Source organism: Sulfitobacter faviae (genome assembly GCF_029870955.1).
In the GTDB taxonomy this organism is placed as follows: domain Bacteria; phylum Pseudomonadota; class Alphaproteobacteria; order Rhodobacterales; family Rhodobacteraceae; genus Sulfitobacter; species Sulfitobacter faviae.
Genome location: NZ_PGFQ01000001.1, coordinates 2,779,362 through 2,894,704 on the forward strand (window position 1 = coordinate 2,779,362; position 115,343 = coordinate 2,894,704).

Sequence of the window (115,343 nt, forward strand, 5' to 3'; positions counted from 1 at the left end):
AAGTCGATGGGCCACGGTCTGTTACCCTCGCTGACGGGAGCGTTATGTCCCGCGCCGATTTGCCAAGCGCCGATACCCGCAGATGGGTCGCCTCGCGCAAGGCGGCGGTGGTGCGGGGGTGGTCTATGGGCTGATCACCCAATCCGAAGCGCTGGAGCGTTACGGTATCAGTGATGAGGAATTTATGGAGTGGTTACATGCGGTTACCGAACATGGGGAAGCGGCGCTGAAAGCCACGGCCTTGAAAAAGTATAGACAACTTTAAGTTGTTAATCTATCCTATCGAGTATCGGTAACGGGTAGTTAACCTTTTTTGCTCAGGGTGAGCCCATCGTCCAAGATGAGCCGGAGTAACCGAAATGCGTGTATTGTTAGTTGAAGACGACCCAACGACCTCTCGCAGTATCGAACTGATGCTGACCCATGCGAATCTCAACGTCTACGCCACCGACCTGGGCGAAGAGGGAATCGATCTGGCCAAGCTTTACGATTATGATTTGATCCTGCTCGACCTCGATCTGCCGGATATGAACGGCCATGACGTGCTGCGCCAGTTACGGCTCGCCCGGATCGAGACGCCGATCCTGATCCTCTCAGGCTCCGACGATACGGAAAATAAGCTGAGGGGCTTCGGCTTCGGCGCCGACGATTATTTGACCAAACCCTTTCATCGGGAGGAATTGGTGGCCCGGATTCATGCCATCATTCGGCGGTCCAAGGGGCATTCGCAATCCATCATCAAGACGGGCCAAGTGGCGGTGAACCTTGATGCCAAGACCGTCAGCGTGAACGATACCCCCGTGCATCTGACCGGCAAGGAATACCAGATGCTCGAACTGCTGAGTCTGCGGAAGGGCACCACCCTGACCAAGGAAATGTTTCTTAACCACCTCTATGGCGGCATGGATGAGCCTGAGTTGAAGATCATCGATGTCTTCATCTGCAAACTTCGCAAGAAGCTGAGCCAAGCCACCGGCGGGGAGAGCTATATCGAGACGGTCTGGGGTCGCGGCTATGTGCTGCGCGATCCTGACCCGGTCGAGATGGATTTGGCCGCCAGCGCCTGATCCCGCTCGGCTCGGGCTTGAAATCATTCGCCCTGAAATCGCTAGACCTGCCCCTGATCGCCACCTATCTAAGCGACAGATGAAAATATCGGGGGCAGATCGTGACATCCCAGATCGAGGTTGAAGCGCTGACCAAAGCGCAGGCAGAGACGGAATTGGCCCGGCTGGCCGAGGTGTTGCGCGCAGCCAACACAGCCTATCATACGGAAGATGCACCGGAAATCTCCGATGCGGAATATGACGCGCTCAAGCGCCGCAATGCCGAGATCGAAGCGCGTTTCCCGAACCTTAAGCGCGCCGATAGCCCCTCGGAACAGGTCGGCGCGCCGGTCGCCGAAGGTTTTGGGAAGATACGCCATGCGGTGCCGATGCTCTCGCTCGCCAATGCTTTCGACGCCGAGGAAGTCACCGAATTCGACGCGCGGATCCGCAAATACCTCGGCCTCGGCGCCGATGCGCCGCTGGCCTATACGGCCGAGCCCAAGATCGACGGGCTGTCACTTTCTCTGCGCTACGAAAACGGCGTGCTGGTCCAGGCCGCCACCCGCGGCGATGGCGCTGTGGGTGAGAATGTCAGCGCGAACGCCCGCACGATCCAAGACATCCCGCAAGAGCTCAAGAACGCGCCCGATCTGCTGGAGGTGCGCGGCGAGGTCTATATGAGCCACGCCGATTTCGCGGCCCTGAACGCGCGGCAGGCGGAAAGGGGCGGCAAGACTTTCGCCAACCCGCGCAATGCCGCCGCCGGGTCGTTGCGCCAATTGGACCCCGAAATCACCCGCGCGCGGCCCCTGCGGTTCTTCGCCTATGCTTGGGGCGCGCTTTCGGCGCCCTTGGGTGACACCCAAAAGGGCGCCATCGACCGTTTGGCGGAACTGGGGTTCTCGACCAACCCTTTGACCGCGCTTTGCGCGGGGCCGGGCGATATGGTCGCCCATTATGAGACGATCGAGGCGCAGCGCGCGACCCTTGGCTATGACATCGACGGCGTGGTCTACAAGGTCGATGACCTCGCCCTGCAGGACCGGCTCGGCTTTCGCTCGACCACCCCGCGTTGGGCCGTGGCCCATAAATTCGCCGCCGAACTGGCATGGACCCGGCTTGAGAGCATCGACATTCAGGTCGGCCGCACCGGCGCATTATCCCCCGTGGCGCGGTTGCAGCCGGTGACGGTGGGCGGTGTCGTCGTCTCCAACGCCACGCTGCACAATGAGGACTACATCAAAGGGCTCGACAGCAAGGGTGCCGAAATCCGCGGTGGCAAGGATGTGCGCGTCGGTGACTGGGTGCAGATTTACCGCGCGGGCGATGTGATCCCCAAAGTGGCCGATGTGGATCTGTCGAAACGCCCCGAGGATGCGGCGCCTTTCGTCTTTCCGACCACCTGCCCGGAATGCGGGTCGGATGCGATTCGCGAGCCGGGCGATGCGGTGCGCCGCTGCACCGGCGGGCTGATCTGCCCGGCCCAAGCCGTTGAAAAGCTGATCCATTTTGTCAGCCGCAAAGCCTTTGACATCGACGGTCTGGGGGCAAAACAGGTCGAACAGTTCTACCACGACGGCTGGATTGCAGAGCCTGCGGATATTTTCACCCTGAAAGAGCGTTATGGCAGCGGCGTGCAGCAGTTGAAGAACCGCGAAGGCTGGGGGCCGAAATCGGCCGAAAACCTATTCCAAGCCATTGAAGATCGGCGCGAAATTCCCATGGCGCGGCTGATCTTTGCCCTCGGCATTCGCCATGTGGGCGAGGCGGCGTCGAACCTGATTGCGTTGCACTACGGCGATTGGCAGAGTTTCGAGGCCGCCATGGCCGAGGCCCGCGGGCTGGACGGCCCGGCGTGGGACGATCTGATCGGCGTCGATGGGGTGGGCAGCGTCATGGCAGGCTCGCTCGTCTCGGCCTTCGCGCAAGAGGCGGAGCGCGCCTCCATCGACCGGTTGGTGGCGCATCTGACCGTGATTCCTGCCGAGCGGCCCGACACCGAAGGCAGCCCGGTGGCGGGCAAGACGGTCGTCTTCACTGGCACCTTGGAGAAGATGAGCCGTGCCGAGGCCAAGGCCCGCGCGGAGCGTTTGGGGGCCAAGGTCTCAGGCTCGGTCAGCGGCAAGACCGACATTCTGGTCGCCGGGCCGGGGGCGGGGTCCAAGGCCAAGAAGGCCGCGGAACTGGGGATCGAGACCTTGGATGAAGACGGCTGGCTGGCCCTGATCGACGGCCAATGAGCGGCAGACCGGAACAGCTCTTCCCGCTTTTCGCCGGGCTGGAAACACTCGAAGGGGTGGGGCCTAAGACCGCGCAATTGCTGGGGCAATTGGGCATACAAGCGCCGCGCGACCTGATCTTTACCCTGCCGCATTCCGGCATCGACCGCCGTCTGCGCGACAGTGTGAAGGACGCGCATCTGCCCGCGACATTGACCGTCGCGGTCACCATTGGCGCGCATCGCCCCGCCCGCAACAAGGGCGGCGCCTATCGCATCATGGTCGAGGACGCGCAGACCAGTTTTCAACTGGTCTATTTCCACGCGCGGGGCGATTATTGGCAGCGCCAATTGCCCGAAGGCAGCCGCCGCATCGTCTCGGGCCGGGTGGAGTTTTTCGACGGGATGGCGCAGATGGTCCACCCCGATTTCGCGGTGCCGGAGGATCAGGCCAGCAGCATTCCCGATTTTGAGCCGGTTTATCCGCTGACCTCCGGACTGACACAAAAGCTGATGTACAAGGCCACCCGCGGCGCGTTGAAACGGCTGCCCGTGGTGGCCGAATGGGCCGATCCGGGGCAGGTGGCGCAGGCCGGCTGGCCCGATTTTGCCGCCGCCGCAGAGGCCGCCCATGATCCGCAGAAGGCCGAAGACCTCACCGCCACCGCGCCTGCGCGCGAGCGGTTGGCCTATGACGAGCTTTTCGCCCATCAGGTGACCTTGGCGTTGGCGCGACAGAATGAGCGGCGCAAGATGGGGCGGGCAAACCGGGGCGACGGGCGCCTGCAACAAAGGGTGCTGTCGTCCTTGCCCTATCGCCCCACCGGCGCGCAGCAGCGCGCGATCGAAGAGATCACCGCCGACATGGGCCGCGAGACCCGGATGAACCGGCTGTTGCAGGGCGATGTAGGGGCGGGCAAGACGCTGGTGGCTTTCATGGCGCTCTTGCGCGCGGTCGAAGCGGGCGGCCAAGCGGTGCTGATGGCGCCGACGGAAATCCTTGCCCGTCAGCACCTTATGGGGCTTCAACCGCTGGCGGAACAGGCGGGCGTGGTGCTGGAACTGCTCACCGGGCGCGACAAGGGGGCGAGCGTCGGGCCAAGCTCGCGGCGCTGGAACGCGGCGATATCCAGATCCTCGTCGGCACCCACGCGGTCTTTCAGGCCGATGTTAGCTTTGCCGATCTGCGCCTCGCTGTGGTTGACGAACAGCACCGTTTCGGGGTGCGGCAGCGGCTGGAACTGGGCCGCAAGGGGAAGCTCGCCGATGTGCTCGTGATGACCGCCACGCCGATCCCGCGCAGTCTGGCGCTGGCGCAATACGGCGATATGGATGTCTCGATTCTGGATGAAAAGCCCCCCGGGCGGCAGCCCATTCGCACGGCGCTCGTCTCGACCGCACGGATCGATGAGGTCATCGACCGGATGCGCCATGCGATCAGCGAGGGGCGGCAGTGCTACTGGGTGTGTCCGCTGGTTGAGGAAAGCGAGGTCAGCGATCTCACGGCGGCGGAGGACCGGTTCAAACGTCTGCGCGCCGCTCTGGGCGAGGGCGTTGTCGGGCTGGTCCACGGCCAAATGCCGCCCGCCGAGAAGGACGCCGCCATGCGCGCCTTCCAAGCGGGGAAGACCAAGGTGCTGGTGGCTACCACGGTGATCGAAGTGGGCGTCGACGTGCCCAATGCGACGATCATGGTGGTCGAACGGGCCGAAATTTTCGGCCTCGCGCAGCTGCACCAGTTGCGGGGTCGCGTCGGGCGGGGCTCAGGCGCCTCGACCTGCCTTTTGATGTATCAAGCGCCGCTGAGTGAGACGGGCCGCCAGCGGCTTGAGGTGCTGCGCGAATCCGAGGACGGGTTTGTCATCGCCGAAACCGACCTGAAGATGCGCGGCACGGGGGATCTGATTGGCACGGCGCAGTCCGGCGTGCCGCGTTTCCGCGTGGCGGATTTGGAGCGTCAGGCGGGCCTGATGGCGGTGGCGCAATCGGATGCCCGCAAGCTTCTGCTCGATGACCCCAGCCTCGAAGGGCCGCGCGGCAAGGCTGTGAGACTGCTTTTGTGGCTCATGCGCCAGGATGAGGCGATCCGTTTGATAACAGTGGGTTAGTAGTCAAAACCTCATTATGTTCGCGAATGTTCTCAAAAAGTTCTTTACTTGCGGGCGAAGAAATGAGAACAAAGAAGCAACACAGATAAGGAGGTATTGATGATGACTTACACTGCCCTGAAATCTATCGCCGTCAGATCACAGGCCACATTGTTGCAAGATGCAGCAGGGGCCGCCGCTTTGATCGTGATGCTGGTGGTGGGTCTGCATCTGCCCGCCTTTATCTGAGTTCTGCCAAGGCTCTCATGCCGTTTTGCCGCTGCATCCGTCCCAATTTGATGCTCCGACTTGCCTGTCCGCGTCGGTTTTCGGCAAAGTGGGTCCCACATGAGGCACGCCGACTGACGCCGCCATCCTTCGCCGGATGTGCGGCGTTTTTTTTTAGCTGTTCAGGGAGGGGCTGACTGAGGCCTGTCGCGATCAGCGCTCGCCCGCTTCGGCAGGTGCCTCGGCCTCTTGCATCGCTTCCGTCAATGCTTCGATGCTGAGCATGATGGAGGCATGGCGGTTTTTATAGGCCGTGGCGGGGGTTAGCACTTCGAAACCGTCGAAAGGGGCATCCGGCACCGGGCCTTCGCCTTTAAGCATGGCGTGCAGTTGATCGCGTGCGGTTGCGATCTGCGCAAGCGACCTGCCGGGGGCGGCATCGCCCACCACGGCGGCGGCGGCTTGCCCCAGAGCGCAGGCTTTCACGTCCTGCTTCATCTCGGCCAGATGCCCATCCTCAACCCGCACATCGACCGTCACGGTGGAGCCGCAGAGCGGCGAGCGGCGTTTCACACTGGCCTGCGGGGTCTCCATGCGGCCCAAGTGGGGGATCTCGGCCGCGAGCGCGAGAATGCGCGCGGAGTAGAGCTTGATGAGGTCCGTCTCATCCGACATGGGCTGTTCCTTTTCGTGTTGAAACCCTACATAAGCGCCGCAGAGACAGATGCAAATATTTCCACGAGGTGCCCGATGACATTTGATCCTGCTAGCCTTCAGTTCAACGAAGCGGGCTTGATCCCGGCCATCGCGCAGGACGCTGAGACCCATGAGGTGCTCATGCTGGCGTGGATGAATGCGGAGAGCATCGCGCGTAGCCTAGAGACCGGCAAGGTCACCTATTGGAGCCGTTCGCGGCAGGCGTTCTGGGTGAAGGGCGAAACCAGCGGCAATGTGCAAAAGCTGGTCGAGATGCGCGTCGATTGTGACCGGGATTGCCTGTTGGTGATGGTGGATCAGACCGGGCCGGCCTGTCACACCGGGCGGCGGAGCTGCTTTTACACCGGCATTCAGGACGGCGAAGAGGTCGAACTGATGAAGCCGATGGGTTAAGACCGCGCGCTAAAGCCCGATGATTTCACGAATTTCATCGGGCGTGGCGCCGTTCTCGCGATAGAGTGCGATGGCGCGGGCGTCATCACGTTTGGCCAATCGCTTGCCGCTGTCATCGCGGATCAGACGGTGGTGGTGATAGAGCGGCGTCGGCAGGCCCAACAGCGCCTGTAGCACCACATGAATGTAGGTCGCATCAAACAGATCGGCCCCGCGCGGGACCAGCGTCACCCCCTGCGCGTCGTCGTCGAGCACGACGGAAAGGTGATAGGACGTGCCCATGTCGCGGCGGGCCAAGACCACATCCCCGACCGTGTCCATCAACTGATCGGAAGAGAGGGTGATCTTCCCAGTTTCGGCATTCGGCCCCTGGCCGTTTTCGGTGAAGCTTAGCTTGGTATTGCCAAGGTTTTCCAGTGCCTTACGCATATCGAGGCGCAGCGCGCCGGAGCCTTTGGAGTGGCCTGCCGTGCGGCAGGTGCCGGGGTAAATGAGGCCATCGGGGCCGTAGACGGGTTCTGCCCCCTCCTGCGGCGCGCTGGTGGCAGCGGCAATGTCGCGGCGGTTGCAGGTGCAGGCATAGAGCAGGCCGCGCGACCAGAGGGCATCTAGGGCGGCTTCATAGGCCGCCATTCGATCCGATTGCCGCATGACGGGATGCGGCCAGTCGATGCCCAGCCATGCGAGGTCTTCGTAGATCTGCGCCTCCCAATGAGCGCGCGCGCGGGATTGGTCGATGTCTTCGATCCGCAGCAGAAAATTGCCCCCTGCGGCCTTTGCAAGATCATGGGCCAAGAGTGCGGAATAGGCGTGGCCGAGGTGCAGTGGTCCGGTCGGAGATGGTGCGAATCTGGTGATAAGAGTCAATTCTTTTCAATCAGATATACGGTAGACTTCATGTCGATCCCGGGCAGGTGCGGCCCTTCCTCGGCAAAGAGGAGGATTGCCGCGCCGCAATCGGTCCATTCGTGGATCATGCCCAAGGCACCGCGATCTTCCAGCGCTTTTTCATTTAGTGAAAATAGGAGCTTACCGCCCTTTTCTAACCCATGCATCAGCGTATCGAAGAGGGTGATCGGGGCTGCACCGGGGCCGATCACACCGATGGCGCTGATCGCCGCATAAGCCCCGGGCGCAAAGGGAAGTGGCGCGTCAACTTCGAGTTCTAATAGGTTGCGGTATATGCCTTTTTTGCGCGCTTGCTCTAGCATGGCGGCGGATACATCACCGCCGTCGATGGTGGTGAAACCCGCCTGTTTCAGCGCCGCGCCGGACAGCCCGGTGCCGCAGCCGATGTCGAAGATCGGCTGCTCTTTGTCGTCGAGAAATTCTGCGAGCGTGGCAGCGGCGCGGTCGGGCGTGGCATAGCCTTGGGCCTTGATGTCCTCGTCATAGCTGCTTGCCCATTCGTCATAGAGGCTGCGGATCACATTCGTGTCCCGCGCCGCATAGGCCTTGTCGAAAAAATGCTGTGTCATGCCCCTAGGATATGGGGGATGGGCGGGAGGATCCAGTGTTAACCCCCGCCGCGTTAACCTTGATTAAGCCATGTTTGCCAATCTGCCTTGGCGCGGTCGGTATAGGCTTTGTAGCGGTCCTTGCGGCCACGGCGCCCCGATTTCAGCCCTTCGACCGGGGGGAAAAGGCCGAAGTTCACGTTCATCGGTTGGAAGGTTTTTGCCTCGGCCCCGCCGGTGATATGGGTGATCAGCGCGCCCATGGCGGTGCTGTCGGGCGGGGTGGGCAGGCTGCCGCCCTTGATTTCGGCGGCGGCCATACGGCCCGCCAGCAGGCCCATGGCGGCGCTTTCGACATAGCCTTCGACACCGGTGATCTGACCCGCAAAGCGGATATTGTCGCGGCTGCGCAGGCGCATCTGGTCGTCGAGCAGTGTCGGCGAGTTGATGAAGGAGTTCCGGTGAATGCCGCCCAAACGGGCGAAGCGCGCGTCTTCTAGCCCCGGAATCCGTTTGAAAACATCTGTTTGCGCGCCGTACTTCATCTTGGTCTGGAAGCCGACGATATTGTAAAGCGTGCCCAGTTTATTGTCGCGGCGCAATTGCACCACGGCATGGGCCTTGACCTCGGGTTGGTGCGGATTGGTCAGCCCCACGGGTTTCATCGGGCCGTGGCGCAGGGTTTCGCGGCCCCGTTCGGCCATCACTTCGATGGGCAGGCAGCCGTCAAAATAGCCTGCGGTTTCGCCCTCGCGGAACTCGGTCTTTTCGGCGGCCAGCAGCGCGTCGATGAAATCCTCGTATTGCTCCTTGTCCATCGGGCAGTTGAGGTAGGCGGTGCGCTCTTCCTCGGTCTCGCCCTTGTCATAGCGCGACTGCATCCATGCTTTGGACATGTCGATGCTGTCGAAATAGACGATCGGCGCGATGGCGTCGAAAAAGGCCAGCGCCTCAGCGCCGGTTTCAGCCGCGATGGCTTCGGCGAGCTTGCCCGAGGTGAGCGGACCGGTGGCGATGATCCATTTGCCGTCGCGCGGCAGTTCGGTGATCTCGCCATATTCCACGGTGATGTTGGGGTGGGCGAGCAGCGTGTCGGTGACGCTCTGCGCGAAGGGGTCGCGGTCCACTGCCAATGCGCCGCCTGCGGGCAGGCGGTTCTTGTCGGCGCAGGCCATGATCAGCCCGTTGGCGGCACGCATTTCCCAATGCAGCAGGCCGACGGCGTTTTGCTCGTCATCATCCGAGCGGAAGGAGTTGGAGCAGACCATCTCGCCCAGAAGCCCGGTTTGGTGGGCGAAGGTTTCAACCTTGGGGCGCATTTCGTGGATCACGACCTTCACGCCCGCGTTCGCCGTTTGCCAAGCTGCCTCTGATCCGGCCATGCCGCCGCCGATGATGTGCAATGTATCTGTCATGGGGGCGATGTAGGGCAGGCCAGCGCCGCACGCAACAGGCAAGAACGGGCGGTCTGGCTTCTGAGGGGGAATGGTTTTGGGGTCGCCGCGGCGGGAATGGTCGGTCAGTGAGAGGCTGACCCGGAGGGACCTTCCGCCTGCGGCGACCCAAAATCATCAGGGTTTCTATGCCCTAACATAACTATGCCGTGATTTCGCCAGATTTGCCAGCCCCAGCGTGGCAACAAAGGCTGGCGGATTTGGAAACAATCATTGGGGCCAATCGGGGCGGCGTTTTTCCAAGAAGGCGTCGATGCCATCGCGTGTTTCCGCCTCAAGCATGTTGCGGACCATGACCTCGCCAGTAAAGGCGTAGGCTTGTTCGCTGGGCATCTGCATCTGTTGGTAGAAGGCGCCTTTGCCATGGGCGACGGCGGTGCCGAGTTTGGCGGCGATCTTCTCGGCCAGCGCCTCGGTCTCTTGGGCCAGTTGGTCGCCCGGCACGGCGCGGTTGATCAGGCCCAGTTCAGCAGCCCGGGGGGCGGAGATGAACTCGCCGGTGGTGAGCATCTCAAAGGCTTGTTTGCGCGGGATGTTTCGGGTCAGGGCGACCATGGGGGTTGAGCAGAAGAGGCCGATGCTCACGCCGTTGACGCCGAAGCGGCAGTCATCCGCGGCGATGGCCAGATCGCAGGTGGCGACAAGCTGACAGCCCGCGGCGGTGGCGATGCCATGCACTTGGGCGATGACGGGCTGCGGCAGGCTTTGGATGCGGGCCATCAGGGCGGCGCAGCGGTCGAAAAGCTCTTTGAAACCTGCCGCTCCCCCGTCTTCGGCTTGGCGCATGGCGGTCATTTGGCGCAGGTCGTGCCCCGCGCAGAAGGCTTTGCCAGCGCCGGACAGGACGATGACCCGCGTGGCGCGGTCCGGGGCCAATTGGTCGAAGCGCGCGTGCAGGGCGGCCAGCATTTCGTCCGACAGGGCGTTCAGCCGCTCGGGGGCGTTCATGCGCAGGTGGGTCACCGACCCGCGTGCCGTAACGTCAAGAATTGCCACCTTGCCCTCCCCGGTTGATCGCGCCAACGTTACGCCGAGGACAGCAGGGAGGACAAGTATGGCCGTGGTGATGGATGCGAAGGCGTTGGAAGCCTTCATGCGGGAGGTGTTCGATCAGGTAGCGGATGATTTCGCCGTGGATCATGTGGCCGAGAACGAGATCACCATGCGCCTGTTGACCAGCCGCCGCCATCTGCGGCCCGGAGGGACTGTTTCAGGCCCGTCGATGTTCGCGCTGGCGGATGTCTCGGCCTATCTGGTGACGCTGGCGATGATCGGGCCCAAGGCGCTGGCGGTGACGACGAATTGCTCGATTGATTTTATGCGTAAACCGCTGGCGGATGTGCCGCTGGTGGCCCATGCCAAGCTGCTGAAGCTGGGGCGGCAGCTGTCGGTGACGGATGTGTTGATCTATTCCGAAGGGTCGGACAAGCCGGTCGCGCGGGCCGGGCTGACCTATGCGATTCCGCCAGCGTCGATGGGGTGAGGGGCAGAGTTTAGGGTCAGCGCCTGACCGTGGGGTGGCGATTGCGACGCCGGTCCATGCCACTTTATGGCGCAGCCGTGATGCGCCTTATCGCAGAAGCGCCCCGCCTCACCAAATCGCCAGCCCGCCGGGACGGGCAGGCGATGGCCCGGCGCCTGCGGCTTGATTCCGGGCCGGGGAATTCTCAGAGGCCACAAAAAAGGGCCGGGAAAACCCGGCCCGAGGAAGAGGTCTGGCAGTCGCCACAGGGAAGCTACGCCTGCCAGAACACGCGGGAAGCCTCGGCCGAGGCTTGTTCCGGTGTCAGTCCCGCATCTTCAAGCTCCCAGGGTTCAAGCGCGGCAAGCGCGATCCGGGTGCGTCGGCGGGCCGCCCATGTGGTCACGACAGCCGCAAAGCGCAGCGCAATCACCGCAGGGACCGGCAGGGCGCGGTATGTCATCAATGTCATTGCATCAGCGGTAAGGGGGCGTGCCTGTGTCATGGGGGGAACTCCTTGAAATTGTATTGGCAAAATTGTATTGACACAAAGTGTAGAATGCCTACAGGTGCAAAGGTACAAAGCGCGATACAATTTGACCACAGGAATATTGTGATGGGTACAATTTGGCAGCCGACATTGGCCGAGGGGCAGGGGCCGAAGTACAAACTCGTCGCGCTGACCATCCGGCAGGGGATTAACTCTGGCGCTTTGGCGGTGGGGGATAAGCTGCCGCCGGTGCGGGAACTGGCGTGGCAATTGGGGATTACCCCCGGCACCGTGGCGCGGGCCTATACCATCCTCACCGATGAGGGTCTGTTGGAGGCCGAGGTGGGCCGTGGCACCTTTGTCGCCCCGCCGCAGGCGGCCATCCGCGAGGATGTCTGGAATCGCGAACAAGATAGTTGGATCAAGGAGTTGGAGGTTGCCGATACGGATGCGGTCAGCCTCTTCAGCCCGCGCCTGCCGGACATGGGACAGGTGGCGCTGATCCGCAGCGCCCTACGGCAGGTGGCGGATGTGCCAGGCGAAGACCTGATGAACTATCCCACCCGCGACGCCTATGCCCCGGTGCGGCAAGCGGTGGTCAACTGGCTGTCGCATCTCGCGCTCGGGCCGCTGAGCGAGCGTGACGTTGTGCTCTCGCATGGCGGGCAGAGCGGGATTGTATTGGTACTGCAAGCGATCCTTTCAGGGCCGAAGCCGGTGATGCTGGTCGAAGATCTCTCCTACGCCGGGTTTCGCCGCGCGGCAGAGGTGCTGCGCGCCGAGGTGGTCGGGGTGGCGATGGACGCAGAGGGCGTGCTGCCAGAGGCGCTGGACAAGGCCGCGCGCGACAGCGCGGCGCAGGTCTTTTGCACGACGCCGGAGGTGCATAACCCTACGGGCAGCCACACCAGCCTTGAACGGCGGCGTGCGCTGTTGGAAGTCGCCAAACGGCACGGGTTGGAGATTTTGGAGGATGACTGCTACCGCATGGGCCTCGCCCGCGCGCCGAGCTACCGCTCGCTCTGGCCTGAGCATGTCTGGCATGTCTCTTCGATCTCAAAGGAATTGACGCCTGCCTTGCGGGTGGGGTTTGCGCTGGCGCCCGCAGGCCGTGCGGCGGACCTGCGGCGGGTGGCGGAATATGGCTATTTCGGCCTCGCCCGTCCCTTGGCCGAAGCCACGCGGATTCTCCTGACGGACCCACGGCTCAAGGCGATCTGCGCCGATATTCGCGAAAGACTGGCGGAATATGTCGAAGTGGCGGTCAACCATCTGGGCGGCCACGCTTTGGAATGGTCGCGCGATGTGCCCTTTCTCTGGCTGCAACTCCCGCCGGGGTGGCGGGCTGCCGGGTTCTGCCGCGCGGCAGAGGCGCAGGGCGTGCAGATCCGCTCGGCCGATGAATTCGCCCTGCGCGATGGCCGCGCGCCCCATGCGGTGCGCATCGCGGTGAACGCCCATGTCTCCCTGCGCTCTTTCGAGGCGGCGATGCAGCGGCTGCGCTGCCTTCTGGACAATCCACCGGAGCAGATCAGCGTGTAGAAATATGGGGTATTATTATACCTAAATCGCAACGTATTGTTTTAGCTGATAAAATCAGGGATTGCTGCGCTTGACCCGGCGATGCAGGTGTTTATAACGCCTCCATCAGACACCGGGCGGGGATTCCTCGTTCCGACCAACCTCAAACGGGAATTCATCCATGAAAACCTTTTCTGCGACACCGGCAGATATCGACAAGAAATGGATCATCATCGACGCCGAAGGCGTCGTGCTGGGCCGTCTCGCCTCGATCGTTGCCATGCGCCTGCGCGGCAAGCACAAGCCGTCCTTCACGCCGCATATGGATTGCGGCGACAACGTGATCGTCATCAACGCCGACAAGGTGCAGATGACCGGCAAGAAGCGCGAAGAGCACTTCTACTGGCACACCGGCCACCCCGGTGGCATCAAATCGCGCACCAAGGCACAGATCCTCGAAGGCGCGCATCCTGAGCGTGTTGTGACCCAAGCGGTCAAGCGCATGCTGCCCGGCAACCGCCTGAGCCGCCAGATCATGACCAACCTGCGCGTATATGCAGGTAGCGAACACCCCCATGAGGCGCAGAGCCCCGAAGTTCTGGATGTCAAATCCTTGAACAAGAAAAACACGCGGAGTGCATGAGCATGGCTGACGAAATCAAATCCCTCGACGGTCTGGAAGCAGCCGTGACCGACAACATCGGCGGCGTGCAGGGCACCGAGACCGAAGTGACCCCCGTGAGCCGGTTCGTGACGAACTGGGCCGCGCCTATGCCACCGGCAAGCGTAAAGACGCGGTCGCCCGCGTTTGGATCAAGCCCGGTTCCGGCAAGGTCATCGTGAACGGCAAGCCGCAGAACGAATACTTCGCGCGCCCTGTGCAGCAGCTGATCCTCGCGCAGCCTTTCGGCATCACCAACACCGAAGGCCAGTTCGACGTGATCGCGACTGTCAAAGGCGGCGGTCTGTCCGGTCAAGCGGGTGCGGTCAAGCACGGCATCTCCAAAGCCCTGCAACTCTACGATCCCTCCCTGCGCGGTGCGCTGAAAGCGGCAGGCTTCCTGACCCGCGACAGCCGCGTCGTCGAGCGGAAGAAATACGGTAAGGCCAAAGCGCGCCGGAGCTTCCAGTTCTCCAAGCGTTAAGCTTACCGGTCATATTTTGCGAAAGGGCTGCCCTCCGGGGTGGCCCTTTTTCGTTGCGGTGGGCAGGGTTGGCCGCGGGACATGAAAAAGGCCGCCGCGGTTTCCCGCAGCGGCCTTAGGGTCGGATCGCCTTTGATCCTAAATCGGCTTAGCCGCCGATTTCGTAGCTCACGGTGAAGCCCAGCACGCCGTCGCCATCGTTGGTGTCTTCGTAAAGCGCTTCGAAAGTGACGCCGTCACCGAAGTCATAAACGGCACCGGCTTCGGCATAGATGTTGTCGTCGCGGTCGCTGTTGCCGATGAGGCCAACGGCGGTCCAACGCTCGGACAGGGGCGCTTCGAACGCGACTTCCTGATCGCTTTCGCCATTGTCGGGATCGATGATCACGGCGAATGCGCCCGAAGCGTCACGCCCGATGGGGAAGCCCAGCGTCGCGGTGATCTCTTCGCTGTGATCTTTGGAATCGTTCAGCCAGATGTAGCCATAGGTCAGATCCCAGCTCAGGCCTTGACCGAAGTCCGCGCCGTAGCCGAGGTTCGCTTCGAATTCGACGTCATCGGTGGGGTCTTGGTAAAGCGATGTCGCGCTCAGCCCGGTGTGGAAGCCGCCGTAGGTCAGCTCGACAAAACCTTCGACTTCGTTCTCAACGTGATCGAAATCATCCGACGTGTTGAACCGTGTCGCGGCAGAGACGCCGGCGGTCCAGCCAACCATGGAAGTCATGCTGCGGTCTTCGATGACCGGGTCGAAACCGGTAGTGACGTTTTCCTGCGCATAGGCAGCAGAGGAGAGCAGCCCGGCGGTGAGGCCGAACCCGATAAGATGTTTGATATTCATGGCATTTGCCTAGTTTTGGACCATAGCTTGTCTGCGACTGGCGAGGTCAGGTTGTGAAGGCCCCTCGGATAGGGCGCTCTCCGGGGGGCGGCAAGGCCCGATTGCGCATATCTGGCATGCGTTAGAACATAACATTGTGATCGACGGAAATTTCGCCCAAGTCGTTGGTTTTTATCAGGCGACGTGGTTCCGGGCGGGGCTGTGCCTGCCTATATCAGCCCCAACACAGGAGACAGTCATGCAGTATTCAGTTCTTGATCTTGCGCCCGTGCCCGAAGGGTCGGATACCACCACCGCCATCGCCAATTCGGTCGCTCTGGCGCAACTGGCCGAGGCCAAGGGCTATCACCGGTTTTGGATGGCGGAGCATCATAATATGCCCGGCATCGCTTCGGCGGCGACCTCGGTTCTGCTGGGTCATGTGGCGGATCACACGAAAGAGATTCGCGTCGGCGCGGGCGGGGTGATGCTGCCCAACCATGCGCCCTTGGCCATTGCCGAACAGTTCGGCACGCTTGCGGCGATTCATGGTGACCGGATCGATTTGGGGCTGGGCCGCGCGCCGGGCGGGGATCAGGCGGTGATGCGCGCCATGCGCCGCGGCATGATCGCGGGCGATCAATTCCCCGATGACGTGGCCGAGTTGATGGCCTATCTCGGCGCGCCCGATCCCCGCGCGCCGGTGCGCGCCCATCCGGGTGAGGGGACGCATGTGCCGATCTGGATCCTCGGCTCCTCGCTCTATGGCGCACAATTGGCGGCGCATTTTGGGCTGCCCTATGCCTTTGCCTCGCATTTCGCGCCGGATGCGTTGGAAGAGGCCGCGGCGATCTATCGTCGGGATTTCAAACCGTCCAAAGCCTGCCCCGAACCGCGTTTCATGCTGGCGGTGAACGTCTTTGCCGCCGACACGGATGAGGAGGGCGCCTATCTGCGGACCACCATGCAGCAGGCTTTCGCCCGTCTGCGTACTGGCCGCCCCGGCAAGCTGCCAGCCCCGGTGCGCGACATCGATGCCGAGATCGGCGCGGGCCTGCGCCAAGGGGTCGACCACGCATTGCGCATCTCTGCGGTCGGCAGTCCTGAGACGGTGAAACGTCAGTTGGAAACGCTGATCGCGCAGCACCGACCCGATGAGTTGATCTTGACCGGGCAGATTCACGACCATAACGCGCGGCTGCGCTCGTTCGAGATTGCGGCGGATGTCTTGCAGGAGATGAAAGTGGCGGCCTAAGGGCCGCCGCCGTCACTCGTCGGGGCTGACCAGCCCCAAGCCGCGCAGATAAATCCCGATCCCGGTTTCCAGCAGGTCATCGGGCGGGAAGGGCGAGGCGCGACCGGGCGAGTTGCGGGCGAAAAGCTCGACCACCCCGTGGCTCATCGCCCAGATATGGGCCGAGAACATCGAGGCGGGCGGGCGTTTGTCCGCCGGGATATGTTGGCTGAGGTCGGTCGCCGCGCGTTCCAGCACCGCATTGGCGCGGTTGGCGGCATGGGCCAGTTCCGGCGTGCGGTTGACCGAGATGCCGGATTCGAACATCGCGATGTAATGGCCGGGATGTTTGCGGGCAAAGGCAAGATAGGCGCGGCCCGTCGCCTCAAAGGCTTTAAGTGCCGAGGGCTGGCCGGATTGATAGGCAAATTCCATCAAGTCGGCAAAGATATCATAGCCTTGATGCGCGGCCTCGGCGATGAGGTCTTCGCGGCCCTCAAAATGGCGATAGACCGCCGCCGGGGTGACGCCCGCGCGTTTGGCGGCCTCGGAAAGGGTGAAACCCGTGGGGCCGCGCTGCTCGATCAACTCAAGCGCCGCGTCGATCAGCGCTTGGCGCAGGTTGCCGTGATGGTAGCCGCGCTTAGGCATCCCAGATGTCCGGCCCGCCGCAGATTTCATCGTCGATCTTGCCGATCGCCTTGGCGTCTTTCTGAGGATAGTCGAAACGGTGCAGCAGATGGCGCATGGCCGCGAGACGGGCGCGGCGTTTGTCGTCAGAGCGGATCACCGTCCACGGGGTTTCATCCGTATGGCTGCGCAGCAATGTCTCGGCGATGGCGGCGGAATACTCCTCCCATTTCGCGAGACCTTTGACGTCGATGGGGCTCAGTTTCCACTGTTTCAACGGATCGGATTCGCGCGACAACATGCGGCGCAACTGCTCGGCCCGGCCCACGTTGAGCCAGAACTTGATCAGGTGAATGCCGTCTTCGACGAGCATCTGCTCGAACGGGGTGACCTGTTCAAAGAAATGCGCGCGTTGTTCGGGGGTGCAAAAGTCAAAGACCTTTTCCACCACCCGCGATTGTACCAAGAACGGTCATAAAAAACCATCTCGCCCGCTGTGGGCAGATGTTTGATATAGCGCTGAAAATACCACTCGCCTTGCTCGGTTTCGGTAGGTTTCGACAGGGCCACCACCCGCGCGGACCGTGGGCTGAGGTTTTCGCGCATACGGCGGATCGTGCCGCCTTTGCCAGCGGCGTCGCGGCCCTCGAAAACCATGACCACGCGCTGCCCGGTTTCGCGCACCCAAGATTGCAGTTTGACCATCTCGATCTGCAAACGGTCATAGTCGCGCTCATAGGTCTTGCGCGACAGACGTTCATCATGCGGGTAGCTGGGCGAAAGGATATCGTCCTTGTCGGCCCGCTGGATCGCTTGGCGGATGTCCTCGGGGGCGTCGTTTTCGTAAAAGGCGCTGATTGCGCCGTCAAAGGGCAGGTCCATGGGCGCTCCTTGCGGGTTGTTCTTGTTTCAATATGGGATGTTAAGGCGATTAACGCAAACCGGCACGGGCGGCGGCGCGGTCGATGGCATCCACCACCGCCTGCGGGTCGGCGTGATGGGGCATATGGCCCATGCCGGGCAGGCGGGTCAGGGCGCCGTTGGGGATGTCTTTGATCAGTTCCTCGGCGTGGATATGCATCGGCACAATGGTATCGGCATCACCGTGAATGATTTCGACCGGCATGGTCAGGCGGTCATATTGCGCGGCCATTTCAACCACATGCGGGCGGAGTTGATAAACCTGTTGCGCATTGGCGCGGCTGGCGCTGCGGCGCAGAGTGAGGCCCGTGCCGATGTGATCGGCATAGCCTTCGGGCGCTTGCTGTGGGGCAAAGATCGCCGCGATGCTGCTTTGCACCACGCTGTCGGGGACAAAGGCGGTGACGGCGGGGATAAAGAGCGCCCCGCCAAGCCGTGAGGCGCTGACGTTATAGAGCCAGCCGAGACCGCCGGGCCAAGGCTCCGACACGGCAGAGACCAGCACCAGCGCTGCGGTCTCATCAGGGCGTTGCAGCCCCAAGCCAGCGCCACGGCCCCGCCAAAGGAATGGCCCAGCACGATGGGGTTTTCGACACCCAGTTGATCCGCCGCTTTCTGCAAGAGTGCGGCCTGTTCCTGCGGCGACTCGCCGCGCGGGTTCCAAGGCCCGCGCGCGCCGGGCAGGCGGGCGGTATAGCCCATGCCGGGACGGTCGAACATGATGACGCGGTAGCGGTCGCTCAGCCGCTCAGCGAAGCCCAGAGTAAAATCGCGCAGGTTGCCGCTGGCCCCGTGGATCAGTACCAGATCGGGCCCGCTGCCGATGATCTTGGCATGGACCGGCAGGCCATCCACCGTGATGATCTCACCCTCGGGCGGATGGCTTGCCTCGGCCCGCGCCTCATGCCGCGCGGCACGCCATTGGACAAGCGCGGTGAGCAGCGCCAGCCCGAGGAGGAGGGCAAGCAGCAGTTTAATGGCCGATCTCATTCATATCAAAGGGGGTGGTTTGGTATATCTCGTTGATCCAATTGCCATAAAGCAGATGCGCATGGCTGCGCCAGCGGTTCACCGGCGTGCGCGCGGGGTCATCCTCGGGGTAGTAGTTGCAGGGCACGTTGATCGGCACGCCATTCTCGACATCGCGGTCATACTCTTGCTTGAGCGTGTCGCGGTCGTATTCAAAATGGTTAAAGACATAGAGCGCGCGGTGTTCGGGGTCTTCGATCAGACAGGGGCCAACCTCATCACTGCCCAAAAGGGTGGTCAGGCCGGGACGCGCGTCAACCTCGTCTTGTCGCATCTCGGTCCAGCGCGAGACGGGCACGGTGCAATCATCCGAAAAGCCGCGCAGATAGGGCGAGGCGGGCGCGAGGTTGCGGTGCCGGAAACAGCCGAAAGCCTTTTCGCTCAGCATGTGTTTCTTGACGCCGTGGAAGTGGTTGATCATCGCCATGCCGCCCCAGCAGACGCCAAAGGTGGAGTGGATGTTCGTCTGGGTCCATTCCATCACCTCGCGCAGCTCGTCCCAATAGGTCACCTCGTCAAAGTCGAGATGTTCGATCGGTGCGCCGGTGATGATCAGCCCGTCGAATTTCTCGGCCTTCATCTCCTCAAAGGGGCGGTAGAAGCTTTCCATATGTTCGGCGGCGGTGTTGCGGGTCCGGTGGTCTGACATGCGGATGAGGCTCAGTTCGATCTGCAAGGGCGTGGCACCGATCAGCCGGGCGAACTGGTTCTCCGTCTGGATTTTCTTGGGCATCAGGTTCAGCAGGGCGATGCGCAGGGGGCGGATGTCTTGCCGCGATGCCAGTTCCTCGTCCAGCACCATGACCCCTTCGTTGCGCAGAACGTCGAAGGCAGGCAGGCGGGAGGGGATCTTGATGGGCATGAGACAGGTCTTTCAGGGGTGGCCAGTGCAGTCAGATAATCTTGGGCGGGGCGGGTTCAACCGCCTGCGGGCAGGTGGCGGGCAATGAGGTCGGTAAAGTCTTCGGGAGCTGTCAGCGCGTCGATATCGGTGGGGGTGATGGTCACACCCCATTTCGACATGGCGGCGTAGCGGGGTTGGCGGTGCGACAGGGCGGCGGCATAGGTCCAGCGGATGAAATCGTCGGGGTTCACCGCGTCCTCGGTGATGTTCTTTTCGGCCAGATAATCGGCCCATGCCCGGGCGAGGAATTCGGGCTGATAGGCCATCGGCTTGGGCGCTTTGTCAAAGCGGCGGATAAGTTCCTCGGTATGGGCTTCGTCGCCCTTGATCCAGACCAGCAGACATTCCTCGGCCAATTGCCGCAGGAGCGGGTCGTTCGGGTCTTCGGGGTCGACCCATTCGCAGATCGAGCCACCGGTGTCGCAGATGAAATGCGGATAGCCATAGAGCGCTTCGGCGCGGGTGGCGAAATAGGCGGTGTCTTGCAGCGCGCTGATCTCGGCCCGGCGGAAAGCCTCTTGCCGTTTGGCGTATTCTGCCATCGGCAGCCCGCCGCGCGAAGGGTCGCCCGGTTTGCCCAGCCATGTGGCCACGGGCGACAGGTTGTCGAAGGTGATGTTTGAGCCGATGTAGATGCTGTCGCTCAGCAGCAGATCGCGCAGGAAGGGCACTTTCATCGCCTCGGCTTTGGCGTTGTCGGCGATGAGTTCGCCCAGGTAACGGGTGCCGATGCGGTAGTCGATGGAGTAGTGAAACCAATCCCCGCTGGCGCGCAGCAGGCTAGAGAGATGGGTCTTGCCCAAGCCCGACATGCCGAAGATCAGAACTTTGCGCCGCGGCGCCGCGCGCCAATCGTCAGCCGTGGGGTAGAGCATGTATCACCAAGGTTAAGTGCTTCGTTTCCCCTGACTACCCCAGTGTTTCACCAGACGCCAGATGCGGCCATCGAGCACCAGAAGCCCAAGTGCGAGAAGGGCGAAACCGCCATAGGCAGCGGGGCGCAGGGTCTCATCACGCAGCCATGCGCCCAGCAGGATCGCCACGGGGGCGACCAGCAGTGTCACCAACATCAGGTTGCTGCTGCCCGCCATGCCGAGCACGCGGTAATAGAGCAGATAAGCCAGCGCCGTCGCGGCCAGCGCGTAATAGGCGATGGCGACGAGCGTGGCCGGGGCGAGGTTTAGGGTCAGTGGCCCCTCCGCCACCCATGCCAGCGGCAGCATGACCAGCGTGGCGCCGGTGAGCATCCCGGCGGCGGCCAGTTGCGGCGGCTGGCCCGGCAGCAGTTTGCGCGCGCAGACACCGGCCATGGCATAGGACATCGCCCCGCCCAGCACGGCCAGTTGTGCAAGGCTGCCGAGGTCGAAATTCGTGAGATTTTCCAGACCGATGGCGGTGCTGACGCCCGCGAAGCCGAGGCAGACGCCAATCGCCTTGCGCGGGGTGATCCGCTCATCCGCCAGAAAGATCGCCGCGGCCAGCACGCCAAAGATCGCGGTGGCGGCATTGAGGATCGAGGTCAGCCCCGAGGGGATGTGCAACTGCCCCCATGCCATCAGCGAGAAGGGGATCACATTGTTCAAAAGCCCCATCAGCAGGAAGGCCGCCCAGATGCGCGGGTCGCGCGGCAGTGGCAGGCGCATGGTGGCGACGGCGGCCCAAAGCACCAACATCGCCCAGAACACCCGATGCGCGACCGAGGTCAGCGGCCCGATCTCATCCAAGGCCACCCGCACGGCGACAAAGGACGCGCCCCAGAGCAGGGCGAGACAGCCCATTTCGATCCAAGCGCGCGGGGGATGGTTTTCTGTGTGATCATGGCTTGGGTTTAGGCTGTTCCACGGATCGGCACGACCCGAAAGATGCGCATGCATAAAAAACGCCGCCCGAGGGTCTCGGGCGGCGTAATCTCGACGGGTCTGGTGTGGATCAGAAGGTGAAACCCACTTTTACACCAAAGGCCAGAGCATCGTTGTCTTCGAACTCGCCCGAGGCATTCGTACCGTTCAAAGTTGTCTCTGCATCACCGATGTTGACGTAGCGCACGCCGGTGGTGATCTTCATGTTGTCGCGGGTATAGACGGCGGCCAGTGCAAGGCTCTTGTTGCCATCGGTCGGCCCGAGGTTGGAGGCGAACCCGCCGTTGGACTTCTCATAGCCGACGGAGGCCGAGACCGACCAGTTGTCGTTCAGACGGCGGCCCACGCCGAGCGAGTAGGTGAAAACGTCGTCATCGTAGCTGACGAGCGAGCCGCCCGTCGCGCCTTGGTATTGGGCGGGGGTGATGTCGAAGGAGGACCAATCGACCCAGCGGATGCCACCAAAAAGCAACGTGTCGGCGGCGATGCCGGTCTGGAAATCAAGGTTCACCGACTGCGGGGTTTCGATTTCGGTCGTGCTCATGATGGCGCCGAACTCGGTCGTGTCGACCTCGTGGTCGATGCTGGAGCTATAGGTCAGCGCGACACGCATGGCGATGTCGGGGCGCTCATAGGCGACACCCGCAACATAGCCGACGCCGGTGTCACGCTCGCCGTTCACCGTATAGCCGGCGACGAAGGGCACAGCTGCGACCGCTTCGATGGTTTGGACGCGCAGACCGCCGTGAACGCTGAAGTTCTCGTTCATGCGGTAGCGCAACAGGCCGGTTATCGCGTGGCTTTCCAGATCCGCTTGGGCACCTTGTGCATAGTAGCCGGTGGGCGTGGGGTAATCGACATCCGCGCCGAACGGCTGATCATAGATGATCGCATAGGACAGCTTGTCGTTGATGTCGGCCTTATAGGCTGCGCCAAACTGGAGATAGCTGGAGGTCATATCGCCGGAGCTGACATTCGACAGCGATGGCGGCGGCACCGCCATTGTCGACGTCCCGCTGGTGGATGGATCGATATGCCCAAAGCTGAACTCCGCATAGCGGCCGCTTTCAAACAGGGCGTTGATGGATTGGCCCGACCGATCGATGCCGCCAGCGTGAACGATTGCCGTAGATGCCAACAGTGCCGGAATTGCCAAGAAATAGGTTTTCATTTGCTCTCCTCCCAAGACTTCTGTGCGGATCCTCCCCGGCACAGGTTGGAAACGATCTAAGCGGATTGCTGCCGTTTGCGTCAATCGCTGACCTTGGGTCAGGCTGGAATCTGGGCCAACATTACTTGGGGTGTGCTTTGCGGGTCTCAAACCAGATATTGAGATAGTTGCCCGCAAAGATGATCCCGGCCCCGACAAAGACCCAGATATCCAGCGCTTCGGCATAGAGAAGCATGCCCACAATCGCGATGGCCGGTAGGCGGACGAAATCAATGGGCACCACCACGGTCGCGGGGGCAAGGCTTAGTGCGTTGGTCAGGCAGTAGTGCGCAAGCAGCCCGCAGGCGCCGACCAGCAGCAGGAAGGGCGTCGTCTCAGCCGTGGGGCTGGCGATATCGCCATCGTAGCCTGCCGCGATCAGGCCGAACAGCAGTTGCAACGTGGTGAGATAGAAGAGGATCGTGGTGATCCCTTGGGTTCGCGTCAGCCATTTAGTCAGCACATTGGTCAGGGCAAAGAAGACGGCGCATCCCGCCGCCGCCAGAATGCCGGTGTTGAGGTTGCCGATATCGGGGCGCGCCACGATCAGGATGCCGATGAACCCCATGATGGCGGCCAGCGCCCGTGTCGCGGTCAGCCGTTCGCCCAGCAGGAAGATCGACAGGACGATGACCCATAGCGGCGACGTGAATTCCAACGCGAAGACCTGTGCCAGCGGGATCAGCGACACGGCGAAGAACCACAGGTTCTGCCCGGTGAAATGCGCAAGGTTGCGCAGCAGTTGCAGGCCGAAGTTGCGGGTGTTGATCTGCCGCCACGCGCCCGTGGCTCCGGCGAGCGACAGGACGATGATCACGCCAATCACGCTGCGGTAGAGCATGACCTCGAAAGTGTCGAACCGCGCCGAGAGTTCGCGCCCCGCCACGGCCATGGTGGAGAATGACCCGATGGAGCCGATCATCCAGAGTGCAGCGCGAAAGGTGGGGCTCATGTGGTTTCTGTGATCTGATAGTCGCGGGCGATCCCGGCGGTGAGCCGCGCCCAGTTCGATGCTGCGGCACGGGCCTGATGCGCCTCAAAGGCCGCCCGGTCGGTAAAGAGCTCCGCGACCTGCCAGACAAGGGGATCGTCGGTCGGGGTCACGTCGAAGCTGAGGCATCCCGGCTCGGCCCGGGTAAGACGCAGATGCGCGTCAAGCCCTGCGCGCACCCGGTCCGCCTCGGCCCGGGTGGCGCAGCGTAGGTGGCCGGTCAGGGCCACCCGCAATTTATTCCCACTCGATGGTGCCCGGAGGTTTCGAGGTGATGTCATAGGTCACGCGGTTGATGCCCGGCACCTCATTGATGATCCGTGTGGCGGTTTCGCCAAGGAAATCATGCGAGAAGGGGTAGTAATCCGCCGTCATCCCATCGACTGAGGTCACCGCGCGCAGGGCGCAGGCGAAGTCATAGGTGCGGCCATCGCCCATCACGCCCACGGTGCGCACCGGCAGGATCGCCACGAAGGCCTGCCAGATATCGTCATAAAGCCCATGGCGGCGGATTTGGTCGATATAGACCGCATCGGCTTCGCGCAGGATGTCGAGCTTCTCGCGGGTGATCTCACCAGGACAGCGGATCGCAAGACCCGGCCCGGGGAAGGGGTGGCGACCGATGAAGGAGGGCGGCAGGCCCAGCTCGCGGCCCAACTCGCGCACCTCGTCCTTAAACAGCTCGCGCAGCGGCTCGACCAGTTTCAGGCCCATCTTTTCGGGCAGCCCGCCAACGTTGTGGTGGCTCTTGATGGTGACAGAGGGCCCGCCGGAGAAGGAGACGCTCTCGATCACGTCCGGGTAGAGCGTGCCTTGGGCAAGGAAGGTCGCATCGCCCACTTCCTTGGCGTGTTTCTGGAAGACGTCGATGAAGAGCTTGCCGATGATCTTGCGCTTGGTCTCGGGGTCCGAGACGCCGTCCAGCTCGCCCAGGAAGAGTTCCTGCTCATCCGCGTGGATCAGCGGCATGTTGTAATGGTCGCGGAACATGGTGACGACCTCTTCGGCCTCACCTTTGCGCAGCAGACCGTGGTCAACGAAAACGCAAGTCAGCTGGTCGCCGATGGCCTCATGGATCAACACCGCGGCGACGGAACTGTCGACCCCACCCGAAAGGCCGCAGATTACCTTTTGGTCGCCGACCTGCTCGCGGATCGCGGCGATGGCCTCCTCACGATAGGCGCTCATGGTCCAGTCGCCCTTGAAGCCCGCCAGACGCACGAAGTTCTCATAAAGGCGCGGACCGTTGGGGGTGTGATGCACCTCGGGGTGGAACTGCACTGCGTAGAAGTGACGCTCCACATCCGCGGTGATGGCGAAAGGCGCGTTGGGGGAGGTGCCATAGACCTCGAACCCCGGGGCGATTTTGCTGACGTGGTCACCATGACTCATCCAGACCTGTTCGCGGTCGGTGGCGAACCAGCCTTCGAGCAGATCAAGCTGTTGGCCCGTGGGGGTGACAAAGGCCCGGCCGAATTCAGCGGTGCCATGGCCGCGCTCCACATGGCCGCCAAGGCAATGCATCATGACTTGCTGGCCATAGCAGATGCCAAGGATCGGCACGCCCAGTTCAAAAACAGCCTGCGGCGGACGCGGCGCGCCTTCGGCAAACACCGAGGACGGGCCACCCGACAGGATCACCGCCTTAGGCGCGAATTCCTTGAGGAAGGCTTCGTCCACCGTGTTGAACGGGTGGATTTCGCAAAAGACATTCAGCTCCCGCAGGCGACGCGCGATAAGCTGCGTGACCTGGCTGCCGAAGTCGATGATGAGAAGGCGGTCATGGGTGATATCTGTCATGGGGCTGTGATTAGGCCCGTGCGCGCGCTCTGGCAAGTCTCTAGCAGGCCGAAGACCAGTGCCGCCTGCGTTTAATTCGCGCAAGTGGCGCGGGGACGGCACGCGATGTCGCTTTTTGCCGCTAGGGGGCGTTATCCGCGCGAAGCGCCTGCCGGGAATGGGGTAGTGACGGGCCAAGACTTGTGGGAAGGAAAGAGCAATGGCGGAATCAGCACGACGGGCACGCGGCGGTGGTGGTGCGGCAAGACGCGCGGCGCGCACAGCCGTCTCTTTCGAGACAGCGCGCTATATCGAGCGGAATATCCCGAACTTCGAAGTGCTGACCGAAGAGGCGCTGGAGATCATCGAACAGAACGCCGATGCGGTGCTGGAAGAGATTGGCGTGAACTTCCCCGACAACCCCGAGGCATTGGCGCTCTGGCGTGAGGCCGGGGCCGATGTTCAGGGGGAGCGGGTGCGTATCCCACGGGGGCTGGCACGCAAGCTCTGCTCCACCGCGCCTTCGACGATCACCCAAGTGGCCCGCAACCGAGATCGGGATGTGGTGATCGGGGGGAGGAACCTTGTCCTCGCCCCCGTCTATGGCCCGCCCTTCGTGCGCGATGCCGCAGGGGGGCGGCGCTATGCCACGATGGCGGATTTCGAGAAGTTCGTTAAACTGGGCTATATGTCCAAATGGCTGCATCACTCGGGGGGACGGTATGCGAGCCGACAGATATCCCGGTGAACAAACGTCACCTCGATATGCTGCATGCCCATATGACGCTGAGCGACAAACCCTTCATGGGATCGGTGACCGAACCCAGCCGTGCGCAGGATTCCGTCGATATGTGCGGTATCCTCTTCGGTAAGGATTTCGTGCAGGAAAACACGGTGATGACCTCGCTCATCAACATCAACTCGCCGATGACCTTCGACGATGTGATGATGGGCGCGCTCAAGGTCTATGCCGAGAACAATCAGGCCTGCATCATCTCGCCCTTCATCGTAGGCGGTGCCATGGCCCCGGTGAGCGTGGCGGGCACGCTGACACAGGTCTTGGCCGAGACGCTGGCGGGCATCGCCTATAGCCAGCTTGTCCGCCCCGGGGCGCCGGTGATCATGGGGGCTTTCGTCACCTCCATCGATATGAACAGCGGCGCGCCCACATTCGGCACGCCCGAGGCTGCGCATATCACCTATGGCGCTGGGCAACTGGCCCGCCGGCTCAACCTGCCGTACCGCAGCGCCGGGTCTTTCACCGGCTCGAAACTGCCCGATGCGCAGGCGGCTTATGAGACCTCGAACAGCCTAAACATGGGGCTGCTTTCGGGGGTGAACTTCATGCTGCACGCCTGTGGCTGGCTGGAAGGGGGCTTGTTTCCTCTTTCGAGAAATTCGTCATGGATGCGGATCAACTGGGCACGTTGCATCACCTTGCCCGTGGGGTGGAGATCGACGTGAACGCACAGGCCATGGACGCGATCCGCGAAGTGGGGCCGGGGGGGCATTACCTCGGCTGCGCCCATACGCAGAGCAATTTCCGCGATGCCTTTTGGAAGTCGGATCTGTTGGACTACAAACCTTTCGAGACTTGGTCGGACGAGGGCGCGCGCGACACGCAGAGCCTTGCCACCGCGCGGGTCGAAAAGATGCTGGCCGACTATCAGCAGCCCGCGCTGGATCCAGCCATTCGCGAAGCGCTCGATGCCTTTGTCGCAACCCGTAAGGCGGCGGAACCCGATAGCTTTAGCTAAAGCTTTGCGGCGGGGGCGATCCCCCGCATCGCAGATCAGGCGCCGGGCATCATCGCGGCCTTCAAGAACCGCGCCTCGCCGACCATGGCAATAAGAACATCTACATGGCGGATCAGGCTATAGCTTGCATCCGCCGTCTTGCGCTGGGTGTCCAACGCGGCCTCGATCTCGATCAGTTTGATCAGCGCGGTGCCGTGGCGTGGCAATATACCAAAGCCCAGTATCCGTGGCAAATGGGTGCCGCGGCGGTAGTCTTCGGCCCCGATGCGGGCGGCCCGCATCAAGAGGCGCGGGCGGTGAAGTCTTTGCAACATGGTCAGTAGATCTTGCATCAAAGTCTCCGATTTCTGAGGGGTGAATCACCCCGGGTCGGCGAAGTGTTGCACAACCTTTCCGGGTGTTGCGTGTTGCGGGTTCCCGGCGAACGGCGCCTTTCGATGGCGTTTACCTTTTGGAAACAATCATTGCCAAATGCGACGATTTTAACGAACGGGTAACCAAAACATCCATAGGTTGTGAATAACTCTGGGGATAACTCACCCAGCTTGGGGACCCGCCAAAATGGAAGTGGCAGTCAATTGAAGGCGCATCACCAAATTCAACAGTCCGTCCTGCCGGGATGGGTGCCGCACGGAGCCCTGCATTACCTCGCACATACGGAGACCGGCGCCCCGATCCGGGCCTTGGCACGCCAAGCTGGCTGTCATGCCTCGACCATCATGCGCCAAATCCGCCGTATCGAGACACGGCGCGACGATCCGCTGGTGGATGCCGCCCTGCGCAGGCTCGGGGCCGTGCGGCGCGCCTTGGATTGTACTGCTGGCCCCCAGCAGGAAAGACAGCGACAATGACCAAACCCGCCGCCCCCCTTCTTGACGAAGACACCTTCGCCGCCGAGGCGCTGCGCGTCCTGCGGCGCCTGCATGAGGCGGGCGCGATCCTTGCCGTGGCTGAAGGGATGGAAAAGGCCGTCGTCCTGCGCGAGACGGACACCGGCCCCGGCGCACGCACTGCCGTGGTGGACAGCGCCGTGGCGCAGGCGATGGCGCTAAAAGATTGGATCGCGCCGGGCAGCACAGGCCGGGTGACACGCTATCATATCACCAGCGCGGGGCGCGCGGCGCTGCGGCGCATGCTTGAAGAGCAGGGCGCAGCCGCAGACGGCTTTGCCGAAGATCAGACCGCCTTTCTGGGCGGGCCCGACGCGCCCGCCGCAGACCTAGGCGCAGATGCGGATACGGCCCCGCGCCGTGGCCGCTATTGCCTGTCCGAAAGCCCGCTTTCGACCCTCGCACGGCGGCGCGACAAATCCGGCGCACCCTTCTTGAACGAGGGGCTGGTCCATGCGGGCGAAAGGCTGCGCGAAGATTTCGAACTGGCGCAGATGGGCGGTGAGGTTACGCAGAATTGGGACCATTTCCTGACCCCCGGCGCCAAACCCAGCGGCGGGCGAGATGGGGCAGGCGCCATGGCCGCGGCGGAGGCGCGCAAGAGGGTGGCCGATGCCATGGCCGACCTCGGCCCCGGCCTGTCGGACGTGGTGCTGCGCTGTTGCTGTTATTTGGAAGGGTTGGAGACCACCGAAAAACGGCTCGGTTGGTCCGCGCGTTCGGGCAAGATCGTGCTTCGGATCGCGCTCATGCGGCTGAAGCGGCACTACGATGAAACCGTGGGGCCAGGCGGCCCAATGATCGGGTAAATGCCGGTCGGGTAAAGAAGGGGCGGCAGGATGATAATCCTGCCGCCCCGTTGTTTTAGTCTGCGACCTTCACCGGCGTCTCATCTGTGACCGAGATCGCCACTTCGTCTTTCTCGCAAGCGGCACGCACACCGGCGGCATAGTCGGGGTGCACTTTCTCAAGCACCGCATACCAGCGTTCTTTCACCGACTGCGAACAGGGCGCCATGGCACCGGCCATGTTCTCGTGCAGACGGTCACGCTGCGCCTGATCGAACACCTCGGTATAGAGCTTGCGCGGCTGGATGTAATCGGCATCCGCCTCTTCCTGCACATACCGGTCCGCATCGCCCGAGATGCGCAGCGGTGGTTCTTGCACCGATGGATCGGGACGGGCCGAGCCTTCGTATTGGTTCGGCTCGTAATAGGCGTCCGGGTGGCCGGTCTGCTGCGGGAAGAACCGCATCGCGCCGTCCTTGTGGTAGTGATGCATCGGCGCGGCCTTGGGCGCGTTCACGGGCAGGGCCTCGTAATGCGTGCCGAGACGGTAGCGGTGCGCATCCGCATAGGAGAATACCCGCGCCTGCAACATCTTATCGGGCGAGAAGCCGATGCCGGGGATTTTGTTCGACGGCGAATAGGCAGCGTTCTCGATGCTCTGGAAGTAGTTGTCAGGGTTGCGGTTGAACTCCAACATGCCGACGGGGATCAGCGGGTAATCCGCATGCGGCCAAACCTTGGTCAGGTCGAAGGGGTTGAAGCCGCAGGTCTCGGCCTCTTCCTCGGGCATGACTTGGATGTTCAGCTCCCATTTCGGGTAGTCACCGCCTTCGATCGCGTTGAAGAGATCCTCTTGGAAGTTCTCACGGGTGGAGCCGATCAGCTTTTCCGCGTCTTCATTGGTGCGGTTGCGGATTTCCTGCTGGCAGCGGAAGTGGAACTTCACCCAGTGACGCTCGCCCTTGGCGTTCCACATCGAATAGGTGTGGCTGCCGTAGCCGTGCATATGCATTGGGTTCACCGGGATGCCACGGTCGGACATCAGGATGGTGACCTGGTGCACACATTCGGGCTGCGCCGCCCAGAAGTCGAACATCGCCTCGGGCGACCGCAGGTTGGTGCGCGGATGGCGTTTCTGGGTGCGGATGAAGTCCGGGAATTTATAGGCATCGCGGACAAAGAAGATCGGGGTGTTGTTGCCCACAACGTCCCAGTTGCCCTCTTCGGTGTAAAATTTCACCGAGAAGCCGCGCACGTCACGCTCACTGTCGGCGGCGCCAAGCTCGCCCGCCACGGTGGACCAGCGCGAGATGATTTCGCAGGTCTTGCCCACTTCGGAGAAGATCGCAGCACAGCTATATTGGCTGATGTCATGGGTGACGGTGAAGGTGCCCTCGGCGCCCCAGCCCTTGGCGTGAACGGCACGCTCAGGAATGCGCTCGCGGTTCTGATGGGCGAGCTTCTCGATCAATTGGTAGTCGTCCAGCAGGACCGGGCCACGGGCGCCCGCGGTCTTGCTGGTGTCGTTTGTCGGCATCGGTGCGCCGGCGGTGGTGGTGAGACGCTTGCTCATCTTGGGTTCCCCTCGGTTACTGTCTGACAGCAAGATGATCGATTCCCCCCATAATTTCCAATTGCAGTTTTATAAAATTGCGATAGGTAAAAGTTATGAATTTTACCCTGAAACAACTCGAATACTTTCGCGCGCTGGCGACCTTGGGCAACTTCGGGCGGGCGGCGGAGGCGAGCAATATCTCCCAGCCAGCGCTTTCGGTGCAGATCCGCAGTTTGGAGGAAACGCTCGGCGGGCGGCTGATCGAGCGGCAAAGTCGCGCTTCGGTGCTCACGCCCTTGGGCCGCGAGGTGCTGACCCGCGCCGAAGATATCCTGCGCCGCGCCAAGCTGCTCGAGGCCACGGCGCGGGAGCAGGTGGGGCTGGCGGGCACGTTGAATCTCGGGCTGATCCCGACCGTGGCACCCTATCTTTTGCCCGGCGTGCTGGCCGCGTTGCGGGCGCAGGATATCTCGCTTCGGGTTGAGGTACGCGAGGCGCAGACGGATCAATTGCTGGCCGATCTGCGCGCCGGGGCGCTGGACGCGGCGGTGATGGCGGTGCCCTCGGGTGAAACGGGCCTCGCAGAGGTGCCGCTTTTCGAGGATCGCTTCCTGCTGGCCGGGTCCGCCGACCGGATAGCGGGGGCGGATGTCGCCCGCCCGACCGATTTGGCCCGCACACCGCTGATGTTGCTGGAGGATGGCCACTGCCTCACCGATCAGGCGCTGGAGGTTTGCCAGCGCGACCGCACGCAGGCGGGCATTCACACCGGGGCCTCCTCCCTCGCCACGCTGTCGCGGCTGGTGGAGGCGGGCTTTGGCATGACCCTGATGCCCGAAATCGCCGCCAAGACCGAGCTTGATGCCGCACCGGGGCTGCGCCTGCACCGTTTCGGCGCGCCGGAACCTGCGCGGCAAATCGGGCTCGTCCGCCGGGCGGGCACGCCGGGCAGCGGTTGGGCGGCGCAACTGGCCGAGACGCTGAAGGAAGTGGGGGAGGGGCTGACCGGAGAACTGCGCGCGAAATACTAGGCGCTGTGGGGCCTGCCGGGTCAAAGGGAGCGTGTCAAAAGGACCGGGCCAAAGGGCCCGATCCGGTCACATGAAAGAGCGCTTAGGCCGCTTCGGTTTGTTTCTGGTTCTCGAGGTATTCCAGCAGGGTCTCAGGGCTGGAAACGCCGTAGGGGTCTTCGTCGTGGTTGTCACGGATGCCGGGCTCTTCGAACCATGCTTCGATCTGACCATCGTTGATGATCGCCGCATAGCGCCAGCTGCGCGGGCCGAAGCCAAGGTTGTCTTTGGCGACCAGCATGCCCATGCGGCGGGTGAATTCGCCCGAACCGTCAGGGATCACGTCGATGTTCTGGACGCCCTGCATCTCTTTCCACTTGTTCATCACAAAGCTGTCGTTGACCGACAGGCAATAGATCGCGTCGATGCCATGCTCTTGGAAGGCGGCGAAATTGTTTTCGAACCCGGGCAGCTGGTAGGTGCTGCAGGTCGGGGTGAAGGCACCGGGGAGGGAGAAGAGCACAACGCGCTTGCCTTTGAAGAAATCATCGCTGGTCTTGTCTTCCCAGCGGAAGGGGTTGGACCCTTCGATGCTTTCGTCGCGCACGCGCGTCTTGAAGGTGACGTTGGGGACATTGATACCGGGTTTCATCGCGTCTCTCTTTCTCGGATTGGAATCTTTGCGGCTTGGTAGCCCATATAAGAAGCCTCGGCAACTCTCGCAATGCTGCAACTGCATTGTAATTTTTCAGTTACATATCAACGTTCTAAATCAACGGTCTAGGGCGATGCCGCCTTTGCATGGCCGCCTTGTCGCGGGGGCGTATGCAGTAGGTGGCCATCGGGTTAAGGACTGTGATAAACAAGGCGCGACACAATGATCAGAGGCCCCCGATGCGCGATCTGAAGATACCCGAACAGCGCCACCCCGAAAAGGCGCGCAAGCCCGACAACGCCCAGCCGAAAAAGCCGAGCTGGATCAGGGTCAAAGCGCCCGGCGGCAAAGGCTATGCCGAAACCGCGCGGATCATGCGCGACAACAAGCTGACCACGGTCTGCGAAGAGGCGGGCTGCCCCAATGTCGGGGAATGCTGGTCTCAGGGCCACGCAACGATGATGATCATGGGCGAGGTCTGTACCCGGGCCTGTACCTTCTGCAACATCGCCACCGGTAAGCCGCCCGAGGCGCTGGACGTGTTCGAGCCGGGCCGCGTGGCCGAAGCGGTCGCCAAACTGGGGCTGAACCATGTGGTCATCACGAGCGTTGACCGCGACGATATCGAAGACGGCGGGGCGGAACATTTCGCCCAGACGATCCGCGCCGTGCGCCACCGCAGCCCCGACACGACAATCGAAATCCTGACACCGGATTTCATCCGCTGCGGTCCCGAAGCCCTTGAAAAGGTTGTCGAAGCGCGACCTGATGTGTTCAACCACAACCTTGAAACCGTGCCGGGCCTCTATCCCGAGGTGCGCCCCGGCGCGCGCTACTTCCACTCCCTCCGCCTGCTTCAGCGGGTCAAGGAGTTGGACCCGTCGATGTTCACCAAATCGGGCATCATGGTGGGTTTGGGCGAAGATCGCCAAGCGGTCATTCAGGTCATGGAAGACATGCGCGCCGCTGACATCGATTTCCTGACCATCGGCCAGTACCTACAGCCGACGCCCAAACACCATGCGCTGGACCGTTTCGTCACCCCCGAAGAGTTCACCTCTTACGAAAAGGCGGCCTACGGTAAGGGCTTCCTCATGGTCTCGGCCACGCCGCTGACCCGGTCGAGCTACCACGCGGGTGACGATTTCGCGCGGCTGCGCGAGGCGCGTAACCGCAAACTGGGTATTGCCTGATCGAAAAGACGCGCCCGGCGCTAACCGCCGGGCAGGGCCTTGAGGTAGGCCGCAATCGCTTCGCGGTCGCTTTCGGGGAGCTGCGCGAGGTTGCTGACCACCTCGGCCATCTCACCGCCCGCGCTGTCGTATTCCGGCGTGAAGCCGGAGGTGAAATAGGCTACGAGATCGGGCTTTGACCAATCAAGCTGATCCGGTGTGATGCCGGGAATACGCCCCTTGCCCGAAGGGTTCGGCGCGCCGGTCAGCCAAGCGCCCCGGTCAAGCGCGCCCAAGGCATTGCGCGGGGTGTGGCATTCGCCGCAATGGGCAAGAGCTTCGACCAGATAACGCCCGCGTTCGACCTCAGCATCGGGCGCGTCGCTCATCACGAAATCATCATGTGAAAACAGCGCCTTCCATGCGCCAAGCCCGCGACGGATGTTAAAGGGGAATGCCACCTCATGCGGCAGGCTCGGCGTATCCGAGGCGGGCAGGGTCTGCATATAGGCAAAGAGGTCCACCACATCCTGCGGGGCGAGGTGTTGGTAGGCCGTGTATGGAAAGGCGGGGTAATAATGCTGCCCCTCGGGCGAGACACCCCGCGTCACGGCACGGGCGAACTCCGGCAGGGTCCAGTCACCGATGCCATGCTCTGGATCGGGGGAGATATTGGGCGCGTGGAAGGTGCCGAAATCACTGGCGAAGGGCAGCCCCCCGGCCAGCACCAGCCTCTCATCCTCTTCACTTTCGGGCGCAGCGTGGCAGGAAACGCAGCCGCCAGCGGCAAAGACCAGCGCGCCCGCCTCCGGGTCCGGTGTCAGCCCGGCACCATAGGAAGGCTCAAGCGGATTGGGCCGGGTGAGCGCCCAGCCAAGGGCCGCGCCGAGAGCGGCACAGCCCAGCAGTACTGGAATGACCCGTCGCAAGGATCAGTTCTTGGGGCCGCGGTAATCGTCATGGCAAGCGCCGCAAGCCTTGCCGATTGCGCCCATGCCCGCCCTCAGCGCGTCCAGATCGGTGCCCGCGGCCTCGATCATATCCGCGCTGGCGGTTTCCAGCGCCATCAGCGCTTCGTTGAACCCTTCGGCATCGCTCCAGATTTCGGCCTTGGCGCGGGAACCTTCGACGGCGCCTTGCTCGGTCCCTTCAAGCCAGAGGGTGCCCGGCGCGAAACCGGCGGCGGCGTTCAGATTGGTCGCGGCGGCGGTGGCCATCTCGGCGTTATACTCCGTCTCGCCCTTGGCCATGCCGCCCAGAATGCCGGTATGATAGGCAATCAGTTGCATCTGCGCATGGCGCGCGTTCACCGCCGCACTGGCGGCTTTCTCACTATGGCTGGCGGCGAAGCCTGCGGTGGCAATCAAGGCGGCGCTGATACCAATGGCGGTAATGCTTTTGGTCAAATGCATGGTCATCTCCCTTTTCTTGCCGCAGCGTAACATGGCAGGGGCAGGTCGCAAAAAACAAAAATGTGATCAGCGGGATAAGACTGCGGGCAGGGTCAGAACCGGCGGGGGATACGTTCGGCCGTGGCCCAGTCAGGCCAATAGCCCAGCCATTCGACAAGCCCCACGGCCAAAGCCGCCGCGATGATCGCAAAGACCAAGATCACCCGTTTGCCCGAAGGTGGATTGCGCGCCCATTGGGACATGCGCAGCAGCCACCGCGGGTCCATCACGTAAAGCGGACTTTCCCGATGAAGGGCAGGTTGCGGTCGCGTTGGGCAAAGTCGATGCCATAGCCCACAACGAATTCATCGGGAATTTCAAAGCCGGTCCAATCCGCCTTGAGGTCGACCTCACGCCGGGTGGGTTTGTCAAGCAGGGCGATGGACTTCAACCGCGCAGGCTCACGGGAGCGCAGCAGGTTGGTGACATGGTGCAGCGTGTGGCCAGTGTCGACGATATCTTCGACAACCAGCACGTCGCGCCCTTCGATGGCCCCGCGCAAGTCTTTGAGAATGCGCACCTCTCGGCTGCTCTCCATGCCGTCGCCATAGCTGGAGGCTTCGAGGAAATCGACTTCGATCGGCAGGTCCAACTCACGCACCAGATCGGCGATAAAGACGAAAGAGCCGCGCAGCAGGCCGACCACGACCAATTTATCGGTGCCGTTGAATTCACCGTGAATCTCACGGCAAAGATCTTCGATCCGCGCCGCGATGGCCTTGGCCGAGATCATTTCGTCGATGACATAAGGCCCGTGTGCCATGGTTTTGCCCTTGAATCTGCGGGGTTGAGACGTGAAATAGGGGGTTAACCCGCAACGCTACGGAACGCAATGCCTACGCACTCAGAGACCCGCCAACTGCCCTATAGCGCGCAACAGATGTATGATCTTGTCGCCGATGTGGGCCGCTATCCTGAATTCCTGCCCTGGACCGCCGCCGCGCGCATTCGCAGCGACGAGGACCGCGGCGATCATCGGGTGATGGATGCCGATCTGGTGATCTCGTTCAAAGTCTTTCGGGAGCGGTTTACCAGCCGCGTCGTGCTGTGGCCCGGGGCCAAGAAGATCGACACGGAATACCTCGACGGACCATTCAAGTATATGAAATCAAACTGGCATTTCGAGGATAATCTCGAAGGCTGTCAGGTGCATTTCTTCGTCGATTTCGAATTCCGCAACGCCATCTTGCAAAAGGTCATCGGCGTGGTTTTCAACGAGGCGATGCAGCGTATCGTGCGCGCCTTTGAGAACCGCGCGAAAGAGCTTTACGGCCCCAAGGGTTAAAGCGCCGCGTATCCTTGCAGCAAAAGGCCGAGCGCGTGGTCGCGGGCGGCCAAACGCACGGCATCACGGCCCTGCGCGCCGAACTCCACCGTTTCTGTCTGAACCCCGGCTGCCGTGGCAAGGCCGAAACAGACGCGGCCCTCGGGCTTGTGCTCTGATCCGCCGGGGCCTGCGATGCCGGTGATGGAGACGGCGATCCGCGCTTCGGACCGCGCCAGAGCGCCCGCCGCCATTCCTTCGGCGACCTGTTCCGAGACCGCACCCCAATCCGCCAACGTCTCCTCCGACACGCCCAGCATCGCCATCTTCGCCGCATTGGTATAGGTGACGAATCCCCGGTCCAGCAGCGCCGAGGAGCCCGGCAGATCGGTCAGCGCGGCGGTGAGCATGCCGCCGGTGCAGCTTTCCGCACAGGCGACCATCGCGCCGGTTTCGCGGGCCTTTTCCAACAGTTGCGCGGCAAGGCTCATTTACAGCACCCCGTGATAAAGTGCGGCCAGCGCCATGACGCCGAGCGCCGCGAAAACCCCGGCAAAGATATCGTCGAGCATCACCCCCCAAGGCCCGCCCAGACGGTCGGCCCAGCCGATGATCAGCGGTTTGGTGATGTCGAACAGCCGGAACAGCGCGAAGGCGGCGATCCAACCGGGCCACATGGCAAGGATCGGGATTTGCATCGACCATGCGGCATAGGAGAGCGGCAAAAGCGCGATCCACTGGCCGACCAATTCATCGACCACCACCTCTCCGGGGTCATGATCCGGCCCGCCCGCGGTGTAGCGTCCGGTGGCCCACCAGCCCAAGGGAATGGCCACCAAAAGCCCGATCACCAGCAGCGGAAAGCCCCCAACACATGCAAAAGCCAAGCATAGGGCAGGGCGATGAGCGACCCCCAAGTGCCCGGCGCGGGGCGGATGTGGCCAACGCCCAGTAGCGTCGCGATCAGATGTGCTGCGGTCATGATTTCACCAATGTTGCCGTTGCCATACAGGCGATGCCTTCGCCCCGCCCGGTAAAGCCGAGGCGCTCGCTCGTGGTGGCCTTGACTGATACGCGGTCGATCTCAATCCCCAGCATCTCGGCCATCGCGGCGCGCATCGGCTGCACATGAGGGCCGATCTTGGGGGTCTCGCAAATCAGCGTGCAATCGACATGGGTGAGGGTGAAGCCCATGTCGCGCGCCAGTTCCGCGGCATGACGCAGGAAGATATCGCTGCGCGCGCCTTTCCATTGTGGGTCGCTCGGCGGGAAATGCTGGCCGATGTCGCCGCGTGCAAGCGCGCCGTAGATGGCATCGGTCACCGTGTGCAGCGCCACATCGGCGTCGGAATGGCCGACCAGCCCGTTGGTATGTGGGATGTCGATGCCGCAGAGGGTCACGTGATCTCCGGGGCCGAAAGCGTGCACGTCAAATCCGTTGCCGGTGCGAATGTCCATGCGGGTCTCCAATATGCGGGCGGCGCGGGCGAAATCCTCGGGCCGGGTGATTTTCAGGTTATCGGCGCTGCCTTGGGTGATGGCAACGGTCAGGCCCGCCGCGCGGGCGACTTCGACGTCATCCGCCGCTTGGCCGTCATAAGCCGCATGCGCCGCACGGATCGCGGTGAGGTCAAAGCCCTGCGGTGTTTGCGCGGCGAAAAGGGCGCTGCGGTCTTGGGTGCCGGTGACGCGGCCTTCGTGCCCCTGCCAAAGCGCGTCACTCACCGGCAGCCCCGGCGCGGCGGCTTGATGGTGGTCGAGCGCGTCGATCACGCCTGAGATGATTTGGGCCGAAACGCAGGGCCGTGCCGCATCATGGATCAGCACCTTCCTCGCCCCCCGGATCGCCGCAAGCCCGCGTTGGACCGAGGCCGCGCGGTCCGCCCCGCCGGTGGTGACGGTGATGCCACCCGCCGTGAATGCCCCTGCATGATCCATGTCGTCCGCGTTCAGCACCAGCACGATCTCGGTGATCTGGGGCAGGGCGCGAAAGGCGGCGATCGTGTGGTCGATCACCCGCGCCCCCGCCAGCGCCTGCCATTGCTTCGGCTGCGGACCGCCGGCGCGGCTGCCGCGTCCTGCGGCAACGATCAGAGCTGCGATACTCATTTGGGCAATCCGGAAAAGCTGGCGAACATGGCCCTGTCTAGGCAATGCGGCGGCGGGGTGCAATCTGGGGTGGCTGCCTAAAAAATGGGCAGTGCCTTGGCGCATAGCTGCTTTTCCGGGTAGTTTTATTGAGGTCACCCCGTGGCAGAGCTACACAGCAAGGGACCGCACAAGGATTAAGCATGTGACCGCCGACCCCTGACATTCGACCCGCCGGTATTCCTCGCCCCGATGGCCGGGATCACCGATCTGCCCTATCGCAGCCTCGTGGCGCGATTCGGGGCCGGATTGGTCGTGTCCGAGATGGTCGCCAGTCAGGAGTTGCTCAGCCGCCGCCCCGGCACGCGGGAGAAAGCGGAACTGGGGCTCGATGTCATCGGCACCTCCGTTCAGCTTGCCGGGCGCGAGGCCGAACCGATGGCCGAAGCCGCCCGCATGGTCGAGGCGATGGGCGCGCGGATCATCGACATTAACATGGGCTGCCCGGCCAAGAAGGTTACGCAGGGCGCCTCCGGCTCGGCACTGATGAAGACCCCCGATCACGCACTGCGGCTGATCGAGGCGGTGGTCGGCGCGGTCAAGGTACCGGTGACGCTGAAAACCCGGCTGGGCTGGGACGACAATATGCTCAACGCCGCCCCGATCGCCAAACGGGCCGAAGAGGTGGGCGTGCAGATGATCACCATCCACGGGCGCACGCGCTGTCAGTTCTACAAGGGCCGCGCCGATTGGGCCGCGATCCGGGCGGTGAAAGAGGCCGTGAATGTTCCGGTCATCGCCAATGGCGACATTATTGGCAGTGACACGGCGCGCACGGCGCTGCGGCTGTCGGGGCGGACGGTGTGATGGTGGGCCGCGGTGCGCAAGGAAGGCCGTGGCTGCTGGCGCAGATCGCCCATGATCTGCATGGACGGCCCAAGCCGATGATCCCGCAAGGGCAGGCGATGGCCGAAATGGTGGCCGAACATTACGACGAGATGCTGCGTTTCTACGGCACCGATTTGGGGGCCAAGGTCGCGCGGAAACATCTGGGCTGGTATATGGATCACTGCGCCACCCCTGCCGATCTGCGCCGCGCGCTGCTCACGGCGCGCGAGGTGAAAACCACTTTCGATCTCATCGCGGAGGCCATGCAATATGACGCCGCCACCGCCCAACCCCGGGCCGCAGCATGAGAAGCGAGACCCCGGAGCGGCAGGTTTGGACCTCTCTGCCGGTGCCTGCTTTCATCGTCGGTGCCGATGACCGGGTCGTCGATCTGAACCCCTCTGCCGAAGGCTTCCTCAATGCCTCCGCCCGCGCCACCATCGGCCAGTCGATCTGGCAGCTGATCGCGGTGGATCACCCGCTTGAGGCCGCATTCGCCCGTGCGCGGCTGCAAGGCACGCCGCTTTTCGTCAATGACGTGGATGTGGGCGCGATGCAGCGCGCGCCCTTGCAGTGCGGCTTGCAGATCGCCCCGCTGGTGGGCGGCGCAGGCGAGATGGTCTTGATGATCACCCCGCGTGAATTGGCCGGGCGCATCACCCAAGATCACAGCGTGAAATCCGCCGCCAAATCCGCCATCGGCATGGCCGAGATGCTGGCCCATGAGATCAAGAACCCGCTCGCCGGGATCACCGGCGCGGCGCAGCTCTTGTCGATGAACCTGTCCAAGAATGATCTGGAACTGACCGATCTGATCGTCGCCGAAAGCCGCCGCATCGTGAAACTGCTGGAGCAGGTCGAACAATTCGGCAATCTGACCGCGCCCGAGCGCAAGCCCGTGAACCTGCATGACGTGTTGGACCGCGCCCGCCGATCGGCTCTGCTGGGCTTTGGCTCGCACATGAAAATCACCGAGGATTACGACCCCTCGCTGCCGCCCGCGCTTGGCGACAAGGACCAGCTTTTGCAGGTCTTGCTCAACCTCATTCGCAACGCGGCTGAGGCGGCGGGCGAGGCGGGGGGCACCATCCGGCTCCGCAGTTTCTATGAACATGGCTTCCAGCTGCGCCGTGCTGATGGGGATGGCCAGCCGTTGCCCCTCCAGATCGAAGTGATCGACGATGGCCCCGGCCTGCCGGATCATATCCGCGCCGATGTTTTCGATCCCTTCGTCTCGGGCCGGGAGAATGGCACCGGGCTGGGCCTCGCCTTGGTGAGCAAGATCATCTCAGACCATGGAGGCTGGATTTCCGTCAGTTCCGCCCCCGGTCGAACCGCATTCCGCATTTCGCTGCCGCGCGCAGGCGCCGCTGCCCTCAAGGAGAATTGACATGGATGGCACCATCCTCGTCGCCGATGACGACCGCACAATCCGCACCGTTCTGACCCAAGCGCTGACCCGCGCGGGCTGCAAGGTGCATGCCACGTCAAGCCTGACCACCCTGATGCGATGGGTCAGCGAGGGCAAGGGCGACGCGGTGATCTCTGACGTGGTCATGCCCGATGGCAACGGATTGGAAATGTTGCCGAAAATCGCGCAGGACCGGCCCGGCCTGCCGGTGATCGTGATCTCGGCGCAGAACACGATCATGACGGCGATCAAGGCGGCAGAGGCCGAAGCCTTTGACTATCTGCCCAAACCCTTCGACCTGCCGGACCTGATGAAACGCACGGCGCGCGCCTTGGAGCAGCGCACGACGCTCAGCCGCAAAGCTGCCGCCGATGACAGTGCCGAGATCGACGCGGAGCGTGATGATCTGCCGATGATTGGCCGCACCCCGGTGATGCAAGCGCTCTACCGCACCGTGGCGCGTGTGATGAACACGGACCTGCCGGTGCTGATTTGGGGCGAGAGCGGTTCGGGCAAGTCACTGATCGCGCGAGCTATTCACGACTTCTCTGATCGGCGCAGCCTGCCGTTCGTGACCGTGACGGACGCCGATCTTGCCGATATCGAAGGCCCCTCGCGGGTGCTGGCGCGGGTCGGCGGGGGCACTCTGATGATCGATGAGATCGCGGATTTCCCGCAGGATATTCAAGCCCGTCTGGTGCGGATGATGGACGCGCCGGGCGATGACGCGCCGCGCTTCATGGCCACCAGCCAAAGCGATCTGGATGCCGCGATGCAAGAGGGCAAGCTGCGCCGCGATCTCTATTACCGTCTGTCTGGGGCGACCCTCGAAGTGCCCGCCCTGCGAGATCGGGTCGAAGACATCCCGCTTTTGGCGGACCATTTTCTGGCCCGCGCCAATCCCGGCCCTGCTTCGCCGCGCAAGCTGTCGGACAAAGCTGCGCAGATTTTGCTGAAATTCCCATGGCCCGGTAATGTGCGCCAGTTGGAGCATGCGATGCGGCAACTCGCGCTCGCCAGCCAAGCGGCTGAGATTACGGCCAGCGAGGCTGAGCAACTGCTGGGGGCGCAAAGCGGTCCGGCACCGATGCAGACCGAGGCCGATACCGAACGGCTGGGCGCCTCGGTCGAGCGGCATTTGCAACGCTACTTTGATCTGCACGGCTCCATGCTGCCGCCGCCGGGTCTCTACGCGCGGATTCTGCGTGAGGTTGAGCTGCCGATGATCGAAATCGCCCTTGCCGCCACGGCGGGGAATCAGGCGAAATGTGCCGCTTTGCTGGGAATTAACCGAAATACTTTGCGCAAGAAGATCACCGACCTCGATATTGAGGTGACACGGGGCCGCAAGATGATGTAAAAGAGCCACATAACAGTGGCCATCGGGGAACTCCCCCGTTCAGGACCACATAATATGGCGGTTGATGCAGCGATGCATCACAACATCGGTGAGGTATGCGGGTGGCAACCCGGTCACGCAGGTTCAAGCTCGAGCGGTTGGGGCGTCTCAGGCGGGTCAAGCGGCTGCGCAATTGGTCCACCTTCGGGCTGGTGGTGCTGGGGCCGGTCTTGGCGCTGGCGACCTATCTGGCGCTCGGGCCGCTAGGGCAGGGGGCGGATACGCTCAACCTGCGGCTCATTCTCTTGTCCGACCTCGTCTATGTGCTGCTGGTGGCGGCGCTGGTGCTGATCCAAGTCGGGCGGCTGATCTCGGCACGGCGCGCCAAATCGGCGGGGTCGCGGTTGCACCTGCGGCTGACGGGGGTCTTTGCGCTGATGGCGCTGATCCCGACGGTCACGGTGGCGATTTTCGCGGGGCTCACGGTGAATGTCGGGCTCGAAGGCTGGTTTTCCGACCGGGTCAGCGGCGTGGTCGGCTCGTCTCTGGCAGCGGCGGAGGCTTACGAGGCCGAGCAGCGCGAGGCGCTGATCTTGGACGCGCAGACCCTTGCCCGCAGCATCGACAGCGCCCGCGCACAGGGCATCAACCTGAGCGACAGTGAGCTTTTGGGCGAGGGCCAGCGGCAAATCCAACGGGGCCTGCGCGAAGCCTTTCTGATCGACAGCACCGCGCAGATCCGGGCGCGGGGGATCGGTCCTATCTCTTTGATTTTGAGGCCCCACCGAGGCGCAGCTGGAAACCGCCAGCGAAGAGGGGCTTTTGGTCATCGAGGACTGGCCCAACAATGAATTCCGCGCGCTGGTGCCGATGGACGCCTATGTCGATCGTTTCCTCTATGTCTCCCGCGCGGTAGATGGTGAGATTCTGGCGCTGCTGGATGAAACCAAGGAAACGGTGCGCCTCTACCAACAGCTTGAATCCGAACGCGGGCGGCTGCTGTTTGAATTCGCCCTTGTTTATCTGGGCTTTGCGGTAATCCTCATTTTGGCCGCCGTTTGGCTGGGCCTGTGGTTTGCCGAGCGGCTTTCCGGCCCGGTTGGGCGGCTCACGGGGGCCGCGCAGCAGGTGGGCGCGGGCGATTTGAACGTGCAGGTCCGCGAAGAAGAAGGCGATGACGAGATCGCCATGCTGGGCCGTTACTTCAACCAGATGACCCGGCAGTTGAAGGGCCAGCGCGAGACGCTGTTGGAGAATACCGACCAGATCGAACGCCGCCGCCGCCTCTTCGATTCCGTGCTAAGCTCGGTGACCTCGGGCGTGGTGGGGCTCGATCCCGAGGGGCGCGTGACCTTCGTGAACCGCTCGGCCATGCGGCTGCTGGATTGGTCCGAAGATCAGCAAAGCCTGCCCCTGACCCTTGCGGTGCCGGAGTTCGGGCCGCTGTTCGAAACGGTCAAGGCCGCCTCGGATGAGGTGGCGCAGGCCGAGGTCAAGGTCTCGCGCCAAGGGGCGATGGAGAACCTCTTGGTCCGCATGGCGACCCGCCGGTCCAAGGATGGCGATCTTGAGGGCTATGTGGTGGCCTTTGACGATGTGACCGATCTGGTGTCGGCGCAGCGTATGGCCGCATGGGGTGATGTGGCCCGCCGCATCGCGCATGAGATCAAGAACCCGCTGACGCCCATCCAGCTGAGTGCCGAGCGCATTCGCCGCAAGTTCGGCCCCAAGATGGCCGAAGGCGATGACGACGCGCTGGAGCAGATGACCGGCGTGATCATTCGCCAGACAGGTGACCTGCGGCGAATCGTCGACGAGTTCTCGAAATTCGCGCGGATGCCCGAGCCGGAAACCAGCCGTCAGGACATCCGGCAGTTGCTGCGCGACGCGGTGCTGCTTCAGCAAAGCCGGCAGGAAGAGGTGGCGATCAAACTCGACCTGCCCGCAGAGCCGGTGATGGCCAATATCGACGGCACGATGATTTCGCAGGCGCTGACCAATCTGATCAAGAACGCAGGCGAAGCCATTGAAAGCCTGAAGAAAGAAGGCGCGCCTGAAGGGCATGCACCGCAGATCCGCGTGACGCTCACGCCCGAGAACCGGCTCTTGCGGCTGACCATCGCCGACAATGGCATTGGCCTGCCCGAAGACCGCGCCCGGCTGTTCGAGCCCTATGTGACCACGCGCAGCGAAGGCACGGGGCTGGGCCTGCCGATCGTCAAAAAGATTATCGAGGAACACGGCGGCAGCCTGACGCTCGAAACCGCGCCCGCATTTGACGGGCAAGACCATCACGGTGCCATGGCAGTCATTTCGCTGCCCTTGGCCATCGACGCAACGACAGACCAAGGGGATAAGGCAGATGAGTGACATTCTGATTGTAGACGACGAACGCGACATCCGTGAGTTGATCTCGGATATCCTTGAGGATGAAGGTTTCGCCACGCGCTTGGCCAGCAATTCGGATGAGACGATGGCCGAAATCAACACCGAGGCACCGGCCCTGATCATCCTCGACATCTGGTTGAAAGACAGCCGCATGGACGGGATCGACATCCTCAAGACGGTCAAACGCGACAACCCGGATGTGCCGGTGGTGATCATTTCGGGCCATGGCAATATCGAGATTGCCGTGGCAGCGATCAAACAGGGCGCTTACGATTTTATCGAAAAGCCGTTCAACATCGATCAGTTGCTGGTGGTGATCCGCCGCGCGATGGAAACCTCGCGCCTGCGCCGGGAGAACCAGAACCTCAAGCGCCGCGATGTGGCAACCTCCGAGATGATCGGCACCTCCGCCCCCTATCGGGCTTTGCTGGGCCAGCTTGACAAGGTGACCAAATCCAATGGCCGCGTGATGCTGACTGGCCCCGCCGGATCGGGCAAGGAAGTGGCTGCCCGCTATATCCACGCCCATTCCGCCCGCGCCGCCGCACCCTTTGTCACCGTCAACTGCGCCGGGGTGGCGCCCGACCGGATGGAAGAGGTGCTCTTTGGTCGCGAGACGCCTGATCGCGGGGTCGAGCCGGGGTTGCTAGAGCAAGCCCACGGCGGGGTGATCTATTTCGATGAGGTCGCCGACATGCCGCTTGGCACCCAGTCCAAAATCCTGCGGGTGCTGGTCGATCAACAGTTCACCCGCGTTGGCGGGACCGACAAGGTCCGCGTCGATCTGCGGGTGATTTCCTCAACGAACCGCGATCTGGATCAGGCGATCAAGGCAGATACCTTCCGGCAGGAACTCTATCACCGTCTCAACGTCGTGCCGATCGCCGTGCCCTCGCTTGAAGAGCGCCGCGAGGATATCCCGCTGCTGGCCGAACATTTCATCGCCGAATTCAACGCCTCTCAAGGGCTGCCGCAGCGTGCGTTGACCGAAGACGCCGTGGCGCTCATGCAGACGATGGTTTGGCCCGGCAACGTGCGCCAGCTCAAAAACCTTGTCGAACGGGTGCTGATCCTTGGCGACGGCACCGGCCCGATCGAAGCGCGGGAACTGCCGGGCGAAGAAGAGAATGGCGGCGATGAGGGGCGCGTGGTGCTCTCAGGCGCCTTGGCGACGTTGCCGCTGCGCGAAGCGCGCGAGGCGTTCGAGCGGGAATATCTGCTGACCCAGATCAACCGTTTCGGCGGCAACATCAGCCGCACCGCGAATTTCGTGGGGATGGAGCGCAGCGCCCTGCACCGCAAGCTGAAATCGCTTGGCGTGGTAACCTCGGCCAAAGCGGGCGTGCGTGTGGCCCATGTGGACGAGGAAGTCGAAGCGGCGGGGTAAGCGCCGCCGGTCGCGCGCGCGGGCTGCCCCGCGCGCGCGTGCGTCACCCTTGCGTGACGATCTGGAACGACCCATCGCTGTTGCGGATCACGCAGGATTTGGGGTTGAGCGCGGGCAGCGTGGTCGTCGCGCGTGTCGGTGCGGCGCGGGCCACATTGCGGGGGCAGGCGGGGATCGACACGGGCGCGAAACCTTTGTCGGCCATACATTGCGCCTCGACCCGGTTGCGCAGGTCTTCGTTCGGGTCAAAGGTCACCAATTCCCCGGGCACGTAAAAACCGCCCCGCGTGGTGCAATTGTTGTCGGCATCGCAGTGGCGCCGCGCGGGTATATAGCGTGGCGGTTCGCGGCGGATCTGCGTCGAGATTGGCACATCGCGCAGGGCCTGAACCTCGCAAGCGGTGGTGGCGCGGTTGACCTGCGCGACACTCGCGCCCGGTTTGTAATAGGTGTTGAGCGGCGCACAGGCCGCCGCCGCCAAGCCGACAAAGGTCAAGGCGAAAGCGGCGCGGGAGGGGCGAGGGGATATCGGTTTCATGGCCCCATCATGCCGCCGTTGCGGGGCAAAGACAATTGATTTGACCCTTGCCAACCCATCTGTCATGCCCTCTAACCGACCCAAGACAACCCTCACACGATCTTTGCTCAGGGTAAGGAAGCCTTCATGAAAATCATCATTTGCGGCGCAGGGCAGGTGGGTTGGCAGATTGCCCGTCACCTCAGCGGAGAGCGCAACGATGTGACCGTGGTCGACAGCAATGCCGAATTGATCCGCCGCGCCACCGATACGCTGGATGTGCAGGGCATCGCCGGTTTCGCGAGCTACCCTGACGTGCTGGACCGTGCAGGCGCGCGCGACGCCGAGATGATCATCGCCGCGACCCATTCCGATGAGGTCAATATGGTGACCTGTCAGGTGGCGCATTCGGTCTTTGGCATCAACCGCAAGATCGCGCGGCTGCGCAGCCAATCCTATCTCGATGCGATCTACTCCGACCTCTACCGCCGCGATCACATGCCGATCGACGTGGTGATCTCGCCCGAGAAGGAGGTCGCCACCGCAGCGCTCCAGCGGCTCAGTGCACCCGCCGCTTTCGACACCGAGATTTTCATGGAGGGGCAGGCGCAGCTTCTGGGGATTTCGATCGACAGTGATTGTCCTGTGGTGAACACACCGTTGCGGCAGCTGACCGATCTCTTCTCGACCCTGCGCGCCGTGGTCGTGGGCGTGCGCCGCGACGGCACGCTTTTCGCGCCCGAGGCGAAGGACCAGCTTTTCGTCGGAGATGATTGCTATGTCTTTTCGCATCACGACGACATCGCCCGCACGATGGAGATTTTCGGCAAGCAAACCACCAAGCAAGAGCGTGTCGTGCTCGTGGGCGGCGGCAATGTCGGCCTGACCGTGGCGCAGCATCTGGAAAGCGGGCCTCTGCGCGTGCGCACCAAGATGATCGAGAAGAACCGCAAATGCGCCGAGCGTGCCGCCGAAGGGTTGGAACGGACAATCGTGCTCAATGGCGACGGGCTGGATGCGGCGCTGCTGGCCGAGGCGGGCATCAGCCGCGCCGATGCGATGCTGGCGGTGACCGACGACGATAAGACCAACATGCTGTCATGCGTCCGCGCCAAAGCCGAGGGCTGCCCCTATGTGATCGCGCTGATCAACGATCCCACGCTGGTGCCGCTGATGACCCACCTTGGAATCGACGCCTATATCAACCCGCGCGCCACGACCGTAAGTTCGATCCTGCGTCACATCCGCCATGGCAGGGTGCGGGCGGTCTATTCCATCGGCGATGCCGAGGCCGAGGTGATTGAGGCCGAAGTGCTGTCGACCTCGCCCCTTGCAGGTAAGAAAGTCTCGGAAATCGACTTCCCCGAAGGCGTTTTGATCGGCATGCTGCGCAAAGAAGGCAAGGTCATTCGCCCCTTAGGCAGCACGCGGATCGACGAAGGCGATGTGGTCGCCCTCTTTGCTCTGGCCGAGGATGTGCCGCGGGTCGAACAGCTTTTGCAGGTCTCGATCGACTTTTTCTAAGCGCAGGAGCGCCTTTGTGACGCAACCGACCCGCATAGGCCCGACCGGCATCCGCCGGGAGATCGTGCAGCTGCCGCTGTTCTTGCAATTGTTCGGCGTCTCCGCCCTGTCGATGATCCTGCCGTCGATCCACGGGCTGGTGATGAACGATCATTTGGCCAGCCGGGCCTTTCTCTATGCGGGGCTTCTGGGGCTTGTGGCCTTCACGCTGATCGCCATCGCCCATGCCGGGCGCAAACCTTTGGACGGGGCGCTTGGGCCACTTTTGTCGCTGCTTTCGGCCTTTGTGTTGCTGCCGGTCTTCTTTGCGGTGCCTTTTCTTGAGGCGCTGCCGACGACGCGTTTCGTGAATGTCTATTTCGAGATGGTCAGCGCCCTGACCACCACCGGGGCCACCATGTTCAACCCCGAACGGCTGAGTGACACGCTGCATCTGTGGCGCGCGCAGGTCGGCTGGATGGGCGGGCTGCTGATGTGGGTCACGGCCTCAGCCATTCTGGCCCCGCTGCATTTGGGGGCTTTGAGGTCACGGCGCAGGCTGAGCCGGGGCGGCCTGATGACCGGATCAACACGCGGATGGGCCGCATCACCCCGCGCCAACGGCTGCTGCGCACCACCCAAGCGTTGCTGCCGATCTACTTCGGGCTGACACTGCTGCTGTGGCTTTTGCTCGTCATCGGTGGGGAGACGGCCTTGGTGGCGCTTTGCCATGCCATGTCGGTCATGGCGACCTCGGGCATTTCGCCCATCGGCGGCGTGGCCGAGGCGCAGGTCGGCGTGACGGGCGAGGCGGTGATGATGCTCTTCATGCTCTTCGCCCTGTCGCGGCTGACCTTTTCCAAGGATACCGTCACCGCCACCCAAGGCGGGCTGATGACCGACCCTGAGTTTCGCATCGGGCTTTTGGTGGTGATCGGCGTGCCGCTGCTGCTGTTCGCGCGCCATTGGATCGGCGCTTTTGAGGTCGAGGTTGAGGTCGACGGCACCCGCGCCTTGCACGCGCTTTGGGGCGGGCTCTTCACGGTGCTCTCCTTCCTGTCGACCACCGGTTTCGTCTCTGAGCATTGGGCCGATGCGCAGAATTGGTCGGGGCTGCGCACGCCGGGGCTGGTGCTCATGGGGCTTGCGCTGATCGGCGGCGGGGTGGCCACCACGGCGGGCGGGGTGAAGCTGCTGCGGGTCTTCGCCCTTTACCAAAACGGGGTGCGCGAGATGGACCGGCTGGTCTATCCCAATTCCGTCAGCGGGGCGGGGGCGGCCGGGCGGCGTTTGCAAAGCAACGGGGCTTTCATCGCTTGGATCTTCTTCATGCTCTTCGCCATGTCACTGGCTGGGGTGACCCTGCTGCTGACCCTGACCGGCGCCTCCTTCGATGCGGCGGTGGTCATGTCAGTGGCCACGCTGTCCACCACCGGGCCGCTGATCGAACATGCCGCCGACAAGCCCATTCACCTGATCGAACTGGGATTGGCGGCCAAAGTCATCCTTAGCGGTGCCATGGTGCTGGGGCGGCTGGAAACCTTGGCGATTATTGCGCTGATGACCCCGAATTTGTGGCGCGCTTGACACGTTTAGCGCTAGAACCGCCCTAGTCCTCTGATATTGGGGCTGGAAACTCACGCTTTCGCACTCCATACTTGAGGCAATGGGGGGGTCCGGTACGCGGACGCCAGCAAGAACAAAAGGCGATACTACCATGGCGTCAGACAGACAGAACCTTCAGGATGCGTTCCTTAACCACGTTCGCAAGACCAAAGTACCGGTGACAATTTTCCTGATCAATGGCGTCAAATTGCAGGGCGTCATTACATGGTTTGACAACTTCTGCGTTCTGCTGCGCCGCGACGGTCAATCGCAACTTGTGTACAAACACGCGATTTCGACCATCATGCCAAGCCAGCCGATCAGCCTATATGAGGGCGAAGACGCTTCTTGAGCCGTCCAGCATTTCAGATCGACAACAGCGACGGGCCCCGCGTAACGCGCGCTTGGGTGCTGCATCCTGATATCAAGTCCGACAACGACCGGCGCGCGCCCGAGCCCGCGCTGGCCGAAGCCGTGGCACTGGCCGAGGCGCTGCCCGAGTTGCAGGTCGTCGGCTCCGAAGTCGTGCCCCTGCGCACGGTGCATGCGGGTATGCTGTTCGGCAAGGGCAAGATCGAAGAGCTTGAGCAGCGCATGAAGGGGGCAGAGGTCGACCTCGTGCTGGTCGATGGCCCCGTGACCCCGGTGCAGCAGCGCAATCTTGAGAAGGCTTGGGGCGTCAAACTGCTCGACCGGACCGGGCTGATTCTCGAAATTTTCAGCGATCGTGCGGCGACCCGCGAAGGGGTGCTTCAGGTTGAGATGGCCGCGCTGAACTATCAGCGCACGCGGCTTGTCCGGGCATGGACCCACCTTGAGCGGCAGCGCGGCGGTTTGGGTTTTGTCGGCGGTCCGGGTGAGACCCAGATCGAGGCTGACCGCCGTGCCATTGACGACCAATTGGTGCGCCTGCGCCGCCAATTGGAAAAAGTCGTGAAAACCCGCGCCCTGCACCGTGCCGCACGGGCCAAGGTGCCGTTCCCCATCGTCGCGCTGGTGGGCTATACCAACGCCGGGAAATCCACGCTTTTCAACCGTTTGACCGGGGCCGAGGTTATGGCCAAAGACATGCTCTTTGCCACGCTCGACCCGACCATGCGCAGCCTCGTGCTGCCCGATGGGCCTGAGATCATCCTCAGCGACACGGTGGGTTTCATCAGCGATCTGCCCACGGAACTCGTCGCCGCCTTCCGCGCCACGCTGGAAGAGGTTTTGGCCGCCGATATCATCTGCCATGTGCGCGATGTCTCTCATGCCGAGACCGAAGAGCAGGCGCAGAACGTGCGCGATATTCTCGCCTCTCTCGGTGTGCCGAAAGAGACCCGCAGTTTCGAGGTTTGGAACAAGCTGGACCTGCTGCCCGAAGACCGGGCCGAGGCGATGCGCGCCCGTGCCGCGCGCAACGATGATGTGCTGGCGATCTCGGCCATCACGGGCGAAGGGCTGGAGACGCTGCAAGAAACCATCGCCGAGGCGCTGCAAGGTGCCGTGCGCGAGGCTGTGCTGACCCTTGGTTTCGCCGACGGCAAGAAACGCGCCTGGCTGTTCGCGCAGGACGTGGTCGAGGGCGAGCGCCAGACCGACGACGGGTTCGAGATCACCGTGCGCTGGTCCGCGCGGCAAGAGGCTGAATTCCAGCAAATTTGACGGGTTTGCCATGGGCGGTGAAATTTTGCCGCCCCCGGCATCGAATTCCGCGCGTCGCGCCGCATATGGTCCTATGACCAAAAACGGAGCGCGCCACATGACCCTCGTTATCCTTTACCTCTCTACCGTCGTCATCTTCCTCGGGCTGGATTATCTCGGGCTGACCTACCTCATCAAACCTGCGTTCGAGCGTGATATCGGCAACTGGCTGTTGGATGAATTCCGCATGGCCCCGGCGCTGATCTTCTATGCCTTCTTCGTGGCCGTGGTGCTGTGGTTCGTGTCTTGGCCCGCGATGGTGCAGGATCATTCGCTGCTCTGGGTCTTTGGCAATGCGTTGCTGATCGGGGCGATGGGCTATGGCACCTATGAGTTCACCAATTTGGCGACGCTCAAGGATTGGACATGGGCCATGGTCGCGCGCGACTTCACTTGGGGCTCGGTCCTGACCGGGACGGCGACGACGGCGGGTGTGGCGATCACCCGCGCCTTTACCTAACGGCCCGTTTCGGTCGACCAGCGCCATGCGCCGGGTTGCAGCCCGGCCAGCGTCCAGTCGCCCACGCTTTCGCGGATCAGCCGCAGCGTGGGCAGGCCGACATGGGCTGTCATGCGCCGCACTTGCCGGTTGCGCCCCTCGCGGATGGTGATGCGCAGCCAAGCATCGGGGACCGTCTTGCGAAAACGCACCGGCGGGTCGCGCGGCCAAAGCGGATCAGGCGCGTCGATCTGATCCACCTGGGCGGGTTTCGTCAGACCGTCCTTCAGTTCGACACCTTTGCGCAGCGCGTCGAGCGCCGCGGCATCCGGCGTGCCTTCGACCTGCACCAGATAGCTCTTGGGCCGTTTGTATTTGGGATGCGCGATGCGGGCCTGAAGCGGGCCGTGGTCTGTCAGCACCAAAAGCCCTTCGCTGTCGCGGTCGAGCCGCCCTGCGGGATAAAATCCCTTTTCATCGACATAGGCCGAGAGGGTGGGCCGTGTGCTGCCTTCGGTGCCTTTGTCGGTGAATTGCGACAGCACGCCATAGGGTTTGTACAGCAAGATCACGCGGGCGGTCATTGGGCAGGCTCCAATCGGGTCACGCCCACGGCAGCGGCGCGGGCCAGTTCGGCGTCCAGCGACATCGGGATATATTCGCCCCGCCGCCAGAGTTGCGCCATATCATCGTAATGGCGCGACAGGAAATGCCCCGATTGCCCGGTGGAGGTGACAAAGACCGAACTGTCGGGATCGGCAAAATCGTAAACGCCGCGATAGCCCGCGCCGTGCACGTTATAAAACGGGTCTTTGCCGGTGCCGCGTGTCAGCCCGCGTTGCAGGGTGTTGTCCCCGCCCGAGGTCGACTGGCGGATGTTCACGAAGTAGCGCAAAAGCGGCACCTCGCCCAGCACGGGGTGATCATGGGTCGCCTGATGCGCGTCGCCCCAGCGGAGCGATTCAAGCTGCGTGCCCCATGTCTCGTTGATCCACAAAAGCGCATCGTCGAGCGCCAGCCGCGCCATGTCGTGGCAGGTCTCCACCGGCGCGGATTGGCGCACATCGCACCATTTCGCAGCGCCCTGCACATCGCGAAAGGCGCGTTCGATGAAGAGCGGCTGGATATGGGTGAACTCCTCGGCCAGCGGTCCCAATTCATCGCGGATCAGCCGGTCCTGTAGCGCGCGGATCCACGCGGCATAGATCAGCGGCTCGGGCAGGTGTTCGTTCATCTCACCCGACCAACCGGCGAGCAGATCAAGCGCGCGCTGGCGCTGGCGCTCCGGCGTGCCATCGGGGGCGGCCTCTCCGGTGAACCACAGCTCGGCGCCGATGAGCGGCAGCAGCGACCGGGCGGTGGGGCTGACGGTATCAAGCTGCGCTTCGATGAAACTATCGCGGGTGTGCACCTCGCGGTTCTGCATCAGCCGTTGCCAGCGCTGGACCCGCTGCGTGTCGCCCCAGACAAAGGAGACATGGTTGGGGAAGGGGCGGTCGACCGTTTTGTTGTTGGTATTGCCAAGGATGCCGCCTGCGGGGGCGATGAATTCGGGGTTCGCGGTATAGGGCAGCATCCCGTCCCAGCGGTTGGCGGCGATCCAACCGGGGCTGGGCATGCGCCCTTCGCTTTGGTGATTGGCATCGCGGCGCGGCATGGCGCCGATGGTCTTCATCGCGATGGTGTCGCGGTCGACAAGCGTGAGGTTCTGCGCGGGTGCCACATAGTCCGTTGCGGCATTGATCGCCTGCTGCACCGATTTCGCGCGCATCACCTTCATCGCGGCGGCAAGTGAGGTGTCCTCTTCGGTAAAGAGGGTCGAGGCGACAGAGGCCACATGCCCCGGCGGGGTGATGCTGCCAAGGTTGTAGTGGCTGCCGGGCAGCACGGGGCCATTGTCGGTCCAACGCAGGGTGACAGTGATCGGATCGGCATCGGCGATATTGATGATCGACGCGCGTTTGCGGAACTTCTTGAACCCGTCCGGGGTGCGATATTCCTCGGCGTTGTCGGGGTTCAGCTCTTCGATATAGACGTCTTGATCATCGACATAGGCGGTGGTTAGCCCCCAGCCCAGATCGGCGCTGCGGCCCGTAAGCACCACCGGCATCCCCGGAATGGTGCCACCGATCACGCCGCCGGTTTCAAGCTCCAGCCGGGCCAGATACCAGATCGCGGGGGCGGTGAAGCCCAAATGCGGGTCATTGGCCAAAAGCGTGCCCCCTGCGGCAGAGCGCGAGGGCGCGGCGGCCCAAGCGTTGGAAGCCCCGGCGAAGGCCTGCCGTTTGAAGGGTGACAGCGGGTGGCTTTCAATCGGCGCTGCGGCGGCGTGGCGGCGGGTGACCTCGGGGAAAAGGGCGGCATATTCAGGCAGGGCGGCGACCCCGCTGCCCGGCGCTTCGGGCAGGATGTCGCGCAGACGGTCCGGATCGCTCAACTCCAAAGACACGCGCGCGCGCAGCACCTCGGCCTCCAGATGGCCCGACATTTGCAGGCCCATGAGCTTGGTGATCGCGAGTGAATCCGCAGGCCGCCACGGGGCCATGGGCGCATTGAAAAGCCACATCTCGGGCGCACCGCGGCCCAAGGCTTCGGTGTTGATCTGGTCGAGACGCGCGTTGATCCCCGCGGAATAAGCCTCAAGCGCCGCTTCGGTTTCGGGGTCGAGCTTATCCGCCGCCGCCACGGCAAGGCGGTAGATGTCATAGCGCCGCATCAGCTTGTCGGTGGTGATGGTGGCGGTGCCGAAGACCTCGGACAGACGCCCCTGCGCGGTGCGGCGCAGGGTGATCAATTGCCACAGCCGGTCTTGGGCATGCGCGAAGCCGAGGCCGAAAAAGACATCCTCATCGCTCTGCCCGAAGATATGCGGCACGTTGGCATTGTCGCGCACGATCTCGACCGGGGCGCTGACGCCCGCGACCTCGACCGTATCATCATAGTCGGGCAGGGACCGCGCGGCGAACCAATAGACCAGCACCAAAACCACGACGCTCAGCGCGACGAGAAACACCGCCAATCGGATAAGCCAGCGAAACATCAATGCCATCGGGGGATCCTCGACTGGCGCGCAGATTGACCGGAGCGCGCAGGGTGGTAGGTGTAATGACAGGGAATAACGCAACTGAATGACAAGGAAAAGCACATGGCAAAGCTCGCGTTTTTGGGACTGGGGGTCATGGGGGCTCCGATGGCGGGGCATCTGCAAAAGGCGGGCCACGATGTGACCGTCTACAACCGCACCGAAGCCAAGGCCGACGACTGGGTGAAAACCTATGGCGGCGCTATGGCCAAGACACCGCGTGCGGCGGCAAAGGATGCGGACTTCGTGATCGCCTGCGTCGGCAATGACGATGATCTGCGCTCGGTCTGTTTGGGGGACGACGGGGCCTTTGGCGGCATGACGGCGGGGGCGATCTTTGTTGATCACACCACCGTTTCGGCGGCTGTGACTCGTGAGCTTTATGCCGCCGCCGATGACGCGCAGGTGAGCTTTGTCGACGCGCCGATCTCAGGTGGTCAGGCAGGCGCGGAAAACGGCCAATTGTCGATCATGTGCGGCGGCGACGAAGGCGCTTTTGACCGGGCGCTGCCGATCATGGAGGTCTACGCGAAAATTTGCCGCCGCATTGGGGAAAGCGGCGCAGGTCAGATGACCAAGATGTGCAACCAGATCGCCATCGCGGGGCTGGTGCAGGGCCTGTCCGAGGCGCTGCATTTCGCCGAGAAGGCGGGGCTTGATGGCCGCGCCGTGGTCGAGGTGATCAGCCAAGGCGCGGCAGGTTCATGGCAGATGGAAAACCGCTATGAGACCATGCTCGACGACAAGTTTGATCACGGCTTTGCTGTGGATTGGATGCGCAAGGATTTGGGCATCTGTCTCGATGCGGCGGATGAGACGGGGGCGAGCCTGCCGGTGACCGCGCTGGTCGATCAGTTCTACAAAGACGTGCAGAAGATGGGCGGCGGGCGTTGGGATACGTCGAGCCTGTTCAAACGGTTGCAGAACCTCGGCTAACCCGCAATGGGCAGCTTTGCCCATTGCCCCAAACAAAAACGCCCGGCCTAAAGCCGGGCGTGTGCTTTCAGCAGACGCGGATGCCCATTAGGGAATGATCCGCGTGTATTTCGTGCCTTCCAGCGTCGCGCCGATGCGCAGGCCCGCGCGGCCAAAGACGGCGGCCAGCACCGGGGCCATGACGGTGGTGGTATCCGCACTGACGCTGTCGCCCTTGTCCGAGATCACATATTCCAGACCGGCCCCCGCCGCCCAACCGGGCGAGCTGCGGAATTCGCGCAGGGCGGGTTCGGTCATGAAGAACAGCACATGCGCATATTGCTGCGCGCCGATCTGCAAGCCGCCCGAGGCTTTGGTCACCGAATAATAGTCCACCGTCACGTCGTTGACGCGCAGCGCGCCGCGCCCGTAGGCACCGCCAAAGCCGAGGCCCGCTTCGGTCACCAGCGGCATGACCAACATGCCATTGGCCTTTTCGGCCAATTGCCGGGTGTTGGGATAGCCGCGGTACATCTCGGCCAATGTCGCGTCCACGCGCGCGTCGATCATCGCGCTGCCGCGTCCGCCCACGCCATTGCCGCAGGCCGCGGTCGCGCCGAGCGCCGAGAGGGCGCCCAATGTCACGAAGCGCCGGTTATATGTCTGTTTGGTCATCTTATCTGCCTGTATATTCAAGATCGGTTGCCTGCTGCCGGTTTTCCCGACTTATGCGCAAGATTACGCATAATCCTGCGGCTTGTCATGTTGATTGGCCCCTTTGCGCAGATTTACGCCCTTAGGTCACGCGCTTTTGAGCAAAAGCCGGGCGACATCGGGGGCGAAATAGGTCAGCACGCCGTCGCAACCCGCGCGTTTAAAGGCCAGAAGGCTCTCCATCATCGCGCGTTCGCCGTCGATCCAACCTTGGTCCGCCGCGCCCTTGATCATGCTGTATTCGCCTGAGACCTGATAGGCGAAGGTCGGCGCGCCGAAGGCGTCTTTTACCCGGCGACAGATATCAAGGTAGGGCATTCCCGGTTTCACCATGACCATATCCGCGCCTTCCGAGAGGTCACGCGCCACAAGCCGCAGCGCCTCGTCACTATTGGCCGGATCCATCTGATAGGTCTTTTTGTCGCCGGTCAGGGCCGCAGAGGCGCCAACCGCGTCGCGGAAGGGGCCGTAGAAAGCGCTGGCGTATTTGGCGGCGTAGCTCAGGATCATCACATCTTGATGCCCGGCCTCTTCGAGGGCTGCGCGGATCGCGCCGATGCGCCCGTCCATCATATCCGAAGGCCCGATGATATCCGCCCCTGCTTCGGCTTGGGCCAGCGCCATCTTGACCAGCGCCTCGACCGTGCGGTCGTTCACGATGATGCCGTCTTCGACGAAACCGTCATGGCCGTTGATGTTATAGGTATCGAGCGCCACATCGGTCATCACCACCATCTCCGGCACCGCCTTTTTGATCGCGGCAATGGCGCGGTTGGTGGCGTTCTGCGGATCCCATGCGCGGGCGCAGTCTTCGGTTCGGTCCTCGGGCCCGGTATAGGGAAAGACGCAGACCGTGCCGATGCCCAGGTCCGCCGCCGCGCGCACCGCCGGGACCAGCGTGTCGACCGACCGGCGCATGACACCGGGCATGGAGGGGATCGGCTCTTCCACGCCTTGGCCATCGCGCACGAAAACCGGCCAGATCAGATCGCCCAGTTGCAGGTCATTCTCGCGCACCAACGCGCGGATACCGGCATTGGCACGGGTGCGGCGCAGGCGTGTGGCGGGGAAGGGGGCGTGGACGGGTTGCATCAATTATACCTCAGAATGGCTTGGCACGGGCTTGCCATGTATTTTTGAACGCCTCAACCCTATGAATTGTTGCGCCGGACCGCTAAGAGATCCGAACTCAATATTCGGACGAGCACGCCTTGGACTGGTATCAAACCCTTTTCGAAATGATCGACATGCGCTCTTTCTCGAACCTTTGGTTCTGGATCGCGCTGGCTGTGATGTGGTCGACGGCAAGTCACTGGGTGCTGGGCGTGCCCTTCGACATGGTCCTGCGCGCCCGCCGCTATGGCGGAGAGGCCGAGGCCGATTTGGAAGACATCGTGCGGATCAACGTGAACCGGATGCTCTATATCTCGCAGGTCTCGGGGCTGTGGCTCTTGGGGCTGGGGTTCTTCGCGCTGACCTCTCTGGTGCTCTTGGGGTTCGTCTATGGCATCGAATTCGCTCAAGCCCTGCTGCTCTTGGGCTTTCCCATGTCGCTGGTGGGGCTTTTAAGCCTGTCGACCGCCCGGCTCATTCGCATCGAAGGGTCAACCGGCGAGGTGCTGCGGCGGCGATTGATGCGGCACCGGCTTTACACCCAGATCATCGGCATGGTCTCGATCTTCGTGACCGCGCTTTGGGGAATGTATCAAAATCTAAGCATCGGCCCGCTGGCGGGTTGACAGCCCCCCTCCGAGGGCCAATTGAGACCCGATGAACGATCCGCGCAATATCACCCTCTCCGGCGTTCCCGAAGGCTATGATGCCCGCGCCATCCTCGATGAAATCGCCAAGGGCGGCCAGCCGGTGGTCCATGTGGCGCGCGATGACAAGCGCATGGCGGCGATGCAGGCTGCCTTGCGGTTCTACGCCCCCGACATGCCGGTCGTCACCTTCCCGGGGTGGGATTGCCTGCCCTATGACCGGGTGTCACCCAACGCCGATATCTCGGCCCGGCGGATGGCGACGCTGGCGGCGCTGGTGCATGGGATGCCCGATCAGTTCGTCTTGCTGACGACCTTGAACGCGGCCAGCCAACGCATCCCCGCCCGCGACACCCTGCGCGACGCGGCCTTTGCCGCCCGCGTGGGCAGCCGGATCGACGAAAAGGCGCTGCGCGCGTTTCTGGTGCGCATGGGCTTTGTGCAAAGCCCCACGGTGATGGAGCCGGGCGATTACGCGGTGCGCGGCGGGATCATCGACATTTACCCGCCCGGCGATCTTGGCCCGGTGCGGCTCGATCTCTTCGGCGATGTGCTGGATGGCGCGCGGCGGTTTGATCCAGCGACGCAGCGGACGACCGAAAAGCTCGATCTGGTGGAACTCGCCCCGGTGAGCGAGGTCATCCTCGACGAGGCCGCGATCACCCGGTTCCGGCAGAACTACCGTATCGAATTCGGCGCCGCGGGCACCGACGATCCGCTTTACGAGGCGATCAGCGCGGGCCGCAAACATCAGGGCGCGGAGCATTGGCTCGCGTTTTTCCACGATGATCTGGAAACGCTTTTCGACTATCTGCCCAAGGCGACGGTCACTCTGGACGATCAACTGACCCCGATGCGGATTGCGCGGTGGGAAACCATCGAAGACCAGTATGAGACCCGCAAACTGGCGATGAAGACGCGCTCGAAGATGGACAGCGTGTACAAACCCGCCCCGCCGGAGGGGCTATACCTGACCGATGAGGCTTGGACCCAAGCGTTGCTGGATCATCGGGTGATCCAGTTCAACCCGCTGCCGCAGCCCACGGGGCCGGGGGTGCTGGATGCAGGCGCGCGGCTCGGGCGCAATTTCGCCCCTGAGCGACAGCAGGAATCCGTTAGTCTTTTCGGTGCTTTGGCCGCGCATATTAAAGCAAAGCTTGAGGTTGGGCCGGTGCTGATCGCCAGCTACTCCGAAGGCGCGCGGGAGCGCCTGACCGGGCTGATCGAAGACGAAGGTCTGGCCGAGGCGATCCCGGTGATGGATGCCACCCGCATCGGAAAGCGCGGGCTGCATCTGGCGGTTTGGGCGCTGGAGCACGGCTTCGAGGCGCCGGGGATGACGGTGATCTCAGAACAGGACGTGCTGGGCGACCGTCTGATCCGTGCGCCGAAACGCAAGCGCCGGGCCGAGAACTTTCTGACCGAGGCGCAAAGCCTCAGCCCCGGCGATCTGGTGGTTCATGTCGACCACGGCATCGGGCGCTATCACGGGATGGAGGTGGTCACCGCCGCAGGCGCCGCGCATGAGTGCCTCGTGCTGGAATATGCCGAACAGTCAAAGCTTTACCTGCCGGTGGAGAATATTGAACTGCTGTCGCGCTACGGGCATGAGGAAGGGCTTTTGGATAAGCTCGGCGGTGGTGCATGGCAGTCTAAAAAGGCCAAGCTCAAAGAGCGCATTCGCGAGATGGCGGACAAGCTCATCCGCATCGCCGCCGAACGCAGCCTGCGCAAAGCGCCCGTGCTCGACCCGCCGCCGGGCATGTGGGATGCCTTCTCGGCCCGTTTCCCTTACACGGAAACCGACGACCAGCTCCGCGCCATCGGTGATGTGATCGAAGATCTGACCTCCGGCAACCCGATGGACCGTCTGGTCTGCGGCGATGTGGGTTTCGGCAAGACCGAGGTGGCGATGCGCGCGGCTTTCGTCGCGGCCATGTCGGGCGTGCAGGTCGCGGTGATCGCGCCGACGACCCTGCTCGCGCGGCAGCACTACAAGAGCTTCGCGGAACGCTTCCGCGGCTTCCCGATCAACGTGCGGCAACTCAGCCGTTTCGTCTCGGCCAAGGAGGCGGCGGCGACGCGTGAGGGGATGGCCAAGGGCACGGTCGATATCGTCATCGGCACCCATGCGCTGCTGGCAAAGGGTATTCGTTTCAACGACCTAGGCTTGTTGATTATCGATGAAGAACAACACTTTGGCGTCACCCATAAGGAGCGGTTGAAGGCGCTGCGCACGGATATCCACGTGCTGACCCTGACCGCCACGCCGATCCCGCGCACCTTGCAACTGTCGCTCACCGGCGTGCGCGATCTGTCGATCATCGGCACGCCGCCCGTGGACCGCTTGTCGATCCGCACCTATGTCAGCGAGTTCGACGCGGTGACCATCCGCGAGGCGCTCTTGCGCGAGCATTACCGCGGCGGGCAGAGCTTCTACGTTGTGCCGCGCGTCAGCGACCTGCGCGAGATCGAGGAGTTCCTGAAGGCACAACTGCCCGAGCTTTCTTACGTCGTCGCCCACGGCCAGATGGCGCCGGGGGAGCTCGACGACCGAATGAACGCTTTCTACGACGGCAAGTTCGACATTCTGTTGGCCACGACCATCGTGGAATCCGGCCTCGACATTCCCACCGCCAACACGATGATCGTCCACCGCGCGGATATGTTCGGGCTGGCGCAGCTCTACCAGATCCGGGGTCGGGTGGGGCGTTCGAAAACGCGCGCCTATGCCTATCTCACGACCAAGCCCCGCGCCAAGCTGACCGACACGGCGCAGAAACGCCTGCGGGTGCTGGGCAGCCTCGACACGCTCGGCGCGGGCTTCACGCTGGCGTCCCAAGACCTCGACATTCGCGGCGCGGGCAACCTGCTGGGCGAAGAACAGTCCGGCCAGATGCGCGACGTGGGTTTCGAGCTTTACCAGTCCATGCTGGAAGAGGCGATTGCCAAGATCAAAGCGGGCGAGCTGGAGGGGCTGTCGGAGGCCGACGAGCAATGGGCGCCGCAGATCAACCTTGGCGTGCCGGTGCTGATCCCCGAAGACTATGTGCCCGACCTCGACGTGCGGCTCGGCCTCTATCGCCGCCTCAGCGAGCTATCGACCAAGGTTGAGCTGGAAGGCTTCGCCGCCGAGCTGATCGACCGTTTCGGCAAGCTGCCGAAAGAGGTCAACACGCTGATGCTGGTGGTGCGGATCAAGGCGATGTGCAAACGCGCCGGGATCGCCAAGCTCGACGGCGGGCCGAAGGGGGCGACGATCCAGTTCCACAACGACAAATTCGCCTCGCCCGAGGGGTTGGTGAAGTTCATCCAAGACCAGCGCGGGCTGGCGAAGGTGAAGGACAACAAGATCGTCGTGCGCCGGGATTGGAAGACGGATGCCGATAAGATCAAAGGCGCCTTTGCCATCGCACGCGACTTGGCCGAACATGTGATCGCCAAGGAAAAGACTGCGAAAAAGGCCAAGGCGAAGGGCTAAGCCCTTCGAAAGGCGGCGGTTATTCCGCCGCCGCTGGCTGCCGGTTCTCCACCCGCCCCATGTAGAGCATCAGCGCATAGGCCGCGATTGCCATCAGTAGCATGGCCAGCGCCAGCGGCTTGGTGGTGCCGTCGAACATCAACCCCACCGGGGAGGCGATCAGCGCCGCCAGCACGGTGGAAATTGCCCCCACGACCGAAGCCGCCATGCCTGCGATATGGCCCATCGGCTCCATCGCGATGGCGTTGAGGTTGCCCAATGTCAGCCCCGCCTGGAAGAACAGGCAGGTCTGGAAGAACACGAAGGCGGCGAAACCATAAGGGTCGGGCAGGGCACCGAGGTTGAGGAAATACATGGCCCCCGACAGCAGGATTTGGACGCCCAAGGCGATGGTCACCAGCCGCCGCATGCCGTAGCGGACGACCAAAAGCGCGTTGATCAGGCTGGCGCTGGCCGCCACCACGGCGATGCCGCCGAACCACAGCGGGAAGCTTTCGCCGCGGCCATAGACGGTGTCATAGATCGGCTGCACCAGCATCAGCATCGAAAAGAGCATCGCCATGGCAAGCGACTGCACGAGGATCGACAGGCGCACCGTGGGGTGGCCCACCAACTCGCGCACCGCGCCAATGATCAGCCGTGCGCGCAGCGGACGGCGGTCTTCGGGGGCGAGGGTTTCGGGCAGGCGCAGGGCCATCCAGATGACCGAAATGAGCGAGAAGGCCATGAAGGCCATGAAGATCGCGCGCCAGCCCGCCGTGAGGATGATCCCCGCGCCCAGCATCGGGGCCAAGGCGGGCACCAGCGCGAAGACCATCATCACCACCGACATGATCCGCGCCATCTCGCGCCCCGCATAGAGGTCACGAATGATCGCCACGGCCACCACACGCGGGCCAGAGGCGCCAAGCCCTTGGAAGATGCGTGCCACCAGCATGATTTCGAGAGAGTTGCTCATCCAAGCGACGAAGGCCGAAAGACAATAGAGCGCCGCCCCGCCGAAGACCACATTGCGGCGGCCGAATGCATCCGACAGCGCGCCGCTAAAGAATGTGCCCAGCCCCATGCCCAGCACGAAGGCTGTCAGGATCAGCGGGGCGCGGTGGGCCATCTCGGGCGAGAGTTCCGCCGCGATCTCGGGCAGGGCTGGCAGCATCGCGTCGATGGAAAAGGCGATGGTGGCGATCATCATCGCGATAAGGCCGACGAATTCGATCCGCCCCATGGAGAATTTTGGATTTTCGGTGGTCACGAAGGCGCACTCCGGCGATTGTCCCGAACGGCGGATCCGTTTGGGCAGGATTCAGGGAATAACTTGTGGTTGCGCTCTCGATAGTCGAGAACGCTTAACTTGGCAATGATTGCCGCCCTGTTTAGTCTTGCTGATTGGTCAGATCGGCAATGACCTGCGCCCATAGCTCGGGCGGCTGCGCGCCGGGCACGGCATGGGTGTTGGCAACGATGAAGGTCGGCACCGAGTTCACGCCCATCTTGCGGCTATGGGCATCACGGTCGCGGATGTCCTGCGCATCGACATCGGATTTCAGCAGGCGGGTGACCACGGCGGCGTCCATCTCGATACTGTCAGCGATATCGGCCAACACTTCGGCGTCACCGATATCGCGGGCATCGACGAAATAGGCTTTGAAAAGGGCAGAGACGGCTGCGGTCTGGCGGCCTTCGATCCCGGCCCAGTGGATCAGACGGTGCGCATCGAGCGTGTTGGGCGTGCGCTGCATGGCCTCGAAGTTGATCTTCAGCCCGGCCTTCTCGGCATGTTCCACGACCGGTGCATAGGCGCGCACGGCGCCTTCCTTGCCGCCGAACTTGCGTTCAAGATAGCTGCGCCGGTCCATGCCTTCGCGCGGCATCTCGGGGTTGAGCTGGAACGGGTGCCATTCGATGGCAAAAGGGTGGTCGGGATGGTCCTGCAAAGCGCGGTCGAGATGCGCCTTGCCGATATAGCACCACGGGCAGATCGGGTCTGACATGATATCGAGTTTGATCGCTTCGGCCATGATGCGCCCCATCTATTGCTGCGCAATGGGCATAGCGGGCCGGGGCCGGTATCGCAAGCGGGCAGCGTTGCAAGCGCCCCGAGGCGCGGCTATAGCAAGCCCATGACAGATACGCCGCCCCGTTCCCTGATCCAGATCGCCCGCGAAAGCGGCGCGAGCGAGACCGCCCCGCCGGTCGACCTTGGTGCAAGGGTGCGCGAGCTGCGCAAGGCGCGCAATTGGACGCTGGAACAGGCCGCGCGGCAGGCGGGGCTGGCGCGCTCGACCTTGAGCAAGATCGAGAACGGGTTGATGTCGCCCACCTATGACGCGCTGAAAAAGCTCGCCGTGGGGCTAGAGATCACCGTGCCGCAGCTTTTCACCCCGCCCGCGGGGAGAAGATCACCGGCCGCATGGCCGTGACCCGCGCCGAGGAAGGTGCGCCCAAGGCCACCGGCACCTATGAGCATGTCCTGCTGGCCGACGCGCTGCGCAAGAAGCAGATGCTGCCCTACCGCGCCCGCATCCGCGCCCGCCGGATGGAGGAGTTCGACGGCTGGGTGCGCCATGACGGGGAGGAGTTCCTCTATGTGCTGACCGGCATGGTGCGGCTCTTCACCGAGTTTTACGAACCCGTCGACATGCGCCGGGGCGATAGCGCCTATTACGACGCTACCATGGGGCATAACGTTGTCTCGCTCAGCGATGAGGATGCGACGATCCTCTGGGTGACCTCACTGGTCTGACCCCTCCGCCGGTTGCCACCACCAGACCTCGGGCATGAAGTTCGGCCCATCGCCGTAAAGCGGGATGGTCTCGGGGTAGGCCATGCGCGCGTCATGGGCGATCAGCCCTTCGTCGAACTGCCAAAAGGGGATGACATAGCGCCCCGCCGTCAGGATACGGTCAAGCGCGCGGGTCGCGGCGACGAAATCCGCCGTTTCGCGGGCCTGCAACATCCTGTCGATCATGGCATCCACCGCCGGAGAGCGCACGCCCATGAGGTTGCGCGTGCCGGGCAGATCGGCGGCCTCCGACCCCAGTAGAAACGCTGCTCCGTACCGGGGCTGAGCGACAGCGCACGGCGGAAGGTCGTCATGTCGAAATCATAGCTGTTCTGCCGTGCAACGAATTGCGCATCATCTACGGTTTCGATCTCGGCAGTGATGCCAAGTCGCTTGAGGGCCTGCGTGTAAAGCTCTGCAATCGCTATGTTTTCACGGCTTCCCTTGGACAGCAGAATGGTGAAGGTCAGCGGCGTGCCGTCGCCCCGGCGCATGACGCCGCCTTCGGCCTCGTAACCTGCGGCATTCAGCTGCTGCATCGCGGCGCGGATGCCCGCGCGGTTGCGGGCAGAGCCGTCACCCACCGGCAGCTGATAGCCATCCACCGTGCCGGGCGGCAGCGTGTCGGCGTAATCGGCCAGCAGATCGAAAACCCGCCCCGACGCCGGACCGTCGCGCATGGCAAGGTCTGAGTTCGAGAAATAAGAGGTGATCCGGGGCAGGGTGCCGCCGGTCAACGTCTCGTTAATATACTCGAAGTTGAAGGCCGAAATCAGCGCGTCGCGCACCCGCCAATCGTCGAAAGGCGCGCGGCGGGCGTTCATGACAAAACCGGTCATGCCCGACGGTTTGCTATGCGGGAAGGTCGATTTCACCACCTCGCCGCGGGTGATCGCGGGGAAGTCGTATTGCGTGGCCCAAGTCTCGGCGTTGAATTCGCGCACGGCTGAGATTTGACCGGCCTTGAAGGCTTCGAAGAGCACATTGGCATCGCCGTAAAAGTCGATCTTCACCTCATCGTAGTTATGCGTGCCTTGGCGAAAGGGCACCTCTGCGCCCCAGTAATCTGGGTTGCGAGTCAGCGTGACATGGCGGCCCGCCTGATAGTCGGTGATGGTATAGGGGCCACTGCCCAAGGGGATTTCAGACAGGGGGCATTGGCAAAGTCCTGCCCCGCCCATTGCGCCTTGCTCAGGATGGGGCGCATCCCGGCGAGCAGGGCAAGCTCGCGGTTGTCGCTGCTGAAAGTCATCCGCAGGCTGCGCGGGCCGGTCTGTTCGATGCTGTCGATCTGCTGGCGCAGCCCGTGGTAGCGGGGGTGGCCTTCGGTGCCGAGCAGATCGAAAGAAAAGATCACATCCTCGACGGTGACGGGCGTGCCATCGGAAAACTGCGCCTCCTCGCGCAGGGTGAATTCCACCCAAGAGCGGTCCTCAGGCACCTCGATCGTCTCGGCCAGCAGGCCGTAAAGCGCGAAGGGTTCATCCCAGGACCGCCCCATCAAGGTCTCATGGGTGAAATGCGGCAATTGCCAAGGCGCGGTGCCCTTGCGGACGAAGGGGTTGAGGCTGTCGAATCCCCCGGTATTGCCCAGAACGATCTCACCCCCTTGGGGGCTTCGGGGTTCACGTAAGGGAGGGCGTCAAAATCGGCCGGCAGAGCAGGGTCGCCATACATAGCGATTCCATGTTGCGGGGCAGCCGATGCCGCTCCCGAGAGCAGAATCAGTGAAGAAAGGGCCGCAACGCCCCGTGCTTTCGAGAAAAATTCCCGGCTCATTTTTGAAACAATCACGATCTGCCCTTATTTTGTTGGAGTTATTCCATACCCGCGGATTCTCGCCTTATCAAACTTTTAGCTTGGATTGTGAGCGTGAAAGGCGTATACAGAGGTCACTGCTCGATAGGTTTCTTGCCTGTATGAAACCTGCCTCAATAACTTACGCCCGCCTCGCGCGGGCGTTTTTTTTGGCCAATTTTCACCGACCCTTAAGCTCCTTCGCGCAAACCCTTTCCCTTTGGCGCGCGCGCAGTACATGATGCAGGCGCAGCATGAACAAGGAGACGCGCCATGGCTTTCACCATCGACCTGTCCGGCAAGACAGCCGTCATCACGGGATCGAACTCTGGAATCGGACTGGGCATCGCCTGGGAATTGGCGCGGGCCGGGGCCGATATCGTGTTGAACTCTTTTACCGATGACGAGGCGGATCATGCGCTGGCGCAGGAGATTGCGCAGACATGCAACGTAACGGCCCGCTACATCAAGGCCGACATGTCCAAGGGGACGGACTGTCGGCGTTTGATTGCCGAAGCCGGGGTCTGTGACATTCTGGTGAACAACGCGGGCATCCAGCATGTCGCGCCAATTCCTGAGTTTCCGGCCGAGAAATGGGACGCGATCATCGCGATCAACCTGTCGTCGGCCTTTCACACCACCGCCGAGGCTTTGCCGATGATGCGCAAGGCGGGGTGGGGTCGGGTGATTAACATCGCCTCGGCCCATGGTCTGACGGCATCGCCCTATAAATCCGCCTATATCGCCGCGAAACATGGGATCGTCGGCCTCAGCAAGACCACCGCGCTTGAGACGGCGAAAGACCCGATCACCTGCAACGCGATTTGCCCCGGCTATGTGCTGACCCCGATCGTTGAGAAGCAGATCCCCGACACGATGAAGGAGTACGACATGAGCCGCGAAGAGGTGATCGAACAGGTCATGCTCACCCGGCAGCCGTCGCGCGAATTCGCCACTGTTGAGCAGATGGGCGGCACGGCAACCTTCCTATGCTCGGATGCAGCGGCCCAGATCACCGGCACGACGATCAGTGTCGATGGCGGCTGGACGGCTTTGTAAGCGCCGTGGCGGTCAAGAAACGCATCAACCTCGCCCTCCAAGGCGGCGGCGCCCATGGCGCTTTCACTTGGGGGGTGCTTGACCGGCTGTTGCAGCAGGACGATCTGGATATCTGCGGGATCTCGGGCACCTCGGCGGGGGCGCTGAACGGGGCGGCATTGAAATCGGGGATGATCTCGGGCGGTCGCGAGGGCGCCCGGGAGAACCTTGATTGGCTTTGGGCGCAGGTCTCTGGCATTTCGGACCTGCGGCTGTCCCATTGGCTGGCGCCTTTCGGTTTGGACAAGCTCAGTCAGGCGATGGAATATTCGCTGCCCATGGCAATCTCGGATTCGCTGACGCGGGTCGTGTCACCCTATGCTTACGGCCCGTTCTATCGCAACCCGCTCGAAGATGTCGTGGCGCGGTTCGACTATGGCAAAGTGGGCGCGCATAAGCCGCCGTTCTTTTTCGTCTGCGCCACACGGGTGCGCAACGGCAAGATCAGGGTGTTTGAGGGGGACGAGATCGGGCCTGATGCCTTGCTCGCCTCAGCCTGTCTGCCGACGATCTTTAAGGCGGTTGAGATTGACGATGCCCAGACCGGCCAGCGCGAAGCGTTTTGGGACGGCGGCTATACCGGCAATCCGGCGCTGTTTCCGCTGTTCCGCGATGACCTGCCCGAAGATATCGTGGTGGTGAACATCAACCCGCTCGACCGCGAAGACCTGCCGGTCACACCGCAGCAAATCCAGAACCGCATCAATGAGATCAGCTTTAATTCCAGCCTCTTGCGCGAGATGCGGGCGATTGACTTCGTTCAGCGGCTGATTGCGGATGGCACCCTGCCGGAGGGGCGGATGAAGCGGGTGCACATGCATATGATCGCCGACGACGCGCTGATGGCGCAGCTGTCGGTGGCGACGAAACTGATGCCCAACCCGGCGGTGATCCGGGCGCTGCATGAGGCAGGCGTGGCGGCGGCGGATCGGTTTCTAGAGGAGCACTTCGACGATCTGAACCAGCGCAGCAGCGTCGATCTACCCGCGATGTTCGGCTGAGTTTTCAGGGTCCGACAGCGCCAGCGCCTCGGGCAGATCGGCACCGGGGCGCGGCGGATAGACCAGCCCGGCAGAGATCACCAGCTTCGCCGCGTCTTCGACGCTCATGTCGAGTTCGATCACATCCTCCCGCGGCAGGAACAGTAAGAAGCCAGAGGTTGGGTTCGGCGTGGTGGGCAGAAAGACCGAGAGCATCTCGCCGCCCGCGTTGGTACGGGCCAAGACCTCTCCCTTCGCCTCGGTCGAGATGAAACCAAGCGCCCAGATGCCGCGCCGGGGGTATTCGATCAGGCAGGCGGTCTCAAAGCTCCGCTCGGACTGGGCGAAGATCGTCTCGGAAATCTGTTTGATGCCGGAATAGATCGTCCGCACGACGGGGGTGCGTTCCACCAGACTTTCGGCGAAGCGGATCATCGAACGGCCAATCAGCCCTTTCGCGGCCCAGCCCACCATGACGGTGAAGATCAGAAAGATCACCACCCCAAGGCCACGCACGTTGAACTGCATCGACGGGTCGAGACCCAAGAAATCTTGGAGCAGCCGGTCGGGATGGTAGGCTTTGGGCACCAATGGCAGCACGAAACCGTCGATCCAACCGACCACGCTCCAGATCAGCCAGATGGTCAGCCCGACAGGCGCAATCACGACCAGACCGGTCAGGAAAGACGCGCGCAGCCTTGCGACAAGGCTGCGCCGAACCTGCGTTGGGTCGGGATCAAAAGGTGTGTTCATCTGCGCCGTTTTCCGAAGAGTTAATCGCAACATAGCTAAGGCGTATGCCCCGGCCCGGCAATGGCTCCGCGGTGTTTTTCGCCTTTAACGCGGCAGGTTGACGAGGTTTGCGGCGATCTTGGCCCCCAGCCGGGCATTGTTGCGCACCAGTGCGATATTGGCGGTCAGCGAACGGCCCTCGGTCAGCTCGAAGATGCGTTGCAACAAGAAGGGGGTCACGCCCTTGCCGTGGACCCCTTGAGCATCGGCCTCGGACTGGGCCTGCGCGATGATTGGGGCGAGTTCGGCGGCGGGGATTTCCTCTGCCGCGGGGATCGGGTTGGCCACCAACTGGCCGCCGGGCAGGCCCATGGCGGCGCGGGTGCGGTGGGCTTTGGCAAGGGCAGCGGCATCATCAAGGCGCAGCGGCGATTGCAGGTCCGACCCTGCGCTCCAGAAGGCGGGGAAGCTGTCTTGGCCTACGGTGATGACCGGCACGCCTTGGGTTTCCAGCACTTCCAGCGTCTTCGGTACGTCGAGGATCGCCTTGGCGCCCGCCGCGATAACGGTGACGGGGGTTTGGGCCAGTTCCATGAGATCGGCGGAGATGTCAAAGCTCTCTTCCGCGCCCTTATGCACGCCGCCGATGCCGCCGGTGGCGAAGACTTCGATGCCCGCAAGATTGGCGGCGATCATGGTGGCGGCGACGGTGGTGGCACCTGTGCCGCCCGAGGCGATGCAGACGGCCATATCGGCGCGCGACAGTTTGGCCACGTCTTTGGCTTGGGCCAGATCGCTCAGCTGGTCATCGTCTAGACCAATGTGCAGCGCGCCACGGATCACGGCGATGGTGGCGGGCACGGCGCCTGCGTCGCGAATGTCCTGCTCAACCTGCCGCGCCACTTCGAGGTTTTGCGGATAGGGCATGCCATGGGTGATGATGGTGCTTTCCAAGGCCACGATCGGCGCGGCGTTCTCGCGGGCCTTGGCCACCTCGGCGCTGAAGGTCAGGGGCAGGGCGGATGTGGCGGTGGTCATATCTTGGTCTCTCCGGAAACGTAAAGGGCGGCGGCATCGAGTGCTGCCTTGAGGGCGGATTGCGCAACGGCACCGCCAAGTTCAGCGGCCACATGGGCCGCCATGAATGTATCGCCTGCACCCGTGACCCGGGCGACATGCACCTGCGGCGGGGTGAGGGTGATGATCTCGTCGCCTTGGCCCACGGTGGCGGGGTTGCCGCCGTCGGTCACCACGGCACGGCGTGCGCCACGGGCCAGCAGGGCGCGGGCGGCGGTTGGGGAATCGTCAAAGCTCGACTGGCAGAGCAGCCCGGCTTCTTCGAGGTTCACGTAAAGCGTGCCGCGCCCGGCCTTGAGGAAGGGCGTGAGCCGCAGCGCCTTGCCGGGAGAGGCGGGCGCGACGCGCAGGTCGGCCTTTGCCAACAGCGGGCTTTGCGCCATCCGGGCCAGCAGTTCGACGGTCAGGTTGCCATCAAGCGCCACGGCCCCTTCGTAGGGGCTGGGCAGGCTGCCATCCTCCAGCGGGCGCAGGATCTTGTCGCCCGCAGCCTCCAGCGAATGGGCATCGGCAATCGCGGCGATCAACCCGTTGGACCCTTCGACGGCCATGTAACGGTCGGTCGGCAAATCGTCCGAGCGGTAGACGTGATCGGTGATCAGCCCGCGCAGGGCGCAGGCGGCGATCAACTCATCCCCTTCGGCATCGCGCCCCACGGCGGAAAGCAGCGCCGGCGTCAGCCCAAAGCGCGCCAGCGCCATGCCGATGTTCAGGGCCACGCCGCCGGGCAGGCGGGTGATCCGCCCCGGCATGTCAGAGCCTTGGCGCATGGCGTTTTCAGAACGGCCGATCACGTCCCAAAGGACGGAGCCGATGCAAAGGATGTCAGCTGTCTTGGTCATGCGGCGCTTCTAGCCGCCAAATCTCCCCACGCGCAAGCGGCGTTATTGTGGCACCGCGAATGTCAGCGCCGCCCAGAGCGTTTCCCAGACCGGTTGATCGGGGTCGTAGCCCGCGCTCGCCTGCGCCTCTGCCGCCGGGCGCAGCACCACCGCGTCAAAGAGGTATTCATGGCCGGCCGTGACCGGAATCAGTGCTTCGCCCGCCGCATCGGTGCGGTGGAGGGTGATGGTCACGCTGTCATCCGGCGCGCGGTCGAACACTTCGATCTGCGCGTTGGCGCGAGGGGTGCCTTGATAGAGGAGTGCCACCTTCATCTCACCCGCGAAATCTACGGCATAGGGATTCGCCAGCGCCACGAACTCCGTCGCCATGCCGGTGGGCGCATCCTGCCCCGTGCCCGCGCCGAGGGCGATCAGGGTTTTGACGTGGCGGGTGTAGCTTTCGACGACCTTCTCGGTCGACCAGCCGTTCGCGCGGTGATCGCTCTCAGCCTTAGGGAAGTCCTTATGCGCGGCGAACCGGAGGAACTTGTCGAAGTCCTCATAGGTGACTTTGGAAGGCGTCGTTTCGGCCACCGCCACCACCAGCGCGTCACCCTCGGGCGCGGGGAGGCTCAGGGCAGGGCTGTCGCCCGCGCGCGGCGATAGCGGGACCTCTTTCCCGCCGATTTTGACCTCAAAACGCGTCAGCCGGTTGGGCAGATAGGGAAAGGCCGCGCCGGTAAATTCCTCACCATTGCGAAAATGCGCCGCGATCTTTTCACCGCTTTCCACTTGATAGTTCACCGGCGACAGCCAGTATTCATGTGCAAAGGCAGGCACTGCCGATAAGATACTGAAAATAATAGCGGACAACTGGGACAGTTTCATGAAGAGAACTTTCATTTTGTTAAGATCCAAGCTGGCGTTGCTGTGGCTGTTGTCAAGCGCGGTGCTGCTTTCGGCGGGCGCGGGTGCACAGGCGCATGAGGTCAAACCAACGATCGCGGATCTGACCGTGGCCGACGGGCGGGCGGTGCTGGCGCTGGAGGTCAACCTTGAAGCGCTCTTGGCGGGCATCGACCTCGATACCGTCGAAGACACCGACAATGCCGAGAATGCGAGCGATTACGATGCGCTGCGCAGCCTGCCCGCCGCGCGCATCGCCGACCGCGCGCCTGAGCTTTTGCCGAAGTGGAACAGCCTGCCGCTGCTCAGCGTCGATGGCGCCGCCGTGCCGTTGGAGAGTGTGACACTCGAGGTGCCCGATGGGGTTGCCGCCGAACTACCGCGCGACAGCCAGTGGCGGCTGGAGGGCGCGGTGCCTATGGGCGCCGAAGAGGTACAGGTGACGTGGACGGATGGCGCGGGCGCGCTGGTGCTGCGCCAGCAAGGGGTGGAGGCGCCCTATACCGGATATCTGTCGGGCGGTGAGACCAGCCCCGAAATCGCCCTTGGGGCGGTGATGCTGAAAGCGGCTGGCAGGCTTTCGTCAGCTACATCCCGGTCGGGTTCGATCACATCCTGCCGAAAGGGCTGGACCACATCCTCTTTGTCTTGGGCCTATTCTTTCTGTCGACCCGCCTACGGCCTTTGATCTGGCAGATCACCGCCTTCACGCTGGCCCATACGGTCACGCTGGCGCTTGGCGCCTTGGGCTGGGTCAACGTGCCGGGGGCCATCGTCGAGCCGCTGATCGCCGCGTCGATCACCTATGTCGCGGTCGAGAATATCTTTCACTCCGCCCTGAACCGCTGGCGGCCTTTGGTGATCTTTGGCTTTGGGCTGTTGCACGGGCTTGGCTTCGCCTCGGTGCTGGGAGATTTTGGCCTACCTGCGGGGCAATTTGTGCCTGCGCTCATCGGCTTCAACATCGGGGTGGAACTGGGCCAGCTGGCAGTAATCGCCATCGCCTTCGTTTTGGTCGGCTGGGCGATGAATCGCGACTGGTACCGCCGCGCCATCGCGGTCCCTGCCTCCTGCGTCATCGCGGCGGTCGGGGCCTATTGGTTCATCGAACGGGTGTTTCTGTAAGCAAGCGGGCAGCCCTTAACCGGGCTGCCCTAGGGGCCGCTTAGCCCTGCATGGCGGCGATCAGAGTGGCGAGTTCGGCCACCGGATCGTCTTTGTCCCAAATCTCGGTCCCGATGCCGAAAAAGTCGGTCCGAGGGGCGAGGTCGCGGATCATGTTGATGTCGAGCGCGCCTTCGGCGACGACGGGCACTTCGATGACTTCGGACCACCACTGAAACAGATCGGCCTCGGCAAAGCTTCCATCGCCAAGGGCGCTGGCTTGGGTCGGGCCGAAGCTGATGTAGTCCGCTCCGGCTTCGCCAGCCGCCATCCCCTCATGCCGCGATGTGCCGCAGAAGGCGCCGACGATGGCATCTTCGCCCAGTTCTTTGCGGGCATGGCGCACGGTGCGAGCGGCATCGCTAAGGTGTACACCGTCAAGGCCAAGCTTTTCGACCAGCAGCAGATGATCCGAGATCACCAAGGCCACGTCGCGCGCATGGGTCACTTCGCGCAGCGCGTCACCGGCGCGGGCGAGGCGGTCTTCATCCCGGGTCGAAAGCGCCATGCGCACACAGGCCACCGGATGGGCGTCGAGCACGGCGGCGAGTTGCGCGGGGAATTGGCTCAGCTCAACTTCGGGCGGGGTGATAAGGTAAATCTGCGGCTGTTCTGGCGCGTCCATGGTCACTGTCCTTAATCGGGTCTGGGAGCCTGACTAGCGCAGGGCGTTGCAAAAGAAAACGGATATGCGTGTGTCGCGCGGGCTTTCTTGCGGTGCTGCGGCGCAGGGGCTATGAGGCGCGCATGACAGAGACATCCTCCTCCCCCGTTCAGCCCGCGCCGATCCCGGCCATCGTGCTTGTCCGCCCCAGATGGGCGAGAACATCGGCGCCGCGGCGCGCGCGATGTGGAATTTTGGCCTCGATCACATGCGGGTCGTGGCCCCGCGCGACGGCTGGCCGAGCCAATCCGCCGTGGCCATGGCCTCGGGGCGGGGCGGCTGTTGGACGAGGCACAGCATTGCGCCGATCTGCCCGAAGCGCTTGGCGATTGCGATTTCACCTTTGCCACCACGGCGCGCAGTCGCGATCTGACGAAACCGGTCTACAGCCCTGAGGCTGCGATGCGGTTGGCGGCGGAGAAAATCGCGGCGGGCCAACGGGTTGCGGTGCTGTTCGGACCCGAGCGGGCAGGGCTTGAGAATGAGGATATCGCGCAGGCCAATGCCATCGTCTCGGTCCCGGTGAACCCAAAGTTCGCCTCTCTCAACCTCGCGCAATGCGTGCTGTTGATGTCTTACGAATGGATGCGGGCGCAGGGTGACGTGACCCATGAGGTGGTCGAGATGGCGGGCACCGATTGGGCCAAGGGCGCCGAGGTTGACCATCTGGCGCGGCATTATGAGGAGCAGTTGACTGAGGCCGGGTTCTTCTTCCCCGAGCATAAGGTTGCCTCGATGAAGCTCAACCTTCGCAACATGTGGTCGCGGATGCCGCTGACGCGGGCGGATGTGCAGATGTTGCATGGCATCCTGCGGCAAATGGTCCGCTGGAAGGAGAAGGGCTGAGCCAAAGCCCGGCCCGGAATCAAGCCGCAGGCGCCGGGCCATCGCCTGCCCGCCCCACGGGGAGGCGATTTTGCAAAGCAATGCAACACCTTACGCATGTTGCACCATCGCTGAGCCATAAAGTGGCATGACGGCCCCGTCGGATCGCCACCCCCGGGCAGGCGATGGCCCTCACCTGTCTGGCGACCCCACCCCGCTAGACCTTTCTCTGCCCATGTCATACCACTCTATCCAAACGGAAAAAGAGGCGCGCCATGGCGGAGAAACGCAAACTGTTCGAAGAGGTCGGGACCGACCAACCCAGCCGTGCGCCGGTGCAAACCGGCACGATCGACAAGGGCCGGGGCGGCGCGCGCGGGCCGATCCGGGTCTGGCTGATGATCCTCTTTGCGCTGGTCTTTGTCATGATCGCCGTGGGCGGGCTGACGCGGCTCACTGACTCCGGTCTCAGCATCACGGAATGGCGCCCGGTGACCGGTGCCTTGCCGCCGATGAACGAGGCCGATTGGCAGTCTGAATTCGAGAAATACAAGCAGATCGACGAGTTTCAGGTCCAGAACTCTTGGATGGAACTCTCTGATTTCAAAAGCATCTACTGGTGGGAATGGGGGCATCGGCAGCTTGGCCGGGTGATCGGCCTCGTCTGGGTCTTGGGCTTTCTCTACTTCTTCCTGCGCCGCCAAATCCCTGTCGGCTGGACCAAACGGCTGCTTTTTATCGGCGCTTTGGGCGGCGCGCAGGGGGCGATTGGCTGGTGGATGGTCGCCTCGGGCGTGACCAGCGGGCAGGGGGTGACGGATGTGGCCTCCTACCGTTTGGCGACGCATTTGGGGCTGGCCTTTGTCATCCTCGGCTTCATCACTTGGTATGTGCTCTTGCTGGGCCGCAGCGAACGCGATCTGATTCAGGCCCGCCGGGCTAAGGAGGCCAAGCAATTCGGCATGGCAACGGGTCTGTTGCATTTTGCCGCATTGCAGATCCTGTTGGGCGCCTTGGTCGCAGGGATTGACGCGGGTCGCTACTTCGTCGACTGGCCGCTGATGCAGGGGCAGTTCTTCCCGCCCGAGGCATTCGACATCACGCCGACGTGGCGGAATTTCTTTGAGAACCCGGGGTTGGTGCAATTCATGCACCGGATGGCGGGCTATCTGCTTTTCGCTTTCGGGGTGGTCGTCTGGCTGCGCGGTCGCCGCTCGGCCCATGCCCGGACGCGCTTTGCTTTCAACGCCGTGATGGCGGCGCTATCTTTGCAAGTGGTTCTGGGCATCACCACCGTTCTCTATGCCGCGCCCGTGCATCTGGCGCTCGCGCATCAGGCGCTGGCCGTGCTGCTTTGGGTGCTGATCCTGCGCGCGCGCTTCCTCGCGGCCTATCCCGTCGCCACATCGCTGAGAGGCTGAGACATGACTGCATATGATGATTTGATGGCTTTTCAGCGCGACACCGAGGCGCTGGCGCAGGTCGCAGGCCGTTTAGGCTGGGATCAGGAAACGGTCATGCCTCGGGGCGCGGCCCCGCAGCGGGCCGAGGAAATGGCGGCGATGGAAAGCGTTCTGCACGCCCGCCGCATTGACCCGCGCATCGCTGATTGGCTGGCCCAGATCGAGCCCGCTGCGTTGGACGCGGTCGGGCAGGCGAACCTGCGCCACATCAAGCGCGACTTTGACCGCGCCACCCGCGTTCCCGCCGATCTGGCGGCGCGTATCGCCCGCGTCACCTCCGCCGCCCAAGGCACTTGGGCCGAGGCCCGCGCCGCCGATGACTTCGCGGCCTTCGCCCCCACTCTGAAAGAAGTGATCGCCCTCAAACGCGAAGAGGGGGCCGCGCTGGCCGAAGGGCGCGGGATCGGGATCTACGACGCCATGCTAGAGGATTACGAGCCCGGCACCACGGCGGCGGACCTCGAAGCCATGTTTGGCGCGCTGCGGCCAAAACTCTCCGAACTGCGCGCCGCCGTCCGCGAAGCCGAAGCGCCGCCGGTGTTGGAGGGTGTCTTTGATGAAGCGGCGCAGATGACCCTCACCGCCAAACTGGCGCGGCGCTTTGGCTATGATCTGGCCACCGGGCGCATCGACAAGGCGGTGCATCCCTTCTCCTCCGGATCGGGGCTGGACGTGCGGATCACCACGCGAACCAATGGCCTCGACCCGTTCAATTGCTTTTATTCCACCGTGCATGAGGTGGGCCATGCGGCCTATGAGCAAGGGATTGACAGCGCCTATCTGCTGACGCCTTTGGGCCGGGGCGTGTCGATGGGGGTGCATGAAAGCCAAAGCCGCATCTACGAAAACCAAATTGGCCGCAGCCGCGCCTTCACCGGGTGGCTCTTTGGTGAGATGACGGCGGTCTATGGCGATTTCGGCGTACCGGATGCCGAGACCTTCTACCGGATCGTCAACCGCGTGTCCGATGGTTTCATTCGGACCGAGGCGGATGAGCTTCAGTACAATCTTCATGTTCTGTTACGTTTCGATCTTGAACGGGCGCTGATGTCGGGCGACCTTCAGGTCGACGGGTTGGAAGCGGCGTGGAACGATCGCTTCGAGGCTGACTTCGGCTATCCCGTCGACCGCCCGTCAAACGGTGTCTTGCAGGACGTGCATTGGTCGGTCGGGCTTCTGGGCTATTTCCCGACCTATAGCCTCGGCAACGTCTATGCGGGATGCCTTCACGAGGCTTTGCGGGAGGCCGTACCCGAACTTGACGAGGCTTTGGCGAGAGGGGACACGAGCGCAGCCACAGGTTGGCTGCGTGAAAACGTGCAAAAGCATGGCGGACTTTACGAGCCGCGTAAGGTAATCACCCGCGCTTGCGGAAAGCCGCCGACCGAGGCACCGTTGCTGACCTACCTAGAAAACAAGTTCACGGAACTGTATGGAATTTAAGCATCTAAGATGGGGAACAAACTGGTTTCTAGGATGTTGCTTAGACAGCGGGCATCAGTATAATTCTTAACTCTAGCTTAACATTTCGCCTTTGCGCTGGCTAAGATTATATGCGATGGTGCAGTGAGTTAAAAATTTTGACGAGATACAGGAGTACCTAGACATGAAAATTCTTGCAACGGTAGCGGCGACTATCGCTCTTTCGGGTGCTGCTTTTGCTCAGACGACTACTCAAGCAGCTGTGCTTGGTGCGTCTGACGATGCAGTTTATTCGCTTCAGGTACAGGGCGCCAATGGCGTGATCTATAACTGCAAGCCCGATCCGGTCACAGTTGACGGCAACTTGGCACGCGTCTGCACACCGGCCTCCGGCGCTGGTCTGTTCGAAGCAGGCGCTGGCCTGGGTGGCGGCGCAGCCGCTGCAGGTGCAGCTCTGGTTCTGATTGCGATTGCAGCCGGGTCGTCCTCCTCCACGACAACTACTACTACCAATTAATTTCCTGACGGAAGTTTAAGATTGGAAAATCCCCCGCGCTGATGGCGTGGGGGATTTTTTTGGTGTGCAGAGATGTTTCAAAGTAATCCCCCGCCCCACAGCATATGCATGGGCGGGATGGCCGCCGATCACTCGGCGGCGCTGTCACCCTCGGCTTCATCCTCTTCGTTGCCCTGATCGGCGATCCAGGCCACGCTGACGACTTCCTCGTTCTTGCCGGTGCTGAACACTTTCACACCACCAGCGCTGCGCGAGCGGAATGAGATGCCTTCTACCGGCACGCGGATCGACTGGCCCTTGGAGGTCGCCAGCATCACCTGATCGGACATTTCCACCGGGAAGCAGGCGACGATGGGGCCGTGGGCCATGGCCTTGGTCCAAGCGGTCACGCCCATGCCGCCGCGGCCCCGCACCGGGTAGTCATGAGCCGAGGAAACCTTGCCCGCGCCCTTGGCGGTGATCGTCAGGATGAGATCCTCGGCGGCGGACATTTCGGCATAGCGTTCGGTGCTGAGCTGGCCAGCTTGAACCTGCTCCTCCTCGTCATCGCTGCTGTCATCGTCGGTCAGCCCCGCCATCAGACGGCGCTGTTTGAGATAGGCGACACGCTCTTCCGAACTTGCCTCAAAGTGCCGGATCACGGACATGGAGACGAGGTTGTCGCCTTCGCCCAGACGGATGCCGCGGACGCCTACGGAGTTGCGCGAGTTGAACACCCGCACATCGGTCGCCGGGAAGCGGATTGCGCGGCCCGCGTCGGTGACCAGCATCACGTCATCGTCGTTCGAGGCGATGCGCGCGTTGATCAGCGTGGTGCCCTCATGCTCGCCTTCGAACTTCATGGCGATCTTGCCGTTGGCCTTCACATTGGTGAAATCCGACAGCTTATTGCGCCGCACGGTCCCGGCAGAGGTGGCGAAGATCACCTGCAGGTCGTCCCATTCCTTCTCATCCCGGTCCACGGGCATGATCGCGGCGATGGAGACGCCGGTCGGAATAGGCAGGATATTTACGATGGCCTTGCCCTTGGCGGTGCGTGCGCCCTGCGGCAGGCGCCATGTCTTCAGCTTGTAGACCATCCCGTCGGTGGTGAAGAACAAAAGCTGCGTATGGGTGTTGGCGACGAAGAGGTTGGTGACGACATCCTCCTCCTTGGTCTGCATGCCCGAGACACCCTTGCCGCCGCGGCGCTGCGCGCGGAAATCGGCCAGAGGCGTGCGCTTGATGTAGCCGCCGGAGGTCACGGTCACGACCATTTCCTCGCGGGCGATCAGGTCTTCGTCTTCCATGTCGCCCGACCAGTCGACGATCTCGGTCCGGCGCGGCACGGCGAATTGCTCGCGCACCTCGCGCAACTCCTCCGAGATGATGCCGAGGATGCGCTCGCGGCTGCCCAGAATCTCAAGGTATTCTTTGATCTTACCCGCCAGCTCTTCCAGCTCGTCGGTCACTTCCTTAACGCCAATCTGGGTGAGGCGCTGCAGACGCAGTTCCAGAATGGCGCGGGCCTGAGCTTCGGAGAGGTTGTAGGTGCCGTCTTCGTTCGCCGTATGGGTCGGGTCGTCGATGAGCGCGATATAGGGCAGGATGTCCTCGGCGGGCCAGCGGCGGGTCATCAGCTTCTCGCGCGCCTCGGCGGCGTCGGCGGAGGAGCGGATGGTGGCGACGACTTCGTCGATATTGGTGACTGCGACCGCGAGACCACAAAGGATATGGCTGCGCTCGCGCGCCTTGCGCAAAAGGTAGGCCGTGCGGCGCGCCACGACATCTTCGCGGAAGTCGATGAAGTAGCTCAGGAATTTGCGCAAAGTAAGCTGCTCAGGCCGGCCGCCGTTCAGCGCCAACATGTTGCAGCCGAAGTATGTCTGCATCGGGGTGAAGCGGTAAAGCTGGTTCATCACCACTTCTGCGGTGGCGTCGCGTTTGAGTTCGATCACCACACGCACGCCGTTGCGGTCGCTCTCATCCTGAACGTGGGCGATGCCCTCGATCTTCTTTTCGCGGACCTGTTCGGCGATCTTTTCGATCATCGTGGCTTTGTTGACCTGATAGGGGATCTCGTCGATGACGATGGCCCAGCGGTCTTTGCGGATTTCCTCGACCCGGGTCTTGGCGCGGATCACCACGCTGCCACGGCCCTCAAGGTAGGCTTTGCGCGCGCCGGAGCGGCCCAGCATGATGCCGCCAGTGGGAAAGTCGGGGCCGGGGACGTATTCGATGAGCTGTTCCGATGTCAGGTCCGGATCGTCGATCAGCGCGAGGCAGGCATCAACCACCTCGCCGAGATTATGCGGCGGGATGTTCGTCGCCATGCCGACGGCGATACCGCCCGCGCCGTTGACCAGCATGTTCGGAAAGCGTGCGGGCAGGACGGTCGGTTCCTGCTGCTTGCCGTCGTAGTTGTCCTGAAAATCGACGGTTTCCTTGTCGATATCGGCCAGAAGATAGGCGGCGGGCTTGTCCATGCGCACTTCGGTATAGCGCATGGCCGCCGGGTTATCGCCGTCCATCGAGCCGAAGTTGCCCTGACCGTCCAGAAGCGGCAGCGACATGGAAAAATCCTGCGCCATCCGCACAAGCGCGTCGTAAATCGCGCTGTCGCCATGGGGGTGGTACTGGCCCATCACGTCGCCCACGGGACGGGCGGATTTGCGGTAGGGTTTGTCATGCGTGTTGCCGGTCTCATGCATCGCGTAGAGGATGCGGCGGTGCACCGGTTTCAGACCGTCGCGCAGGTCGGGAATCGCGCGGCTGACGATCACGCTCATCGCGTAGTCCAGATAGGACGTGCGCATCTCGTGTTCGATGGTCACCGACGGCCCGTGGAAGATGGGCTTTTCGTCTGCGTTTTCAGGGGTATCCGGCGTATCGGTCACGTATCTTGCCCACCATTTTTATGGTTCTATATCTTGGGGTTTTCTATAGCAGACGGGGCATATCAGGTGCAATGGCTGTGGCCGAAACGCACTGGCAGCACTTGGGGCGAAGTGCCAACACACTGTTTTCATTGAAAAGTAATTCTGACCGCGCAAACTTGTTCTACTGAGGCAGCAAGGGAGGCGCAACATGCCCCGCAGTGAAACCGAATTGATGCTAAAAGGTTACGGGCTGACCACGGCAGAGTTCTTTTACCACATGCCCGATTATAGCCATGTGCTGAACAGTTATATCTGGCAGGATTACGACATCGCACCGGACCATCCGCGCCTGTTCGAATTCGTCGAATTCTGGCGCGCGGAGTTGGACGGTCCGCTGCATTCGGTCCGGTTCACCCATCGCAAGCTGATCGGCCCCGGCGAATGGCAAAACCAAGTGGGGGAGTTCACGCTACATTGAGCCGATAAGCCCTTGGGCAGGGGCGTCAGGCCGAACAGCTTGCCCCGCCCAAAACGCAGAATTTGGCGCAGTGCGGGTGGTTCAGGGCCACGTCGCGCTCCGCCTCGGCCAATGTGGTCCCGAGTTCAAACTCAGGGTCGTAGGGCAAGAGCGTGCAGGCCAGCACGGCGGGCTTCTCGGCCCCCTTGCGTTTGACCACCATCCGGGAGGAGGCGCACATCACCGCGTCAGGGGACTTGTCCAAAATGCCCCAGCAGGCGGTGGTGATTTCGGGCACCTCGACCGCCTCGTCCATCTCGGGGAAGAGGACGGTCATGGCGGGGTCTTGTGCGTCGATGTCAAAGCCGTGTTCGGCGTAGAAGGCGGAATAGCCCGCGCGGCTGTCGGCATCGCTGTCGGCAAAGATCGACCGCCCCGCCACGGCCATGCGAAAGCCGTTGTCGCGGAGCCATTCCATGCCGGTCAGGGTTTTGTCGAAGGCACCTGTCCCACGTTCCGCATCATGCAGGTCGCGGCGATAATGGTCGACGGAGATGCGGAAGGTCATCTTGCCGGGATAGGCATTGCGCAGCCGCAACAGCCCCTTTTGCACCGATTTACGCATCATCGGGCGCATCGCGTTGGTCAGGATCAGCACCTCGTAACCGCGCTCCAGCGAGGCTTCGGTGATCTCGATCATCTGGGGGTTCATGAAGGGCTCGCCGCCGGTGAAGGCAATCTCGCGCACCGGCCAGCTACGCTGCTCGATCTGGTCGAGATAGTCGCGCACCTCATCCGCGGTGATATAGACCAGCGCGTCGTTCTTGGGGCTGGAGGCGATATAGCAGTTTACGCATTCGATGTTGCACAGGGTGCCTGTGTTGAACCAAAGCGTTTCCGCCCCGCGCAGGGCCACGGTGGCGCGGGGTTCCCCCTTGGCGGTGACCGCCGGGTTCTGGAACTTGCCCTCGTTTGCTTGCGCAATATCTTTCATGATTGTTCCTTGCGTGATCCCGTGTGTTCCTGTTGTGGTAAGCTATTGCGGCGCACCCTAAAAGTCCAAGCACCGGGGCGCACAGTCTTGTGATGTAGGGAAAAATAAGTATGTTTGCGCTAACTCTGCCATTCTGCCCGGACAAGGATTAATCAATGGTTTCGCGTGTTATCCCTGTCGACCCCTTCGATCTTGTCATCTTTGGCGGCACCGGCGATCTGGCCCGGCGCAAGATTTTGCCGGGTCTTTACCGGCGATATTGTGCGGGTCAAATGCCCGAAGAGGCGCGGATCATCGGGGCTGCGCGCACCGAGATGGACGCCAAAGGCTACCGCGAGATGGTGGCCGAAGCGATTGAAGAGTTTGGCGGGAAAGACGCCTGCGATAACCTCGACGCCTTTCTCGCCAAGCTTGACTATGTCGCCATCGACGCACGCGGAGAGACCGGCTGGGCCGAGCTGCAGGACCTGATGTCCGGCAAGGACCGGATCGAGGTCTATTACTTCTCTGTCGCGCCGGGGCTTTTCGGTGATCTGGCCGAACGGTTGCAGCAATGGGGCATGGCGGGCGAAGAATGTCGCATTGTCGTGGAAAAACCCTTTGGCCGCGATCTGGAGAGTGCGCGCGCCCTCAACGCGACGCTGGCCACCTATTTTAAAGAACAGCAGATCTACCGGATCGATCACTATCTCGGCAAAGAGACGGTGCAGAACCTCATGGCCGTGCGCTTTGGCAACATGCTGTTCGAGCCGCTGTGGAACCGCCAATACGTCGACCACATCCAGATCACCGTGGCCGAGACGGTGGGCGTCGGCGGCCGTGGGGAGTATTACGACAAATCCGGCGCGATGCGGGACATGGTGCAGAACCACTTGATGCAACTCTTGTGCCTGATCGCGATGGAGCCGCCCGCGCGTTTCGACCCTGATGCGGTGCGCGATGAAAAGCTGAAAGTGATCCGCGCGATCGATCCGGTGCTGCCGCATCACCTCGTGCGCGGGCAGTATGAGGCCGAGGAGGGCAATGAAGAAGATGCCCCCAGCTACCGCGATGCCGTCGGCAACCCGCGTTCGCGGACCGAGAGTTTCGTGGCGTTGAAGGCCCATATCAGCAACTGGCGTTGGCATGGCACGCCGTTCTATCTGCGCACCGGCAAACGCATGGTGGCGCGGTCGAGCGAGATCACGGTGGTTTTCAAAGACACGCCGCATTCCATCTTTGCCGAAGACGCTGGCCGTCATCGCAACGTGCTGTCGATCCGCTTGCAGCCGAACGAGGGCATCACTCTTGGCGTGACGATCAAGGAACCGGGGCCGGGGGGCATGCGTCTGGTCGATGTGCCGCTCGACATGACCTTTGCCGAAGCGCTTGGCCCCGATGGGGGCGATCAGGTCGATGCCTATGAGCGGCTTATCATGGATGTGATCCGGGGCAACCAGACATTGTTCATGCGCGACGACGAGGTCGAGGCCGCCTGGGCCTGGACCGATCCGATCATCCAAGGCTGGGAGGCGCGTCACGACGTGCCCAAACCCTATGACAGCGGCTCGGCGGGGCCCACGGATGCGACAGAAATGATGCGGCGCGATGGCCGTGAATGGCGAAAGGTATCCCCATGAACATCATCGAATATGCGGACCGCGAAATGCTGGTGATGAATGTCGCCAACAAACTGGCGGGCAAGTTGAAATCGGCGCTTTCGGGCAATGACCGCGTGTCTTTCGCGGTGCCGGGCGGCTCTACCCCCGGCCCGATCTTTGAGATGCTCAGCGCGACCGATCTGGATTGGAGCCGGGTGGATGTGATGTTGACCGATGAGCGTTGGGTGGACGTGGATGACCCGCTGTCGAACGCGCGTCTGGTGCGCGAGCATCTGATGAACGACCGCGCCGCGGCGGCGCAGTTCATCCCATTTTTCCGCCCCGGGCTTTCTCCGGGCGAGGGGGCAGAGGTGGTGGCCCCCAGTCTGACGGATCATGTGCCGATCTCTGTCCTGCTGCTTGGCATGGGCGACGACATGCACACCGCCTCGCTTTTCCCCGGTGATCCGAGCTTGCCTGACGCTTTGGCCGCCGATGCCCCGCTTTTGTGCCCGGTCTATCCCGAGGGCCAGCCCACTGCGCGGGTCACGCTGCCGGCGCATGTGCTCGACGGGGCGCTGAACAAACATCTCGTGATTTTCGGGGATGAGAAACGCGCCGCGCTTGAGCGCGCTGAGGGGCTTTCCCCCGGAGAGGCGCCGATTGCAGCGGTGCTGGATGAAATCGAGGTTTACTGGGCGGCATGATGAACATTTGGCAAGACCTTCAAGAGCGGCAAAGCGCCGTGGCAGACCGCAAGATCACGGCACTGTTCGATGACCCGAACCGGGCCGAGGACTTCTCGCTGCGCACGCAGCATATGCTGTTCGACTACGCCAAGACGAATATCGACACCGAGACCCGCGCGGCACTGCTGCAACTGGTCGAAAACGCCAAGGTCACCGAACGGCGTGATGCGATGTTCGTGGGCGCGCCGATCAATGAGACCGAAGGCCGCGCGGTGTTGCACACCGCATTGCGCAATCTCGATGGCGGGCCGGTAGAAGTCGCGGGCGAAGATGTCATGCCGCAGGTCCGCGACACGCTGGCGCGGATGCGCAGCTTTGCCGATCAGGTGCGCAGCGGCGACATTACGGATGTGGTCAACATCGGCATCGGCGGCTCCGACCTTGGCCCCGCCATGGCGACCCGCGCGCTGAGGCCCTATCACGATGGGCCGCGTTGCCACTTCGTCTCGAACGTCGATGGCGCGCATATCGCGGATACGCTGCGGGGGCTGGATGCCAAGAAAACGCTGGTGATCGTGGCCTCCAAGACTTTCACCACCATCGAGACCATGACCAATGCGCGCACGGCGCGGGCGTGGATGCAGGACCATGGCGGCGATCCGGCGACGCAATTCGCCGCGCTCAGCACCGCGGATGACAAGACCGCCGAGTTCGGGATCGACCCGGCTCGCGTCTTCGGTTTCGAGGATTGGGTCGGCGGGCGCTATTCCGTCTGGGGGCCGATTGGGCTCTCGCTGATGATCGCCATTGGGCCCAAGGCTTTCGACAGCTTCCTGCGCGGCGCGCAGGAGATGGACCGCCATTTCTGCGCCGCTGATCCGGCGGAGAACATGCCGATGTTGTTGGCGCTGGTGGGCATCTGGCACAACCAAATCTGCGGCCATGCCACCCGCGCGGTGCTGCCCTATGACCAACGGCTTGAGATGCTGCCCGACTACCTGCAACAGCTTGAGATGGAATCGAACGGCAAAGGCGTGCAGATGGACGGCACCGACAGCCCACGCCACACTGGCCCGGTGGTCTGGGGCGCGGCGGGCACCAATGGGCAGCACGCTTTCTATCAGTTGATCCACCAAGGCACGCGGGTGATCCCTTGCGAGTTTCTGGTGGCGGCCAAGGGGCATGAACCGGAGTTGCAGCATCACCACGATCTGCTGATTGCCAATTGCCTTGCCCAATCCGAGGCGCTGATGCGCGGACGGTCTTTGGACGAAGCGCGCGCCATCATGCGCGACGCGGGGCTTTCGGGCGACGCGCTTGAACGCCAAGCGCGCCACCGTGTCTTCCCCGGCAACCGGCCCTCGACCACACTTGCCTATGAAACGCTTGATCCCTTCACGCTGGGCCAGATCATCGCGCTCTATGAGCATCGCGTTTTCGTCGAAGGGGTGATCCTCGGCATCAACTCTTTCGATCAATGGGGTGTGGAGCTGGGCAAGGAACTGGCCAAATCCCTCCAACCGCTGGTCGAAGGCGACCTCTCTGCCGAGGGGAAAGACGGCTCCACCGCAGGGCTGATCGGCTATATCCACCAGCATCGCGGCTAGGGGCTGCCCTTAGACCGGAACGAGGCCCCGCGCGGGCGACAGCCGCCTGCGCGGTGCCATTGTCCTGTCCGTCAGCGCTATTACGACTTGCCGGAGGGGAAGGCTTGCAACTGCCCTGACCTTTGGACAGTCTCGAAGCAAATGATTGGAGGACCCCCTATGCTTGGCCAGATGATGACGCAGCCGCTGCTGATCTCAAGCCTGATTTCCCATGCCGAACGCTATCACCCCGAGGGCGAGATCATCTCGGTCTCGACCACCGGCGGGGTCGAGGAGACGAACTGGGGGCAGGTGGCCGAGAATGCGCGGCGTTTGGGCGCGGCCTTGACCGATCTGGGGCTGTCGCCGCAGGCGCGTTGCGGGACCATCGCATGGAACAATCGGCGGCATCTGGAGATCTACTTCGGCACCTCCGGCGCGGGCTTTGTCTGCCATACGATCAACCCGCGGCTCTTTGCCGATCAGCTTGTTTATATCCTCAACCATGCCGCGGATGAGGTTCTGTTCATCGACAAGACCTTCGTCCCCCTCGTCGCCGCGATCCTCGACAAGCTTGAGCATCTCAAGCACCTCGTCCTGATGTCCGGCCCCGATGCCGAGGCTGCCGAGGCGCTGCCGGGGCTGATCTTCTACGACGAATTGGTGGCTTCGGGCGATGCCGGGTTCGACTGGCCCGATCTGGATGAGAACACGGCGTCGAGCCTGTGCTACACCTCTGGCACCACGGGCAATCCCAAGGGCGTGCTCTATTCCCACCGCTCGACCGTGCTGCATTCCTTTGGCATCAACATGGCCGATAGCATCGCGATCTCCGCACGGGACATCGTGATGGCCGTGGTACCGATGTTCCATGTCAACGCTTGGGGCTGCCCCTATGCCAGCGCCATGACCGGCGCGCGGATGGTGCTGCCGGGGCCGAACCTCGATGGGGCGTCGCTGGTGGGGCTGATCGACACCTACCGCGTTTCCTTGGCGCTTGGCGTGCCGACGATCTGGCAGGGGCTCTTGGCGGCGGCAAAGAAATCCGGCAGCGAACTGCCCAGCCTAGAGCGTACGGTGGTCGGCGGTTCGGCCTGTCCGCCGTCGATGATCAAGACCTTCCGCGAAGACTATGGGGTGGAGACCATCCACGCTTGGGGCATGACCGAGATGTCGCCGGTGGGCAGCGTCAACAAGCCCTTGGCGAAACACGGTGAATTGCCCGAAGACGCCCAGCACAAGCTGCGCGAGAACCAAGGCCGCCCGGTCTTTGGCGTCGAACTTGAGATCTGGGACGACGCAGGCAAGCCGCTGCCCCACGACGGCGAAACCCAAGGCGCGCTGGTCACCCGCGGGCATTGGATTTTGGATGCCTACTACCAATCCGATCGCGACAGCACCCTGCGCGATGGCTGGTTCGACACCGGCGATATCGCGACGATGGACGCCGACGGCTATATCACCATCCGTGACCGCGCCAAGGACATCATCAAGTCCGGCGGCGAATGGATCAGTTCGGTCGAGTTGGAGAATATCGCCATCGCCCATCCCGATCTGGCCGACGCCGCCGTCATCGGGGCCACCCATCCCAAATGGGACGAGCGCCCGGTTCTGGTCGCGGTGAAGGCCGAAGGGGCCGATCCGTCAGAGGCGGATATCCTTAAGGTTTTCGAGGATCAGATCGCCAAATGGCAGGTGCCCGACAGGGTGGTCTTCGCCGAGGCACTGCCGCGCAACGCGACGGGCAAAGTGCTGAAACGCGACCTGCGGGACCGTTTTGGCGATGTGCTGATGCAGGGCGAGAGCTAAGATAGGCCGCCCCGGTCCGCTTTGGGCCGGGGCGTTTTGCCATCAGGCCGAGCGGCGCATCTCGCTATCGGCCACGGGGCGGGGTAGGGTCAGCCGGAAGGTGCTGCCCACGTCGACTTTGCTTTCCAGCGACAGGCTACCGCCATGCAGGCTGGCCAGTTGCTCGGCAATGGCAAGGCCCAATCCCAAGCCGCCGTTCTCACGCGACATTGAGCCGTCAACCTGCTGAAACCGCAGGAAAACCCGTTCGAGATTGTCCTCGGAAATACCGCAGCCCGTGTCGGAGACCGAGAAGGTGATCTCTTCGGCATCCTGCTGCATCTGAAGATGAATATTGCCGCTGCGGGTGAATTTGATCGCGTTTGAAATCAGGTTGTAGAGGATCTGCCGGAGGCGCACCGGATCGGCATTGGCGAGGGCCGTGCCATTGTCCTCATAGGTCAGCGTCAGCCCCTTGGCCTCGGCATCCGGGCGCAGGTCATCGGCGACGGAACGGGCGATCTCGCTGGTCTCAACCTCTTGCAGATCAAGCTCCATCTTGCCGCGCGCGACCTTGGTCCAATCCAACAGGTCTTCGACAAGGCGCAGCATATGTTTGGACGACCCGGCGATGCCGCCCGCTTGGTCAGAGACGAAGTTTTGGAACTCATCGACGCTGTGGCGAATGTCGGGCGTGGCATTGGCGCTGTTGTTCAACGCGGTCTGCAAGCGCCGGGCTTGGGGGAGCTTTTCGGCATGTTGCAGGAAGGTCGCCCGGCCCGAGATCACGGTGAGCGGCGTGCGCAGTTCATGGCTGACGTTGTTGAGGAATTCGGTCTTTTCGCGGTCCGCCGCCTTGGCCGCGTCGAGCGCGCGTTTCTCGGCCGTCACATCGGTCCAGATGCCCACGGTATAGCCATGCGGCGTGCGCGATTCCGTGACTTTGAGCCAGAAGTTGTCCGAAACCTCAAGAATGAAGGCGCCGGTCGGGTTGCGGAACCGGGCGAGACGTTTGGCGATCCATGCCTCACGCTCTTCGACCTGCTCTGGGTGCTGATGGCGGGCGACCCAATGGCGCAACAGCTCTTCGATGGTTTTGCCGGGGATCAAAAGGTCAGAGATTTCAGGGTGATACTCCAGAAACTTGCTGTTGACGGTGACAAGGCGTTCTTTCTCGTCAAAGGCGATGAACCCCTCTTGGATCGAGCCGATCCCTTCGGCCAAAAGCGCATGGGCTTCCTGCTTTTTCAGCGTGACCCGGCGGAAGGCCCAGAGGCCTGCCATCAGCGCGATGGTCGCGATCAGGGCGAAGGCCACGAGGTAGGGGCTTTGCGGGGCATAGGGGGGCAGGCCGTTGGCCGGGCTTGCCGTCGCCTCCCATGTCTTGCCCAAAAGCTCGAACCGGGTGCGCACAGGCGCTGTGGGGTCGACCGCCGCGGGCTCAATCTCAGGCGGCATGACGCCCGTGGGAAAGGCGCGGAGGCTATAGATGTAGTCGGCGGCCTGATGCGGGTTTTGATGCGGCTCGAACAGCCGGTCGGGCTGGAAGACGATGGACATCACCCCCCAAAAACGCGGCGCACCGAGGCCGATGGGGCGCTCGAACACCGGGTAGTGCATGATATAGCCCTTGCCGCCTTGAACAAGGTTCAGCGGCCCTTCGATGGTCGGGCTCTGGCGGCGGTAGGCATTGGCGACGCCGGAAAGCTGCGTTGGGATGTTCTTGTATTCCAGACCAATCGTCTCGCCATTCTGGGTTTTGGGGTAGCTATGGGTGATCTTGAGGTCCGGGGCGAGGGCGAAGGCCTGAATGCCGGGGTTCCGGTCGCGCAACTCTTTGACCAGCAGTTCGATCTTCTTGTCTTTGAAGGCCTCGCTGGAAAGCAGGATATTCTCGATGTTCTTGGTGACCAGAATGGTCTCTTGGAACTGATGCTGCACCTGATTGCTGACTTCATGCAGTGTTTGCCGGGCATCTTGACGGATGCTGGCGATATGCTGCTCGTAATCCAGTTTGACGATCGAATAGCTGATGCCGGCGACACAGCACAGCACGATGAAATTGACGATGATATACGCCTTGGATGTCGCGTAGTCCCGAAACGCGTTTGCCACGCTTTTTTCCTTTGCCTCAATGCGCATCCGACATCGTTGGGCCATCTGCGCGTAAGTTACTTCCCTGTAGATCGCTACTTTTGCGGGCAATCATGGCGAAATTCGGACCAGATTAGGCTTTTCATGGGTGTGACCTTGGGGAACCCTGCGGGGCCTATGCGGGGGCATGTGGCGGCGTCACGAAGGCGGAGGGGGAGCGTGGAGCGGGTAACGAGAATCGAACTCGTAACTAAAGCTTGGGAAGCTGCCGTGATACCTTTTCACCATACCCGCGCGCTGAGGGTGAGATAATCGGCGCGCGGGGAAGGTCAAGTCAGGGTTTCGTCGCGGTGACGAAATTGATCTCGGCGGGCAGGCGCAGGGGGCCGTCTTCCGCATAGGGACGCAGAGCTTCGGCGATGGTTTGCCGAAGTTCCTTAACTTGTGCCGGGCCCGCCTCGAAATGATTGATCGCGCCGCTGGCCGGGCCGATGTCGCACATCTGCTGGGCAAGGTCATCGACCGTGCCCGCGGGGGTGAGGTCAAGCCGTGTCACCTTGCAGGCGATATCGACAAATCCCGCCTCGGCGAGGATCGACACCACGCGTTCGGGGTCGCGAAAGGCGAAGGGGCCGGGGCCGTCAGGATCGCTTTTCGGCATGGCGCCGATGGTGGCCCGGGCCGCGCGGGCGGGCAGGGTGAAGAAAGGGTTCTCGGGGATTTGGCCCCAAGCGGCAAAGCTGATTTTCGCGCCGGGGCTGAGCTGCGCGGCCATGCGCGTGAAGCTCAGCACCGGATCGGCAAAGAACATCACGCCAAAGCGTGAGATCAGCCGATCATAGGAAGGGGAAAGCGCTAGCGTCGTTGCATCGCCGTGGTGAAAGGCGACATGGGGCAGGGCGGCGGCCCGTTGCCACGCGAGGTCGAGCAGCGGGGCAGAGACATCGACGCCCAGCACCGCGCCTGCATCGCCCACCGCCTCGGCGGCGGCGAGACAGCCCGCCCCGCGCCGCAGCCGATGTCGAGCACCCGCAGCCCCGGTGCCAGTTCGGCGCGCGCCAGCATGCCGTCGAGCACCGGCTGCATCAGAATGTCCAACTCAGCCTGCCGCGCGGCCCATCTTTGGCCCGCCGAGGCGCTCCAGAATTCGACCTGATCGCTGTTGTCCGAGGCAGTCATCACGTCGCCCTTCTTCTGCGCCGACGCCCGCCGCGTTCGCTTTCGCCGCTGCCGCCGGTGTTGAAGGTCACCTCTGGCAGGGCGACGAGGCTGTTGAGGATGGGGAAAGGCTCCACCGCGTTGGGAATGGCCGAGGCATTGACGAAATGCTCTTGAAAGCGCGGCTCGACGGCGGTTTCGATCTTGTGGATCGCGCCCACGGTCGCCTCGATCTCGGCCCGGGCCTCGGTATTGAGCAGGGCGATCCGGGCGCCGGTGCCTGCGGCATTGCCCGCGCTGGTGACTTTGTCGAGCGGCGCGTCGGGGATCATGCCCAGCACCATCGCGTGTTTGGGGCTGATATGCGCGCCAAAGGCCCCCGCCAGCACCACGCGGTCGACCTTGTCGACGCCGAATTTGTCCATCAGCAGCCGCGCGCCGGAATAGAGCGCGGCCTTGGCCATCTGGATCTCGCGGATGTCGCGGTTGGTCACCGTGATCTTGGGCCCGCCCTTTTCGGTGCCGTCATAGACCAGATAGCTGTTGGTGCGCCCATCGGCAAAGACCGAGGCCGAGCCCGTCCGCGCAGCACTGCCGATCAGCCCCGGCGCGTCGACGATGCCGTGAATGCGCATCTCGGCGACCATTTCGATAATGCCGGAGCCGCAGATGCCCGTGACGCCAGTGCTCGCCACCGCCTCTTCAAAGCCGTCCTCGTCGGACCAGAGATCACAGCCGATCACCTTAAACCGGGCCACCTTGGTCTCCGGGTCGATCTCGACCCGTTCGATCGCCCCCGGTGCCGCCCGTTGGCCCGAGCTGATCTGCGCCCCCTCAAACGCGGGCCCGGTGGGAGAGGAACAGGCCAGCACCTTTTCCCTGTTGCCCAGCAAGATCTCCGCATTAGTGCCTACATCGACCACCAGCATCAGTTCGTCGGATTTCTCAGGCGCCTCCGACAGGGCGACGGCGGCGGCATCCGCGCCGACATGGCCCGCGATGCAAGGCAGCAGGTAGACGCGGGCGGAGGGGTGGATGTTCAGGTCCAAATCCTCGGCCCGCAGACGCAGCGCGCCGGAGGTTGCAAGCGCGAAGGGCGCTTGGCCCAACTCGAAGGGGTCGATGCCTAGCAGCAGGTGGTGCATCACCGGGTTGCAGACAAAGACCGCGTCGACGATCAGATCGGGCGCGACATTCCCTTCGGCGGCGATCTGGGTGAAAAGCGTGGTCATCCCTTCGCGCACCGCGCGGGTCATCTCCTGCGCGCCGTCGGGGTTCATCATGGAATAGCTGACGCGGCTCATCAGGTCTTCGCCGAAACGGATCTGCGGGTTCATCACGCCGGAAGAGGCCATGACCTCACCGGTTTGCAGATCGCACAGATGCGCCGCGATGGTGGTAGAGCCGAGGTCGACCGCCAGACCATAGACCGTGCCCTCGTAATACCCCGGCCAGATGTTCATGATCCGCGCGGCGTTTTCCTGATCGCCCAGATGAACGGCGACGGTGACTTTCCAATCGCCCTTGCGCAGGACCGGCTGCATCATTTGCAGGATGTGCAGATCGGCGGTGACTTTCTCCAGCTCCCACTGCTCGGCCAGCGCGGCCCTGAGACGCTCCAGATCGCCCGAGGGTTCGTGCATGTCGGGCTCCGTCACTTCGACGTAGAAGAGTTTGACCGACGGGTTCAGCACAATCTCCCGCGCCTCGGCGCGTTTGCGCACGACCTGTTTGTGCACTTGGCTCTCTGGCGGCACGTCGATTACCACATCGCCCTGCACCGTGGCCTGACAGCCCAGACGGCGGCCCTCCTTCAGGCCGCGCTTCTCGTCATAGCGTTCCTCGACCGCGTTCCATGTGCTCAGCGCGTCAGGCGCGACGGTCACCCCATGTTTCGAGAACTGCCCATACCCCGGCGAGACCTGACATTTCGAACAGATGCCGCGCCCGCCGCAGACCGAGTCAAGATCGACACCCAACTGCCGCGCGGCAGTCAGCACCGGGGTGCCTTTGGGAAAGCGCCCTCTCTTGCCGGAGGGCGTGAAAATCACGAGGGGGTCACTGCTCATCGGGGCCGTCCTTTGTTTCTTTGCGACAGCATAGCGTGCCGCGCGGCAGGGGAAAGATGCGGGGCGGCAATTCGTGCCGCGCCCGCGTCATTCCCCTCTGTGGCTTACGCGGGGAATAGGCCTTTCCAATCCCGGCCATCCGTGAAATAGGAAACCGCCAAATGAACCCATCCAGACCCGAGGTGTTAAATGGAGATTCGTGAGGCCCTGACCTTTGATGACGTCCTGCTGGTTCCCGCAGCGTCTTCTGTGTTGCCGTCCACCGCAGATACGCGAACCCGCGTCACGCAGAGCATCGCGCTCAATATCCCGCTGCTCAGCTCGGCCATGGATACGGTGACCGAAAGCCGCATGGCCATCGCACTGGCGCAGGCCGGGGGCATGGGGGTGGTCCACCGCAACCTCACGATCGAAGAACAGGCCCGCGAAGTGCGTCGGGTGAAACGCTTTGAATCCGGCATCGTTTACAATCCGATCACCCTGCGTCCCGACCAGACGCTGGCGGATGCCAAGGACCTGCAAGAACGCTACCGCGTGACCGGCTTCCCGGTTGTAGACGAAAATGGCCGCGTGCTGGGCATCGTCACCAACCGCGACATGCGTTTCGCCTCTGACGACCGCACGCCGGTCTCGGTGATGATGACCTCTGAACGGCTGGCGATCCTGCAAGAGCCTGCCGACCGGGACGAGGCGATCAGCCTGATGAAATCGCGGCGGATCGAGAAACTGCTAGTCACGGATGCCGAAGGCAAGCTCACCGGGCTGCTGACCCTGCGCGACACCGAACAGGCCGTGCTGAACCCCACCGCCTGCAAAGATGATCTGGGCCGCTTGCGTGTCGCCGCGGCGACGACAGTGGGCGATGCGGGCTTCGAGCGCTCCGAAGCGCTGGTCGATGCGGGCGTCGATATGATCGTGATCGACACCGCCCATGGCCATTCCGAAGGCGTGGCCCATGCGGTGACCCGGGCCAAGAAACAGTTCGCCGATGTGCAGGTCGTCGCGGGCAATGTGGCCACCGGCGCCGCCACCCGCGCGTTGATCGACGCAGGCGCCGATGCGGTCAAGGTCGGCATCGGCCCGGGCTCGATCTGCACCACGCGGATGGTGGCGGGCGTGGGCGTGCCGCAACTGACCGCGATCATGGACTGCGTGGCCGCTGCGGGCGACGTGCCGATCATCGCCGATGGCGGCATCAAGTTCTCCGGCGATTTCGCCAAGGCGATCGCGGCCGGTGCCTCCTGCGCCATGGTCGGCAGCATGATCGCCGGCACCGACGAAAGCCCCGGCGAAGTCGTTCTTTATCAAGGCCGTAGCTTCAAAAGCTACCGCGGCATGGGCAGCATGGGCGCCATGGCCCGCGGCTCGGCAGACCGGTATTTCCAGAAAGACGCCGCCTCTGACAAACTGGTGCCCGAGGGGATCGAAGGTCAGGTGCCTTACAAGGGCAGCGCGGGCAATGTGTTGCACCAATTGGTCGGCGGTCTGCGCGCGGCCATGGGCTATACCGGTTGCGCCACGGTCGATGAGATGCGCCGCAATTGCAACTTCGTGAAGATCACCGGCGCGGGGCTGAAGGAAAGCCATGTGCATGACGTGCAGATCACGCGCGAAAGCCCGAATTACCGTATCGGTTAACCCATAAAGCAACGGCCCGCGGGCCGTACTTTCCAAAAGGAAGATGTCATGACCCCCGGCGCGCGCGTATCCGCTGCGATAGAAGTTCTGGACGCAATTGCCGGGGGGCTGGCCGCCGAACAGGCACTGACCCGATGGGCACGTCAGAGCCGTTTCGCGGGCTCCAAAGACCGTGCCGCCGTGCGCGATCATGTGTTCGACGTGCTGCGCCAGAAACGCAGCGCGGCACATTACGGCAGGGGGGAGACGAGCCGCGCGCTGATGATCGGTGTGCTGCACGGGCAGGGGGGCGACCTTGACGCGCTCTTCTCAGGGGGGGCCATGCGCCCGCGCCGCTGTCCGAGGTTGAACGGGCTTTCCCGCCAATGCCCGAGGATCGCGCAACGCGGCTGAACCTGCTCGATTGGCTGCTCCCCCTTTTCGATACGGCGCTTGGGGAGAATGCGGATGCCGCGGCCCTCGCGCTTCAAGAGCGCGGGCCGATCTGCCTGCGGGTCAACACGGCGCGGATCGCGGTGCCCGCCGCGCAAGAACTGCTGGCCGAAGAGGGTGTCCAAACCCGCGCAAACCCGCTTGCCGAAGCCGCGCTGACCGTGATCGAAGGCGCGCGCCGCATCCGAAATTCCGCCGCCTTCGCCGATGGTTATGTCGAACTGCAAGATGCTTCGAGCCAAGCCGTTGTCGCCGCGCTGCCGCAGGGGGGCCGGGTGCTCGACTACTGCGCCGGGGGTGGCGGCAAGGCCTTGGCCTTGGCCATGGACCCCCTGCGCGAGATCACGGCCCACGACATCGACCCCCGCAGGATGAGCGACCTTCCTCTCCGCGCCGATCGCGCGGGCGTCGCGATTTCCCTGGTCAATACCGAAGAGGCCGCAGCCGGCGCGCCCTATGACAGCGTTCTCTGCGATGCGCCCTGTTCCGGCTCCGGCGCATGGCGCCGCGCGGCAGAGGGAAAATGGACCCTGACCCCGAACGTTTGACTGAACTGACGGCCATTCAGGATCAAATTCTGGATACGGCGGCAGGGCTTACCGCCCGTGACGGTGTCTTGGCTTACGCCACTTGTTCCCTGTTTCGAGAGGAGAACGAGGCGCGGGTCGAAGCCTTTCTCGCCCGCAACCCAGAATGGAAAGTCGCCCGCATGGATCGCTATGACGTGACCCCCGATGGCGACGGGTTCTTTTCAACACAGTTGACGCGCGAGTAAATTTACTCATAATCAACCAATGCGTGCAAACCGATTTCGGTTAAAGCCTGCTTAACCTCTGTCGCACGTAATAGTCGTATGATTCGGTTGTTAGGGGATGTGCGTGCAGCAGGGCGTTGGGCATTCAGGGATTGGGCGGCAGGCGAAGCTCGGGCGGCTTTGGCTGCTCGTGGTGATGGCCATTGCCGGCGGCGCGCTTGCGCTGCGCAGCACCGATGCGACGTTACAGCTTGCCCTCGCCGCCTCGGCGGCCACACTGGGTTTGATTTCATTTGGTTACATCACCATCCATCTGCGGGATAGGGCGCTGCATCGCGCCAGTGCCAGTGGAGTCGCGGACTTCATCGCAAAAGATGCCACACCAAGTTTCATCGCCACCTCTGATCGACAAGTCCTCTATCGCAACGAGGCGGCTCAGAAGCAGTTCGGCAAGGGCGGCGAAGAAACCCTCGCGCAGGCGCTGCACAGGCATTTTGCCAATCCCGTGGGCCTTCTTTACCGCCTACAATCACGCGCTGCCGCCAACGGCAACGCGCGGGAAGAGGTGATCACCCGGTCCGGCCCCATACGCCTATCGGTGCACCATCTGTCAGCCGACCGCCTGCTTTGGCGGGTTGAAAGCATTGGCCCCCGTGAGGGCCCCCGCAGTGCGCAAGAAAGCATGGCCTTACCAATGGTCATGCTGGGCCGGGGTGGGGCGATCCTTTTCATGAATGAAGCGGCGCGCCTGCTTGTTGGGGAACGGGTGAAGTCACTCGACCGATTGTTTAATTCCCTACCACTAACCCCCGGAACCGTGACCGAAATCGCCACCGCGGAAGGAAACCGGCAGGTACTGGTGGCCGAGGTTGAAGCCGGCGCGAACCGCCGCGCGCTCTATCTTCTGCCGCCGCCCGAAGGGGCGGCCTCTCCCAATGAATTAGGCTGGGAAACGTTTCAAGACCTCCCGTGCCGATGATCAAACTGCGCCCCGACGGAACGGTACTGGCCTTCAACCGTATGGCGGGGAAATTGCTTGGCGTATCGCTGCGGCGCGACACCCATCTTTCGCATCTGATGGAGGGTCTCGGTCGCTCGATCTCGGATTGGCTGCAAGACAGTCTGGCGGGGCGGCTGGTTCAGAAGTCCGAATTTCTCAGGCTCACCCGAACGGATCAGGAGGTCTTCGTTCAGGTCTCGCTCAACCGCATATCCGAAGGCGGGGAGGCGGCCCTCATCGCGGTGCTCCAGGACGCGACCGAACTCAAATCGCTTGAGGCACAATTCGTGCAGAGCCAGAAAATGCAAGCCATCGGGCAGTTGGCCGGGGGCGTCGCGCATGACTTCAACAACCTTTTGACGGCGATTTCCGGGCATTGTGACCTCCTCTTACTGCGGCATGATCAGGGAGACCCGGATTTCAGCGATCTGGTCCAGATCAACCAAAACGCCAATCGGGCGGCCGCGCTTGTGGGGCAACTCCTCGCCTTTTCGCGCAAGCAGACTCTCCGGCCCGAGACACTCGACATGCGTGATACCCTTGCCGATCTCACGCATTTGCTGAACCGTCTGGTGGGCGAAAAAGTAACGCTTACCCTCAGTCATGACCCCGTTCTCGCCCCGATCCGCGCGGATAAACGCCAGTTGGAGCAGGTTTTGATGAACCTCGTCGTCAACGCCCGCGATGCCATGCCCGCCGGGGGCGAAATCCGTATCGTGACAGAGGTGACGACCCTCGACCAACCGCTTGAAAGAGATCGGGTCAGCGTTCCAGCGGGGCGCTACGTCACGGTGCAGGTGCATGACGATGGCACGGGCATTCCGAAGGATAAGCTGCAAAAGGTCTTCGAGCCGTTTTTCACCACCAAGCGAACCGGCGAGGGCACCGGCCTGGGCCTCTCTACTGCCTACGGAATCGTCAAACAAACGGGCGGATTTATCTTTATCGACAGTGAGTTGGGCAGGGGCACATGTTTCACCCTCTACTTTCCCGTACTGGAGGGCCAGCCCACTGCGGTCGCGAAAAAGCCCCCGGCATCGCTGGATCAAAGCCCGCTTCAGCGGTCCGACGGGGTGATCTTACTGGTGGAGGATGAAGCACCCGTGCGGGCTTTCGCAAGCCGCGCATTACGGCTCCGCGGCTACACGGTGCTCGAAGCCGAATCCGCCGAAGCCGCGTTGAAGATGCTCGAAGATAAGGAGCTGGACATCGATGTGTTCGTGACGGACGTCGTTATGCCCGGCATGGACGGTCCGAGCTGGGTGCGCCAGGCGCTCAAACAACGCCCGGATGTGCGGGTTGTTTTCGTCTCGGGCTATGCGGAGGATAACTTCGGTCAGGAACAGTCGAAAATTCCGAATTCTGTCTTCCTGCCCAAACCCTTCTCTCTCACCGACCTGACCACAACGGTCCACAATCAGCTGCATTGAGCATCACGCGGGGCAGGGTTATGTAATCGACTCGTAGAGTTCAAACTCCGCCGCGAACTTACGGCGAAAGCGCTTTTCCACGTTTGGGGATAGCGTCAGCTCCATTTTGGGAGAGACATTCTCTTGCCCAAGGGTCAGCATCACGTCGAGCCGCTCTTCCAAAAAGCGACGAAGCCGCGTCTGATCTTCATAGCGGAAATGGTGAGTGATCCCGGTGCCGTTCGGTTGGGTCTCCATGAACTTCAACTGGCTCCCCACATCGGCGAACCCCGGCTTGTCGCCCTTCATATAGGCGAGAACGAATTCGTCGAAAGTGATCCCGAAAGTGTTGTTCGGCTTATCCTTCATGAAGGGGCGCTGCCGATAGCGATACCAACTGCCCAGCCAAGAGATCGGTTCGCGCATCACTGCCATCAGCTCAAGCTCGGCATCGCAAACCTTTAAAAACATTGGTCGAATAAAGCGGTTATAGCGATAGACCGGCGCATGTTTCAGCATGGGCGGATCGGAAATCACCATATCCGCCCGCGGCGCCAGTGCTTTCTCATAGGCGGTGGTTCCTGTTTTCGGGACCGACAGAAAAGCCAGCCGTTCTTTGAAAAAAACAATCAATTGCGTCTTTCCTCGGGCCGCACACGGACCCATGTCATTTGGGTAAACCATTTCTTTACCATTCCCGCCAAAACATAAAGGACAAACAAAGTCATTGAAATGTTCCTCATTTACCCTCATATGGAACATTAGAAGAACATAAGCGACGCAGCGCGCAGGCGATTGCCGCCGGGGCGCCACTGTGACACTAAGGAATGAACCTAATGGCAACGGCAGATCTTTTGACGATGGACAGCAAGAAAACCGCAGAAAAGCAAAAGGCGCTCGACAGCGCGCTGGCCCAGATCGAACGTCAGTTCGGCAAAGGGTCGATCATGAAACTGGGGGCCGAAGGGGCGATCCAGGATATCAAAGCTAGCTCCACAGGCTCGCTCGGCCTTGATATTGCGCTTGGTATCGGTGGCTTGCCGATGGGGCGTATCATTGAGATTTATGGCCCGGAATCTTCGGGTAAGACAACGCTGACGCTGCATTGCGTGGCAGAGCAGCAGAAGGCCGGGGGCGTATGCGCCTTTGTCGACGCGGAACATGCCCTTGATCCGCAATATGCGAAAAAGCTTGGCGTGGACATTGACGAGCTGTTGATTTCCCAGCCCGACACGGGTGAACAGGCGCTGGAAATCACCGATACACTGGTACGTTCTGGCGCGGTCAATATGGTGATCGTCGATTCCGTCGCGGCCCTGACGCCGAAATCCGAGCTTGAAGGTGAGATGGGCGACAGCAATGTCGGTGTGCAGGCCCGTTTGATGAGCCAGGCGATGCGTAAGCTGACCGGTTCGATCAGCCGGTCCAATTGTATGGTGATCTTCATCAACCAAATCCGGATGAAGATCGGCGTAATGTTCGGCTCTCCTGAGACCACTACGGGCGGCAACGCGCTGAAGTTTTATTCCTCCGTCCGTCTCGACATCCGTCGGATCGGCGCCCTGAAGGACCGGGACGAGGTTGTTGGCAACGCAACGAAGGTCAAGATCGTCAAGAACAAGGTGGCGCCGCCTTTCAAACAGGTCGAATTCGACATCATGTATGGTGAAGGCATCTCCAAAATGGGGGAGTTGCTGGACCTAGGGGTGAAAGCCGGTGTGGTGGATAAATCCGGCTCATGGTTCAGCTACGGGGATGAGCGGATTGGGCAGGGGCGTGAGAACGCCAAGAACTTCCTGAAACAGAACACTGCCATGGCATCGGAGATCGAAGATAAGATCCGCGCCGCTCATGGGTTGGACTTCGAAGGCTCCGGCGGTGACGACGCGGATATTCTTGAAGCTTGAACCTGCTTTGACAATTTGAATTTACGAAGGGGCGTGGCCAAAGGCTGCGCCCCTTTTTCATGAGCGGGAACGGTGGACAGCGCCGGGGCTGAGGGGTATTTGGGACCGATCAAATCTGCCCCGGAAGGCCTCGCCATGAAGACGCTGAATGAAATTCGCTCAACTTTTCTGAATTATTTCGATGCGCAGGGGCATCAGATCGTGCCCTCCAGCCCGCTGGTGCCGCGCAACGACCCGACATTGATGTTCACTGCGGCCGGTATGGTTCAGTTCAAGAACCTTTTCACCGGGGTCGAGACGCGCGATTACAGCCGTGCCACCTCGGCGCAGAAATGTGTGCGGGCGGGCGGCAAGCACAATGATCTCGACAATGTCGGCTATACCGCGCGGCATCACACGTTTTTCGAGATGCTCGGCAACTTCAGCTTTGGGGATTACTTCAAGGCCGAAGCGATCCCCTTTGCTTGGGACCTGCTGACCAAGGAGTTCGGCATCGACCCGAACCGCCTTTTGGTCACAGTGTACCATACCGATGAAGAAGCGGTTAAAATCTGGAAGGCCCATACCGGCCTGCCGGACGAGCGCATCATTCGCATCGCGACGGATGATAACTTCTGGTCTGCTGGTCCCACCGGCCCCTGCGGGCCTTGCACTGAGATTTTCTACGATCACGGCGATCACATTTGGGGCGGCCCTCCGGGATCGCCCGAGGAAGACGGTGACCGTTTCGTCGAGATCTGGAACCTCGTTTTCATGCAATACGAGCAGTTCGAAGACGGCACGCGCCAGCCGCTGCCCAACCAGTCGATCGATACCGGGATGGGGATCGAACGGGTGGCCGCGTTGTTGCAGGGCACGAATGACAACTATGCCACCGACCTCATGCGCAACCTGATTGAGGCCAGCGCCCATGCCTCTTCGACCGATCCAGACGGGCCGGGCAAGACCCATCACCGGGTGATCGCAGATCACCTGCGGTCGACCTCCTTTCTGATTGCCGATGGGGTGATGCCCTCCAACGAGGGCCGCGGATACGTGCTGCGCCGGATCATGCGGCGCGCCATGCGCCATGCGCATCTGCTCGGCGTTAAGGATCCCTTAATGCATCAACTGGTACCATCCTTGGTGCAGCAGATGGGCGCGGCTTACCCTGAGTTGGGGCAGGCGCAGTCGCTTATCCGTGAGACCCTATTGTTGGAGGAAACCCGTTTCCGCCAAACGTTGGATCGCGGTTTGAAGCTGCTGGATGATGAGTTGAGCGGTTTGCCGGAGGGGGCAACCCTGCCGGGGGAGGCGGCGTTTAAACTTTATGATACATATGGCTTCCCGCTTGATCTGACGCAGGATGCGCTGCGCGAGAAGGGCCGTGCTGTCGATACCGAGGGGTTCGACACGGCGATGGCGGCGCAGAAGGCCAAGGCCCGTGCGGCTTGGGCCGGATCGGGCGAAGCTGCGGATGCTACCGTTTGGTTCGATGTGGCCGACAAAAGCGGCGTGACCGAGTTTTTGGGCTATGACACTGAAAGCGCCGAGGGGCAGATCGTCGCTTTGGTGCAGGGCAGTGATCAGGTCGAAGCCGCCGCAGTAGGCAGCGATGTGCAGGTCGCGCTGAACCAGACTCCGTTTTACGCGGAAAGCGGCGGGCAGGTCGGCGACACCGGCGTGATCCGGACGCAGACCGGTATCGTGAACGTGACCGATACGCGGAAATCGGCGGGCGTTTTCGTGCATTTCGGCCATGTGGTCGAAGGCGAGGTGAAACCGGGTCAGAGTGCCGTTCTTGAGGTGGATCGTTTGCGGCGCAGTGCCATCCGCGCCAACCACTCGGCCACGCACCTGTTGCACGAGGCCCTGCGCAACGCGCTTGGGGATCATGTCTCGCAGCGCGGTTCGTTGAATGCGCATGATCGTCTGCGGTTTGACTTCTCCCATGCCAAAGGGTTGACGCAGGACGAGTTGAGCCAGGTCGAGCGTGAGGTGAATGATTACATTCGCCAGAACACGCCGGTTGAGACGCGGATCATGACGCCGGACGATGCGCGCGCCATGGGGGCGCAGGCGCTCTTTGGTGAGAAATATGGCGACGAGGTGCGTGTCGTCTCGATGGGTCAGTTGGAAGGGTCCGGCAAGGGCAGCGACAAATCGACCTATTCGCTGGAGCTTTGCGGCGGCACTCATGTGCGGCAGACGGGGGATATCGGCGCCTTCGTCCTTTTGGGTGACAGTGCAAGCAGCGCGGGCGTCCGCCGGATCGAAGCGTTGACCGGGACCGAGGCTTTGGCATGGCTGCGCGAACAGGAAGCGGCGCTGAGCCGGGTCGCGGCGGAGTTGAAAACCTCGGCCAGCGATGTCCCGGACCGGGTGCGTGCATTGCTGGACGAGCGCCGCAGCTTGTCTAACGAAGTGGCGCAGCTGCGTCGTGAATTGGCGATGTCGGGCGGCGGCGCGGCTGCGCCCGAGGCGCGCGAGGTGAACGGCGTGAAATTCGTAGGCCAAGTGCTGAGCGGTATCACGGGCAAAGACCTGCCGGGTCTGGTGGATGAGCATAAGGCCAAGCTCGGCTCGGGCGCGGTATTGTTGATCGCCGACACCGGCGGCAAGGCCGCGGTCGCAGGCGGTGTGACGAAGGATTTGACAGATCGTCTCTCGGCGGTCGACATGGTGAAAGCGGCGGTGGCCGAACTGGGCGGTAAGGGCGGCGGTGGCCGTCCCGACATGGCGCAGGGCGGCGGCGCTTCGGCGGAGAATGCCGAGGCGGCGATTGCCGCGGCTGAGAACATCTTGAAAGGATAAGGCCCATGGGCGCACTTTGGATTGCACATGTCACCGTCACCGATGAGGAGGCGTATAAGAAATACGCCGCCGGCGCCACCGAGGCCATTGCGGCACATGGCGGTAAGTTCATCGCCCGCGGCGGGCGGTTCGTTCAGCTTGAGGGTAAAGAGCGGCCGCGCAACGTGGTGGCGCGTTTCCCCGATGTCGAAACGGCCGAAAAATGTTACCATTCCGATGCTTATCAGGCGGCGTTGAGCCATGCGCGCGGAGCCTCCGAGCGCGAATTGATGATCGTCGAAACTGAGGAATAATCCTAGAACTCCCCGCCTGAACGACAGGCGGGGCGTCTTGCATTGCCGGGGCGGAACCTTCTAACGGGAAGGCGGTTGATCCCTCATGAACTTCGACCGACTATCCGCTTTCGCCCAATGGTGCCGCCGCCATGTGGAGGTGACGACACTGGCCCTGATGGGGCTGTCGATCACAGCCGTTTGGACCTTGGCCGAACTGACTGAAGAGGTCGTCGAAGGCAGCACCAGCAGCCTTGACCGTGACATCCTGTTGTTCTTGCGCACGCCCGGCGACCTTTCCGATCCCATCGGCCCGTGGTGGGTGGAGGAAATTGGCCGCGATCTGACAGCCCTCGGCGGGGTCGCGGTGCTGGTACTGACGACCGTCGTCGTCTCGCTCTTTTTCCTGCTGCAACGGCGGTGGTCGACCGCGCTTTACATCCTCGCCACCGTTGGCGGGGGCATCGTGCTGAGCAGCATCGCCAAGGAGTTTTTCGACCGTCCGCGCCCTGACCTCGTGCCGCATGGGTCACTCGTGCATACGGCGAGCTTCCCCTCGGGGCATTCGATGATGGCGGCGGTGGCCTATCTCACCCTCGGCGCGATGGTGGCGCGGGCGCAGAAACGCTGGGCGCTCAAGGTCTATACGCTGGCGGTTGCCGTCCTGCTTACGCTGCTCGTTGGGATCAGCCGGGTCTATATGGGGGTACATTGGCCAACGGATGTGGCGGCGGGCTGGCTTGGCGGCGGGGCCTGGGCCATCCTTTGCCTGATTGCGGCGCTGAGTTTGGCGAGGCGTGGGCATATCGATCGCGAGGAAAGCGATACGTAACGCCGCGAGGCCTCCGAGGCGCGGATATTAAAACGGCAGCGCATCGTGAAATGCGCTGCCGTTTTGTTTTGATTTGCCGTAGCTTAGCTGGCTTTTGCCATCCGTTTGCGCTCATGCGGGTCGAGGTAGCGCTTGCGCAGGCGCACAGCGTTCGGGGTCACTTCGACCAGCTCGTCGTCATCAATATAGGCAATCGCCTCTTCAAGGCTCAGCGTCATCGGCGGGGTCAGGCGCACTGCGTCATCGGTGCCCGAGGCGCGCACGTTGGTCAGCTTTTTGCCCTTTAGCGGGTTCACTTCCAGATCGTTGTCGCGGCTGTGCTCGCCGATAATCATGCCGGTATAGACGTCCGCCTGCGCGCCGATCATCATCTTGCCGCGCTCTTCGAGGTTCCACAGCGCGTAGGCGACCGAGGTGCCGTTCTCCATCGAGATCAGCACGCCCGCGCGACGGCCCGGGATCGGACCCTTGTGCGGTGCCCAGCCGTGGAAGACGCGGTTCAACACGCCGGTGCCGCGGGTGTCGGTCAGGAATTCACCGTGATAGCCGATGAGCCCGCGCGAGGGGACATGGGCGATGATCCGGGTCTTGCCGGCGCCGGCGGGTTTCATCTCGACCAGCTCGCCCTTGCGGGTGCCGGTGATTTTTTCGATCACCGCGCCGGAGTATTCGTCATCCACGTCGATGGTGGCTTCTTCGATCGGTTCATGGCGCACGCCGTCGATCTCTTGGAACAGCACCTGCGGGCGAGAGATCGACAGCTCGAACCCCTCGCGGCGCATGTTCTCGATCAACACGCCCATCTGCAATTCGCCGCGGCCCGCGACTTCGAAAGCCTCACCGCCCGGCGTATCGGAGATTTTGATCGCCACGTTGCTCTCCGCTTCTTTCAGCAGACGCTCGCGGATCACGCGGGATTGCACCTTTTTGCCGTCGCGGCCCGCGAGCGGGCTGTCGTTGATGCCAAAGGTCACAGTGATGGTGGGCGGGTCGATCGGCTGCGCCGGGATCGCTTCGTTCACCGAAGGATCGGCCAGCGTGTCAGCCACGGTGGCCTTGGCCATGCCCGCGATGGAGACGATGTCCCCCGCTTCGGCCACGTCGATGGCGGTCTGCTCCAGCCCGCGGAAGGCGAGGATTTTGGTGGCGCGGAAGGTCTCGATCTGGGTGCCGTCGCGCGACATCGCCTTGACGGTTTGGCCCGCTTTCAAGGTGCCGGTTTCGACCCGACCGGTCAACAGGCGGCCTAGGAACGGGTCGCCGCCGAGCGTGGTGGCCAGCATGGTGAAGGGCTTGTCGGCGTTTTCGATCTGCTTCGGCGCGGGGACGTGATCAAGGATCAGGTCGAACAGCGCGGAGAGGTCTTTGCGCGGCCCGTCAAGTTCGGCATCCGCCCAGCCGGAGCGGCCCGAGGCATACATATGCGGGAATTCGAGCTGTTCGTCGGTGGCGTCGAGGCTGGCGAAAAGGTCGAAACATTCGTCCAGCGCCCGGTCAGGCTCGGCATCCGGCTTGTCGACTTTGTTCAGCACGACGATCGGGCGCAGGCCCAGCTTCAGCGCCTTAGAGGTCACGAATTTGGTCTGCGGCATCGGGCCTTCGGCTGCGTCCACCAAAAGCACCACGCCATCGACCATCGACAGGATGCGCTCAACCTCGCCGCCGAAGTCGGCGTGGCCCGGCGTGTCGACGATGTTGATGCGGGTATTGTTCCACACGACCGAGGTCGGCTTGGCGAAGATGGTGATGCCGCGCTCCCGCTCCAGATCGTTGCTGTCCATGGCGCGTTCGGTGGTCGCCTGGTTTTCACGATAGGTGCCGGATTGTTTTAGAAGCTCGTCCACCAGCGTCGTCTTGCCGTGGTCGACGTGGGCGATGATTGCGATGTTGCGCAGGTCCATTAAGTCAGCCTTTGGATAGGGGAGGGACGCGCCAACCTGAAGCTGCGCGTATAATTGCGCCGCCCATACCGCGCCCCGGCTACAATTGCTAGCCCTAATGCCGTGACGCCCCCTTACTGCGCGAAGCTGTGCCACTGGTGCAGCCTTAATGGGTGGCGCTGTTCGAAAAGAGGTGGATAACCAGAATGCCGCTGATGATCAGCACAAGCCCCAGAACCGCGGGCAGGTCAAGCCGCTGACCGAAGAGGACGAAGCCGATAATCGCGATCAGCACGATGCCCAGACCGGCCCAAAAGGCATAGACGATCCCAACCGGCATGACCTTCAGCGCCAGCGACATGCAGTAGAAAGAGATCATGTAAAAGACCACTACCGCCACCGAAGGCCAGAGCCGGGTGAATTGATGCGAGGCCTGCACCGCGGTCGTGCCAAGAGTTTCCGCCACCACGGCGATGATGAGCCACAGGTAATGCATCTCGGTCTTCCTCAGAGCGGGAGTTCGGTGGTTTCCTTGATCTCCTCCATCACGAAACTGGCCGAAACATCCGATAGCGGCACACGGCGGATCAGGTCCTGATAGAGGCGATCATATCCCGCCATATCCCGAACGCGCGCCCGGATCAAATAGTCCAGATCACCGGTCATCCGGTAGACGCCGAGGATCTCGGGCATGGCTTTCGTGGCGCGGGAGAACTTCTCAAGCCAGTCGCGCGCATGGGCGTTGGTGCGGACTTGGATAAAGACGCTGAGACCGAGGTCGAGTTTCGCCGCGTCCAAGAGCGTGACGCGGTTCTTGATCACGCCGGCCTTTTCCAGCGCCCGGATGCGGCGCCAGCAGGCATTGCGCGACAGGTGGACCGCCGCGCCAAGCGCCTCAAGGGATTGGCTAGCGTCGCGTTGCAGTTCGACCAATATGCGGCGGTCTATGTCATCAAGTGTTATCATGGCGGTAGTTTGGTGGGAAATAATCTCACGCACAAGCGGTTGTCGGGAGAGTTTTGAGACAACATCACAAGCAGGATCGCTTAGGGTGGAGAAAGGCAGAGACAGGAGTTTCCCATGATCGCACGCATCTTCCTCGACCATCCCGCCAAGGTGGATGAGACGTTTCTGGAGCATATGGCTTTCGCGCTGAAGTTTTCGGGGCTGCTGTTCGCGGCGGCTGGCGCGGCGCTGGTGCATGCGCTGATCCCGTGCCTGTTCGAGAAGACGGCGAGTGGGATCATCGCGAAGCTTTACGCGCGGACGCATAACCGGGGGCAGTGAGGGCCAGCGCGGCTCCAGTTTCGCAATGAGGGCCAGCGCCTGCCCGCGGGTGGGCGATCTTACGTCGCCTCGTGCCACTTTATGGCTCAGCAATGTTGTGCGTTCCGCGAGTTCACGCCCAGCGTAACCAAATCGCCTACCCGGTCGCACCGAAGGTGCGCCCCCTTTAAAGTGGCACGCCTCCGGCGTGACGGGCGGGCAGGCGATGGCCCGGCGCCTACGGCTTGATTCCGGGCCCGGGTGACAGGCGTGAGCGAAAAATAGAAAAGGGCCGCATCGCTGCGGCCCTCGGTCGTCCCAAGCTCTCGACAGGCTCAGCCCGCCAGCGCCTTGTTCAGGTTCTCGTCCACCTTCTCCAAGAACCCCATGGTCGTCAGCCAACCCTGATCCGGCCCCACCAGCAGGGCAAGGTCCTTTGTCATGAAGCCTGATTCCACCGTATCCACCACGACCTTCTCCAGCGTCTCGGCGAAGTTGATCAGCGCGGTGTTCCCGTCCAGCTTGCCCCGGTGCTTCAACCCGCCGGTCCAAGCGTAGATCGAGGCGATGGAGTTGGTCGATGTCTCCTCGCCCTTCTGGTGCTGGCGGTAATGGCGCGTGACGGTGCCATGGGCGGCCTCGGCCTCCACGATCTTGCCGTCCGGTGTCATCAGTTGCGAGGTCATCAGCCCCAGTGAGCCAAAGCCCTGCGCCACGGTGTCCGACTGCACGTCGCCGTCGTAGTTCTTGCAGGCCCAGACATAGCCGCCCGACCATTTCATCGCCGAGGCAACCATGTCGTCGATCAGGCGGTGCTCGTACCAGATGTTCTTCTTCTTGAAGTCCTCGGCGAATTCCGCGTCGAAGATCTCTTGGAACAGGTCTTTGAAGCGCCCGTCATAGGCTTTCAGGATCGTGTTCTTGGTCGAGAGATAGACCGGCCAGCCACGGTTCAGACCGTAGTTGAAGGACGCGCGCGCAAAATCGCGGATCGAATCGTCGAGGTTGTACATCGCCATGGTGACACCGGCGGAGGGCGCGTCGAAGACCTCCTTCTCAATGGTCTCACCGTCATCGCCGACGAATTTGATGGTCAGCTTGCCCTTGCCGGGGAAGCGGAAGTCGGTGGCGCGGTACTGGTCGCCGAAGGCATGGCGGCCGACGACGATCGGCTGCGTCCAGCCCGGCACAAGGCGCGGCACGTTGCGGCAGATGATCGGCTCGCGGAAGATCACGCCGCCGAGGATGTTGCGGATGGTGCCGTTGGGGCTGCGGTACATGCGCTTGAGGCCGAACTCCTCGACCCGCGCCTCGTCGGGCGTGATGGTAGCACATTTCACACCGACGCCATGTTCGCGGATCGCATGGGCCGCATCGACGGTGATCTGGTCGTCAGTCTCGTCCCGCACTTCGATGCCGAGGTCATAATACTTCAGGTCAACGTCAAGATAGGGCGTGATTAACTTCTTCTTAATGAAATCCCAGATGATCCGGGTCATCTCATCGCCGTCGAGTTCGACGATGGGGTTTTCTACCTTGATCTTCGACATGACGAATTCCTCTGTTTAAGGGTGCGTTTGGCCGTGCTTTAGCCTATTCGGGGCCAAAGAGAAAGATCGTATACAATGGTATGCCGAAGGCTGCGGTTAGGCGTCGACCCCGGCGAAAAAGTTGCTGATGCGGGCGCGGGCATAGGACCAAAGGGCAGGGGCACCGATGGCGATCTTGCGGCCCACCTTCTCTTCGATTTGCGCTTCCGAGACGTTATAGTCAGTCCAACTGCCGCCGCCGGAGGCGAGGTTCTGCATCGGCGGCTGGAACCGGTCGAGCGATTTGGCAAAACGGGCCGTCGGGCTTTCGGCGGCCTCGAACTCTTCCCAGATGCTGCGCAAATCGTCCCGCAGATCGTCCGGCAAGAGGCCAAAGATGCGGTCGGCGGCGATTTGTTCCTGTGCTTCCATCTCGGCGGCGTCATAGTCGCCAAAGATTGGATTGTCGCCCGCGTCAATCTCGACAAGATCGTGCAGGATCAGCATCTTGATGACGCGGTTGATGTCGACCTCTGGCCCTGCCTGATCGGCCAGCACCAACGCATATAGCGTCAGATGCCACGAATGTTCGGCAGAATTTTCCGCACGGCTGGCATCGCATAGGGTGGTGCCGCGCAGCACGGTTTTCAGCTTGTCGGCCTCGTTCAGAAAGGCGATCTGCTTGTCCAGCCGCACCGTCATGCGCCGCCCTTGCCGCGATGGTCGCGCAGCTTGCGCGCCAGAAAGGAGCGGGCCTTGTCATTCGCCATCCGGGTGCGAACGGCGGTGAGAAAGGCTTCTTCCAGTGTTTGCGACGAGGCGCCCAGCACCTCGCCGACTTCCATGAACAAGCGGTCTTCGCCTGTCTCGGCCTGTACGGCGAGACATTCCTCGGCCAATTTATTGGCCAGTTGGGTGACGACCGCGTCCGCCATCAGCGTGTGGATTCCGTCAGGCGGCGTTTGACATAGTCGCTGGTCGAGGTGATCAGCGTGTCCATATGCGGCTCTTCAAAGAAGTGCCCGGCGCCTTCGATCTCCTGATGGGTGATCGTGATGCCCTTTTGCTCGTGCAGCTTGCTGACGAGGTTTGTGGTATCGGCGGGCGGCGCCACGCGGTCGGCGGTGCCGTTGATGACCAGACCCGAGGCCGGGCAGGGCGCAAGGAAGGAAAAGTCGTACATATTCGCAGGCGGAGAGACCGAGATGAAGCCCGTGATCTCAGGCCGACGCATCAGCAGCTGCATCCCGATCCATGCGCCAAAGGAGAAACCCGCAACCCAGCAGTGCTTGGAATTGTTGTTCATCGATTGCAGATAATCGAGCGCCGAGGCCGCATCAGACAATTCGCCGATGCCCTGATCGTATTCGCCCTGGCTGCGGCCCACGCCACGGAAGTTGAAGCGCAACACGGTGAAACCCATGTTGTAGAACGCATAGTGCAGGTTATAGACGACCTTGTGATTCATCGTCCCGCCGAACTGCGGATGCGGATGCAGCACGATGGCAATCGGGGCGTCACGTTCTTTTTGGGGGTGGTAGCGGCCTTCAAGGCGGCCTTCGGGTCCGGGAAAAATAACCTCGGGCATGGGTATCCCTGTCTAGGGGTTCAAAGATCGCCGCGAATAGTTGACGAATTCGCTAGGCCACCTTAGAACGGTTCTAATCTGGTTCCGCGCAGTGTCGCGTGGATCAGTCTTTGGACTTAGGCATTTAAGCCGCCCACGTCAATCAAATGGCGCGGCGCGGCGGGTGAGGGTGAGACGATGAAGCTATCTACCAAAGGGCGCTACGCGATGGTCGCTTTGGCCGATATTGCCCTGCAACCCGAGGGCACCTTGGTGTCTCTGGGCGACATTGCCGAGCGGCAGTCGGTCTCTTTGCCCTATCTTGAACAGTTGTTCGTCAAGCTGCGCCGGGCCGAATTGGTGACCTCTGTCCGGGGCCCGGGCGGCGGGTATCGTTTGGCGCGTCCGGCGGCGGATATTCGCGTCGTCGATGTGCTAGCGGCAGTGGATGAGACGGTGGATGCGATGCACAAGGGGGCGGGCGCCTCGGGCGGTCTGTCGGGCAGCCGGGCGCAATCGCTGACCAACCGGCTCTGGCAGGGGCTGAGCGCGCATGTCTATGTATTCCTGCACCAGACGCGCCTTTCGGATGTGGTCGAGAATGAGCTTGCCCCTTGTCCGGCGGTGCCGACCCTTTTTGCCGTGGTGGATGAGTCGTGACGGTGGTTTTGGGCAACGGGGGCGCCTTGGCGGCTGTGGTCTGCGCGGGTGGTGATGTGGGATTTCGGGGGCGCTGCCCCGGACCCCCGCGGTATTTGGAAAAGGATGAAGGATGCGGGTCTATCTTGACCATAACGCGACCACGCCGCTGCGGGCGGAGGCGCGCGCGGCGATGATCGCGGCGATGGACCTGCCCGGCAACCCGTCATCGGTCCATGCCGAGGGCCGTGCGGCCAAGGCTGTGGTCGAGCGGGCGCGGGCGCAGGTGGCGGGGCTTGTGGGCTGTGATCCGGTCGATGTGATTTTCACCTCCGGTGCGACAGAGGCGGCGGCGCTTGCGGCTGCGATGGGGGCGCGTGTGGTGACCTCAGCGGTGGAGCATGACGCGGTTCTGTCTTGGGGGCAGGCGGCGCGTTTGGGCGTCGACGCACAGGGTGTTTGGGACGGTGACCTGGCCGCCGCGGCGGGGGCCGATGTGGTGGCCCTACAGGCCGCGAACAGCGAGACGGGTGTGTTGCAGCAGACCATGCCTTTGGCGCAGCAGTGTTGGGCGATGGAAAACACGCCCTATGTGCTGGTCGATGCGGTCCAGGCGCTCGGCAAGACCCGGTTCAAAATGGCGACCTCGGGCGCGGATTTCATCCTTGTCTCGGCGCATAAGCTGGGCGGGCCCAAGGGGATCGGCGCGTTGATCGTCAAACGCGGCATTGATCTGGCCGAACATGCACTGCTGCGCGGCGGCGGGCAGGAGATGGGTCGCCGTTCGGGGACCGAGAATATCCCGGCCATTGCAGGGTTCGGCGCGGCGGCTGAGGCGGCGGCGGCCGATCTGGCTGCGGGGCGTTGGGAAGAGGTGGCAGAACAGCGTAATTTGCTGGAAGCGACCCTTGCGGATGTCGCAAGTCTGACTATTTTAGTAGGGAAAGGCGCTCAGCGCCTGCCCAACACCTCTTGTATCATCACGCCCGGCTGGAAGGGCGAGACCCAAGTGATGCAGATGGACCTTGCCGGTTTTGCCATTTCGGCAGGGTCGGCCTGTTCCAGCGGCAAGGTGCGCGCCAGTGCCGTATTGCGCGCCATGGGCTTTGATGAAACACAGGCCGCCAGCGCGATCCGGGTGTCGCTGGGCCTCGACACCACCCGGGAAGATATCCTGCGGTTCGCCACGAGCTGGACGGCCAAATTGAAAAAGCACGAAACGCGGGCCGCCTGAGCGCCGCCACGGAAAGGAACTGAAACCTTGGAAAATATGACCCTGAAAGAGAATGATGGCGTCAAGGAAGGCGTTGACCAGGAAACCGTGGATGCCGTGCGCGAAGTCGGCGGCAAGTACAAATACGGCTGGTCCACTGACATCGAGATGGAATACGCGCCCAAAGGGCTGACGCCGGAGATCGTGAAGCTGATCTCGGAGAAGAACGGCGAGCCTGAGTGGATGACCGAGTGGCGGCTTGAGGCTTACAACCGCTGGCTCAGCAAGGAAGAGCCGGATTGGGCGATGGTGGATTATCCTGAAATCGACTTTCAGGAGCAGTATTACTACGCCAGGCCCAAGAGCATGGCGCAGAAGCCCAAGTCGCTCGACGAGGTCGACCCGAAGCTGCTGGCGACCTATGAAAAGCTCGGCATCCCGCTGAAGGAGCAGATGATCCTTGCCGGTGTCGAGGGCGCCGAGGATGCGCCTGCCGAGGGCCGCAGGGTGGCGGTGGACGCGGTGTTCGATTCCGTCTCCGTCGGCACAACCTTCCAGGAAGAGCTGAAAAAGGCCGGCGTGATCTTCTGCTCGATCTCCGAGGCGATCCGCGAATATCCCGACCTGGTGAAGAAGTACCTCGGCTCGGTCGTGCCGGTGTCGGACAACTTCTACGCCACGCTGAACTCCGCGGTCTTCTCCGACGGGTCCTTCGTCTATGTCCCGCCGGGGGTGCGCTGCCCGATGGAGCTGTCGACCTATTTCCGCATCAACGCCGAGAACACCGGCCAGTTCGAGCGCACGCTGATCATCGCCGACAAGGGCTCCTACGTCAGCTACCTCGAAGGCTGCACCGCACCGCAGCGCGACGAGAGCCAGCTGCACGCCGCCGTGGTTGAGATCATCGTCGAGGAAGACGCGGAAGTGAAATATTCCACCGTGCAGAACTGGTATCCGGGCGACGAGGACGGCAAGGGCGGGATCTACAACTTCGTGACCAAGCGCGCCGATTGCCGCGGCGACCGCGCGAAGGTGATGTGGACGCAGGTCGAGACCGGCTCTGCCGTGACGTGGAAATACCCGTCCTGCATCCTGCGCGGCGACGACAGCCAGGGCGAGTTCTACTCCATCGCCATCGCCAATAACATGCAGCAGGCCGACACCGGCACCAAGATGGTGCACCTCGGCAAGCGCACCAAGTCGCGCATCGTGTCCAAGGGCATCTCGGCGGGCAAGGCACAGAACACCTACCGGGGCCTCGTCTCGATGCACCCCAAGGCCAAGGAATCGCGCAATTATACCCAGTGCGACAGCCTGTTGATCGGCTCGGAATGCGGGGCGCATACGGTGCCCTATATCGAGGTGAAGAACAACTCGAGCCGCGTTGAGCACGAGGCGACGACGTCGAAGGTGGACGACGACCAGATGTTCTATTGCCGCTCGCGCGGCATGGACGAGGAAGAGGCCGTGGCGCTGGTGGTGAACGGTTTCTGCAAGGACGTGCTGCAGGCGCTGCCGATGGAGTTCGCCATGGAAGCGCAGGCGCTCGTGGCGATCTCGCTGGAAGGCTCCGTCGGCTGATGAGCCTTGATGCGGCGCATACCCCCCTCCGCCTGCATTGGTGGAAGGCGCAGCCGAACTTCGGCGATGCGCTGAGCCCGCTGATTCTGAGCCATGTCTCGGGGCGGCGGGTGGAACATGCGTCGGTGGATGAGGCCGAGGTCTTCGGCCTTGGCTCGCTCATGCAGGTCGTGCGGCGGAACTACGAGACGCCGCGCGTCGGGGCCAGGCCGGTGATCTGGGGCAGCGGTCTGCTGCGCCCCGCCGGGGGCCGTGCGTTCCTGAAGAACATCGAGATCGCGCTGCTGCGCGGGCCGGTGACGGCGGCTCTATTGGGCATCGAGACAGACGTTTTCGGTGATCCGGGGCTCTTGGTGAACGAGGTTCTGCCCAGTGACGCACCACGCGGCGACAAGATCGGCATCGTGCCGCATCACACGCTGGCGGACGGTCCCGACTTGCTGGACCTCGTGGCCTCCGACAGCGCCTATGTGCTGATCGACCCGCGCGATCCGGTGGAGCAGGTTTGCGCCGGCATCGCCGCCTGTGCCCATGTCTTTGCCTCGTCGCTGCACGGGCTGATCACGGCGGATGCTTACGGCGTGGCCAACACTTGGGTGGCGCCCGAGGGGCAGGGGCGGCTGAAGTTTCACGACTACGCCGCCTCCGTGGGGCGCGACATGCGCGCGCCGATTGCCTTGGCCGATATTCCGGCGGCACCCAAATCCGACGCGCCGCTGAGCTACCAGGGCGGCATCACGGCCTGCCGCGCCGCGCTGAAAGACAGCTTTCCCGCCGCGCTCTGCGCCCGTCAGGGGGCGGCATGAACTTTAACACGCAGGGGCAAGCCCCTGAGACAACACTGAAATAGCATGAATTGCGGCGCAAGGCGCGCCAGAAGGAGACCGAAATGCTGAGCATCAAGAACCTGCAGGTGAAACTGGAAGAAGAGGACAAGCAGATCCTCAAGGGCGTCGATCTGGAAGTCGAGGCCGGCAAGGTGCACGCCATCATGGGGCCGAACGGCTCGGGCAAGTCCACGCTGAGCTACGTGCTCTCGGGCAAGGACGGCTACGAGGTCACCGAGGGCTCCGCCACGCTCGAAGGTGAAGACATCCTCGAACTGGAACCCGAAGAGCGCGCCGCGGCGGGCCTCTTCCTTGCCTTCCAGTACCCGGTGGAAATCCCCGGCGTCGGCAACATGACTTTCCTGCGTACGGCCGTGAACGCACAGCGCAAGGCGCGCGGCGAAGAGGAAATCTCGGCCGCCGACTTCCTCAAGGAAATCCGCGCCAAGGCGAAAGACCTGAAGATCGACGCCGAGATGCTGAAGCGGCCCGTGAACATGGGCTTCTCCGGCGGTGAGAAGAAGCGCAACGAAATCCTGCAGATGGCGATGCTCGAGCCCAAGATGTGCATCCTCGACGAGACCGACTCGGGCCTCGACGTTGACGCGATGAAACTGGTGGCCGAAGGCGTGAACGCCCTGCGCACCGAGGGCCGCGGTTTCCTCGTCATCACGCACTACCAGCGTCTTCTCGACCACATCAAACCGGACGTCGTGCACATCATGCATGATGGCCGCATCATCAAGACTGGTGGGCCTGAGCTGGCGCTCGAAGTCGAGAACAACGGTTACGCAGACATCCTTGCCGAGGTGGCATAATGGCCGAAGCACAACTGAAAGAAACCCCGACCGAGGCGATGATCGCAGCGCTCGACATGCCGCAGGGCGGCTGGAGCCAAGCGGCGCGCGAAGATGCGCTGGCGCGGGTTCGCACCATGGGC

The 115,343-nt window shown here is 62.6% G+C and carries 95 protein-coding genes, 1 tRNA gene and 16 pseudogenes (2 of these 112 cut by a window edge); 56 read left to right on the top strand and 56 right to left on the bottom strand.

The annotated features are described in order from the left end of the window. From sciP to CUR85_RS14400, 5 genes and pseudogenes are all read left to right on the top strand, one after another. Positions 1–265: pseudogene (gene sciP, locus CUR85_RS14380) on the top strand (CtrA inhibitor SciP) (it extends 13 nt beyond the left edge of the window). 94 nt (positions 266–359) lie between these two features. After that, the gene (gene ctrA / locus CUR85_RS14385) at positions 360–1,067 is read left to right on the top strand and encodes a response regulator transcription factor CtrA (RefSeq protein ID WP_136720308.1); all 708 of its coding nucleotides are present in this window, start codon (positions 360–362) and stop codon (positions 1,065–1,067) included. Positions 1,068–1,168: 101 nt separating this feature from the next. Then, a complete protein-coding gene (gene ligA, locus CUR85_RS14390; protein ID WP_067266901.1) occupies positions 1,169–3,289 on the top strand; it encodes an NAD-dependent DNA ligase LigA in 2,121 nt (706 codons plus the stop codon). Next, a pseudogene (gene recG / locus CUR85_RS14395) lies at positions 3,286–5,375 on the top strand (ATP-dependent DNA helicase RecG). The gene ligA and the pseudogene recG overlap by 4 nt, the downstream one beginning before the upstream one ends. Before the next feature lie 99 nt (positions 5,376–5,474). Beyond that, positions 5,475–5,603, top strand: a complete 129-nt coding sequence (locus CUR85_RS14400; RefSeq protein ID WP_269451604.1) for a hypothetical protein — start codon at positions 5,475–5,477, stop codon at positions 5,601–5,603. Positions 5,604–5,795: 192 nt separating this feature from the next. Here the strand turns inward: CUR85_RS14400 and CUR85_RS14405 are convergent, their stop codons facing one another. Continuing rightward, positions 5,796–6,257, bottom strand: coding sequence for an iron-sulfur cluster assembly scaffold protein (locus CUR85_RS14405; RefSeq protein ID WP_067266897.1), 462 nt, complete (start codon positions 6,255–6,257; stop codon positions 5,796–5,798). A gap of 75 nt (positions 6,258–6,332) precedes the next feature. Here CUR85_RS14405 and hisI point away from each other — a divergent pair, with 75 nt between their 5' ends. After that, a complete protein-coding gene (gene hisI, locus CUR85_RS14410) occupies positions 6,333–6,692 on the top strand; it encodes a phosphoribosyl-AMP cyclohydrolase (RefSeq protein WP_067266895.1) in 360 nt (119 codons plus the stop codon). A gap of 9 nt (positions 6,693–6,701) precedes the next feature. Here hisI and gluQRS read toward each other — a convergent pair whose 3' ends face one another. The 4 genes from gluQRS to CUR85_RS14430 all read right to left on the bottom strand — a co-directional run bounded on the left by gluQRS (position 6,702) and on the right by CUR85_RS14430 (position 10,599). Continuing rightward, positions 6,702–7,559: a tRNA glutamyl-Q(34) synthetase GluQRS gene (gluQRS, locus tag CUR85_RS14415; RefSeq protein ID WP_067266893.1), complete on the bottom strand. Its 858-nt coding sequence runs from the start codon at positions 7,557–7,559 to the stop codon at positions 6,702–6,704. Beyond that, positions 7,556–8,170 carry a class I SAM-dependent DNA methyltransferase gene (locus CUR85_RS14420; RefSeq protein ID WP_067266892.1) on the bottom strand — a complete coding sequence of 205 codons (615 nt, stop codon included), beginning with the start codon at positions 8,168–8,170 and terminating at the stop codon, positions 7,556–7,558. Before CUR85_RS14420 ends, gluQRS begins: the two co-directional genes overlap by 4 nt. Positions 8,171–8,223: 53 nt before the next feature. After that, positions 8,224–9,564, bottom strand: a complete 1,341-nt coding sequence (gene trmFO / locus CUR85_RS14425) for a methylenetetrahydrofolate--tRNA-(uracil(54)-C(5))-methyltransferase (FADH(2)-oxidizing) TrmFO (RefSeq protein ID WP_067266890.1) — start codon at positions 9,562–9,564, stop codon at positions 8,224–8,226. 249 nt (positions 9,565–9,813) lie between these two features. Then, a complete protein-coding gene (locus tag CUR85_RS14430) occupies positions 9,814–10,599 on the bottom strand; it encodes an enoyl-CoA hydratase (RefSeq protein ID WP_067266886.1) in 786 nt (261 codons plus the stop codon). Positions 10,600–10,657: 58 nt separating this feature from the next. Between CUR85_RS14430 and CUR85_RS14435 the strand changes: the two genes are divergently transcribed. Continuing rightward, a complete protein-coding gene (locus CUR85_RS14435; protein WP_067266884.1) occupies positions 10,658–11,086 on the top strand; it encodes a PaaI family thioesterase in 429 nt (142 codons plus the stop codon). A 253-nt stretch (positions 11,087–11,339) separates the two neighbouring features. Here the strand turns inward: CUR85_RS14435 and CUR85_RS14440 are convergent, their stop codons facing one another. Then, positions 11,340–11,570, bottom strand: coding sequence for a DUF1127 domain-containing protein (locus CUR85_RS14440; protein ID WP_067266882.1), 231 nt, complete (start codon positions 11,568–11,570; stop codon positions 11,340–11,342). A 111-nt stretch (positions 11,571–11,681) separates the two neighbouring features. Here CUR85_RS14440 and CUR85_RS14445 point away from each other — a divergent pair, with 111 nt between their 5' ends. The 3 genes and pseudogenes from CUR85_RS14445 (at position 11,682) to rpsI (ending at position 14,221) form a co-directional block, all read left to right on the top strand. After that, positions 11,682–13,097, top strand: a complete 1,416-nt coding sequence (locus CUR85_RS14445) for an aminotransferase-like domain-containing protein (protein ID WP_067266880.1) — start codon at positions 11,682–11,684, stop codon at positions 13,095–13,097. A 160-nt stretch (positions 13,098–13,257) separates the two neighbouring features. Further along, the gene (gene rplM / locus CUR85_RS14450; protein ID WP_067266879.1) at positions 13,258–13,719 is read left to right on the top strand and encodes a 50S ribosomal protein L13; all 462 of its coding nucleotides are present in this window, start codon (positions 13,258–13,260) and stop codon (positions 13,717–13,719) included. A 2-nt stretch (positions 13,720–13,721) separates the two neighbouring features. Further along, positions 13,722–14,221, top strand: a pseudogene (gene rpsI / locus CUR85_RS14455) (30S ribosomal protein S9). 148 nt (positions 14,222–14,369) lie between these two features. On the opposite strand, the gene CUR85_RS14460 reads toward rpsI, so the two are convergent. After that, a complete protein-coding gene (locus tag CUR85_RS14460; RefSeq protein ID WP_067266877.1) occupies positions 14,370–15,059 on the bottom strand; it encodes a hypothetical protein in 690 nt (229 codons plus the stop codon). Positions 15,060–15,297: 238 nt separating this feature from the next. Between CUR85_RS14460 and CUR85_RS14465 the strand changes: the two genes are divergently transcribed. After that, positions 15,298–16,293, top strand: a complete 996-nt coding sequence (locus CUR85_RS14465) for an LLM class flavin-dependent oxidoreductase (RefSeq protein WP_067266875.1) — start codon at positions 15,298–15,300, stop codon at positions 16,291–16,293. A gap of 12 nt (positions 16,294–16,305) precedes the next feature. Here the strand turns inward: CUR85_RS14465 and CUR85_RS14470 are convergent, their stop codons facing one another. The 11 genes and pseudogenes from CUR85_RS14470 to guaA all read right to left on the bottom strand — a co-directional run bounded on the left by CUR85_RS14470 (position 16,306) and on the right by guaA (position 25,616). Further along, the gene (locus CUR85_RS14470) at positions 16,306–16,923 is read right to left on the bottom strand and encodes a TetR/AcrR family transcriptional regulator (protein WP_067266873.1); all 618 of its coding nucleotides are present in this window, start codon (positions 16,921–16,923) and stop codon (positions 16,306–16,308) included. Further along, a pseudogene (gene ppk2, locus CUR85_RS14475) lies at positions 16,916–17,784 on the bottom strand (polyphosphate kinase 2). The gene CUR85_RS14470 and the pseudogene ppk2 overlap by 8 nt, the downstream one beginning before the upstream one ends. Positions 17,785–17,833: 49 nt before the next feature. Then, the gene (locus CUR85_RS20570) at positions 17,834–18,028 is read right to left on the bottom strand and encodes an alpha/beta fold hydrolase (protein WP_425520139.1); all 195 of its coding nucleotides are present in this window, start codon (positions 18,026–18,028) and stop codon (positions 17,834–17,836) included. Positions 18,029–18,030: 2 nt separating this feature from the next. Beyond that, complete coding sequence (locus CUR85_RS14480; protein WP_425520140.1) at positions 18,031–18,813, bottom strand: alpha/beta fold hydrolase; 783 nt, start codon at positions 18,811–18,813, stop codon at positions 18,031–18,033. Further along, positions 18,797–19,714: a homoserine O-acetyltransferase MetA gene (gene metA / locus CUR85_RS14485; protein ID WP_067266868.1), complete on the bottom strand. Its 918-nt coding sequence runs from the start codon at positions 19,712–19,714 to the stop codon at positions 18,797–18,799. The genes CUR85_RS14480 and metA overlap by 17 nt, the downstream gene beginning before the upstream one ends. 56 nt (positions 19,715–19,770) lie before the next feature. Further along, positions 19,771–20,631, bottom strand: a complete 861-nt coding sequence (locus tag CUR85_RS14490; protein ID WP_067266866.1) for an ATPase — start codon at positions 20,629–20,631, stop codon at positions 19,771–19,773. A gap of 12 nt (positions 20,632–20,643) precedes the next feature. Continuing rightward, on the bottom strand, positions 20,644–21,630 hold the full coding sequence (locus tag CUR85_RS14495; RefSeq protein WP_343245457.1) for a DMT family transporter: 987 nt from the start codon (positions 21,628–21,630) through the stop codon (positions 20,644–20,646). A 55-nt stretch (positions 21,631–21,685) separates the two neighbouring features. Further along, complete coding sequence (locus CUR85_RS14500; protein WP_067266864.1) at positions 21,686–22,786, bottom strand: OmpP1/FadL family transporter; 1,101 nt, start codon at positions 22,784–22,786, stop codon at positions 21,686–21,688. Positions 22,787–22,907: 121 nt separating this feature from the next. Then, on the bottom strand, positions 22,908–23,777 hold the full coding sequence (locus CUR85_RS14505) for a DMT family transporter (protein WP_067266862.1): 870 nt from the start codon (positions 23,775–23,777) through the stop codon (positions 22,908–22,910). Further along, positions 23,774–24,046 carry a putative quinol monooxygenase gene (locus tag CUR85_RS14510; protein ID WP_136720310.1) on the bottom strand — a complete coding sequence of 91 codons (273 nt, stop codon included), beginning with the start codon at positions 24,044–24,046 and terminating at the stop codon, positions 23,774–23,776. Before CUR85_RS14510 ends, CUR85_RS14505 begins: the two co-directional genes overlap by 4 nt. 7 nt (positions 24,047–24,053) lie before the next feature. Further along, on the bottom strand, positions 24,054–25,616 hold the full coding sequence (gene guaA, locus CUR85_RS14515; protein WP_067266859.1) for a glutamine-hydrolyzing GMP synthase: 1,563 nt from the start codon (positions 25,614–25,616) through the stop codon (positions 24,054–24,056). A gap of 199 nt (positions 25,617–25,815) precedes the next feature. On the opposite strand from guaA, the pseudogene CUR85_RS14520 reads away from it, so the two are divergent. After that, a pseudogene (locus CUR85_RS14520) lies at positions 25,816–27,352 on the top strand (trimethylamine methyltransferase family protein). A 35-nt stretch (positions 27,353–27,387) separates the two neighbouring features. Here CUR85_RS14520 and CUR85_RS14525 read toward each other — a convergent pair. Continuing rightward, complete coding sequence (locus tag CUR85_RS14525) at positions 27,388–27,684, bottom strand: DUF6477 family protein (RefSeq protein WP_067266855.1); 297 nt, start codon at positions 27,682–27,684, stop codon at positions 27,388–27,390. Positions 27,685–27,963: 279 nt separating this feature from the next. Here CUR85_RS14525 and CUR85_RS14530 point away from each other — a divergent pair. After that, positions 27,964–29,051: pseudogene (locus CUR85_RS14530) on the top strand (DUF6456 domain-containing protein). A gap of 55 nt (positions 29,052–29,106) precedes the next feature. Here the strand turns inward: CUR85_RS14530 and CUR85_RS14535 are convergent. After that, entirely contained in the window at positions 29,107–30,603 is a 1,497-nt protein-coding gene (locus CUR85_RS14535; protein ID WP_067266854.1) for a catalase, read from the bottom strand. Positions 30,604–30,698: 95 nt separating this feature from the next. Here CUR85_RS14535 and CUR85_RS14540 point away from each other — a divergent pair, with 95 nt between their 5' ends. Beyond that, positions 30,699–31,616 (top strand): hydrogen peroxide-inducible genes activator, encoded by a 918-nt coding sequence (locus tag CUR85_RS14540; RefSeq protein WP_067266852.1) that lies wholly within the window; start codon positions 30,699–30,701, stop codon positions 31,614–31,616. An 82-nt stretch (positions 31,617–31,698) separates the two neighbouring features. Here the strand turns inward: CUR85_RS14540 and CUR85_RS14545 are convergent, their stop codons facing one another. After that, a complete protein-coding gene (locus CUR85_RS14545; RefSeq protein WP_067266850.1) occupies positions 31,699–32,247 on the bottom strand; it encodes a peroxiredoxin in 549 nt (182 codons plus the stop codon). A gap of 242 nt (positions 32,248–32,489) precedes the next feature. Between CUR85_RS14545 and lipA the strand changes: the two genes are divergently transcribed. Further along, positions 32,490–33,443 carry a lipoyl synthase gene (lipA, locus tag CUR85_RS14550; RefSeq protein ID WP_067264040.1) on the top strand — a complete coding sequence of 318 codons (954 nt, stop codon included), beginning with the start codon at positions 32,490–32,492 and terminating at the stop codon, positions 33,441–33,443. Between the two features lie 20 nt (positions 33,444–33,463). Here lipA and CUR85_RS14555 read toward each other — a convergent pair whose 3' ends face one another. The 4 genes from CUR85_RS14555 to hpt all read right to left on the bottom strand — a co-directional run bounded on the left by CUR85_RS14555 (position 33,464) and on the right by hpt (position 35,636). Further along, the gene (locus CUR85_RS14555) at positions 33,464–34,351 is read right to left on the bottom strand and encodes a c-type cytochrome (protein WP_067264043.1); all 888 of its coding nucleotides are present in this window, start codon (positions 34,349–34,351) and stop codon (positions 33,464–33,466) included. Positions 34,352–34,354: 3 nt separating this feature from the next. Then, complete coding sequence (locus tag CUR85_RS14560) at positions 34,355–34,834, bottom strand: c-type cytochrome (RefSeq protein ID WP_082852041.1); 480 nt, start codon at positions 34,832–34,834, stop codon at positions 34,355–34,357. Between the two features lie 92 nt (positions 34,835–34,926). Next, complete coding sequence (locus tag CUR85_RS14565; protein ID WP_169306063.1) at positions 34,927–35,100, bottom strand: hypothetical protein; 174 nt, start codon at positions 35,098–35,100, stop codon at positions 34,927–34,929. Then, a complete protein-coding gene (gene hpt / locus CUR85_RS14570; protein ID WP_067264049.1) occupies positions 35,100–35,636 on the bottom strand; it encodes a hypoxanthine phosphoribosyltransferase in 537 nt (178 codons plus the stop codon). Before hpt ends, CUR85_RS14565 begins: the two co-directional genes overlap by 1 nt. 69 nt (positions 35,637–35,705) lie before the next feature. On the opposite strand from hpt, the gene CUR85_RS14575 reads away from it, so the two are divergent. Then, positions 35,706–36,158, top strand: a complete 453-nt coding sequence (locus CUR85_RS14575) for a type II toxin-antitoxin system RatA family toxin (protein ID WP_067264051.1) — start codon at positions 35,706–35,708, stop codon at positions 36,156–36,158. Here CUR85_RS14575 and CUR85_RS14580 read toward each other — a convergent pair. From CUR85_RS14580 to CUR85_RS14590, 3 genes and pseudogenes are all read right to left on the bottom strand, one after another. Then, complete coding sequence (locus CUR85_RS14580) at positions 36,155–36,628, bottom strand: CinA family protein (RefSeq protein WP_067264053.1); 474 nt, start codon at positions 36,626–36,628, stop codon at positions 36,155–36,157. The two genes, CUR85_RS14575 and CUR85_RS14580, sit on opposite strands and share 4 nt — an antisense overlap. After that, a pseudogene (locus CUR85_RS14585) lies at positions 36,629–37,119 on the bottom strand (phosphatidylglycerophosphatase A family protein). Then, positions 37,116–38,246, bottom strand: a complete 1,131-nt coding sequence (locus CUR85_RS14590) for a bifunctional 2-C-methyl-D-erythritol 4-phosphate cytidylyltransferase/2-C-methyl-D-erythritol 2,4-cyclodiphosphate synthase (protein WP_067264056.1) — start codon at positions 38,244–38,246, stop codon at positions 37,116–37,118. The pseudogene CUR85_RS14585 and the gene CUR85_RS14590 overlap by 4 nt, the downstream one beginning before the upstream one ends. 231 nt (positions 38,247–38,477) lie before the next feature. On the opposite strand from CUR85_RS14590, the pseudogene dusB reads away from it, so the two are divergent. The 5 genes and pseudogenes from dusB (at position 38,478) to ntrX (ending at position 45,638) form a co-directional block, all read left to right on the top strand. Continuing rightward, a pseudogene (gene dusB, locus CUR85_RS14595) lies at positions 38,478–39,421 on the top strand (tRNA dihydrouridine synthase DusB). Then, complete coding sequence (locus CUR85_RS14600; protein WP_067264058.1) at positions 39,418–40,503, top strand: two-component system sensor histidine kinase NtrB; 1,086 nt, start codon at positions 39,418–39,420, stop codon at positions 40,501–40,503. The pseudogene dusB and the gene CUR85_RS14600 overlap by 4 nt, the downstream one beginning before the upstream one ends. A gap of 1 nt (position 40,504) precedes the next feature. Further along, positions 40,505–41,884, top strand: a complete 1,380-nt coding sequence (locus tag CUR85_RS14605; RefSeq protein WP_067264060.1) for a response regulator — start codon at positions 40,505–40,507, stop codon at positions 41,882–41,884. Positions 41,885–41,979: 95 nt separating this feature from the next. Next, positions 41,980–44,233, top strand: a pseudogene (locus tag CUR85_RS14610) (sensor histidine kinase NtrY-like). Beyond that, positions 44,226–45,638, top strand: coding sequence for a nitrogen assimilation response regulator NtrX (gene ntrX, locus CUR85_RS14615; protein WP_067264063.1), 1,413 nt, complete (start codon positions 44,226–44,228; stop codon positions 45,636–45,638). Before CUR85_RS14610 ends, ntrX begins: the two are co-directional and overlap by 8 nt. Before the next feature lie 43 nt (positions 45,639–45,681). Here ntrX and CUR85_RS14620 read toward each other — a convergent pair whose 3' ends face one another. Continuing rightward, positions 45,682–46,176, bottom strand: coding sequence for a hypothetical protein (locus CUR85_RS14620; protein ID WP_136720312.1), 495 nt, complete (start codon positions 46,174–46,176; stop codon positions 45,682–45,684). 126 nt (positions 46,177–46,302) lie between these two features. Between CUR85_RS14620 and trkA the strand changes: the two genes are divergently transcribed. From trkA to CUR85_RS14645, 5 genes and pseudogenes are all read left to right on the top strand, one after another. Next, positions 46,303–47,679 carry a Trk system potassium transporter TrkA gene (trkA, locus tag CUR85_RS14625; RefSeq protein ID WP_067264064.1) on the top strand — a complete coding sequence of 459 codons (1,377 nt, stop codon included), beginning with the start codon at positions 46,303–46,305 and terminating at the stop codon, positions 47,677–47,679. A gap of 112 nt (positions 47,680–47,791) precedes the next feature. Further along, positions 47,792–49,245 (top strand): annotated as a pseudogene (locus CUR85_RS14630) (TrkH family potassium uptake protein). Positions 49,246–49,375: 130 nt separating this feature from the next. After that, on the top strand, positions 49,376–49,615 hold the full coding sequence (hfq, locus tag CUR85_RS14635; RefSeq protein WP_007119530.1) for an RNA chaperone Hfq: 240 nt from the start codon (positions 49,376–49,378) through the stop codon (positions 49,613–49,615). After that, positions 49,612–50,910: a GTPase HflX gene (gene hflX / locus CUR85_RS14640; RefSeq protein WP_067267205.1), complete on the top strand. Its 1,299-nt coding sequence runs from the start codon at positions 49,612–49,614 to the stop codon at positions 50,908–50,910. Before hfq ends, hflX begins: the two co-directional genes overlap by 4 nt. 97 nt (positions 50,911–51,007) lie before the next feature. Beyond that, on the top strand, positions 51,008–51,409 hold the full coding sequence (locus CUR85_RS14645) for a DUF2177 family protein (RefSeq protein ID WP_067267203.1): 402 nt from the start codon (positions 51,008–51,010) through the stop codon (positions 51,407–51,409). Here the strand turns inward: CUR85_RS14645 and CUR85_RS14650 are convergent. Continuing rightward, a complete protein-coding gene (locus CUR85_RS14650; RefSeq protein ID WP_067267202.1) occupies positions 51,406–51,972 on the bottom strand; it encodes a pseudouridine synthase in 567 nt (188 codons plus the stop codon). The genes CUR85_RS14645 and CUR85_RS14650 overlap by 4 nt on opposite strands. After that, a complete protein-coding gene (locus CUR85_RS14655; RefSeq protein WP_280322794.1) occupies positions 51,969–54,437 on the bottom strand; it encodes a penicillin acylase family protein in 2,469 nt (822 codons plus the stop codon). Before CUR85_RS14655 ends, CUR85_RS14650 begins: the two co-directional genes overlap by 4 nt. Positions 54,438–54,533: 96 nt before the next feature. Here CUR85_RS14655 and CUR85_RS14660 point away from each other — a divergent pair, with 96 nt between their 5' ends. After that, the gene (locus CUR85_RS14660; protein WP_136720313.1) at positions 54,534–55,406 is read left to right on the top strand and encodes an NAD(P)-dependent oxidoreductase; all 873 of its coding nucleotides are present in this window, start codon (positions 54,534–54,536) and stop codon (positions 55,404–55,406) included. Between the two features lie 87 nt (positions 55,407–55,493). Here CUR85_RS14660 and CUR85_RS14665 read toward each other — a convergent pair whose 3' ends face one another. Both CUR85_RS14665 and hemB read right to left on the bottom strand, forming a co-directional pair. Beyond that, positions 55,494–56,060, bottom strand: a complete 567-nt coding sequence (locus CUR85_RS14665; RefSeq protein WP_067262066.1) for a lipid-binding SYLF domain-containing protein — start codon at positions 56,058–56,060, stop codon at positions 55,494–55,496. Between the two features lie 126 nt (positions 56,061–56,186). Beyond that, the gene (hemB, locus tag CUR85_RS14670) at positions 56,187–57,191 is read right to left on the bottom strand and encodes a porphobilinogen synthase (protein WP_067262065.1); all 1,005 of its coding nucleotides are present in this window, start codon (positions 57,189–57,191) and stop codon (positions 56,187–56,189) included. A 119-nt stretch (positions 57,192–57,310) separates the two neighbouring features. Here hemB and CUR85_RS14675 point away from each other — a divergent pair, with 119 nt between their 5' ends. Continuing rightward, complete coding sequence (locus CUR85_RS14675) at positions 57,311–57,838, top strand: component of SufBCD complex (RefSeq protein WP_136720314.1); 528 nt, start codon at positions 57,311–57,313, stop codon at positions 57,836–57,838. Between the two features lie 31 nt (positions 57,839–57,869). Then, positions 57,870–61,340, top strand: coding sequence for a transcription-repair coupling factor (gene mfd / locus CUR85_RS14680; protein ID WP_067262063.1), 3,471 nt, complete (start codon positions 57,870–57,872; stop codon positions 61,338–61,340). 19 nt (positions 61,341–61,359) lie between these two features. Here mfd and CUR85_RS14685 read toward each other — a convergent pair whose 3' ends face one another. Further along, positions 61,360–62,565, bottom strand: coding sequence for a multidrug effflux MFS transporter (locus CUR85_RS14685; protein WP_197470820.1), 1,206 nt, complete (start codon positions 62,563–62,565; stop codon positions 61,360–61,362). Between the two features lie 148 nt (positions 62,566–62,713). Further along, positions 62,714–63,358, bottom strand: a complete 645-nt coding sequence (locus tag CUR85_RS14690; protein WP_067262073.1) for a DsbA family oxidoreductase — start codon at positions 63,356–63,358, stop codon at positions 62,714–62,716. A gap of 102 nt (positions 63,359–63,460) precedes the next feature. Here CUR85_RS14690 and CUR85_RS14695 point away from each other — a divergent pair. Beyond that, positions 63,461–64,083, top strand: a pseudogene (locus CUR85_RS14695) (helix-turn-helix domain-containing protein). Here CUR85_RS14695 and CUR85_RS14700 read toward each other — a convergent pair. Beyond that, positions 64,072–65,901, bottom strand: a pseudogene (locus CUR85_RS14700) (extracellular solute-binding protein). The pseudogenes CUR85_RS14695 and CUR85_RS14700 sit on opposite strands and share 12 nt — an antisense overlap. Before the next feature lie 291 nt (positions 65,902–66,192). On the opposite strand from CUR85_RS14700, the gene CUR85_RS14705 reads away from it, so the two are divergent. Then, positions 66,193–66,978 carry a 3-hydroxybutyrate dehydrogenase gene (locus tag CUR85_RS14705; protein ID WP_067262057.1) on the top strand — a complete coding sequence of 262 codons (786 nt, stop codon included), beginning with the start codon at positions 66,193–66,195 and terminating at the stop codon, positions 66,976–66,978. 5 nt (positions 66,979–66,983) lie between these two features. Then, entirely contained in the window at positions 66,984–68,018 is a 1,035-nt protein-coding gene (locus CUR85_RS14710; RefSeq protein ID WP_067262055.1) for a patatin-like phospholipase family protein, read from the top strand. On the opposite strand, the gene CUR85_RS14715 is transcribed toward CUR85_RS14710, so the two are convergent. The 4 genes from CUR85_RS14715 to CUR85_RS14730 all read right to left on the bottom strand — a co-directional run bounded on the left by CUR85_RS14715 (position 67,998) and on the right by CUR85_RS14730 (position 71,470). Next, on the bottom strand, positions 67,998–68,750 hold the full coding sequence (locus CUR85_RS14715; protein ID WP_067262054.1) for a DUF502 domain-containing protein: 753 nt from the start codon (positions 68,748–68,750) through the stop codon (positions 67,998–68,000). The genes CUR85_RS14710 and CUR85_RS14715 overlap by 21 nt on opposite strands. An 84-nt stretch (positions 68,751–68,834) precedes the next feature. Continuing rightward, entirely contained in the window at positions 68,835–69,767 is a 933-nt protein-coding gene (locus CUR85_RS14720) for a pseudouridine-5'-phosphate glycosidase (RefSeq protein ID WP_067262052.1), read from the bottom strand. After that, positions 69,764–70,648, bottom strand: a complete 885-nt coding sequence (locus CUR85_RS14725; RefSeq protein ID WP_067262050.1) for a PfkB family carbohydrate kinase — start codon at positions 70,646–70,648, stop codon at positions 69,764–69,766. The genes CUR85_RS14720 and CUR85_RS14725 overlap by 4 nt, the downstream gene beginning before the upstream one ends. Before the next feature lie 42 nt (positions 70,649–70,690). After that, positions 70,691–71,470, bottom strand: coding sequence for a DUF4198 domain-containing protein (locus tag CUR85_RS14730; RefSeq protein WP_280322795.1), 780 nt, complete (start codon positions 71,468–71,470; stop codon positions 70,691–70,693). Between the two features lie 46 nt (positions 71,471–71,516). Between CUR85_RS14730 and CUR85_RS14735 the strand changes: the two are divergent. Continuing rightward, positions 71,517–72,661, top strand: a pseudogene (locus tag CUR85_RS14735) (HupE/UreJ family protein). A 40-nt stretch (positions 72,662–72,701) separates the two neighbouring features. On the opposite strand, the gene CUR85_RS14740 reads toward CUR85_RS14735, so the two are convergent. Beyond that, complete coding sequence (locus CUR85_RS14740) at positions 72,702–73,325, bottom strand: thiamine phosphate synthase (protein WP_067262045.1); 624 nt, start codon at positions 73,323–73,325, stop codon at positions 72,702–72,704. A 122-nt stretch (positions 73,326–73,447) separates the two neighbouring features. Between CUR85_RS14740 and CUR85_RS14745 the strand changes: the two are divergent. From CUR85_RS14745 to CUR85_RS14760, 4 genes and pseudogenes are all read left to right on the top strand, one after another. Then, positions 73,448–74,210, top strand: a pseudogene (locus CUR85_RS14745) (RNA methyltransferase). 254 nt (positions 74,211–74,464) lie between these two features. After that, a complete protein-coding gene (ctaA, locus tag CUR85_RS14750; RefSeq protein ID WP_067262043.1) occupies positions 74,465–75,610 on the top strand; it encodes a heme A synthase in 1,146 nt (381 codons plus the stop codon). A gap of 3 nt (positions 75,611–75,613) precedes the next feature. Next, complete coding sequence (locus tag CUR85_RS14755; RefSeq protein ID WP_067262041.1) at positions 75,614–77,095, top strand: carboxypeptidase M32; 1,482 nt, start codon at positions 75,614–75,616, stop codon at positions 77,093–77,095. A 163-nt stretch (positions 77,096–77,258) separates the two neighbouring features. Further along, positions 77,259–77,591, top strand: a complete 333-nt coding sequence (locus CUR85_RS14760) for a hypothetical protein (protein WP_136720316.1) — start codon at positions 77,259–77,261, stop codon at positions 77,589–77,591. 128 nt (positions 77,592–77,719) lie between these two features. Here the strand turns inward: CUR85_RS14760 and gyrA are convergent, their stop codons facing one another. Beyond that, positions 77,720–80,467 (bottom strand): DNA gyrase subunit A, encoded by a 2,748-nt coding sequence (gyrA, locus tag CUR85_RS14765; protein WP_067262039.1) that lies wholly within the window; start codon positions 80,465–80,467, stop codon positions 77,720–77,722. 190 nt (positions 80,468–80,657) lie between these two features. Between gyrA and CUR85_RS14770 the strand changes: the two genes are divergently transcribed. Next, entirely contained in the window at positions 80,658–80,927 is a 270-nt protein-coding gene (locus CUR85_RS14770; protein ID WP_067262037.1) for an usg protein, read from the top strand. A gap of 25 nt (positions 80,928–80,952) precedes the next feature. On the opposite strand, the gene CUR85_RS14775 is transcribed toward CUR85_RS14770, so the two are convergent. Further along, complete coding sequence (locus tag CUR85_RS14775) at positions 80,953–81,900, bottom strand: radical SAM protein (RefSeq protein WP_067262035.1); 948 nt, start codon at positions 81,898–81,900, stop codon at positions 80,953–80,955. Between the two features lie 155 nt (positions 81,901–82,055). Here CUR85_RS14775 and zwf point away from each other — a divergent pair, with 155 nt between their 5' ends. The 4 genes from zwf to CUR85_RS14795 all read left to right on the top strand — a co-directional run bounded on the left by zwf (position 82,056) and on the right by CUR85_RS14795 (position 87,564). Further along, positions 82,056–83,519 carry a glucose-6-phosphate dehydrogenase gene (zwf, locus tag CUR85_RS14780; RefSeq protein ID WP_067262033.1) on the top strand — a complete coding sequence of 488 codons (1,464 nt, stop codon included), beginning with the start codon at positions 82,056–82,058 and terminating at the stop codon, positions 83,517–83,519. Further along, positions 83,516–84,187 (top strand): 6-phosphogluconolactonase, encoded by a 672-nt coding sequence (gene pgl, locus CUR85_RS14785; protein WP_067262031.1) that lies wholly within the window; start codon positions 83,516–83,518, stop codon positions 84,185–84,187. Before zwf ends, pgl begins: the two co-directional genes overlap by 4 nt. Next, positions 84,184–85,776, top strand: coding sequence for a glucose-6-phosphate isomerase (gene pgi / locus CUR85_RS14790; RefSeq protein WP_394376090.1), 1,593 nt, complete (start codon positions 84,184–84,186; stop codon positions 85,774–85,776). Before pgl ends, pgi begins: the two co-directional genes overlap by 4 nt. A 159-nt stretch (positions 85,777–85,935) precedes the next feature. Further along, positions 85,936–87,564 carry a long-chain fatty acid--CoA ligase gene (locus CUR85_RS14795; protein WP_067262029.1) on the top strand — a complete coding sequence of 543 codons (1,629 nt, stop codon included), beginning with the start codon at positions 85,936–85,938 and terminating at the stop codon, positions 87,562–87,564. A 42-nt stretch (positions 87,565–87,606) separates the two neighbouring features. Here the strand turns inward: CUR85_RS14795 and CUR85_RS14800 are convergent, their stop codons facing one another. The 5 genes from CUR85_RS14800 to CUR85_RS14820 form a co-directional block, all read right to left on the bottom strand. After that, complete coding sequence (locus tag CUR85_RS14800) at positions 87,607–89,658, bottom strand: ATP-binding protein (protein WP_067262068.1); 2,052 nt, start codon at positions 89,656–89,658, stop codon at positions 87,607–87,609. A gap of 199 nt (positions 89,659–89,857) precedes the next feature. After that, positions 89,858–89,931, bottom strand: a tRNA-Gly gene (locus tag CUR85_RS14805). A gap of 40 nt (positions 89,932–89,971) precedes the next feature. Further along, positions 89,972–90,595 carry a methyltransferase domain-containing protein gene (locus CUR85_RS14810; protein ID WP_280322890.1) on the bottom strand — a complete coding sequence of 208 codons (624 nt, stop codon included), beginning with the start codon at positions 90,593–90,595 and terminating at the stop codon, positions 89,972–89,974. Beyond that, entirely contained in the window at positions 90,493–90,816 is a 324-nt protein-coding gene (locus CUR85_RS14815; protein ID WP_280322796.1) for a class I SAM-dependent methyltransferase, read from the bottom strand. The genes CUR85_RS14810 and CUR85_RS14815 overlap by 103 nt, the downstream gene beginning before the upstream one ends. Then, on the bottom strand, positions 90,816–92,864 hold the full coding sequence (locus tag CUR85_RS14820) for an ASKHA domain-containing protein (protein ID WP_067262025.1): 2,049 nt from the start codon (positions 92,862–92,864) through the stop codon (positions 90,816–90,818). The genes CUR85_RS14815 and CUR85_RS14820 overlap by 1 nt, the downstream gene beginning before the upstream one ends. A gap of 189 nt (positions 92,865–93,053) precedes the next feature. Between CUR85_RS14820 and guaB the strand changes: the two genes are divergently transcribed. The 3 genes and pseudogenes from guaB to CUR85_RS14835 all read left to right on the top strand — a co-directional run bounded on the left by guaB (position 93,054) and on the right by CUR85_RS14835 (position 98,118). Further along, on the top strand, positions 93,054–94,502 hold the full coding sequence (guaB, locus tag CUR85_RS14825; protein WP_136720318.1) for an IMP dehydrogenase: 1,449 nt from the start codon (positions 93,054–93,056) through the stop codon (positions 94,500–94,502). Positions 94,503–94,550: 48 nt separating this feature from the next. Next, positions 94,551–95,709: pseudogene (locus CUR85_RS14830) on the top strand (RsmB/NOP family class I SAM-dependent RNA methyltransferase). Positions 95,710–95,884: 175 nt separating this feature from the next. Then, positions 95,885–98,118, top strand: a pseudogene (locus CUR85_RS14835) (ATP-binding protein). An 18-nt stretch (positions 98,119–98,136) separates the two neighbouring features. Here the strand turns inward: CUR85_RS14835 and CUR85_RS14840 are convergent. Then, complete coding sequence (locus CUR85_RS14840) at positions 98,137–98,730, bottom strand: gamma-glutamyl kinase (RefSeq protein ID WP_067261793.1); 594 nt, start codon at positions 98,728–98,730, stop codon at positions 98,137–98,139. A gap of 203 nt (positions 98,731–98,933) precedes the next feature. On the opposite strand from CUR85_RS14840, the gene recA reads away from it, so the two are divergent. The 4 genes from recA to CUR85_RS14860 all read left to right on the top strand — a co-directional run bounded on the left by recA (position 98,934) and on the right by CUR85_RS14860 (position 103,901). Then, complete coding sequence (recA, locus tag CUR85_RS14845; RefSeq protein WP_067261794.1) at positions 98,934–100,004, top strand: recombinase RecA; 1,071 nt, start codon at positions 98,934–98,936, stop codon at positions 100,002–100,004. A gap of 135 nt (positions 100,005–100,139) precedes the next feature. Continuing rightward, positions 100,140–102,797, top strand: a complete 2,658-nt coding sequence (gene alaS, locus CUR85_RS14850) for an alanine--tRNA ligase (protein ID WP_067261796.1) — start codon at positions 100,140–100,142, stop codon at positions 102,795–102,797. 5 nt (positions 102,798–102,802) lie between these two features. Next, positions 102,803–103,090 (top strand): DUF1330 domain-containing protein, encoded by a 288-nt coding sequence (locus CUR85_RS14855; protein ID WP_067261798.1) that lies wholly within the window; start codon positions 102,803–102,805, stop codon positions 103,088–103,090. An 85-nt stretch (positions 103,091–103,175) separates the two neighbouring features. Then, complete coding sequence (locus tag CUR85_RS14860; RefSeq protein ID WP_067261800.1) at positions 103,176–103,901, top strand: phosphatase PAP2 family protein; 726 nt, start codon at positions 103,176–103,178, stop codon at positions 103,899–103,901. Between the two features lie 83 nt (positions 103,902–103,984). On the opposite strand, the gene typA is transcribed toward CUR85_RS14860, so the two are convergent. The 3 genes from typA to CUR85_RS14875 form a co-directional block, all read right to left on the bottom strand. Then, positions 103,985–105,802 (bottom strand): translational GTPase TypA, encoded by a 1,818-nt coding sequence (gene typA / locus CUR85_RS14865; RefSeq protein ID WP_136720495.1) that lies wholly within the window; start codon positions 105,800–105,802, stop codon positions 103,985–103,987. A gap of 145 nt (positions 105,803–105,947) precedes the next feature. Beyond that, positions 105,948–106,277 carry a DMT family transporter gene (locus tag CUR85_RS14870; RefSeq protein ID WP_067262978.1) on the bottom strand — a complete coding sequence of 110 codons (330 nt, stop codon included), beginning with the start codon at positions 106,275–106,277 and terminating at the stop codon, positions 105,948–105,950. A gap of 11 nt (positions 106,278–106,288) precedes the next feature. Next, positions 106,289–106,747: an Lrp/AsnC family transcriptional regulator gene (locus CUR85_RS14875; protein ID WP_067262976.1), complete on the bottom strand. Its 459-nt coding sequence runs from the start codon at positions 106,745–106,747 to the stop codon at positions 106,289–106,291. Between the two features lie 114 nt (positions 106,748–106,861). On the opposite strand from CUR85_RS14875, the gene CUR85_RS14880 reads away from it, so the two are divergent. Further along, the gene (locus tag CUR85_RS14880) at positions 106,862–107,068 is read left to right on the top strand and encodes a DUF6356 family protein (protein ID WP_067262973.1); all 207 of its coding nucleotides are present in this window, start codon (positions 106,862–106,864) and stop codon (positions 107,066–107,068) included. Between the two features lie 314 nt (positions 107,069–107,382). Here CUR85_RS14880 and CUR85_RS14885 read toward each other — a convergent pair whose 3' ends face one another. The 4 genes from CUR85_RS14885 to CUR85_RS14900 form a co-directional block, all read right to left on the bottom strand. Then, a complete protein-coding gene (locus CUR85_RS14885) occupies positions 107,383–108,597 on the bottom strand; it encodes an NADP-dependent isocitrate dehydrogenase (RefSeq protein WP_067262970.1) in 1,215 nt (404 codons plus the stop codon). A gap of 96 nt (positions 108,598–108,693) precedes the next feature. After that, positions 108,694–109,278, bottom strand: a complete 585-nt coding sequence (locus CUR85_RS14890; protein ID WP_067262968.1) for an HD domain-containing protein — start codon at positions 109,276–109,278, stop codon at positions 108,694–108,696. After that, positions 109,275–109,511, bottom strand: a complete 237-nt coding sequence (locus CUR85_RS14895; protein WP_067262964.1) for a hypothetical protein — start codon at positions 109,509–109,511, stop codon at positions 109,275–109,277. The genes CUR85_RS14890 and CUR85_RS14895 overlap by 4 nt, the downstream gene beginning before the upstream one ends. After that, complete coding sequence (locus tag CUR85_RS14900; RefSeq protein WP_067262961.1) at positions 109,511–110,164, bottom strand: alpha/beta hydrolase; 654 nt, start codon at positions 110,162–110,164, stop codon at positions 109,511–109,513. Before CUR85_RS14900 ends, CUR85_RS14895 begins: the two co-directional genes overlap by 1 nt. 177 nt (positions 110,165–110,341) lie before the next feature. On the opposite strand from CUR85_RS14900, the gene iscR reads away from it, so the two are divergent. The 6 genes from iscR to sufD form a co-directional block, all read left to right on the top strand. Then, the gene (gene iscR, locus CUR85_RS14905) at positions 110,342–110,803 is read left to right on the top strand and encodes a Fe-S cluster assembly transcriptional regulator IscR (RefSeq protein ID WP_067262959.1); all 462 of its coding nucleotides are present in this window, start codon (positions 110,342–110,344) and stop codon (positions 110,801–110,803) included. Between the two features lie 112 nt (positions 110,804–110,915). Next, positions 110,916–112,016 (top strand): cysteine desulfurase family protein, encoded by a 1,101-nt coding sequence (locus CUR85_RS14910; protein ID WP_067262956.1) that lies wholly within the window; start codon positions 110,916–110,918, stop codon positions 112,014–112,016. Positions 112,017–112,052: 36 nt separating this feature from the next. Beyond that, complete coding sequence (sufB, locus tag CUR85_RS14915) at positions 112,053–113,576, top strand: Fe-S cluster assembly protein SufB (protein WP_067262981.1); 1,524 nt, start codon at positions 112,053–112,055, stop codon at positions 113,574–113,576. Continuing rightward, positions 113,576–114,382, top strand: coding sequence for a polysaccharide pyruvyl transferase family protein (locus CUR85_RS14920; protein ID WP_067262953.1), 807 nt, complete (start codon positions 113,576–113,578; stop codon positions 114,380–114,382). Before sufB ends, CUR85_RS14920 begins: the two co-directional genes overlap by 1 nt. Positions 114,383–114,465: 83 nt before the next feature. Then, entirely contained in the window at positions 114,466–115,221 is a 756-nt protein-coding gene (gene sufC / locus CUR85_RS14925) for a Fe-S cluster assembly ATPase SufC (protein WP_067262950.1), read from the top strand. Then, positions 115,221–115,343 carry the 5' portion of a Fe-S cluster assembly protein SufD gene (gene sufD / locus CUR85_RS14930; RefSeq protein ID WP_067262947.1) on the top strand. Its footprint extends 1,158 nt past the window's final position, so only the first 123 of its 1,281 coding nucleotides appear in the window; it begins with the start codon at positions 115,221–115,223; its stop codon lies beyond the right edge, outside the window. The genes sufC and sufD overlap by 1 nt, the downstream gene beginning before the upstream one ends.

Coding starts and splice junctions, on each gene's coding strand:
- CUR85_RS14760 (WP_136720316.1), top strand. CDS start 77,259: ATGAAAATTCTTGCAACGGTAGCGGCGACTATCGCTCTTTCGGGTGCT.
- zwf (WP_067262033.1), top strand. CDS start 82,056: ATGGTTTCGCGTGTTATCCCTGTCGACCCCTTCGATCTTGTCATCTTT.
- guaB (WP_136720318.1), top strand. CDS start 93,054: ATGGAGATTCGTGAGGCCCTGACCTTTGATGACGTCCTGCTGGTTCCC.
- CUR85_RS14815 (WP_280322796.1), bottom strand. CDS start 90,816: ATGACTGCCTCGGACAACAGCGATCAGGTCGAATTCTGGAGCGCCTCG.
- CUR85_RS14600 (WP_067264058.1), top strand. CDS start 39,418: ATGAGAAGCGAGACCCCGGAGCGGCAGGTTTGGACCTCTCTGCCGGTG.
- CUR85_RS14655 (WP_280322794.1), bottom strand. CDS start 54,437: ATGGCATTGATGTTTCGCTGGCTTATCCGATTGGCGGTGTTTCTCGTC.
- CUR85_RS14580 (WP_067264053.1), bottom strand. CDS start 36,628: ATGAGCCTTGCCGCGCAACTGTTGGAAAAGGCCCGCGAAACCGGCGCG.
- CUR85_RS14720 (WP_067262052.1), bottom strand. CDS start 69,767: ATGACCACCGCCACATCCGCCCTGCCCCTGACCTTCAGCGCCGAGGTG.
- hisI (WP_067266895.1), top strand. CDS start 6,333: ATGACATTTGATCCTGCTAGCCTTCAGTTCAACGAAGCGGGCTTGATC.
- CUR85_RS14660 (WP_136720313.1), top strand. CDS start 54,534: ATGGCAAAGCTCGCGTTTTTGGGACTGGGGGTCATGGGGGCTCCGATG.
- CUR85_RS14445 (WP_067266880.1), top strand. CDS start 11,682: ATGGGTACAATTTGGCAGCCGACATTGGCCGAGGGGCAGGGGCCGAAG.
- CUR85_RS14685 (WP_197470820.1), bottom strand. CDS start 62,565: ATGGGGCGGATCGAATTCGTCGGCCTTATCGCGATGATGATCGCCACC.
- CUR85_RS14535 (WP_067266854.1), bottom strand. CDS start 30,603: ATGAGCAAGCGTCTCACCACCACCGCCGGCGCACCGATGCCGACAAAC.
- CUR85_RS14880 (WP_067262973.1), top strand. CDS start 106,862: ATGATCGCACGCATCTTCCTCGACCATCCCGCCAAGGTGGATGAGACG.
- CUR85_RS14900 (WP_067262961.1), bottom strand. CDS start 110,164: ATGCCCGAGGTTATTTTTCCCGGACCCGAAGGCCGCCTTGAAGGCCGC.
- sufC (WP_067262950.1), top strand. CDS start 114,466: ATGCTGAGCATCAAGAACCTGCAGGTGAAACTGGAAGAAGAGGACAAG.
- trmFO (WP_067266890.1), bottom strand. CDS start 9,564: ATGACAGATACATTGCACATCATCGGCGGCGGCATGGCCGGATCAGAG.
- alaS (WP_067261796.1), top strand. CDS start 100,140: ATGAAGACGCTGAATGAAATTCGCTCAACTTTTCTGAATTATTTCGAT.
- CUR85_RS14540 (WP_067266852.1), top strand. CDS start 30,699: ATGAATTTTACCCTGAAACAACTCGAATACTTTCGCGCGCTGGCGACC.
- recA (WP_067261794.1), top strand. CDS start 98,934: ATGGCAACGGCAGATCTTTTGACGATGGACAGCAAGAAAACCGCAGAA.
- CUR85_RS14480 (WP_425520140.1), bottom strand. CDS start 18,813: ATGAGATCGGCCATTAAACTGCTGCTTGCCCTCCTCCTCGGGCTGGCG.
- CUR85_RS14875 (WP_067262976.1), bottom strand. CDS start 106,747: ATGATAACACTTGATGACATAGACCGCCGCATATTGGTCGAACTGCAA.
- CUR85_RS14885 (WP_067262970.1), bottom strand. CDS start 108,597: ATGTCGAAGATCAAGGTAGAAAACCCCATCGTCGAACTCGACGGCGAT.
- CUR85_RS14890 (WP_067262968.1), bottom strand. CDS start 109,278: ATGACGGTGCGGCTGGACAAGCAGATCGCCTTTCTGAACGAGGCCGAC.
- CUR85_RS14470 (WP_067266873.1), bottom strand. CDS start 16,923: ATGCCTAAGCGCGGCTACCATCACGGCAACCTGCGCCAAGCGCTGATC.
- CUR85_RS14490 (WP_067266866.1), bottom strand. CDS start 20,631: ATGCTCTACCCCACGGCTGACGATTGGCGCGCGGCGCCGCGGCGCAAA.
- CUR85_RS14400 (WP_269451604.1), top strand. CDS start 5,475: ATGATGACTTACACTGCCCTGAAATCTATCGCCGTCAGATCACAGGCC.
- CUR85_RS14690 (WP_067262073.1), bottom strand. CDS start 63,358: ATGGCCGAAGCGATCAAACTCGATATCATGTCAGACCCGATCTGCCCG.
- CUR85_RS14575 (WP_067264051.1), top strand. CDS start 35,706: ATGCCTACGCACTCAGAGACCCGCCAACTGCCCTATAGCGCGCAACAG.
- typA (WP_136720495.1), bottom strand. CDS start 105,802: ATGGACCTGCGCAACATCGCAATCATCGCCCACGTCGACCACGGCAAG.
- metA (WP_067266868.1), bottom strand. CDS start 19,714: ATGCCCATCAAGATCCCCTCCCGCCTGCCTGCCTTCGACGTTCTGCGC.
- CUR85_RS14645 (WP_067267203.1), top strand. CDS start 51,008: ATGACCCTCGTTATCCTTTACCTCTCTACCGTCGTCATCTTCCTCGGG.
- CUR85_RS14910 (WP_067262956.1), top strand. CDS start 110,916: ATGCGGGTCTATCTTGACCATAACGCGACCACGCCGCTGCGGGCGGAG.
- CUR85_RS14495 (WP_343245457.1), bottom strand. CDS start 21,630: ATGCATGCGCATCTTTCGGGTCGTGCCGATCCGTGGAACAGCCTAAAC.
- CUR85_RS14705 (WP_067262057.1), top strand. CDS start 66,193: ATGGCTTTCACCATCGACCTGTCCGGCAAGACAGCCGTCATCACGGGA.
- CUR85_RS14795 (WP_067262029.1), top strand. CDS start 85,936: ATGCTTGGCCAGATGATGACGCAGCCGCTGCTGATCTCAAGCCTGATT.
- CUR85_RS14715 (WP_067262054.1), bottom strand. CDS start 68,750: ATGAACACACCTTTTGATCCCGACCCAACGCAGGTTCGGCGCAGCCTT.
- CUR85_RS14725 (WP_067262050.1), bottom strand. CDS start 70,648: ATGACCAAGACAGCTGACATCCTTTGCATCGGCTCCGTCCTTTGGGAC.
- iscR (WP_067262959.1), top strand. CDS start 110,342: ATGAAGCTATCTACCAAAGGGCGCTACGCGATGGTCGCTTTGGCCGAT.
- CUR85_RS14590 (WP_067264056.1), bottom strand. CDS start 38,246: ATGAGTATCGCAGCTCTGATCGTTGCCGCAGGACGCGGCAGCCGCGCC.
- rplM (WP_067266879.1), top strand. CDS start 13,258: ATGAAAACCTTTTCTGCGACACCGGCAGATATCGACAAGAAATGGATC.
- CUR85_RS14545 (WP_067266850.1), bottom strand. CDS start 32,247: ATGAAACCCGGTATCAATGTCCCCAACGTCACCTTCAAGACGCGCGTG.
- trkA (WP_067264064.1), top strand. CDS start 46,303: ATGAAAATCATCATTTGCGGCGCAGGGCAGGTGGGTTGGCAGATTGCC.
- CUR85_RS14740 (WP_067262045.1), bottom strand. CDS start 73,325: ATGGACGCGCCAGAACAGCCGCAGATTTACCTTATCACCCCGCCCGAA.
- CUR85_RS14870 (WP_067262978.1), bottom strand. CDS start 106,277: ATGCATTACCTGTGGCTCATCATCGCCGTGGTGGCGGAAACTCTTGGC.
- CUR85_RS14440 (WP_067266882.1), bottom strand. CDS start 11,570: ATGACACAGGCACGCCCCCTTACCGCTGATGCAATGACATTGATGACA.
- hpt (WP_067264049.1), bottom strand. CDS start 35,636: ATGGCACACGGGCCTTATGTCATCGACGAAATGATCTCGGCCAAGGCC.
- CUR85_RS14770 (WP_067262037.1), top strand. CDS start 80,658: ATGCCCCGCAGTGAAACCGAATTGATGCTAAAAGGTTACGGGCTGACC.
- CUR85_RS20570 (WP_425520139.1), bottom strand. CDS start 18,028: ATGCCGGTCGAAATCATTCACGGTGATGCCGATACCATTGTGCCGATG.
- guaA (WP_067266859.1), bottom strand. CDS start 25,616: ATGACAGATATCACCCATGACCGCCTTCTCATCATCGACTTCGGCAGC.
- CUR85_RS14565 (WP_169306063.1), bottom strand. CDS start 35,100: ATGGACCCGCGGTGGCTGCTGCGCATGTCCCAATGGGCGCGCAATCCA.
- pgi (WP_394376090.1), top strand. CDS start 84,184: ATGATGAACATTTGGCAAGACCTTCAAGAGCGGCAAAGCGCCGTGGCA.
- CUR85_RS14665 (WP_067262066.1), bottom strand. CDS start 56,060: ATGACCAAACAGACATATAACCGGCGCTTCGTGACATTGGGCGCCCTC.
- CUR85_RS14435 (WP_067266884.1), top strand. CDS start 10,658: ATGGCCGTGGTGATGGATGCGAAGGCGTTGGAAGCCTTCATGCGGGAG.
- CUR85_RS14775 (WP_067262035.1), bottom strand. CDS start 81,900: ATGAAAGATATTGCGCAAGCAAACGAGGGCAAGTTCCAGAACCCGGCG.
- CUR85_RS14860 (WP_067261800.1), top strand. CDS start 103,176: ATGAACTTCGACCGACTATCCGCTTTCGCCCAATGGTGCCGCCGCCAT.
- hfq (WP_007119530.1), top strand. CDS start 49,376: ATGGCGTCAGACAGACAGAACCTTCAGGATGCGTTCCTTAACCACGTT.
- CUR85_RS14560 (WP_082852041.1), bottom strand. CDS start 34,834: ATGCATTTGACCAAAAGCATTACCGCCATTGGTATCAGCGCCGCCTTG.
- ctaA (WP_067262043.1), top strand. CDS start 74,465: ATGGCGGAGAAACGCAAACTGTTCGAAGAGGTCGGGACCGACCAACCC.
- CUR85_RS14405 (WP_067266897.1), bottom strand. CDS start 6,257: ATGTCGGATGAGACGGACCTCATCAAGCTCTACTCCGCGCGCATTCTC.
- CUR85_RS14500 (WP_067266864.1), bottom strand. CDS start 22,786: ATGAAAACCTATTTCTTGGCAATTCCGGCACTGTTGGCATCTACGGCA.
- CUR85_RS14605 (WP_067264060.1), top strand. CDS start 40,505: ATGGATGGCACCATCCTCGTCGCCGATGACGACCGCACAATCCGCACC.
- CUR85_RS14920 (WP_067262953.1), top strand. CDS start 113,576: ATGAGCCTTGATGCGGCGCATACCCCCCTCCGCCTGCATTGGTGGAAG.
- ctrA (WP_136720308.1), top strand. CDS start 360: ATGCGTGTATTGTTAGTTGAAGACGACCCAACGACCTCTCGCAGTATC.
- CUR85_RS14525 (WP_067266855.1), bottom strand. CDS start 27,684: ATGCAAGATCTACTGACCATGTTGCAAAGACTTCACCGCCCGCGCCTC.
- CUR85_RS14755 (WP_067262041.1), top strand. CDS start 75,614: ATGACTGCATATGATGATTTGATGGCTTTTCAGCGCGACACCGAGGCG.
- ntrX (WP_067264063.1), top strand. CDS start 44,226: ATGAGTGACATTCTGATTGTAGACGACGAACGCGACATCCGTGAGTTG.
- pgl (WP_067262031.1), top strand. CDS start 83,516: ATGAACATCATCGAATATGCGGACCGCGAAATGCTGGTGATGAATGTC.
- CUR85_RS14620 (WP_136720312.1), bottom strand. CDS start 46,176: ATGAAACCGATATCCCCTCGCCCCTCCCGCGCCGCTTTCGCCTTGACC.
- CUR85_RS14855 (WP_067261798.1), top strand. CDS start 102,803: ATGGGCGCACTTTGGATTGCACATGTCACCGTCACCGATGAGGAGGCG.
- CUR85_RS14820 (WP_067262025.1), bottom strand. CDS start 92,864: ATGAGCAGTGACCCCCTCGTGATTTTCACGCCCTCCGGCAAGAGAGGG.
- CUR85_RS14460 (WP_067266877.1), bottom strand. CDS start 15,059: ATGAATATCAAACATCTTATCGGGTTCGGCCTCACCGCCGGGCTGCTC.
- CUR85_RS14465 (WP_067266875.1), top strand. CDS start 15,298: ATGCAGTATTCAGTTCTTGATCTTGCGCCCGTGCCCGAAGGGTCGGAT.
- CUR85_RS14895 (WP_067262964.1), bottom strand. CDS start 109,511: ATGGCGGACGCGGTCGTCACCCAACTGGCCAATAAATTGGCCGAGGAA.
- CUR85_RS14420 (WP_067266892.1), bottom strand. CDS start 8,170: ATGACACAGCATTTTTTCGACAAGGCCTATGCGGCGCGGGACACGAAT.
- mfd (WP_067262063.1), top strand. CDS start 57,870: ATGAACGATCCGCGCAATATCACCCTCTCCGGCGTTCCCGAAGGCTAT.
- lipA (WP_067264040.1), top strand. CDS start 32,490: ATGCGCGATCTGAAGATACCCGAACAGCGCCACCCCGAAAAGGCGCGC.
- hemB (WP_067262065.1), bottom strand. CDS start 57,191: ATGCAACCCGTCCACGCCCCCTTCCCCGCCACACGCCTGCGCCGCACC.
- sufB (WP_067262981.1), top strand. CDS start 112,053: ATGACCCTGAAAGAGAATGATGGCGTCAAGGAAGGCGTTGACCAGGAA.
- CUR85_RS14650 (WP_067267202.1), bottom strand. CDS start 51,972: ATGACCGCCCGCGTGATCTTGCTGTACAAACCCTATGGCGTGCTGTCG.
- CUR85_RS14505 (WP_067266862.1), bottom strand. CDS start 23,777: ATGAGCCCCACCTTTCGCGCTGCACTCTGGATGATCGGCTCCATCGGG.